Annotated in this window: 102 protein-coding genes, 1 tRNA gene and 1 pseudogene (1 of these 104 running past the window's edge); 65 read left to right on the forward strand and 39 right to left on the reverse strand. The window is 39.2% G+C overall.

Features of this window, described 5'->3' with window-relative positions:
• Positions 1 to 143: 143 nt before the first annotated feature.
• Positions 144 to 3308, reverse strand: coding sequence for a caspase family protein (locus RIB54_RS13565; RefSeq protein WP_350101420.1), 3165 nt, complete (start codon positions 3306 to 3308; stop codon positions 144 to 146).
• 140 nt (positions 3309 to 3448) lie between these two features.
• Between RIB54_RS13565 and RIB54_RS13570 the strand changes: the two genes are divergently transcribed.
• On the forward strand, positions 3449 to 4723 hold the full coding sequence (locus tag RIB54_RS13570) for an NRAMP family divalent metal transporter (protein WP_350101421.1): 1275 nt from the start codon (positions 3449 to 3451) through the stop codon (positions 4721 to 4723).
• Here the strand turns inward: RIB54_RS13570 and RIB54_RS13575 are convergent.
• Positions 4720 to 5454: a DUF6503 family protein gene (locus RIB54_RS13575; protein ID WP_350101422.1), complete on the reverse strand. Its 735-nt coding sequence runs from the start codon at positions 5452 to 5454 to the stop codon at positions 4720 to 4722. The genes RIB54_RS13570 and RIB54_RS13575 overlap by 4 nt on opposite strands.
• Before the next feature lie 181 nt (positions 5455 to 5635).
• On the opposite strand from RIB54_RS13575, the gene RIB54_RS13580 reads away from it, so the two are divergent.
• Positions 5636 to 6370, forward strand: coding sequence for a hypothetical protein (locus RIB54_RS13580; RefSeq protein ID WP_350067433.1), 735 nt, complete (start codon positions 5636 to 5638; stop codon positions 6368 to 6370).
• A 14-nt stretch (positions 6371 to 6384) separates the two neighbouring features.
• Here the strand turns inward: RIB54_RS13580 and RIB54_RS13585 are convergent, their stop codons facing one another.
• Positions 6385 to 6954, reverse strand: coding sequence for an RNA polymerase sigma factor (locus RIB54_RS13585; RefSeq protein WP_350067435.1), 570 nt, complete (start codon positions 6952 to 6954; stop codon positions 6385 to 6387).
• Positions 6955 to 7007: 53 nt separating this feature from the next.
• Here RIB54_RS13585 and RIB54_RS13590 point away from each other — a divergent pair, with 53 nt between their 5' ends.
• The 6 genes from RIB54_RS13590 (at position 7008) to RIB54_RS13615 (ending at position 13952) form a co-directional block, all read left to right on the forward strand.
• Positions 7008 to 7727, forward strand: coding sequence for a C39 family peptidase (locus RIB54_RS13590; protein ID WP_350101423.1), 720 nt, complete (start codon positions 7008 to 7010; stop codon positions 7725 to 7727).
• Positions 7727 to 9169, forward strand: a complete 1443-nt coding sequence (locus tag RIB54_RS13595) for a RimK family ATP-grasp domain-containing protein (RefSeq protein WP_350067439.1) — start codon at positions 7727 to 7729, stop codon at positions 9167 to 9169. Before RIB54_RS13590 ends, RIB54_RS13595 begins: the two co-directional genes overlap by 1 nt.
• Complete coding sequence (locus RIB54_RS13600) at positions 9169 to 10428, forward strand: carboxylate-amine ligase (RefSeq protein ID WP_350101424.1); 1260 nt, start codon at positions 9169 to 9171, stop codon at positions 10426 to 10428. The genes RIB54_RS13595 and RIB54_RS13600 overlap by 1 nt, the downstream gene beginning before the upstream one ends.
• Complete coding sequence (locus RIB54_RS13605) at positions 10407 to 11102, forward strand: N-formylglutamate amidohydrolase (protein ID WP_350101425.1); 696 nt, start codon at positions 10407 to 10409, stop codon at positions 11100 to 11102. The genes RIB54_RS13600 and RIB54_RS13605 overlap by 22 nt, the downstream gene beginning before the upstream one ends.
• A gap of 696 nt (positions 11103 to 11798) precedes the next feature.
• A complete protein-coding gene (locus RIB54_RS13610; protein ID WP_350101426.1) occupies positions 11799 to 12812 on the forward strand; it encodes a threonine aldolase family protein in 1014 nt (337 codons plus the stop codon).
• Positions 12813 to 13244: 432 nt separating this feature from the next.
• Entirely contained in the window at positions 13245 to 13952 is a 708-nt protein-coding gene (locus RIB54_RS13615; RefSeq protein WP_350101427.1) for a DsbA family oxidoreductase, read from the forward strand.
• Positions 13953 to 14019: 67 nt separating this feature from the next.
• Here the strand turns inward: RIB54_RS13615 and RIB54_RS13620 are convergent, their stop codons facing one another.
• The 4 genes from RIB54_RS13620 to RIB54_RS13635 form a co-directional block, all read right to left on the reverse strand.
• Positions 14020 to 14511 (reverse strand): hypothetical protein, encoded by a 492-nt coding sequence (locus RIB54_RS13620; RefSeq protein WP_350101428.1) that lies wholly within the window; start codon positions 14509 to 14511, stop codon positions 14020 to 14022.
• A 162-nt stretch (positions 14512 to 14673) separates the two neighbouring features.
• Entirely contained in the window at positions 14674 to 15630 is a 957-nt protein-coding gene (locus RIB54_RS13625; protein WP_350101429.1) for a Fic family protein, read from the reverse strand.
• Positions 15631 to 15869: 239 nt separating this feature from the next.
• Complete coding sequence (locus tag RIB54_RS13630; RefSeq protein ID WP_350101430.1) at positions 15870 to 18269, reverse strand: penicillin acylase family protein; 2400 nt, start codon at positions 18267 to 18269, stop codon at positions 15870 to 15872.
• 178 nt (positions 18270 to 18447) lie between these two features.
• Positions 18448 to 18960 carry a hypothetical protein gene (locus RIB54_RS13635; RefSeq protein WP_350101431.1) on the reverse strand — a complete coding sequence of 171 codons (513 nt, stop codon included), beginning with the start codon at positions 18958 to 18960 and terminating at the stop codon, positions 18448 to 18450.
• A 187-nt stretch (positions 18961 to 19147) separates the two neighbouring features.
• On the opposite strand from RIB54_RS13635, the gene RIB54_RS13640 reads away from it, so the two are divergent.
• Entirely contained in the window at positions 19148 to 20458 is a 1311-nt protein-coding gene (locus tag RIB54_RS13640; RefSeq protein ID WP_350101432.1) for a DEAD/DEAH box helicase, read from the forward strand.
• Positions 20459 to 20593: 135 nt separating this feature from the next.
• Here the strand turns inward: RIB54_RS13640 and RIB54_RS13645 are convergent, their stop codons facing one another.
• From RIB54_RS13645 to RIB54_RS13660, 4 genes are all read right to left on the reverse strand, one after another.
• A complete protein-coding gene (locus tag RIB54_RS13645; RefSeq protein WP_350101433.1) occupies positions 20594 to 21160 on the reverse strand; it encodes a hypothetical protein in 567 nt (188 codons plus the stop codon).
• A gap of 128 nt (positions 21161 to 21288) precedes the next feature.
• Entirely contained in the window at positions 21289 to 22053 is a 765-nt protein-coding gene (locus tag RIB54_RS13650; RefSeq protein ID WP_350101434.1) for an SDR family NAD(P)-dependent oxidoreductase, read from the reverse strand.
• Position 22054: 1 nt separating this feature from the next.
• The gene (locus RIB54_RS13655; protein WP_155179678.1) at positions 22055 to 22384 is read right to left on the reverse strand and encodes an antibiotic biosynthesis monooxygenase family protein; all 330 of its coding nucleotides are present in this window, start codon (positions 22382 to 22384) and stop codon (positions 22055 to 22057) included.
• A gap of 252 nt (positions 22385 to 22636) precedes the next feature.
• Positions 22637 to 23236, reverse strand: a complete 600-nt coding sequence (locus RIB54_RS13660) for a hypothetical protein (protein ID WP_350101435.1) — start codon at positions 23234 to 23236, stop codon at positions 22637 to 22639.
• A 149-nt stretch (positions 23237 to 23385) separates the two neighbouring features.
• Here RIB54_RS13660 and RIB54_RS13665 point away from each other — a divergent pair, with 149 nt between their 5' ends.
• Positions 23386 to 23976, forward strand: coding sequence for a TetR/AcrR family transcriptional regulator (locus RIB54_RS13665; protein WP_350069441.1), 591 nt, complete (start codon positions 23386 to 23388; stop codon positions 23974 to 23976).
• 18 nt (positions 23977 to 23994) lie between these two features.
• Positions 23995 to 25275 carry an MFS transporter gene (locus RIB54_RS13670; protein WP_350101436.1) on the forward strand — a complete coding sequence of 427 codons (1281 nt, stop codon included), beginning with the start codon at positions 23995 to 23997 and terminating at the stop codon, positions 25273 to 25275.
• A gap of 11 nt (positions 25276 to 25286) precedes the next feature.
• Here RIB54_RS13670 and RIB54_RS13675 read toward each other — a convergent pair whose 3' ends face one another.
• A complete protein-coding gene (locus RIB54_RS13675) occupies positions 25287 to 26048 on the reverse strand; it encodes a dienelactone hydrolase family protein (protein WP_350101437.1) in 762 nt (253 codons plus the stop codon).
• Positions 26049 to 26058: 10 nt separating this feature from the next.
• The gene (locus RIB54_RS13680; RefSeq protein WP_350101438.1) at positions 26059 to 26769 is read right to left on the reverse strand and encodes a hypothetical protein; all 711 of its coding nucleotides are present in this window, start codon (positions 26767 to 26769) and stop codon (positions 26059 to 26061) included.
• Between the two features lie 140 nt (positions 26770 to 26909).
• Between RIB54_RS13680 and RIB54_RS13685 the strand changes: the two genes are divergently transcribed.
• Together RIB54_RS13685 and RIB54_RS13690 are read left to right on the forward strand one after the other, a co-directional pair.
• Entirely contained in the window at positions 26910 to 30065 is a 3156-nt protein-coding gene (locus RIB54_RS13685) for a WD40/YVTN/BNR-like repeat-containing protein (RefSeq protein ID WP_350101440.1), read from the forward strand.
• 142 nt (positions 30066 to 30207) lie between these two features.
• Positions 30208 to 30702: a DUF427 domain-containing protein gene (locus tag RIB54_RS13690; RefSeq protein ID WP_350101441.1), complete on the forward strand. Its 495-nt coding sequence runs from the start codon at positions 30208 to 30210 to the stop codon at positions 30700 to 30702.
• A 99-nt stretch (positions 30703 to 30801) separates the two neighbouring features.
• Here the strand turns inward: RIB54_RS13690 and RIB54_RS13695 are convergent, their stop codons facing one another.
• Together RIB54_RS13695 and RIB54_RS13700 are read right to left on the reverse strand one after the other, a co-directional pair.
• Positions 30802 to 31437 carry a hypothetical protein gene (locus RIB54_RS13695; RefSeq protein ID WP_350101442.1) on the reverse strand — a complete coding sequence of 212 codons (636 nt, stop codon included), beginning with the start codon at positions 31435 to 31437 and terminating at the stop codon, positions 30802 to 30804.
• Positions 31438 to 31492: 55 nt separating this feature from the next.
• Entirely contained in the window at positions 31493 to 32365 is an 873-nt protein-coding gene (locus tag RIB54_RS13700) for a DMT family transporter (protein ID WP_350101444.1), read from the reverse strand.
• Between the two features lie 59 nt (positions 32366 to 32424).
• Between RIB54_RS13700 and RIB54_RS13705 the strand changes: the two genes are divergently transcribed.
• Complete coding sequence (locus RIB54_RS13705; protein WP_350101445.1) at positions 32425 to 33690, forward strand: replication-associated recombination protein A; 1266 nt, start codon at positions 32425 to 32427, stop codon at positions 33688 to 33690.
• A 115-nt stretch (positions 33691 to 33805) separates the two neighbouring features.
• Here RIB54_RS13705 and RIB54_RS13710 read toward each other — a convergent pair whose 3' ends face one another.
• Together RIB54_RS13710 and RIB54_RS13715 are read right to left on the reverse strand one after the other, a co-directional pair.
• A complete protein-coding gene (locus tag RIB54_RS13710) occupies positions 33806 to 34519 on the reverse strand; it encodes a LytR/AlgR family response regulator transcription factor (RefSeq protein WP_350101446.1) in 714 nt (237 codons plus the stop codon).
• Positions 34516 to 35577, reverse strand: a complete 1062-nt coding sequence (locus RIB54_RS13715) for a sensor histidine kinase (RefSeq protein ID WP_350101447.1) — start codon at positions 35575 to 35577, stop codon at positions 34516 to 34518. The genes RIB54_RS13710 and RIB54_RS13715 overlap by 4 nt, the downstream gene beginning before the upstream one ends.
• 401 nt (positions 35578 to 35978) lie before the next feature.
• On the opposite strand from RIB54_RS13715, the gene RIB54_RS13720 reads away from it, so the two are divergent.
• On the forward strand, positions 35979 to 38072 hold the full coding sequence (locus RIB54_RS13720) for a VWA domain-containing protein (RefSeq protein ID WP_350101448.1): 2094 nt from the start codon (positions 35979 to 35981) through the stop codon (positions 38070 to 38072).
• Between the two features lie 63 nt (positions 38073 to 38135).
• Complete coding sequence (locus tag RIB54_RS13725) at positions 38136 to 38927, forward strand: tetratricopeptide repeat protein (RefSeq protein WP_350101449.1); 792 nt, start codon at positions 38136 to 38138, stop codon at positions 38925 to 38927.
• Between the two features lie 205 nt (positions 38928 to 39132).
• On the opposite strand, the gene RIB54_RS13730 is transcribed toward RIB54_RS13725, so the two are convergent.
• From RIB54_RS13730 to RIB54_RS13740, 3 genes are all read right to left on the reverse strand, one after another.
• A complete protein-coding gene (locus tag RIB54_RS13730) occupies positions 39133 to 41673 on the reverse strand; it encodes an ATP-dependent Clp protease ATP-binding subunit (protein WP_350101450.1) in 2541 nt (846 codons plus the stop codon).
• Between the two features lie 104 nt (positions 41674 to 41777).
• On the reverse strand, positions 41778 to 42410 hold the full coding sequence (locus RIB54_RS13735) for a WbqC family protein (protein WP_350101451.1): 633 nt from the start codon (positions 42408 to 42410) through the stop codon (positions 41778 to 41780).
• Positions 42403 to 43032: an L-threonylcarbamoyladenylate synthase gene (locus RIB54_RS13740; RefSeq protein WP_350101452.1), complete on the reverse strand. Its 630-nt coding sequence runs from the start codon at positions 43030 to 43032 to the stop codon at positions 42403 to 42405. Before RIB54_RS13740 ends, RIB54_RS13735 begins: the two co-directional genes overlap by 8 nt.
• Positions 43033 to 43186: 154 nt before the next feature.
• Here RIB54_RS13740 and mltG point away from each other — a divergent pair, with 154 nt between their 5' ends.
• The 4 genes from mltG to RIB54_RS13760 all read left to right on the forward strand — a co-directional run bounded on the left by mltG (position 43187) and on the right by RIB54_RS13760 (position 45784).
• Positions 43187 to 44233, forward strand: a complete 1047-nt coding sequence (gene mltG / locus RIB54_RS13745) for an endolytic transglycosylase MltG (RefSeq protein ID WP_350101453.1) — start codon at positions 43187 to 43189, stop codon at positions 44231 to 44233.
• A complete protein-coding gene (locus RIB54_RS13750) occupies positions 44233 to 44643 on the forward strand; it encodes an acyl-CoA thioesterase (protein WP_350071783.1) in 411 nt (136 codons plus the stop codon). The genes mltG and RIB54_RS13750 overlap by 1 nt, the downstream gene beginning before the upstream one ends.
• Positions 44640 to 45614, forward strand: a complete 975-nt coding sequence (locus RIB54_RS13755) for a YihY/virulence factor BrkB family protein (RefSeq protein WP_350101454.1) — start codon at positions 44640 to 44642, stop codon at positions 45612 to 45614. The genes RIB54_RS13750 and RIB54_RS13755 overlap by 4 nt, the downstream gene beginning before the upstream one ends.
• Positions 45615 to 45699: 85 nt before the next feature.
• Positions 45700 to 45784: transfer RNA gene (locus tag RIB54_RS13760), tRNA-Ser, on the forward strand.
• Positions 45785 to 45840: 56 nt separating this feature from the next.
• Here the strand turns inward: RIB54_RS13760 and RIB54_RS13765 are convergent.
• Together RIB54_RS13765 and RIB54_RS13770 are read right to left on the reverse strand one after the other, a co-directional pair.
• Positions 45841 to 47103 (reverse strand): type II toxin-antitoxin system HipA family toxin, encoded by a 1263-nt coding sequence (locus RIB54_RS13765; protein WP_350101455.1) that lies wholly within the window; start codon positions 47101 to 47103, stop codon positions 45841 to 45843.
• A gap of 2 nt (positions 47104 to 47105) precedes the next feature.
• Positions 47106 to 47387, reverse strand: a complete 282-nt coding sequence (locus tag RIB54_RS13770; protein ID WP_350101456.1) for a helix-turn-helix domain-containing protein — start codon at positions 47385 to 47387, stop codon at positions 47106 to 47108.
• Positions 47388 to 47759: 372 nt separating this feature from the next.
• Here RIB54_RS13770 and greB point away from each other — a divergent pair, with 372 nt between their 5' ends.
• Complete coding sequence (greB, locus tag RIB54_RS13775) at positions 47760 to 48233, forward strand: transcription elongation factor GreB (RefSeq protein WP_350101458.1); 474 nt, start codon at positions 47760 to 47762, stop codon at positions 48231 to 48233.
• Positions 48234 to 48360: 127 nt separating this feature from the next.
• Here greB and RIB54_RS13780 read toward each other — a convergent pair whose 3' ends face one another.
• Complete coding sequence (locus RIB54_RS13780) at positions 48361 to 48639, reverse strand: Txe/YoeB family addiction module toxin (protein WP_350101459.1); 279 nt, start codon at positions 48637 to 48639, stop codon at positions 48361 to 48363.
• Complete coding sequence (locus RIB54_RS13785) at positions 48636 to 48887, reverse strand: type II toxin-antitoxin system Phd/YefM family antitoxin (protein WP_350101460.1); 252 nt, start codon at positions 48885 to 48887, stop codon at positions 48636 to 48638. Before RIB54_RS13785 ends, RIB54_RS13780 begins: the two co-directional genes overlap by 4 nt.
• A 319-nt stretch (positions 48888 to 49206) precedes the next feature.
• Between RIB54_RS13785 and RIB54_RS13790 the strand changes: the two are divergent.
• The 9 genes and pseudogenes from RIB54_RS13790 to RIB54_RS13830 all read left to right on the forward strand — a co-directional run.
• Positions 49207 to 49428, forward strand: a pseudogene (locus RIB54_RS13790) (GreA/GreB family elongation factor); the annotation flags it as partial.
• Between the two features lie 285 nt (positions 49429 to 49713).
• Positions 49714 to 51129: a type I restriction-modification system subunit M gene (locus RIB54_RS13795; protein ID WP_350101461.1), complete on the forward strand. Its 1416-nt coding sequence runs from the start codon at positions 49714 to 49716 to the stop codon at positions 51127 to 51129.
• Entirely contained in the window at positions 51102 to 51875 is a 774-nt protein-coding gene (locus tag RIB54_RS13800; protein WP_350101462.1) for an endonuclease domain-containing protein, read from the forward strand. The genes RIB54_RS13795 and RIB54_RS13800 overlap by 28 nt, the downstream gene beginning before the upstream one ends.
• 1 nt (position 51876) lies before the next feature.
• A complete protein-coding gene (locus RIB54_RS13805; protein WP_350101463.1) occupies positions 51877 to 53166 on the forward strand; it encodes a hypothetical protein in 1290 nt (429 codons plus the stop codon).
• Complete coding sequence (locus tag RIB54_RS13810) at positions 53163 to 54407, forward strand: restriction endonuclease subunit S (RefSeq protein ID WP_350101464.1); 1245 nt, start codon at positions 53163 to 53165, stop codon at positions 54405 to 54407. The genes RIB54_RS13805 and RIB54_RS13810 overlap by 4 nt, the downstream gene beginning before the upstream one ends.
• Complete coding sequence (locus RIB54_RS13815) at positions 54404 to 57406, forward strand: type I restriction endonuclease subunit R (protein ID WP_350101465.1); 3003 nt, start codon at positions 54404 to 54406, stop codon at positions 57404 to 57406. The genes RIB54_RS13810 and RIB54_RS13815 overlap by 4 nt, the downstream gene beginning before the upstream one ends.
• 56 nt (positions 57407 to 57462) lie before the next feature.
• Positions 57463 to 58011: a hypothetical protein gene (locus RIB54_RS13820; protein ID WP_350101466.1), complete on the forward strand. Its 549-nt coding sequence runs from the start codon at positions 57463 to 57465 to the stop codon at positions 58009 to 58011.
• A complete protein-coding gene (locus RIB54_RS13825; protein WP_350101467.1) occupies positions 58008 to 58445 on the forward strand; it encodes a helix-turn-helix domain-containing protein in 438 nt (145 codons plus the stop codon). Before RIB54_RS13820 ends, RIB54_RS13825 begins: the two co-directional genes overlap by 4 nt.
• A gap of 3 nt (positions 58446 to 58448) precedes the next feature.
• Positions 58449 to 58889 carry a hypothetical protein gene (locus RIB54_RS13830; RefSeq protein WP_350101468.1) on the forward strand — a complete coding sequence of 147 codons (441 nt, stop codon included), beginning with the start codon at positions 58449 to 58451 and terminating at the stop codon, positions 58887 to 58889.
• A 9-nt stretch (positions 58890 to 58898) separates the two neighbouring features.
• On the opposite strand, the gene RIB54_RS13835 is transcribed toward RIB54_RS13830, so the two are convergent.
• The 3 genes from RIB54_RS13835 to RIB54_RS13845 all read right to left on the reverse strand — a co-directional run bounded on the left by RIB54_RS13835 (position 58899) and on the right by RIB54_RS13845 (position 61633).
• Positions 58899 to 59471, reverse strand: a complete 573-nt coding sequence (locus RIB54_RS13835) for a hypothetical protein (protein ID WP_350101469.1) — start codon at positions 59469 to 59471, stop codon at positions 58899 to 58901.
• 192 nt (positions 59472 to 59663) lie between these two features.
• Positions 59664 to 60341: a response regulator transcription factor gene (locus tag RIB54_RS13840; protein ID WP_350101470.1), complete on the reverse strand. Its 678-nt coding sequence runs from the start codon at positions 60339 to 60341 to the stop codon at positions 59664 to 59666.
• Positions 60338 to 61633 (reverse strand): sensor histidine kinase, encoded by a 1296-nt coding sequence (locus RIB54_RS13845; protein ID WP_350101471.1) that lies wholly within the window; start codon positions 61631 to 61633, stop codon positions 60338 to 60340. Before RIB54_RS13845 ends, RIB54_RS13840 begins: the two co-directional genes overlap by 4 nt.
• A 153-nt stretch (positions 61634 to 61786) precedes the next feature.
• Between RIB54_RS13845 and RIB54_RS13850 the strand changes: the two genes are divergently transcribed.
• The 6 genes from RIB54_RS13850 (at position 61787) to RIB54_RS13875 (ending at position 67257) form a co-directional block, all read left to right on the forward strand.
• Positions 61787 to 62683, forward strand: coding sequence for a sulfurtransferase (locus RIB54_RS13850; RefSeq protein ID WP_350101472.1), 897 nt, complete (start codon positions 61787 to 61789; stop codon positions 62681 to 62683).
• The gene (locus RIB54_RS13855; RefSeq protein ID WP_350064403.1) at positions 62683 to 63216 is read left to right on the forward strand and encodes a YeeE/YedE thiosulfate transporter family protein; all 534 of its coding nucleotides are present in this window, start codon (positions 62683 to 62685) and stop codon (positions 63214 to 63216) included. The genes RIB54_RS13850 and RIB54_RS13855 overlap by 1 nt, the downstream gene beginning before the upstream one ends.
• Positions 63213 to 63809: a YeeE/YedE thiosulfate transporter family protein gene (locus RIB54_RS13860; protein ID WP_350101473.1), complete on the forward strand. Its 597-nt coding sequence runs from the start codon at positions 63213 to 63215 to the stop codon at positions 63807 to 63809. The genes RIB54_RS13855 and RIB54_RS13860 overlap by 4 nt, the downstream gene beginning before the upstream one ends.
• Positions 63796 to 64407, forward strand: a complete 612-nt coding sequence (locus RIB54_RS13865) for a rhodanese-like domain-containing protein (RefSeq protein ID WP_350101474.1) — start codon at positions 63796 to 63798, stop codon at positions 64405 to 64407. Before RIB54_RS13860 ends, RIB54_RS13865 begins: the two co-directional genes overlap by 14 nt.
• Positions 64408 to 64523: 116 nt before the next feature.
• Positions 64524 to 66002, forward strand: a complete 1479-nt coding sequence (locus tag RIB54_RS13870) for an aminotransferase class V-fold PLP-dependent enzyme (protein ID WP_350064409.1) — start codon at positions 64524 to 64526, stop codon at positions 66000 to 66002.
• Positions 66003 to 66054: 52 nt separating this feature from the next.
• Positions 66055 to 67257, forward strand: coding sequence for a TlpA family protein disulfide reductase (locus RIB54_RS13875; protein ID WP_350101475.1), 1203 nt, complete (start codon positions 66055 to 66057; stop codon positions 67255 to 67257).
• A gap of 1 nt (position 67258) precedes the next feature.
• On the opposite strand, the gene RIB54_RS13880 is transcribed toward RIB54_RS13875, so the two are convergent.
• Positions 67259 to 67687, reverse strand: a complete 429-nt coding sequence (locus RIB54_RS13880; protein ID WP_350064413.1) for a bactofilin family protein — start codon at positions 67685 to 67687, stop codon at positions 67259 to 67261.
• A gap of 225 nt (positions 67688 to 67912) precedes the next feature.
• On the opposite strand from RIB54_RS13880, the gene RIB54_RS13885 reads away from it, so the two are divergent.
• Positions 67913 to 68251, forward strand: a complete 339-nt coding sequence (locus RIB54_RS13885; RefSeq protein WP_350101476.1) for an MGMT family protein — start codon at positions 67913 to 67915, stop codon at positions 68249 to 68251.
• A gap of 140 nt (positions 68252 to 68391) precedes the next feature.
• Entirely contained in the window at positions 68392 to 68751 is a 360-nt protein-coding gene (locus tag RIB54_RS13890) for a hypothetical protein (RefSeq protein ID WP_350101477.1), read from the forward strand.
• A 796-nt stretch (positions 68752 to 69547) separates the two neighbouring features.
• Here RIB54_RS13890 and RIB54_RS13895 read toward each other — a convergent pair.
• A complete protein-coding gene (locus RIB54_RS13895; RefSeq protein ID WP_350101478.1) occupies positions 69548 to 71011 on the reverse strand; it encodes a sodium:solute symporter in 1464 nt (487 codons plus the stop codon).
• Between the two features lie 53 nt (positions 71012 to 71064).
• On the opposite strand from RIB54_RS13895, the gene RIB54_RS13900 reads away from it, so the two are divergent.
• The 12 genes from RIB54_RS13900 (at position 71065) to RIB54_RS13955 (ending at position 85767) form a co-directional block, all read left to right on the forward strand.
• The gene (locus RIB54_RS13900) at positions 71065 to 71346 is read left to right on the forward strand and encodes an ATP-dependent Clp protease adaptor ClpS (protein WP_155182224.1); all 282 of its coding nucleotides are present in this window, start codon (positions 71065 to 71067) and stop codon (positions 71344 to 71346) included.
• 33 nt (positions 71347 to 71379) lie between these two features.
• Positions 71380 to 72168 (forward strand): tRNA pseudouridine synthase A, encoded by a 789-nt coding sequence (locus tag RIB54_RS13905; protein ID WP_350101479.1) that lies wholly within the window; start codon positions 71380 to 71382, stop codon positions 72166 to 72168.
• 35 nt (positions 72169 to 72203) lie between these two features.
• Entirely contained in the window at positions 72204 to 72818 is a 615-nt protein-coding gene (gene recR / locus RIB54_RS13910) for a recombination mediator RecR (protein WP_350101481.1), read from the forward strand.
• A 59-nt stretch (positions 72819 to 72877) separates the two neighbouring features.
• On the forward strand, positions 72878 to 75892 hold the full coding sequence (locus RIB54_RS13915; RefSeq protein ID WP_350101482.1) for an ATP-binding protein: 3015 nt from the start codon (positions 72878 to 72880) through the stop codon (positions 75890 to 75892).
• A 100-nt stretch (positions 75893 to 75992) separates the two neighbouring features.
• Positions 75993 to 76550 (forward strand): hypothetical protein, encoded by a 558-nt coding sequence (locus RIB54_RS13920; RefSeq protein ID WP_350101483.1) that lies wholly within the window; start codon positions 75993 to 75995, stop codon positions 76548 to 76550.
• A gap of 36 nt (positions 76551 to 76586) precedes the next feature.
• On the forward strand, positions 76587 to 78200 hold the full coding sequence (locus RIB54_RS13925; protein WP_350101484.1) for a hypothetical protein: 1614 nt from the start codon (positions 76587 to 76589) through the stop codon (positions 78198 to 78200).
• A gap of 9 nt (positions 78201 to 78209) precedes the next feature.
• A complete protein-coding gene (locus RIB54_RS13930) occupies positions 78210 to 78791 on the forward strand; it encodes a hypothetical protein (protein ID WP_350101485.1) in 582 nt (193 codons plus the stop codon).
• Positions 78792 to 78800: 9 nt separating this feature from the next.
• On the forward strand, positions 78801 to 81260 hold the full coding sequence (locus RIB54_RS13935) for a tail fiber domain-containing protein (RefSeq protein WP_350101486.1): 2460 nt from the start codon (positions 78801 to 78803) through the stop codon (positions 81258 to 81260).
• 6 nt (positions 81261 to 81266) lie between these two features.
• Positions 81267 to 82301, forward strand: a complete 1035-nt coding sequence (locus RIB54_RS13940) for a T9SS type B sorting domain-containing protein (protein WP_350101487.1) — start codon at positions 81267 to 81269, stop codon at positions 82299 to 82301.
• A gap of 6 nt (positions 82302 to 82307) precedes the next feature.
• Positions 82308 to 83294, forward strand: a complete 987-nt coding sequence (locus RIB54_RS13945) for a PorP/SprF family type IX secretion system membrane protein (RefSeq protein WP_350101488.1) — start codon at positions 82308 to 82310, stop codon at positions 83292 to 83294.
• 286 nt (positions 83295 to 83580) lie between these two features.
• On the forward strand, positions 83581 to 84771 hold the full coding sequence (locus tag RIB54_RS13950; RefSeq protein ID WP_350101489.1) for a pyridoxal phosphate-dependent aminotransferase: 1191 nt from the start codon (positions 83581 to 83583) through the stop codon (positions 84769 to 84771).
• A complete protein-coding gene (locus RIB54_RS13955) occupies positions 84772 to 85767 on the forward strand; it encodes a bifunctional heptose 7-phosphate kinase/heptose 1-phosphate adenyltransferase (protein ID WP_350101490.1) in 996 nt (331 codons plus the stop codon).
• A gap of 146 nt (positions 85768 to 85913) precedes the next feature.
• Here the strand turns inward: RIB54_RS13955 and RIB54_RS13960 are convergent, their stop codons facing one another.
• Positions 85914 to 87149: a carboxypeptidase-like regulatory domain-containing protein gene (locus RIB54_RS13960; RefSeq protein ID WP_350101491.1), complete on the reverse strand. Its 1236-nt coding sequence runs from the start codon at positions 87147 to 87149 to the stop codon at positions 85914 to 85916.
• A 203-nt stretch (positions 87150 to 87352) separates the two neighbouring features.
• On the opposite strand from RIB54_RS13960, the gene RIB54_RS13965 reads away from it, so the two are divergent.
• A complete protein-coding gene (locus RIB54_RS13965; protein ID WP_350101492.1) occupies positions 87353 to 88474 on the forward strand; it encodes a sensor histidine kinase in 1122 nt (373 codons plus the stop codon).
• Positions 88475 to 88500: 26 nt separating this feature from the next.
• Complete coding sequence (locus RIB54_RS13970; RefSeq protein ID WP_350064433.1) at positions 88501 to 89250, forward strand: LytR/AlgR family response regulator transcription factor; 750 nt, start codon at positions 88501 to 88503, stop codon at positions 89248 to 89250.
• On the opposite strand, the gene RIB54_RS13975 is transcribed toward RIB54_RS13970, so the two are convergent.
• Positions 89247 to 89777, reverse strand: a complete 531-nt coding sequence (locus RIB54_RS13975) for a hypothetical protein (protein WP_350064435.1) — start codon at positions 89775 to 89777, stop codon at positions 89247 to 89249. The genes RIB54_RS13970 and RIB54_RS13975 overlap by 4 nt on opposite strands.
• A gap of 182 nt (positions 89778 to 89959) precedes the next feature.
• Between RIB54_RS13975 and RIB54_RS13980 the strand changes: the two genes are divergently transcribed.
• A complete protein-coding gene (locus RIB54_RS13980; protein WP_350101493.1) occupies positions 89960 to 91684 on the forward strand; it encodes an alanine/glycine:cation symporter family protein in 1725 nt (574 codons plus the stop codon).
• A 103-nt stretch (positions 91685 to 91787) separates the two neighbouring features.
• A complete protein-coding gene (locus tag RIB54_RS13985; protein WP_350101494.1) occupies positions 91788 to 92186 on the forward strand; it encodes a hypothetical protein in 399 nt (132 codons plus the stop codon).
• A 14-nt stretch (positions 92187 to 92200) separates the two neighbouring features.
• Here RIB54_RS13985 and RIB54_RS13990 read toward each other — a convergent pair whose 3' ends face one another.
• Together RIB54_RS13990 and RIB54_RS13995 are read right to left on the reverse strand one after the other, a co-directional pair.
• Positions 92201 to 93580, reverse strand: coding sequence for a TonB family protein (locus RIB54_RS13990; protein WP_350101495.1), 1380 nt, complete (start codon positions 93578 to 93580; stop codon positions 92201 to 92203).
• A complete protein-coding gene (locus tag RIB54_RS13995) occupies positions 93573 to 94115 on the reverse strand; it encodes an RNA polymerase sigma factor (protein ID WP_350101545.1) in 543 nt (180 codons plus the stop codon). The genes RIB54_RS13990 and RIB54_RS13995 overlap by 8 nt, the downstream gene beginning before the upstream one ends.
• A gap of 106 nt (positions 94116 to 94221) precedes the next feature.
• On the opposite strand from RIB54_RS13995, the gene RIB54_RS14000 reads away from it, so the two are divergent.
• Positions 94222 to 96090 carry a vWA domain-containing protein gene (locus RIB54_RS14000; RefSeq protein ID WP_350101496.1) on the forward strand — a complete coding sequence of 623 codons (1869 nt, stop codon included), beginning with the start codon at positions 94222 to 94224 and terminating at the stop codon, positions 96088 to 96090.
• A 44-nt stretch (positions 96091 to 96134) separates the two neighbouring features.
• Here RIB54_RS14000 and RIB54_RS14005 read toward each other — a convergent pair whose 3' ends face one another.
• Positions 96135 to 97691: a DUF8728 domain-containing protein gene (locus RIB54_RS14005; RefSeq protein ID WP_350101497.1), complete on the reverse strand. Its 1557-nt coding sequence runs from the start codon at positions 97689 to 97691 to the stop codon at positions 96135 to 96137.
• A gap of 28 nt (positions 97692 to 97719) precedes the next feature.
• On the opposite strand from RIB54_RS14005, the gene RIB54_RS14010 reads away from it, so the two are divergent.
• Entirely contained in the window at positions 97720 to 99207 is a 1488-nt protein-coding gene (locus RIB54_RS14010) for an ArnT family glycosyltransferase (RefSeq protein ID WP_350101498.1), read from the forward strand.
• Positions 99208 to 99214: 7 nt separating this feature from the next.
• On the opposite strand, the gene RIB54_RS14015 is transcribed toward RIB54_RS14010, so the two are convergent.
• Genes RIB54_RS14015 through RIB54_RS14035 form a run of 5 tightly spaced genes read right to left on the reverse strand, consistent with a single transcriptional unit; the run spans position 99215 to position 103460 of the window.
• Positions 99215 to 99805 (reverse strand): HAD family hydrolase, encoded by a 591-nt coding sequence (locus RIB54_RS14015; RefSeq protein WP_350101499.1) that lies wholly within the window; start codon positions 99803 to 99805, stop codon positions 99215 to 99217.
• A complete protein-coding gene (locus tag RIB54_RS14020; protein WP_350101500.1) occupies positions 99802 to 100536 on the reverse strand; it encodes an SDR family oxidoreductase in 735 nt (244 codons plus the stop codon). Before RIB54_RS14020 ends, RIB54_RS14015 begins: the two co-directional genes overlap by 4 nt.
• A complete protein-coding gene (locus RIB54_RS14025; RefSeq protein ID WP_350071676.1) occupies positions 100536 to 101867 on the reverse strand; it encodes an FAD-binding oxidoreductase in 1332 nt (443 codons plus the stop codon). Before RIB54_RS14025 ends, RIB54_RS14020 begins: the two co-directional genes overlap by 1 nt.
• Before the next feature lie 4 nt (positions 101868 to 101871).
• On the reverse strand, positions 101872 to 102735 hold the full coding sequence (locus RIB54_RS14030; RefSeq protein WP_350071673.1) for a decaprenyl-phosphate phosphoribosyltransferase: 864 nt from the start codon (positions 102733 to 102735) through the stop codon (positions 101872 to 101874).
• An 11-nt stretch (positions 102736 to 102746) separates the two neighbouring features.
• Entirely contained in the window at positions 102747 to 103460 is a 714-nt protein-coding gene (locus RIB54_RS14035) for a lipopolysaccharide core heptose(II) kinase RfaY (protein ID WP_350101501.1), read from the reverse strand.
• Between the two features lie 179 nt (positions 103461 to 103639).
• Between RIB54_RS14035 and RIB54_RS14040 the strand changes: the two genes are divergently transcribed.
• From RIB54_RS14040 to RIB54_RS14080, 9 genes are all read left to right on the forward strand, one after another.
• Positions 103640 to 104221 carry a sigma-70 family RNA polymerase sigma factor gene (locus tag RIB54_RS14040; RefSeq protein ID WP_350101503.1) on the forward strand — a complete coding sequence of 194 codons (582 nt, stop codon included), beginning with the start codon at positions 103640 to 103642 and terminating at the stop codon, positions 104219 to 104221.
• Positions 104222 to 104226: 5 nt separating this feature from the next.
• Entirely contained in the window at positions 104227 to 104526 is a 300-nt protein-coding gene (locus tag RIB54_RS14045; protein WP_350071664.1) for an anti-sigma factor, read from the forward strand.
• Positions 104523 to 105095: a guanylate kinase gene (gmk, locus tag RIB54_RS14050; protein ID WP_350101504.1), complete on the forward strand. Its 573-nt coding sequence runs from the start codon at positions 104523 to 104525 to the stop codon at positions 105093 to 105095. Before RIB54_RS14045 ends, gmk begins: the two co-directional genes overlap by 4 nt.
• Before the next feature lie 6 nt (positions 105096 to 105101).
• Positions 105102 to 105788 (forward strand): hypothetical protein, encoded by a 687-nt coding sequence (locus RIB54_RS14055; RefSeq protein WP_350101505.1) that lies wholly within the window; start codon positions 105102 to 105104, stop codon positions 105786 to 105788.
• 37 nt (positions 105789 to 105825) lie between these two features.
• Positions 105826 to 106401, forward strand: coding sequence for a nicotinate (nicotinamide) nucleotide adenylyltransferase (gene nadD / locus RIB54_RS14060; RefSeq protein ID WP_350101506.1), 576 nt, complete (start codon positions 105826 to 105828; stop codon positions 106399 to 106401).
• 11 nt (positions 106402 to 106412) lie between these two features.
• Positions 106413 to 109022, forward strand: coding sequence for a DUF5686 and carboxypeptidase regulatory-like domain-containing protein (locus RIB54_RS14065; protein ID WP_350101507.1), 2610 nt, complete (start codon positions 106413 to 106415; stop codon positions 109020 to 109022).
• Between the two features lie 85 nt (positions 109023 to 109107).
• Positions 109108 to 111009 carry a tetratricopeptide repeat-containing sensor histidine kinase gene (locus tag RIB54_RS14070; protein WP_350101509.1) on the forward strand — a complete coding sequence of 634 codons (1902 nt, stop codon included), beginning with the start codon at positions 109108 to 109110 and terminating at the stop codon, positions 111007 to 111009.
• 3 nt (positions 111010 to 111012) lie between these two features.
• Positions 111013 to 111708, forward strand: coding sequence for a LytR/AlgR family response regulator transcription factor (locus RIB54_RS14075; protein WP_350101510.1), 696 nt, complete (start codon positions 111013 to 111015; stop codon positions 111706 to 111708).
• Positions 111709 to 111871: 163 nt separating this feature from the next.
• Positions 111872 to 115343 carry the 5' portion of a BspA family leucine-rich repeat surface protein gene (locus RIB54_RS14080; RefSeq protein WP_350101511.1) on the forward strand. 2225 nt of this gene lie beyond the right edge of the window, so 3472 of the gene's 5697 nt are visible here — the first part of the coding sequence; the start codon lies at positions 111872 to 111874; its stop codon lies beyond the right edge, outside the window.

The raw sequence follows: 115343 nt of genomic DNA on the forward strand, positions 1-115343 counted from the left end.
GAGACTGAGGAATATTAAGAACCCTAGCTTACGTTATAATGGTACACAGAAAAAGCAATCTAAAGGGAAGAAATTCAACAACAAGAAGCGAAGAAAGGCCAACTACAAACGATCTAAAAAAAGCAGCAAGGGGAGAAGGTAAATTACTTTTCCCCTTCTTCATCCTCTTTCGGAGCCTCCTTTTCATAAACAATGCTGATAGGGAAGTCATTACCATGCACAAAACCTGTAGGATATTGCTCCTGACCTCCATATTGCCTACTTAATTCAGGAACACGTTCGTCCATATATATTTTCAGCTCATTGACAGTCACCTTTTCATCACCAGAGTCAGCGGCACCATCTAAAGCTTCCAGTAAGGCGTAGGTAAATACACCATGCTGTAACACTTCAAATTCTGTCGCAAACTGCTGTGTACCACTGGATGCCAGCATGACTACACCCGATGCTCTGGCTAGTTGCACAATGGCCTTTTCTTCAGAGGCAGCAGCCCTAACACCCATAGACTTGATAGCTCCTCCGGAATGGCACGCATCCATTAGTATTAATTGTTTTTGTGATTTTACTTCTGCTAAGTAACCTTTCAGTTCTGTTGCACTTATGCCTTTATCCTGCAGCTGTTGTGGATCACCATATAACTTAGTGATATTGGTTGGCACCAGATAATACTCATTATCATTTTCTTCATCTAAAGTGCCATGTCCTGCATAATAGAAGACAAATACATCCTCTGGTTTAGCCTGTGAAATTATAGACTCAAAACCTTTGATGATATTTTCTTTGGTGGCTTCAGTATCGTAAATCTCAGTTTTACGAACATTCTTAAACATCTTGCTGCTATTGTCAATTACCTTGTTGGTAAAAGATTTGGCATCTGGTTGGGCATAATTAAGGTTATATGCCGGATTTTTATAGGTGTTTATGCCCACAGATAAAATATACAGGCTGGATGTTGCCATAATTTCACCTACATACTTCACTTTCAACTTATCCCCGGCTGATTCTATTTTCTGGAAGTTCTTGACAACAATTTTAAATTCATTGTTACCATTGGTCAGGTTTACTGAATAAGTACGATGGAACTGCTTTCCCTGAGTGCCAGTTGTCTCAAACTCATCATCTATCAGGATCAATTTATTATTTTGATAGATATTTACTTCTTTTATACCACCACCACCATCATAAATGTCGGCTTCTAATTCCAGTGTCTTACTTTGGGTATCATAATTGCCATCATGGTAATCTAGCTGTTTATACTCACCGAACGCTAAATTGTTTATGTTAAAAAAGGCTGCAGATGGTCTATTAAGCTTAGTTAAATCAAATATCTTTTCACCTTCCTCTTTCAAAATATCAGTTACTCGCTTAGCATGCACCATGCTCTTCACCATGGTTTCGGGTCTGTAAAGAATATCGAAATACTGTTCTGCAGAATAATATTCAGCTAGTTTATTAATACCTTCATTGATATGCCAACCAAAATACTGCGCTCCATTTGAGCTGCAACTAAAATATCCGTCTGGTGCCCACACTATCCATTCCCCTTGATCGGAAACAAACATATTTGCAAATGGAATAGTTGTCACACCTAAGTTCGAATATACTTCTTCAATATCTTTGTAGGTTTTGTCACCCACTGACTTTAGATAAACTATAAATTCTTTCCAGGCTTCTTCAGATGCTTGATAGGTCAGGGAGTCTACTTCCAAAGAAGTGAAATACTCGTGCCAATCCTCAGCTTCAAATACATCTCTTAAACTTGGTAAATCCCCTTTGTCATAAAGATTCCATATCTTGATTGTTTGATCTTCACTACCAGAGGCCATGTACTTACCATTTTTGCTTACCGTAACAGTTCGTACGCCTCCAGTATGGCCAAGAAATTCTTTAAGAATTCCACCGCTTGTACTATATTCTTTTAAAGAAAAGTCGCTTCCAACGATAACATTGCCATTGGCCCTTACCTGATAGTCCAGTATTCTTCCATCTTCAAACTCATCATTTTGAATAACATTGCCCTTGCCTATTTCTAAGGTATATATGCCAGTTTGTTTTACTAGTTTATTGGCTTCTAACAGAAAGCCAGTGGATCCAATGGATGGTTCTTCAGGGTTTACGGTAATACCAAAAGTGGAGAAATCAAATCTAAAATTATGTACTACCCGATCTTTATTAGTTTGATCAGTAGAAATGTAAAGGTCTAGCTCCTCTCCAAAACTCAAATCCCAAATAGTGCCTCCATGACCCTTAATGGTTTGTTGAGAGCGGCCATTAATAGGGTTCCATATGTAAATAAGATTATTGTTTCCGCCAGCCGTGGCTACAATATAATTCCCTGTTTCTGATTCAGGAGAAAAGTCTGCGCTAAAAACGGTATTATCATGACCATTGAAGTCTGCAAATTTGTTTCCACTGGGAATAGAATAGCTGCGGCCAACACCAGAAACATCCATGGCTACCAGTATTTTTGAGTCGTAAGAAAAGGTTAAAGCGTTGATGATATTCTTTTCATTATTAAACTGCTTCACCAGCTCTCCGTCAGGTTTCCATAAAAACATTTCATTGTTTAAACTACTCGAGGCTATATAGCTACCATCTGGAGAATATACGGCCTTATTCACAATGTCTTTGTGGCCTTTTAACTCCCGCGGTGAGAATTTAGAAACCCCGGCATTAAGCTTAACCAAATCATAAACTAACACATTCTTTTGATCTGAAGCTACTGCCAGGGATTGTGTCTTATTATTAAATGAAACGCCAGTTACCCGGGTACCCACTTCAAGTGTAGCTTTCAAGGGCATTTGATGAGACTCTTCAACCGACCATATATTAATGGTGCCGTCATCACTTCCTGAAGCCAGATATTTACCTGATCCATCAAAGTCAAGACTGTTGATTACATTGCTATGACCTACTGCTGTTCCTGCCTGAACACCTTTTTCGATATCTATCAAAATAATATGATTTCCTTTTTCTGCGGCTGAAGGATATCCTGCTGCCGCCAGGTATTTTCCGTCAGGGCTGATTGCTGAAGCATAAAACATGCCCTCTGGACCTTTACCTATTTGGGCTTCAAATTTTTTGATCATCTCACCAGTACGTGAATCCCATATTCTAATAGTTTTATCTTCAGAAACAGAGATGATTTGCTTTCCGTCAGGACTGTATAGGATATTAAATATTTTGCCTGAATGGCCACCCGAATTAATGACAATTCTGGGAACACCAGTTTGAGCCTTTGATAGCGAATTGCTAAATACTAAGGTTATAGCCAGTAACACTTTTGAAATCCACCTGAGAGTTACCATAGTTTATAATTTTGGTGTTATTTGTAGAATTGGGAGCAACAAGTAAAACTAATTATTTTTAAGTAGATTGAAAAGCAATATCTTTTGCCAAGATATTGATAATGAATACAATAAATGCTGTGAAAGGTAAATGATAATGAATGCAATTGAATAAAAGAATCTCTTCTATACTCCTTTGGTCTATAGTATCTGCAGCATTTATTGGGCCAGGCACTTTGGCAACAGCTACTGCTGCTGGCGCCCAATATGGCACCCAACTGATCTGGGCGCTGGTTTTCTCTACAATTGCATGCCTTGTATTGCAGGAAATGGCAGCAAGAATAACCATAATATCTGGTGAGGGACTGGGAAGCATCATGAAAAATAAATCCAAAAGCCAGTTTGGGGTTTACTTCATTGGCTTTTCTGTAGTGTTAGGATGTGCTGCTTATCAGGCCGGAAATATATTAGGGGCAATTAGTGGGGTACTGCTCTTTACGAACTTCAGCAAGTTGGGATTGATACTGGCTACAGGCCTTTGTTGTTGTGCATTGCTATGGAAAGGTAGCATCAAGTTGATAACCACCAGTTTGGGGATTTTGGTAGCCATAATGGGATTAATGTTTCTGTTTTTAGCTTTTCAATTACCACTTTCGTGGAGTGATGTAGTAGAGGGCGCAACAATTCCAAATATTCCTGATGGAGCCTCCTGGATAGTATTGGGTTTGGTCGGCACTACCATTGTTCCTTACAATCTGTTTTTAGGAGCTGGTGTTGCAAAAAATGAAGTACTTTCAAATATGCGTTTTGGCTTGTCCATTTCAGTCCTGTTTGGCGGTATTATTTCAATTGCTATTCTCTTGGTGGCTACCAATGCAAGTTCAGAAAGTGGCTTTGCAGATGTTGCCAATGTATTGGGCAGTTATTTAGGTAATTGGGCTTTTGTGTTTATGGGTGTAGGCCTTTTTGCAGCAGGCATTACCTCATCCATAACCTCGCCTATGGCAGCAGCCATTATTACTTCATCTATTATCGGTCATCAGGATAAAAACAAAGTTTATCGCATGACCTGGATATCAGTTTTGTTTATAGGAATGCTCTTTGGGATGCTGGATTTTAAACCGCTGTCTGTAATAATTGCAGCTCAGGCGCTCAATGGCTTGGTGTTGCCTTTGATGGTAATTGTCCTGATTATTTTTACAAATAACAAAAAGATAATGGGGGAGACTTCAAACAGTTGGCTGTTGAATATTCTGTGCCTGTTTATATTAAATATTGTACTCCTAATTGGCTTTAATAATTGCCTTAAATCTATAGAACAGATCTTTACATTTAAAGTAGAAAGCAGTGCTATCAGGTTTATGATACTGCAGGTTTCATCGATATTACCTTTACTTTATACAATTATTCGAGTGATTAAAAGTAAGAAGGTTTAAAGCAGTTCGACATTAAAATTAATAAGCTCAATTTTTGATAACTCTTCTAACTCGCCCGTCTCAAAAGCTTTGCCTATAGCATCCAGTTTAATATCTGTTTTTGGTTTGTAATTGATATAATCCAATGCCCTTATTCCACTCACAGTACGGGGATTGTAAGCTTCCCTGAAACGCATGCCACCACCATCGGTCAGGTAACTATAAGCCAAATAATCGATAAAATAAGTTTCCTTGTCTATCCAATAGATAAATTCATCTTCAAAGTCTTTGCCACCACCTTCTTGCTTAAAGGTCACCTTTATTTTGTAATAATCTTTGTCCTTTAATGTCTCACTGCCAAGGTGGGTTTTAATTACTGCGGCATCATTTAAGTTGTAAGGCAATAGTGCAAAATATATGACAGAGTTGATGGAGTTAGTGTATTTGAATGCCATAGAATCTGCAACTTCTATGACAGTACCATTCACCTCTCGCTGAAATCCGTCATTGGTAACCTGATCCCTGATCATATCCAGTGAGTCTTTAAAAAGGCGGACCATTTCATATTCTCCGTTCTTGCGCTTTACACCATACTCTCGATCTCTAAATTCAAACTCAACCTGCGCCATGTCCAGTTTGTCGCTTCCCGCAGCCAGTCGGGCCTGATCTACCACATACTGGGCATCATCATTTTTATCTGTGCAACTGGCAGCTATCAGGATGATAAGAAAAAGTGTGTATATATTTTTCATAATATTAAAATTACAATTTCCTTACTTGAAACCCATTTAAATGGCTAATAATAACTCTTAGGACAGATACCTGACAATTTTGGCACCCAGGAACCTTAGATAAATAATTACCTAAAAATTTTCCTCATATTATGTGACCTTTTTCAATGTCCTCGTCATATGGTCTCAACTTATATAATAAATGAAAAAATTATTTATTCTGCCAGTATTAATATTGGCCTTTGCTTCGTGTAACACCAAGCAATTAGAAACAGAAAATGCGGCTTTAAAGGCTGCTATGGATAGCCTGAACATTCAAATTGAGAATGACAAGGTAGTAGGTGAGCAATTGGCAAAAGTGTCAGCGCTTATGGACTCTATCGACAAAGAAAGAAATTCGTTAAGGATAAACCTTGAAACGGGGATCAAACCTGATGATTATGAAACCAGGATGAAAGGTATCCAGCAGTACCTGAAAGATACGCGTAAGCAATTGTCTGATATGGAAAAGAACAATACTTCTTATTCGGCATTGGTCAGGAAGCTTCAAAAAGAGCTGGTTTCAAAGAACACTGAGATTACAAATTTGCAAAATCAGGTGGCTTTGTTTCAGGAAGAAAACCAGGGGTTGATTTCAAAGGTAAACCTACAGTCTGTTGAAATTGAAGACAAGAATGAGATGATCATGATCAAGGAGCAGGAATTGGCACTTATTGAGGCTAAGATGCAGGAGCTAATGATCAAAGCTGAAGTATCGGAAGCAGATGCGTTCTTTGCAAGAGGTGAGGCTATGGAATTGGCTGCTGACAGAACCAAGTTAGCCCCTAAGAAAAGAAAAGAGACTTATCAGGAAGCCCTGGAATTGTATAAAAAATCCCAGTCATTGGGTAACACTTTTGCTCAAGCTAAAATAGAGGCACTTCAAAAGAAGATATAAATATAGATTGGGGGTCAGGGAGAAGGTTTTTTATATGTCTCATATAAAACGTTGATCTTATCCCTGGCCCTTTTCAATCTCATCTTCACGGCACTTTCTGAGAGATGTAGTGCTGCTTGAATATCCTTCACATGATGCTTTTCCTTGTATTTCATCAAAAGCAAAAGTTTTTCTTCAGGAGTCATAGCATCCAGCAGTTCAAATAATATTTTCTCTGACAATTCCTCTGGAATTTCATCCACACCGTCTATAAGTTCAGCTACCTCGTCCTTCATTTTGTCAGATATCACCTTCTGAACATTTTTCTTGTTTTTTCGCAAATAGTCAATGCAGGTATTATGAACTACTGAAAAAAGCCAGGTAGAAAATTTGGAATCGCCCTTAAAATCTTTAATCTTCAAAAAGAGCTTTATCAGTATTTCCTGACACAAATCTTCAGCCGCATCTTCGTCTTTTGTATAGGAAAAACATTTTTTTAAAATCGATTTTTCATGCCTTTCGGCAATTAGGGTAAAGTACCTTGAGTTACCATCTGTCCTCAGCAATAATACGATCTCTTCATCTGATAAATTTCTATTGAGCATGAGTGACTTTTTATTTTGCGTGCGTCTTATTTAGGTCTATTGAAGATATACAAATGATATCAAACGACCATAAAACAATACTTTCACTTAACATCCGAAAACAGCCTGATGATGTTACCTGTGGGCCTACCTGCTTGCAGGCAGTTTATCAATATTATCATGATGATATAAAATTGACAGATGTTATAGGGCAGGTCAAACAGCTAAAAACAGGAGGAACCATCGCGGTTACCCTGGGCAATCATGCGCTGGAAAGAGGCTATCAGGTTACTATTTATACCTATAACCTCACCACTTTTGATCCTACCTGGTTTAAACCTGGTGTTGACCTTTCAGAAAAACTTAGATTACAACTTGAGAGCAAGCCCAAAGCCAAAAAGCTAAAAGCAGCTACTAAGTCGTATTTGAAATTTTTGCAAAATGGGGGTAAGATAAAGTTTGAAGAGCTTACTCCTGGTTTTTTAAGAAGACATCTTGAAACAGGGACACCTATTCTTACTGGCCTTAGTGCTACATACTTGTATGAAAGTCCCAGGGAAATTGGGGATTTTGAAATCAGATATGATGATATAGCAGGTAGGCCCAGCGGACATTTTGTTGTCATCAAGGGCTATAATCAAAAAGAGGTATATGTTGCAGATCCTTTGGCGGACAATCCAATCAGTGATAAGCAGCATTATCCTGTTACATTTCATAAACTTATAAACTCAATAATGTTAGGTGTAATGACCTATGACGCCAATTTGTTAATTATTCATCCTAAAGAACTATAATGCCGAAATTAATTATTACCGAAAACCCTGAAAAATGGAAAATAAATGCTGAGGGAGCTTCAATTATTTCTCCATCAGATTATTTTGGCAACAGCGCATACCTGGAGTCAAAGAATTATATGATCGTCAACCTTTGCCGTTCACACCAATACCAAAGCTTAGGCTATTATGTCTCACTATTGGCGGAAGCGCGTTCGCACAAGGTTATCCCTGAGATTTCTGTTTTGCAGGATTTTAGGTTTCCGTCTTTTATTAAGGATGATGCCGAGGAGTTTGACACCCTTATTCAGGATACTTTAAAGGGCGAGAGTTCTTCTAAAGTTAGTATCAATATCTATTTTGGGCAGGTTGATAACGTAAGTTATTCCAAGCTCGGCATTTTGCTGTTCAACCTGTTTCAGGTGCCTATCATTCAGGCTATATTTTCAAAGAAAGACAAGTGGCAGCTTCAGTCGCTGAAGCCGCTGCACCTTAAAAATCTTGATGAAACTGGATTTAAAAAGCTTCAGGAAGCTTTGCATTTTTATGTCACCGGCAAGAAGGTGGTGCGCAAGAAATATTCCCGCAAGAAATATGACCTGGCCATTTTGGTTAATCCTGATGATCCTAATCCACCATCAAGCCCACAGGCACTGCAGAAGTTTATAGCCGCAGCAGATAAACTTGGTTTTAATACTGAGATGATCACCAAAAACGATTTTGGTAAGCTGGTGCAGTTTGATGCTTTGTTTATTAGGGAAACTACTAATGTGAACCACCATACCTACCGCTTTGCTAAAAAGGCCGAGGCCGAAGGATTGGTGGTTTTTGATGACCCAGGATCGATACTAAGATGCACCAACAAAGTGTATTTGCATGAGCTTTTAGTGGCCAATAAAATAGCAGTTCCTAAATCCCATATTATAAGAAAGGATCATCAGATTATCCCTGATACTTTTAAATACCCTATGGTAATAAAACAGCCTGACGGTTCATTCTCAAAAGGGGTGAAGAAAGTAGCAGACGATGCGGAATTGCACGCCACATTGAAAGATATGTTTCAGAAGTCTGAGCTTTTGATAGTGCAGGAATTTATGCCTACTACCTATGACTGGCGAGTGGGTGTCATCAACAAGCAGCCGCTATATGTTTGCCGTTATTTTATGGCGCAGAACCACTGGCAGATTATCAACTGGAAAAAGGACAACCAGCACCGTGATGGGAAAAGTGAAACTGTTGCCGTTGAAGATGCGCCATGGGCTCTGATTGATTTGGCTTTGAAAGCCACTTCACTTATTGGTGATGGATTGTATGGAGTTGATATTAAGGAAGTTAACGGTAAGTTTTATGTTATCGAGATTAACGATAATCCAAGTATAGATGCTGGTATAGAGGACAGGGTGTTGAAAAACGGCCTTTACACCAAGATTATGGAAACGTTCGTAGAAAGACTAGAAAAATAATGAGCAGTTCGAGATTACATTTGTTTCAGGCTTATGGAATAGAGCTTGAATACATGATTGTAGATAAAAATTCATTATCTACCAGACCGATTACTGATGATGTTTTTAAAAAAATCAAGGGTGAGTATGTCAGTGATATTGAAAACAAAGAGGTAACATGGTCCAATGAATTGGTGCTGCATGTGGTGGAAATAAAATGCACCAAGCCAGAGGCAGATCTGGAGATGATGGCCGATGCCTTTGCAGAAAATGTGAAGGTGTTGAATAAGCATCTTGCTGGCTTCGATGCAAAATTGTTGCCTTCTGCCGCTCACCCGTTGATGGATCCGGCAAAGGATACACACTTATGGCCACACGATAATAATGAGGTTTATGAGCTGTATAATAAGATGTTTAATTGCAAAGGCCACGGCTGGTCAAATCTGCAAAGCACACATATCAACTTGCCGTTTTATGATGATGCCGAGTTTGCTAAGCTCCATGCGGCCATCAGGCTGATATTACCTCTGATACCGGCTATTGCTGCCAGCTCACCAATATTGGGCGGTAAGAATACAGGCTTTCTTGATAAGAGGATGGACTACTATCAGAAGAATCAGCGTGTAATTCCTTCTTTGACAGGTAAGGTGATTCCTGAACGGGCTTTTTCTAAAAGACAATATCATAAGCTGATCTACGATAAAATAGTGCATGATATTGCCAAGTACAATACCGATGATATTTTGGATCCGATTTGGGTGAACTCAAGGGGCGCTATTGCGAGATTTGACCGGGGAAGTATCGAGATCAGGATCATGGACATTCAGGAATGCCCTAAAGCTGACATGTCAATAGTGGCACTTATTGTCAACACCTTAAAAATGTTGGTGAATGAGAAGTTTATTGGTTTTCATGATCAACAATTGTGGGAGGCTGAACCGTTGAATGAAATTTTACAAGAGACTATGCGCAATGCAGAGTCAGCCATAATAGACAACAAGGAGTATTTACAGGTTTTTGGTATTGATAAAGAAAACATAGAGGCCAAAGAAGTTTGGAGACACATATTTGCTAAAGTGTCTGAAGCTTACCCAGATGAAATGGCTCCATGGAAAGAAACCATAACTACAATAATCAATAAAGGCACGCTGGCCAGCAGAATATTAAAAGTGCTGGACAATGTGTATTCTGAGGATAACATCAAATTGGTTTATCAAGAGCTGGCCGACTGTTTGGCTAATAACGAAATGTTTGTGGTATGGGAAAAAGCAAAATTATAATTAGCTGTGAGCATGCCGGCAATTATATTCCAAAGTCATATAGTTACTTATTCGAGGGTAAAGATGGGATTTTAGCCTCACACCGCGGTTGGGATTTGGGTTCTATGGAGCTGGGCAAATATATAGCCAGGCACCTGGAGGCTCCGTTTTTCTTTCAGAAGGTATCCAGGTTGTTGGTAGAGGCTAACCGATCTTTAGATAATCCTGAGTTGTTTTCTGAATTTACTGCCCAGCTACCCGAAAAACAAAAAAGAGAACTGATTGACAGCTATCATTTGGCTTACAGGCAAAGTGTGATTGCTGAAATTGACAAGGCATTAACTTCTTTTGATCGTGTTATCCACGTTTCTATGCACTCGTTCACTCCTGTTTTAAATGGAGTAGAAAGAAGTGTCGATATCGGGGTGTTGGTGGATGAGGGTATTGCTAAAGAGGCAGAATATGCCAATTCGCTAAAAGATAAAATCTCTGAGGCCATTCCTGAAATGCTGACCATGATCAATTTGCCTTATAATGGTGCAGATGATGGTTTTACTACTTTTTTGAGGAAACAGTATTCGCCTGATCGATATATAGGTGTGGAGCTCGAGATCAATCAGAAGTTTGTGGGCACAGCGCAAATGGAGGTATTAAAAAAAGGATTGGTAGTAGCTTTGGATGATAGTTCTCATTAAAATAAGAAAGTCATCCCGAGGAACGAGGGAACTTACTAAGTGTAATTAAAAAAACTTAGTACGATACTTCACTGTGTTCAGTATGACGAGGGTTTTATTAATGCGCTCGCCCCTGAATTTATTCCGGGGCCTCCTTGAGGATGAACGTCTGCATTAAATCTTTAGGGGTGCCGGAATAAATCCGGCAAGAATAATTACCTCCCCGAAGTCTGTCCCATGACAGACTGTTTCTTTACAAATCTAAATCATTTCCCGTTGAGCCATAAAACCTGTGAGGCAACTATTTATAAACTTACCGTGGAGATTCTAGATTTTTAGAAATGGAATGCGCTTTTATTAATATGAGCCTGTCAGGGGACAGACTCGGGGTGAGTTACTCTTTTTGTATTGACAGAAAAAGAGAAAAAAAAATTAATACTACTGCACTCTATCCCCAACGCCTGTCCCCAGACAGGCTTTTTCTTTACAAACTCAAATAAACTCTCGCTGTGCAATAAAACCTGTGAGGCAACTATTTATAAACTTGCCGTGGAGATGGCTGATTTTGAGGACTGGGACACATTGTTTTATTAATATGAGTCTGTGTGGGGACAGACTCAAGCGGGGCGGGGAATCCAGCAAGAATTCTGACCATTCATAAAACTCACCTTTTGTCACCTAAACAAAAACTTTTAACTTCTGCCAAAATTTATAAAGATGATTGATTTACGCAGCGATACCGTCACCAAACCAACTCCTGAAATGTTTGATGCTATGATGTCGGCAAAGGTAGGTGATGACGTTTTTGGTGAAGACCCCACAGTGCTGGAGCTTGAGGCCAAAGGTGCAGAAATATTGGGCATGGAAGCCGCTATTTACTGTCCGTCAGGCACTATGACCAACCAAATTGGCATTCATATATTGTCCAGCCCTTATGAGGAGGTAGTGTGTTATTCCGGAGCGCACATTTACAGGTATGAAGGTGGAGGTGTAGCTGGCACCAGCGGACTGTCCTTTCGGTTAATTGATGGTGACAGAGGCCGATTGAATGCCCGTGAAATAGAAGCCCAAATCAATCCTAATGATATTCATTATCCTAAAACGTCTATTATAGAATTAGAAAATACCGTCAATAAAGGTGGAGGCTGCTATTATACTTTGGCGCAAATCAAATCCATAAATGCCGTAGCTGTTAAGCACGGACTAAAAATGCACCTAGATGGAGCAAGGTTATTTAATGCGCTGGTAGAAACTGATGAAAAGGCCGCTGATTACGGCCAGTATTTTGATACTATCTCCATTTGTTTGTCCAAAGGCCTTGGAGCACCTATTGGTTCATTGCTGGTTGGCAGTCAGGCACTCATTAATAAAGCTAGAAGAGTGCGCAAATTTATGGGCGGTGGCATGCGACAGGTGGGTTATATTGCGGCAGCTGGATTGTATGCTCTAGAAAATAATATTCCAAGATTAAAAGAAGACCATAAAAGAGCGAAGGCTCTTGAAGAAGCACTTCATAAATGCTCAATAGTGGAAAGTGTGCTACCTGTAGATACCAACATTGTGATCTTTAAATTGAAAGAACAACACAAGGTTTCTGAAACCCTTGAATTGCTGAAGAAAAAGGGAATTCTGGCTGTAGGTTTCGGTCCTCACGAGATCAGGTTAGTAACTCATCTTGATTTTGATGATGCTCAATTAGAACAGGCCATTGCTATTATAAAGTCTTTGTAAAATTTATTGGTTAAACATTGAACTCTTCTGAGCTGTGTTTGATTATAAACTGAGTTAATTAATAATCTAAGTATCTCCTGGTTGCGTCATTACGGAAATTTTATTTTTACATTTTACTAAAAATAAAATTGTCCGTAATCTCATATTGAGATACAGGATAAATATTGACCGAAGTTTACTGTTAAGATGAATTAAATCCAACAAAAAACCGTCATTCAGAGGCTCTTGGGGCTGATGGTGCTTGAGAAGCCGTGGAATCTCCTCAAATAGGAGATCCTCACGCCCTCCTTTAATAATGCTTTAGATGAAAGAGGGCTCAGGATGACGGAGAGACGGTTTTTTGTTGGATTTACATAAAGCTCATTTTAGGTTAATATTTTCTGAAATTACGACAAGTAATGCAGTTGAAAGTGAGAAGAAAAAAATCAAGCAATGAAAATAGAAATCTGGTCTGATATTGTTTGCCCGTTTTGTTACATCGGGAAGCGAAGAATTGAGAATGCGTTGAAGAATCACCCACATGCTGACAAAATAGAAGTGGAGTGGAAAAGCTTTTTGTTGAACCCTGATATGGTTTCTGACCCTAACAAAAGGAATCTTGAGTACTTAGCCGAGATTAAAGGCTGGTCTTTAGAGCAGGCCAGGCAAATCACGCAGCAGGTGGTAGATATGGCAGCACAGGAGGGTTTGGAATACAATATGGATCAAGCAGTGGTGGCTAACCCAAAGGATGCACATAGGGTGATACAATATGCCAAAACGCAGGGCTTGGGAGATGCCATGAAAGAGAGATTCTTAAAAGCGTATTTCACAGAAGGTAAGAACATTGCAGATTTTGAGACCATCACAACACTGGCTGTTGAAGTTGGTCTTGATGCCGATAAAGTGAAAGAAGTACTGGATTCTGGAGAGTATGCTGAGAAGGTTCAGTATGACATTTACGAGTCACAACAGCTAGGTGTGAGGGGCGTGCCTTTTTTTGTTTTAGATGGAAAGTATGGCATTTCAGGTGCCCAGCATCCTGATGTTTTTAAAGAGACATTAGACAAAGCCTGGAGCAACTATGCTCAAGTAAATTCTCCATTAGAAATGGTGAATTCCGACAATAAAGATGCTTGTGATATTGATGGGGAATGTTGAGGGTAACGTTTTGGCTATGCGCAGTGTCCCGAAGGGCATTGCGTACAGGTCTTGTTGTAGCCAGTTTTTATTTGTTTATTGATTCAAATATTAAGTTAGCAAGTGCATTTGAAGCATGAGACATTCCATTTTCTTCTTTGTCAACTGAAATCGCTAAAGTTGTTCTAATCTGTCTGTTTTTCTTTTCAGGTAACTTATTGACTTGGTTTATTTCAAACCGATTACAAAGTGGTATTTCTGAACCAAACGTGTTCAGTTTTACATAAGCTGGCTTCACCATATCAAATTTTATAATCAGAATATTAGAGTCAGTTGTATCAAAATCAAAGGTGGAAGTGGATTGAATGCCCATATTCTGTAATTTTTCTGAAAGCATCTTACCAAACTTTTCATTGAATTCCCTCCCGTTTTCTGTGTTAGTTGAATCCATGAAAAATATAACCTCTTTGGTTATGATTTCTCCTTTAGCTTTCCATTTGTCGAAATAGAAATCATTTTGAGCATTCGCACTAAGTATTCCAAAAAGGCATATACCTATTAAAATTATCAGTTTCTTCATTTTTTTCAAATTAGCTACAACACCCTGCTAAACGCCATTTATGTTTGTTATTTCTGAATAACAGGACAAAAGGTGTTGTTATTTTTTATTATCACTCCAATTTAAGCAAAAAATCTATTCTCTCTGGACTCCCGATTGCCTACAGGCAAGTATTAATAATACTCAACTAAAGTTATACCTGGTCATTCTTTTGTCACCACTTTTTTGAAGGATACCTTCATCTACTGCAAATTTTAAATCCCTGCTTGCAGTAGCTGATGAAATTTCTTTAAAGCATTTTAAATAATCCTGACGTGAAAATTCAAAGTTTTTATGTGTCTCTTTAAAGATCATAAGGCGGTCATTATTTGACAAAGCAGGTCTTTGACTATTAAGGACAATCTGTAAAGAATCATAAATTACACCTAACATAAAATCAATAAACGGAGTGGCCTGCCCTGATTTATCTGATTGACTTAAGGCCTTATAATACTCCTTTTGCTTTTCCTTGATTATAATTTCTACTGGCAGATACTCGAAAACAGCATTGTATTTCATTAGAATAATTGTTTGCCAGAGTCTCCCCATTCTGCCATTTCCATCGGTAAAAGGATGAATAAATTCCAGTTCGTAATGAAAGACACAACTTTTGATCAGTGGAATCTCCTCATTCTGCTTCAAATAATTGAATAGGTCAGTCATTAATGCCGTTACCATAGCACCCGGAGGGGCGAGGTGTTGAACTTTTGAACCCTTGACAACTCCAACTTCGGTATTTCTGAATTCACCAGGTTTTTCAATTAACCCTTTCATTAAGGTCAGATGGGCTCTTTTAAAGTCTTTAATAGAGGCTGGCTCAAATGATGTTATGTCATCATACACTTTGATTGCGTTCTTAACTTCCAGAATATCTTTCTCAGGAGCTATTACCCTTTTATTGTCCAGCAGGGCTGTTATTTGCTTAAGGGTAAGGGTGTTTCCTTCAATTTCCAGTGAAGACTGAATAGTCCTGATTTTATTCTTTTTTCTTAACTCAGTTTGAGGCTTAATTAAATGAGTGGCCTTGATTTCTCCTATTTGTTCAGAAATGGAAGAAACCAATTTTAAAATGGACGGGGTAATTTCGTAAGGCGGTTTCATGATAGTATCATATGATACTATCAAATATAATTAAACTTTGGAATAAGTATCCGTTAGTGCTAATTAAGACCCACTCTGGTGATGCTTGTGATATTGATGGGGAGTGTTGAGAGTGCTGGCGACTAACAGTCGTCAATGGTAATTATTTCATTATCCACGGATTCATTCCCGGGTCTCTTGAATCTAAAGATGCCGGAACACCTGCCTGCCGGCAAGGCAGGAGTCCGGCAAGGGAGTGACTAATTTTTAGGCCCCAACATAATTCTATCAACGGCTACAGCTTCCACTTTCTCACGTGAATAATAAACCGGGAAGTATTGATCATTGGCCCATGGCTCAAACAGGTTGTTATAAAATGGGCTTTCAGGATTTCCTGATTGGCCTGGTGCATTCGTGCCTACAGCGGCATCCCAATCTCCGGTATTCACTATTATTTTGAAAGAGGCGCCTGAACTTTGCCTGTTATTTCCTCCTGTTGATCCAGGCGTGCTGGAGTTGCCACCTCTTGGCATTGGCCCAACATCAAGTTTGGCCTTTATATCTTCTTTAACAATTTCACCCAAGGCATGTGCTATATACGTATGTTTGAATTTCTCCTGACCGTATTGCCAATTGTTTATATCATCGCCAAGGGTTTTTTCGAGATAAGCTATTCCATTGTTAAAAGCTTCTTTAAGAAACTCATTCCTTCCTTCAACAGGATTAGCTCCAAATCGACCATCAGGTGTTGTCACCCAGTCTAAAACCCTTTTCAGTTGAATTCTATTGATAAAAGGCTTGCCAGCTTCAGGAACGAATTTTGACACCGCCAGCTTGCTTAACTCATTTTCAAAGGCAACATAAATAGCAGCTTCAATAGAATTGGCCTCTAGGTTAAAGTCCCATCCACTGAGCCGATCTCTCGCCTCAGCAGCTTTGCCTTCTAACGGCAGCTCAGACAGCAAGGGTACCAGCAGACTTGCAGGAATAGAATGGTAATCTACTTGCAAGGCCTTCATATCTTCCATATTTAATTTTTTAACGGCATCAAGCACCTGTACCACCCTGTCACCGCGATAGGGGTCAGCCCACGAAAACCCGATAGCATCCCAATGCTCATAATCCGCTGGCGTTACGCTTTGGTTGGCTGTTGCAAAGTAGCCTTGTGAAGGGTTCAGGGTATTTGGTTTTTCAATAATGGGTAAATACCCATCCCACTCATATCTACCATCTCCGGGTACAGGCACCATCCCACTAAAATTTCTTCTGAGAGGAGCTATACCAACCGACTGCCAACCGATATTGCCTTTTGGGTCTGCCCAAATCATATTTTCTCCGGGGATATGGCTGTAGTTACATGCCTCTCGGAACTCTTCCCAGGTTTTTGCCTGATCCATTCGTAATGAAGCTAAGTAAGGCGAACCTCCGGGCTCAAGCCATGCGCAACGAACGGCATAGGCTACATTATGTACCGGGTCAACATACGTAACCGGACCATGTCGGGTGTATAATAGCTCAACAATTACATCCTCCTGGTCTTTCAATTTAATGGTTTCTTTAATAACATTCATATCTTCCCAGTTTCCATTGTACATGTACTGCTTATTGTTTTCAGGATTTAATTCATACACATACAAGTCCTCACCATCAGTCCGGAATACGGTCAGTCCCCAGGCCCCATATTCATTATGGCCAATAGAAATGCCCGGAATTTCAGGCTCACCACCACCAATGACATTCCAGCCTGGTGCTACCAGATGCGCCATATAACGAAGGGAAGGAATAGCAATAGTTCTGTGTGGGTCGTTGGCCATATAGGTATTGCCATCTTCAGTTAGATCACCGCTCACTACCCAGTTGTTGCTGCCTATGGAAAAATCATCATCATTTTCTTCAGCCAGATAGGCGATGGTCTTGTCATTTGTTGAATCTCTATATTCTGGAAGTATATCGCTCTTTTGAAAGGCCACAGGCTTGCGGTAAGCATTATATAGTTCTAAAATATCATCAAAGAGCAGCTCCTGATTGATGGCAGAGTCCATTTTAAGATCAGGGTCTTTGGGATGAAACCAATTGAGGTCTTTGACCTTTTCTACTCCTAATTTGGCAACCGATCGTGCCACATTCAATTCTAAATCAATGTTTCCTAAAAGACCCTGATGACGTGATATCACTACATCGGTAGTCCATTTTTCGGGAGCGATGTTAAGTATCTTAAATTCTATAGGAAGCTGTTCGGGGGTAGCGAGTATTTCTTCAATATAGGCATTTACACCTTGGGTGTAAGCAGTTATGATCTCTTCCCCATCTTCATGATAATAATCCATTTCTTGCTTCATGTCACCACGAAACTTGAAGAGCCTTGTGCCGATATCACGTTTCAACTCTCGCTCACCTAAAATTTCAGCTACTGTTCCCGTGGCTTGACGTCTCCAAATCTCGAACTGGAAAAGGCGATCTTTAGCTGCTGCATAACCCTGGGCAAAGAACAAGTCATGCTGGTTTTTGGCATAAATATGATTTATGCCCCACTCATCTCTAATGATCTCGACTGGTTCTTTTAAACCAGCGATGGTTGTTTGGTCATCATTGTCTGGAGTACAGCTAATTAGAATGATTGCGGCAAAAAGGGAGAGAAGGCTTAAGTTCTGTTGTTTCATGGATTCAAATGGTTTATGGGTGTGACGTTGGTCTCAATACCATGAGCCACTGAAACAATATAAAAAAATTGAACGAGAGGAGGAGGAAGAATTACATGAGGGGTAAAGGCAAAGTCCAGTAATACAATGTCGATAGACAATCTTTTAGCCTCATGAACGGTAACATTTGTCTAATGAATTAGTCTGGTATTGCTTCCATTTTTTCAATTCCCAATATGAATTCTACTTGTTTTCTACACTCTCTTTTATAAAGCCATCTTTCAAAAAAAATGTTTAAAATAAACATAAGTGCTAAGAAAATTTCCAACAGTATTTTCCCAAATAATGGCCATTTGTGAAAAAATATTGGAACAAAAAGGAAAGTAGAGCAGGCTAGAAGAAGTTTAAAGGTTGATGATTTGAAGGTTAAAGTTATTACATGTTTTCCACTGCCGTTAATGCCAATAGTTCCATAGGTAATAAAACTAAAAAGATGGTTCCAATACTCCATACCACCTGGATTTAAAACAAATGAGTTTGAATCTAAGAAAACTTCTCCAGATGCAAATTCAGGATTACCTGGGCTTGTGTTATGCGCTGCGTATTTTAAGTATTTTTTAAGCTTAGAAAGAAAATCTTCGCCTTTTAGGTTTGTTAGTTCAACAGTTCTATGTCCAAGTGTTATATGCTTTAATCCAGAATAAGTCACCATTTAAAAATATGTAAGTCAATATCACTCCAAATTAAACAAATAATTCTCCCTTGGATTTATTCTGGGGTCTCATATTTAACGAAAGGATGCCCGAACATGCTTTGCTCCGATGAAGCTCTGCGAAAGCAATGTCAGGCAAGAGCTCATTTATTTTTCGTTACTTGCAAGATTATTAATTTTCATCCCCATGTCAACATCCATAAAAAGTCAGGCCGCTATTCTATCCAAATTGGGAATAGAGCAATTGAACCCCATGCAAATAGAGGCTCAGTCTGCAATAACCTCCAGTGCTGAAGTGATGCTGCTTTCACCTACAGGTACTGGTAAAACATTGGCCTTTCTTTTACCACTCATCGAACAACTCGATGAGGCTTGTGAGGAAATTCAAATGTTGGTTATTGTTCCTTCAAGGGAGCTGGCCATACAGATAGAGCAGGTGATGCGTGAGATGGGAACGGGATTTAAAGTCAATGCTGTGTATGGTGGCAGAGCTGGTTCTAAAGACCGAATGGAAATAAAGCATCGGCCGGCAGTGCTCATTGGTACGCCAGGCAGGGTAGCAGACCATTTGAGAAGAGAGGCCTTTGACACAAGGCATATCAAAACATTGGTGCTCGATGAATTTGACAAGTCGCTGGAAATAGGGTTTGAAGAAGAGATGCGCGGCATCCTTGAATTACTGCCTCAAGTCAATAAGAAAGTGCTGACTTCGGCTACTCAAGGAGTTGAAATTCCGGAGTTTGTGAAGTTGAACGAGCCTGTTGTTATTGACTATTTGGAAGAAAAAGTGGCGCAGCTACAAATTAAAAAGGTGATATCCCCAAGCAAGGACAAGTTGGATACGCTCATCGAATTGCTTGGCCATATTGGCAACCAAAATGGTATCATCTTCTGTAATTTTAAAGACTCGATTCAACGCGTGAGCGACTTTTTATTTGATCATAACATTTCGCACGGCACCTTCTTTGGCGGTATGGAGCAGGGCGATAGGGAGAGGGCTTTGATTAAATTTAGAAATGGAACACATCAGGTTTTGCTGGCCACTGATTTAGCAGCCAGAGGGATTGACGTGCCTGAAATCAAATTTATCATCCATTATCACCTGCCCATAAAAAGTGAAGAATTTACCCATCGCAATGGCAGAACTGCGCGAATGAACAGTGATGGAACAGCCTATGTAATACAAGCTGAAGGCGAACGCCTGCCTGATTTCATTGGAGACCTACCTGTAGAACCTCTGACTCAATCTGAAGCACCAAAACGCTCAGGATGGAGCACTTTATTTATTTCTGGTGGCAGGAAAGATAAAATTTCAAAAGGTGATGTTGCGGGACTGTTCTTTAAGCAAGGAAACCTCAATAAAGATGAGCTGGGCGTAATTGAACTAAAGAATGACTGCGCTTTTGTGGCCGTTAAAACTGATACTATCAAAAGCCTTCTCCCAAAAGTCAATAATGTAAAGTTGAAAAAGAAGAAGGTTAGGGTGTCTATTGTTTAGCTTTTTATAAACACTTTTTAATTAGATTATCTCTCCCCGGATTCCTGTCTGCCGACAGGCAGGTATTCCGGGGTTCTTTTGTTTAAAAGGAGATGCCTGCCTGTGGCAGACAGGCCGGAACAGGTCCGACAAGAGTTAGTCATTTGACTTTCTATTAACTAACCACATCACAAAAAGAACAATAATAGAAACCCAGCTTAAGGTAGTAATTCCGGCTTTCAGTTGAGTAAATATGCTTGCTGTTTGAACAAATCCGGAAGTAACATTTGCTGGTTCTGATATCATAATTGCGATCATGATGTTTTCTGCATAGTCCGCTAACATCGCTAAAAATGGCAGTATGTACAGATTTGAAAAGAAACTATTTGGATTCATTTTGCACAATCTGGATATCCGAATAATCAATGTACTTAAGAAAAGGGCTAGTAAAATAGGATAAAGCACATCTAATAAAAATAGCTGAGGAAACAGGTAAAAATTGGTGGTGGCAGGATCTAAATTTTGAAGCAATGCCATAGCTTCAGACGGAGAATAACCACCCGGCCTTAAATCAAATGCTTCTGCACCCAATTGCGCATTAATTTTTGGAAAGGTGTACATCATCATGATTAACAATACACTATGTGCAAGTACAAACAGAATACTAATGCCTGTTTTAGTGGCTTGTCTTTCCAGTTTTTGGTGAAGCTTACTTAATATCATCTGATGGTTATTGATTATGTCTTTGGCAGATCAATTTAATCAATTATTTTAATCTCCGTGGATTCATTTCTAGGTCTTATATTGAAAATGAGATGCCGGAACAGGTCCGACAAGCGTTAGCTTAAACTTTACTGCACCGTCCACCCGCCATCAATAACCAATGTAGTACCAGTGGTCATACCAGAGCTTGAGCCTGTCAAATAAAGGATAGCCGAAGCAATATCAATAATATCCGCTACTTTCTTTACCGGTATTCTGTCAAGTACCTTTTCAAGGTATTCCGGATTGTCCAGGCGCTCTGCGGTGCCTGGAGTATAGGTGAAAGTAGGCGCAATGTTGTTAACCGTTATTCCCTGCTCTGCCCACTCCAAAGCCAGCACTTTGGTGATCATATTCACGCCACCCTTAGAGGCGCAATACACCGCATGGTCTTTAATGGCCACCAAGCCGGCCTGCGAACTCATATTAATAATACGGCCGTAATTGTTTTTGGCCATGTACTTACCTGCCTGCTGCGCACAAAAGAAGAGACCTTTCATATTGACGTCCATCATTTCGTCCCAATCTTCTTCTGTTACTTCCAGAGCAGGGTGATTAAAGCCCAATCCGGCATTATTGATAAGTACATCTATGCGGTTAAACTTTTCAAAAATGCTTTTAAAAGTTTCTTTTATATTGGCCACTGAGGTGACATCCAGTGGAAAGGCATGAGCAATACCACCTTCTGTTTCTATTTCCTCTTGTAGCGTTTTTAATTCAGCTGCACTTCGGGCACAGAGAATGGTTGTAGCTCCTGCATGGGCCATCACTTTCGCGATGCCTCTCCCAATGCCTTTGCTGGCTCCGGTAATCACCACTACCTGATCGTCAAGTCTGAAAGTTGGATAGGTCATATCAGTCATTTCTTATAATCTCAAACTGGCCGGGCGATACTTTGATGGGTGGGGGAAAGCCCTTGCCCAGCACTTTCATATTATCTTCATTAAGGCCTTCAGTATTTTCAAAACCACTGTTGACCACGGCCTGAAAGGACTCATAAGAATCCCACACCACAATATTCACAAAGTTGAATTTGTTCTCGCTGTTGATGGTCCGGTAAAAGGTTGAGCTCACAAAGCCCGGTTTGGTTTTAAAATAGTCGATATAGATATCACGCACTTTAATGGCCATTTCTTCATGCCCTTCGGGTACTTCTATCGAATTGATTACACTTATTTGTTTCATTTAATATCCTGTCACTTGTTAATATACTAAAGTGCTAAATCTATGTTCAAACTAAAAATATCGTCTCTTCGAAGGAGGAACGATTGAGAAGTCTCCTAAAGGCTGAGGGGAGACCCCCACCAAAAAGGCATAGAGGTGGCGAAAACTAAATAGTATTACTCCAATAAATTGCAAAATCAAGCTCGTATTTCTTAGGCTGTGATTTGCATGATTTTAATGTAATTAGCTTGAAGGCCTATATAAAATAGCCACTTATTTCCATTCAATATCTTTTTGAAAATTCTGAACATTAAGTGTATCCATTTTTCCTTGTGAGCTAATTTCAAAAGTGAGGACTGTTGAATCTGAAATAGTGAGCCATCTGCCCTCTTTTTGAGTTTCCCATTCTGTATAGAATGATCTTGAGAATTTGTTGCCTACTTGCCCAGTGCATGTATATATCTCGACCTGTCCTGCATCGACAAAAGAGGATTCCAGAATTATTTCATCAATAAGCGAGCTGTCTTTGAAAGTAAGCAAGTGCAGGATGGGGCCATATTTACCAAAGCATAAAATGGTCATGGCAGTGATGTCATTGAATTGTTTGTATGACTGAATCCAGTGTTTATGCGTATCAAAATTTTCATAGCAACTGAATCTGGAAAATAGACTGAAATATTTAGAGTCTATAATCTTACAGTTTTTAAGTCTAAAGTTTACAGGATCATAATTGGAAGAATCGATGCTAGTGTACAGCGTGTCTTGAAGAGAAAATTTGGATTTGAAGATGGCAAAGTTGGATGCCTGTCCCAAACAAACTTGAACCGTTAAGGTTAGCCCAATAGTGAGGGAAAGTACAAACCTTTTATTCATTCTGTTATGGGTGTTTAAATGATATACTGGGAAAATTAACCAATTAATCCGATCCTACCTGAACTTAATTTAATGTGAAAATTATTTAACACTAAATTAATATAAGTGAATGAACATTCATTTATATTTGCCGCTGAAAAAATTGAACCTTGAGACAAAGAGATCCAAATAAGGAAGAGAAGATAAAGCAAATAGCCCTTCAAATGATCGTGGAGGAGGGGTTTGACCGACTGAGCATGCAGAAATTGGCGAAAGCCGCAAATGTATCTCCAGCCACTATCTACATCTATTTTAAGGACAGGGAAGACCTGATATTACAAATAGGCATTGAGGAGGAGCGCAAAATGTTTGAAGCTACATTGCTGAATTTTGATCCTGAAATGAGTTTTGAGGAAGGCCTTAGAGTGCAGTGGATTAACAGGGCCAATTATTTTCTTAAAAACCCGAATCAGATGCACTTTATGGAGCAATTGAAATATTCACGGTTTTCAAAAGAAATCAATGCGCAGGTAAAGTCTGATTTTGTCGAAAAGATGACCCGCTTCGCGCAAAAGGCCATTGATAACAGGGAGTTGGTACCGCTGCCGGTGGAAGTTTACTGGTCTCTTGCTTTTGCCCCTTTATATCAGCTGGTGAAATTTCATGTCACTAAAAAGAGCATGCATAACAAACCATTTGAGCTTGATGAGCCAACACTGCAGCATACGCTATCCATTGTACTAAAAGGTCTTAAACCATAAAAATATTCAATTAAAGAAATGAGTAAGTTTCCCATCCCTGCTTTTACCCGATATCAAAAGTTCATTATCGCTGTTCTGGCTTTTTTGCAGTTCACCGTAATTCTTGACTTTATGGTGCTCTCGCCATTGAGTGCTATTCTGCTTGATGAGCTGTCCATTACCACCAGTCAGTTTGGACTTGTAGTGTCAGCCTATGCATTTAGTGCAGGAGCTGCCGGACTCTTGGCTTCTGGCTTTGCCGATAGGTTTGATCGCAAAAAACTATTGCTGTTTTTCTATACCGGTTTCATTATCGGTACACTTTTGTGTGGTTTGGCACCCAACTATCATATGCTTTTGATTGCACGTATAGTTACCGGTTTGTTTGGTGGGGTGCTCGGTTCGGTTATCTATGCTATCATTACCGATTTGTTTCCGATGGAGAAACGCGGCAGGGTGATGGGCTTTGTGCAAATGGCCTTTGCCAGTTCGCAGATTTTGGGTATTCCTTTTGGACTGTATTTGGCAACACATTATGGATGGCATTCTCCGTTTTTATTGATTGTTGGCTTGGGCGTAATAGTAGGTATTCTGTTGGCCGTTTATCTTAAGCCAGTAGATGAGCATTTGAAGCTTCAGACCAAAAAGAATGCTTTCGTTCATATGCTGGACACTATTAAAAATACCCGCTATCTACGCGGATTCTCGGCAACTACATTATTAGCGACAGGAGGTTTTATGCTGATGCCTTTTGGGGCGGCTTTTGCGGTTAATAATTTGGGTATTCCATTGGAGACACTACCTGTAGTTTATATCGCTACGGGCTGCTTTTCAATTTTTGGCGGGCCTATAGCAGGTAAGCTCAGCGATAAATATGGCAAATTTCCAATCTTCACCTTAGGCTCACTTTTGGCACTTACGCTGATTGTTATCTACTGCAACCTAGGTGTTACTCCCATTTGGCTGGTTATTGCCATCAATTCTATTTTGTTTTTGGGCATTACCGCTCGTATGGTGTCTTCTCAGGCATTGTTGACTGCCATTCCAGCCCCTCAGGATAGAGGCGCGTTTATGGGTATCAACTCTTCGGTAATGCAGATAGCTGGTGGTATCGCTTCCGCTATAGCCGGTTTGATTGTCACGCAGGAACCCAGTGGTTTTATGTCTAATTATCCAACACTGGGCTATGTAGTGGCTGGTTCTATTCTCATTACTATTGCGCTGATGTATGGTATTAATAGGATGGTGGATAAAGATACTGAAGCACCTATTATACCTCCAAATCCTGCGGTAAGAGATGATGTGGATATGGCGGTTTAACTGAAGTGATGTTAGGTATTTAAAGACCTATCAAAATAATCCATTACCTCGTCCAATACTTTTTTGGTAGGATGACCAGCTTCATCTACAAAATCAAGGGTGACTATAGAATGACCTTTGCCCGGCAGGGTGTGAAATACAATGCGCTCTTTGTCTTCATTAAAAGTGCGCTCGTAACTATCAAATTTTGATGCTCGGCATAAAGGGTCTTTAGCGAACCTGGCACAATGCATTGGGCCAAATTCATCGAGCCGAGTTTTGATTTTTTCTACTTCTGTATCCGACAAATGCAGCGATTTCTGTTTGAACACTGGTAGTGATGGCTGACTCGAATAACTGGCTAAAACAGCTTCATCAGCCATCAAAGAAATGGCGAAATTACCCGTCAGGCACATGCCTATAACGGCAACACCTTTCACCTGATGGTCATCTTTTACTTTTCTGCAAAGGGTTTTCAACCAATCTACTATTGGACTGGATTGCTGTGTTGAGAAAATTTTGAATTCCTTTCTCATACACAAAATTCTGACTGTGTTGCCCAATACACTGGTCTTACCCAATGGTCCAAACAGGTGGGGCAGGATTACCTTATAACCTCTATTGACAAACTGATCAGCGAGCGCTAAAGTCTCCTGACCAATACCCGGAAGCTCCTGAATGAGTACTAATAGTTTCCCTTCACCTCTCGAATACACATCATGAGTAATTGGGTGTTTGCCACGGACCATTGCGGTAAATGACCATTTATTGTATGAGGGGATTTGGATGGTCAATGTGTATCAATTAAGCGATACTGTAGCTCTCTCTTCCTTTCTTAGAATTAATAGATAAGCTAATTAAACCACCAATAAATAATATTGCTCCTCCAACAAACGGAAAGCCAGCTCCAATTAAATCTTCAACTAAAGATGAGAAAAGAAATGGAAGGCAATAAATCATTCCCAAACCACCAAGAATCATAGCTGCTAATGAACCTAAATAGGCAACTTTTTGCATCAAAGGTTGAACCCTTATTTCTATTTTATCAGTCATCATTACTTCTAATCTCAGGCTTTCTAGATCCTTATCTGCATAAGCATCAATAGTCCAATTTTTTATTGATTTGGAATTAAGTCCTAAATAAAAATCCTTTGCTAATTGAATCCATTTGTGTGGTAGTAAGATGAACCCAAAAGTGAAAATTGCAATGCTTGGCAGGCTAATATTGCCATTTCCAATCATGAAGGATTGCATTCGAATTTCATCAACAGGTGTCATTTTGTAATTCAGTAAAGAATGTTTCAAATCATGAGATTCATAACCAGGAACTAAATTTAGCTTATGAGAATCTAGGCAGTTGGCTATTTCTCTTCCTAGAGTTCCATTTGGTAGAGCTCTCAATTTTTCCAGTTGCTCATCATAGACTTTCATACTATGAAATTGCTCAATCAACCAAACTGAAAAATGGAATGATTTCTTAATTATCAATTCAGAGAACTTATTTAATATTTTCATACGACACCTATATTTATCACCTAACCAAGATAATAAATTCCCCGGATTTATCTGTGCCACAATTCACCATCCACATAATTCCATATCCCACTTTAGTTTACATATTGTATTTTTAATGCTAACACTATCAATCACAACCTATGCGACCATTATACGCCTTGCCCCTGCTTATTCTTGTTTCATTTAATACTTACGCTCAGTCACTTTCTGATGAGGCATTTGAAAACATAAAATTCCGATTTATAGGTCCTGAAGGGAACAGAGCTATTGCGGTAGCTGGAGTTCCTGGCAATGAAGACATTTCATACATAGGCGCAGCCAGCGGTGGTCTTTGGAAAACCACGGACCGAGGGCTCAATTGGGAGCCGATATTTGACGATCAGGAAGCTTCTTCCATAGGTTCAGTAGCATTGGCGCCAAGCGATCCTGATCAGGTTTGGGTGGGTACGGGCGAGACTTTTGTCATTCGCCCCGCCCATGCTATGGGTGATGGTATTTATAAATCTTCTGATGCGGGAGCCACCTGGACCAATATGGGCCTTGAGAAATCTGGCCGCATTGGTCGGGTAATTATTCACCCAACGGATACCAATATTGTTTATGCCGCTGTTCTTGGTCATACTTATGGGCCTCAACAGGATAAAGGTGTTTATAAAACCACCGATGGCGGAAAAAGCTGGAAGAAAATATTGTTTGTTGATGAAGGTACCGGAGCAGCAGATTTAGCCATGGATCCACAAAATCCGGACATACTTTATGCTGCCATGTGGAGTATCAATATCAATACATGGGGATTGAGAAGTGGCGGAGCTGGAGGCGGAATTTACAAATCTGTAGATGGTGGTGAGTCTTGGGAGCCCATGACGAAAAACGGTTTGCCAGGTGGAAAAGATCATCCTGTTGGAAAAACAGCAGTAGCCGTATCGCACAGCAACCCGAATGTGGTTTACGCTTTATTTGAGATCGAAAGTCCTGCCTTATATCGCTCTGATGACAAAGGGGAGAGCTGGACATTGCAAACCAGAAATCATGACATAGCTGAAAGGGCTCCATATTATACAAGAATTGGAGTTGGAACAGATAATCCGGATGAAGTCTATTGCATGAGCGTAAAATTCTCAAAATCGGTAGATGGCGGTAAGACCTTCAAGTCTGGCTACCAGGCTGGCGGTGACAATCATGATATCTGGATAGATCCCGAATTACCTAATAGAATAATGGTAGCGCATGATGGTTGTGCTAGTATATCTTACAATGGAGGTGAAAGTTATCAGCGCATTGTTTTGCCAATAGCGCAGATGTACCATGTGGCTACTGACGATCAAATCCCTTATAATGTTTTTGGCAACCGGCAGGATGGCTATAGTTATATGGGGCCATCAAACAGTTTGCAGGGGTATATTCCGCTTGGACTATGGGAAGGTGTTGGTGGCTGCGAGAGTGGGTTCGCCAAGCCAGATCCTGTTGATAATACTATCATTTGGTCGGGATGTTATGATGGTGGCCTGGAGCGATATGATTTAAAAACAGGAATATCAAGGGATGTAAGGGTATGGCCAGAGGCTGGCTATGGCTGGGCACCAAAAGACATGAAATACCGCTGGCATTGGAACTTTCCATTGAGTTTTTCGACCTTTTCAAAACACAGAGTTTATGTAGGTAGTCAGTTTGTACATAAGTCAGACGATGGAGGTCAAAGCTGGCAGATTATCAGTCCTGACCTAACACTAAATAGAAAAGATCATCAGGAGAGCTCTGGTGGTGTGGCCATTGATAACCTGATGACTTTTGACGGGTCTACCCTTTTTGCTATTGAGGAATCTCCCATTGAGGCAGGAGTGATTTGGGTAGGCAGTAATGATGGCCAGGTGAACATTACCAGAAATGGTGGTGAGTCTTGGGAAAATGTGACGGCTAATTTTAATGGCCTGCCTGAATGGGGAACAGTGGCCAACATTGAGCCTTCAAAATATAAAAAGGGTAAGGCCTATGTTACCATTGATCTGCATCAGATGGGTGATTTTGGCACTTATGTCTATTTAACAGAAGATTACGGCAAATCTTGGAAGAAGATTTCTAATTCCATTCCTCAAAGTGTTCATGGGTTTGCTCATTGTGTACGGGAAGACAAAAAGAAAGAAGGTGTGCTTTATTTAGGCGTTGATAATGGCCTATACATTTCTGTCAATGAAGGAGCCGATTGGTTTAAAATGAAGAATAACCTACCGCCAGCACCTGTCTATTGGATTGACCATCAGGAGCGTTTTGATGATTTGGTGGTGGGGACTTATGGCCGTGGTTATTATATTTTTGACAATATAAGTGTAGTAAGAGAATATGCCGAAAAGGTTAATAATGATCACTACCTATTTCCTCAGCGTGAAGCTTATAGATTTAATACCAGGCAGTCCATAAAAACAGATGGTCCTAGTCTTAATAATGGATCGAACCCAAGGTATGGCGCTGATATCAATTATTATTTAACAGATTCTTTAGAAGCGTTTATCACCGTTGAAAATACGCAGGGAGAGGAAATCAGAAGGCTGGATGTAACCAAAAATGGGGCAGGACTGAATCGTGTTTTCTGGGATTTACGCTATGAGCCTACCTATAAACCAAAAATAAGAACAACGCCTCCGGGAAGGCCATGGGCGCAATTGAATGGTGAGGGATGGAGGCCGTTGGTGACATGGGATTTAGATTTATGGCGCGGACAGTTCGGGCCGAGAGTTTTGCCTGGAGATTATGTAGTGAAACTTCATGTTGATGGGAAGGAATATACCCAGACCTTAAAGGTGCTGGCTGATCCAAAGTCTGAGAATTCTATTGAAGATATGACAAAGCAGTTAGCCTTAGGTCTGGAGCTTAGGGATGCTATGAACCTGGCAGTGGTGAGTATTAATAAAGTGGAGGTGATCCGTGCTGAGTTGGCTGATATAATTTTAAAACTGACGAATAAGAATGATCTCGAAGTAGCACGTCAGATTGATGCTAAAGCTACTTCTATCGCTTCAAAATTATATGACATCCAACTTACCGGTGCAAGAGAAGATGCCTTCAGAAACCCGATGATGTTGTATGGAAGGCTGAGTGCCTTGGCAAGTGATTTGATTGGCAATGGAGCAGATTTTCCACCCACGGATCAGCAGGTAGAAGTAAAAGGCATTTTGAAGAAAAGGCTGGATCAGGTGATGAGTGATTTAGAAGCTTTGATTGAAAAGGACATTGCCAGTTTCAACAAAAGACTGAATAAAAAAGATAAGATTATCAACCTTGAAAATAAGAGTCAGGAGTAATATTGATGATTTCTCCCCGGATTTATTCCCATCCCTTGGACTGTGGCACACAGTCCAGCCTGTTAAAGTCATAAGTTTCTGTGAGCCACAGAGCTTGGTAGAAAGACCGTGAACTTTGATCAGGCATAATGGTTATAATAGTATGAAGGCAAAGCCTATTAAACCAAAAATTGGACAGGAGTCAGTTTGGGATTACCCCAGACCACCGAAGCTTGAACCAGTAAACAAACACATTCAGATTTATTTTGGAGGCGAATTAATCGCGGATACAAAAGCCGCTTATAGGGTGTTGGAAACAAGCCATCCGCCTGTTTATTACATTCCTTTAAAAGACATTAAAACAGAATATTTAAAACCTTCCAGTCAGCACTCTTTTTGCGAATGGAAGGGGAAGGGTAATTATTATCACTTGCAGGTTGGTGATAAGAAAGAGTTAGATGCAGCCTGGTATTATCCCAAACCATCAAAGGCTTTTGCCGCAATTAAAGATTACCCGGCTTTTTACGCTCATCAGATGGATAAATGTCTTGTTGATGGTGAAGAGGTTACTCCACAGCCCGGTAATTTTTATGGTGGATGGATTACTAAAGATATTGTAGGCCCTTTTAAAGGTGTTGATGGAAGTTGGGGCTGGTGAAAATGATCTCCCCGGATTCCTGTCTGCCGACAGGCAGGTATTCCTAGGCCTCTTGGAGATGCCGGAACAGGTCAGGCAAGGACTATTATACAATATATATTATTTAACTTCTAGTGTCTCAAATACTAGACTTTCGGCATACCCACTAACTAAATGACCTAGAAGGGTGATTGGTTTTTTTTCACTAATGTAATGCTCAAATTCATTAATCATATTAATATCAGCCCATAAGACTGCAATCTCATATATCAATACATATTCTTCACCACTAGGAGGATTTTCCTGTTTTATAGGCTCTTTAATTTTTAATAAATAATCATAGGCTATGTCTGGGGCCGGTCGTTCTTTTCTTACTAACTCTCCATTTAATGCTTTAGGCTCATCATTTTTGGACAAAACCTTCTTAGTATTCGTGGATTTTATATTTTGGAACGGAACAATTACTACACTGTCAACTTTTAAAATCTTGGTATTAAATACCCATTCTTTGGGTTCAATAATTTCACCGTAGATTCTCACATACTTACCCCAATGAATCTTGGAGATTTCTTTTGACTCAATTAAATAGCTATTCTCGGTATCGGTTAACAGATATTCCGAGTAGTCAAGATTGAGTTTCTTTTTAAAACTATCTGGAAGCCCAGAGGATTGAATATATCCTTCCAGTTTGGTTTTAGACTGTGCTAAAGCTCCAAATGCGGAAAGGGAAAAGAAAAGAGCAAAAATAACTTTCATCAACCTATTTGAGTATTTGATTTCGAATGTTCCAAATTAACCAATTTCTCTTAACCTACTTCTTACTCACCAAATAAACTCCCACCATAATTAGTAGCGAATAAAGCACGGTTAAAAGATCAAGATGATCACCGCGAAAGCTTACCGCTACCAGCGTAGAAATGATAGGCTGAAGGTAAATATAGATGCCTACCACTGAGGAGTTCACAAATTTCAGTGACCAGATATTGAGCAGATAAACTGCAAAAGTGGAGAAGAAAACAACATAACCAATGCTCAGCCAGGCCTCTGTGGGTATCACAGCCCAGTTTACTTCTGATAATTCCGTATAACCAAAGGGCAGCGTAAAGATGGCTCCAAACAGAAAGATCCACTTTATTACCGTAATGGCCTTGTACTTGGCCATAAGTGGCTTAACAATTACCAGATATACCGCATAGGAGCTACCATTCACCAGAATAAACAGGTCACCCATAAAAGTGCCGTTTGATAGCGAAACACCATCTTTAGTTAAAAGCAAATAGGCACCCAATGCTCCTACCAAAACACCGGAAATCTTTAGTGGAGTCAGTCGCTCTTTTCCTAAAACATAAGCTGTAATCATCACCATAATTGGCGAGCACGTCATAATTACAGAAGCGTTGATGGGGTTAGTCAAGCTCAGGCCATGAAAGAAGGCCAGCATGTTAATCCCCACACCGAAAATGGCTGACACAATTAAAAGCATATAATCGCCCCTGCTTTTTATTTTCTCATTTTCCTGTGTTAGTCCGAAAAGCCAAAAAAGCGCTGCGGCACAGACTATTCTTAACAAAATGAACCCGAAAGGCTCAAGATATTCGGGTAAGGCAATTTTCGCAATTGAGTAATTGGCGCCATAAATGACTGCAACAAGGAATAAAGCAGAATGGACTTTGACTTTTGGCACGGCCAAAACTATCACATTAAACCTTGAATTTGATACCTTAGTAAATATTAATTAAGCCTATGTTCGATCTCAATCTACCCCTTGCCGAGCGCATGCGTCCTACTAATATTGACCAGCTGATTGGTCAGCAACATCTGGTGGGTGAGAAGGGTATCTTGAGGAAAACGATTCTTTCTGGTGTTATCCCTTCCATGATTTTGTGGGGGCCTCCTGGTGTTGGGAAAACCACCATTGCCAACATTATCGCCAATCATGTAAAGTCGCCATTTTATACGTTAAGCGCTGTGAGCGCAGGAGTTAAAGATGTGCGCGATGTCATTGATAAGGCTAAAAGACAGTCGAAAACTATCTTGTTTATTGATGAGATTCACCGTTTTAATAAATCTCAGCAAGATGCTTTACTCGGGGCGGTGGAGAAAGGTACAATTACGCTAATTGGAGCTACTACAGAAAATCCATCTTTTGAGGTCAACTCCGCTTTGCTCTCAAGGTGTCAGGTGTATACACTAAAGGCGCTTACCGAAGAGGATTTGCTAGGTCTGATTGATAGGGTAGTCCAGAATGATAAGAAGCTTCAACAGAAAGAAATCACACTGAAAGAGCATAAGGCTCTGCTCACTATTTCGGGTGGTGATGCCCGTAAGCTGCTCAACTTACTGGATTTAGTGACTGATTCTCTGGGTGATAAACCAGTAATTACAGATGAAGCGGTTATTGATATTGCGCAACAGCGTGTTGCTATTTACGATAAGTCTGGTGAGCAGCATTATGATATCATTTCAGCTTTTATAAAGTCGATAAGAGGTAGTGATCCTAATGCTGCGGTGTATTATCTGGCCAGGATGATTGAAGGTGGAGAGGATGTTAAGTTCATAGCCCGTAGACTGCTGATTTTGGCTTCTGAAGATATTGGTAATGCCAACCCAACAGCGCTGGTAATTGCTAACAATGCCTTTCAGGCGGTGAATGTGATTGGTTACCCCGAAGCGAGAATCATTCTTTCTCAATGTGTGACCTATTTGGCCTGTTCAGCAAAAAGTAATGCCAGTTATATGGCCATTAATAAAGCACAGGCTTTGGTTCGTGAGACCGGGGATTTGCAGGTACCCATGGCTATAAGAAATGCACCTACCAAGCTGATGAAAGATGAAGGTTATGGCAAAGGCTATCAATACGCGCATGACTATCAGGGCAATTTTGTTGATTTTGAATTTATGCCTGATGAGATCAAGAACAAGAAGTTATATGATCCTGGAAAGAATGCCCGTGAAGAGGAGCTTCGTAAGCGGCTAAAGACGCTCTGGAAAGATAAGTATGGATATTAATACTCTCCCCGGATTCCTGTCTGCCGACAGGCAGGTATTCCGGGGTCTCTTGAAGGAGGTGCCGGAATGAATCCGGCAAGATCTATTATAGATTTTTCAATTTAGAATAAGACCTTTAATCCAGCTGGTTTTGTGCGTTGAGGGTATCAAGCACATTGTTTTTATAAAGCCTGCCAATAGGCAGTTCTTTGCCCGGCACCTCTATGGTGGAGGATGAATAGCTTTCAATCTTTTTCAAAGGCACAATAAAAGAGCGATGGATTCTAATGAAAGAATCATCGGGTAGCTTTTCCTCCAGATAGCTGATTTTTTGGTGTGTGATTACATCCTTATCTGCGGTTTTTACCCTGATATAATCTTTCAAACTTTCGATATAGTGTATGTCATTAAGCATCACCTTTACCATCTTTTTATCGGCCTTGAGGTAGATGTACTCACCTTCAGTACCAGAGGTGATGCCATTGCTTGGCTCGGCATCGTTTTTATACGCTTTTTGAAGCGCTACCAAGAAGCGCTCAAAAGATATCGGCTTTAGCAGATAGTCTACCACATCTAACTCATAACTCTCTAATGCATAATCACGATAAGCGGTGGTTAAAATTATTTTAGGAGGATTTTTTAATGTTTTTACAAAATCTATGCCCGTCAACTTGGGCATTTCTATATCTAAAAACATAAGATCAACCTGCTCTTTTTGAAGTATTTCAAAGGCCTTGAGCGCATTGGTGCAGGTAGCCACAATCTCAAGATCATCCAGCCTGTTCACATAAGATTCAATAATCTCAATCGCCAAAGGCTCATCATCTACTATGATGCATTTCATTTTCATAAATCCTTGAATTCTATCCTCAATACCACCAAATAAGACTCGTCAGTATCCAAAATCTTCAACTCATAATCGCCTTCATAAAGCAATTCTAACCTGCGCTTTACATTTTTCAACCCTATACCTTCCCTATACTGCCTTTCATCTTTGGTGTTGTCAGTGCTTTTACTGTTGTCCACTTTTATGGTCAGCTGATTATTTTTTAGAGTAATATCAATGCTCACCCAGGCGTTTTCGGTTTCACCACTCACACCATGTTTAAAGCTGTTCTCGACAAACGGAAGAATGAGCATTGGCGCTACTTTGGTCTCTGGATTATCAACCTTAACATTCAGTGATGCATCAAGCCGGTCACCATAGCGCAGCTTTTCAAGGGCAACATAATTTTCCACCAGCTCAATTTCCTTTTTAAGTGGAACAAGTTCTGAGTTACACTCATAAAGCATATAATTCAAAAGGTCGCTTAGTTTTAAGACTATTTCAGGAGCACTCTCAGATTTTTTAAGCGTCAGTGCATAAAGATTGTTGAGTGTATTGAATAAAAAATGTGGGTGCACCTGCGCTTTCAAAAATTTAAGCTCGGCCTGTAGCTTGTCCTGCTCCAGTTTCTGGGAGCGCTGTTGGTTTTTATACCATATTTTGAAGAATTTGATCAAGGTAGCCAGCACTACCACAGGGTAGATGTATGTAACAGACTTTAAGATCTTCAAAGGACTCCAAAGAGGGCCAAAATACTCATGAGGATAAAAGAATGGCTGTTCAATGTAAATGGAGATAAGCCAGTTTAGCACTCCACTGATGAGGAGAATGACGATGAACCACCCAAAAAAAAGAAAGTATTTGCTCTTTAAAAGATAGGCGGGAAGCAGCCAGTACATGGCAAGATAAGCAGCAAACATTTTAGGGATGAGGAAGATGAATTGAAGTGCAAATTGTTTTCCATACTCATCGTCAAAACTGCCCCAGAGCAGGGCATAGAAGGAGGCAAACAGCACCCAAAAAAGGATGTGTTTCCCAACTCTGGGGATTCGTCCATAGACTGATATGATTCTTTCCTGCATAATGCTAACTCAATATAAAATTAACTCCTTAAATGAGACGATTGTTGTTCAAAAAACTTGCTTTCGACATAAATCTTTTATTTGTAGACCAACACAGTAAATAGCCCGACATAAATCTATTATAAATACTGTGAGCCATAAAAAAATGGAGCCGCTGAGGGTAATAATTTTGTTGCTGTATATCTTAATTTGCATATTGCCGTTACCCAAATTATGCGAAGGCATAATTTGTCCTTTGGGCAGACGATCCACCATTAGGTGGATGTCAGGATTACCCTGACAAAAAATTCTCTAGAGAGAAATTTTTCGTCATTGTTCAATAAAGTATTTTAACTTAATTAGATCAAAATACCTTATTGAACAAATAGGGTTAATTGAAAAATGGCCATTTTTAGATATACATGCAGCGTCCGCAACTGATTTTTGAATATTCTCCAGCATTACTTTTGATATGTGCCCTGGCTGCGGTGGGATATGCCTTTCTGCTCTACCAGAAGAAAGGGCCATGGAGTGCTTTAGTAAATAAAATCCTTTTTGGGGTGAGGGCTGTAGCTGTTTTCATTATCGCTGCCTTGTTGGTATCACCCATCTTAAAACAACTCCAAAATACTACCGAAAAGGCTACTTATATTGTTGCAATAGATAACTCAACATCATTGACAGAAGTACGGGATAGCGCACAACTAGAATCACTCAAAAATAACTTGAGCAAGCTGTCAGATGAACTAACTGCCAAGGACTATAATGTCGAACTTTGGAATTTGGAAGGTAAAACTGACACTGAAAACATAAGCTTCAATGGCCAGTCAACGAATTTAACAGGCCTACTTAACGATATAAAGTCAGAGTATGAAAGCAGAAATTTAAACGGGGTACTGCTCGTGTCTGATGGTATTTACAACCTTGGCATGTCGCCAGCCTTTGCTAATTATAATTTTGATATTAACACTCTAGGAGTTGGGGACACCCTGCCAAAGACAGACATCTCTCTAACATCAGTGCTCTATAACCGACTATCTTATCAAGGAAATAAATTTCCCGTTATCGCCCAGATTCAGCAGCGGGGATTTGATAATGAACAGGTAAAAGTGACTGTCAGTAAAGGCGGTGCAACTATGGCAACAGAGGTGGTGAACCTGAAACCAAATAATCAGATTCAGGAGGTTAGGTTTTTGATAGAGGCTAAAGAAAGCGGCTATCAGCGCTATAGTGTAAGTGTGGAGAGGAAGGATGGAGAGCTCACTTACCAAAACAATGTGAGTAATGCTTATGTGGAGGTGGTTGAAGGCAAAGAGGCAATAGCGATAGTAGCTGCTGCTCCGCATCCGGATATTAAGGCGTTAAAATCTGCCATTGAAACCAATGCTAATTATGAGTTGGATGAATTTGTTATGAGCAATAATAAAGATGCTGAACGCTTGAAGAACAGTGTGAAGAAGTTTGATTTGGTTATACTTCATCAATTACCAAATTATAATAGAGTAGGTGCCGACTTCCTTCAAAAGGTAGAAACCAACAGCACTGCGACACTAACTATAAATGGCCCTCAAACTGATATCCGTGCTTTTAGCAGGGATAATGACATACTCAATATAAGAACGACACCCGGTGAGTATGATAACGTGACGGCCATTTTCAATCCGGCATTTTCCAGTTTTAAACTTAGTGATGATCTGCAAGCTGCATTTGATCAGTTTCCTCCTTTATATGTTCCTTTTGGAAAATATGAAATTCAGCCCGAGGCTGAGGTACTGTTATACCAAAGAGTAGGAAATATAAACTCAGGCTATCCGCTGCTTATAGTTAAAGCAAGTGCAGATACAAAAAAGGCGGTAATGATGGGGCCGGGCATCTGGAAATGGAAGCTTACTGATTATGCCAATTTTGGTAATAACAATCGGTTCAATGAGCTGGTAGTGAAATTGGTACAGTACCTCTCCACCAAAGATGATAAACGAAAATTCAGGGTTTATCCAACAAAAAATGAATATCTTGATAACGAAAGTGTTGTATTCGAGACGGAGATTTATAATGATCTTTTTGAGCGGGTGTACAATAACAAAATTGACCTGACTTTGGTCAATGAAGAAGGCGAGGAGTTCAAATATGATTACATCACCTCAGAGTCAAACTCCCAATATATTATCAATGGTCTTACTGAGGGTGTTTATAAATACAATGCAGCAACCGTAATTAATGGCAAGACTGAAAGGGCTGCTGGCGAATTGCTGATTAAAAATGTTCAGCTGGAAAGTGTCAATTTAACCGCAGACTTTAACTTGCTAAGAAAGATATCCAGTCAAACAGGAGGGAATTTCTACAAAGAAACTGAGTTTGAGCAGTTGACAGATAAGATAACATCAAAAACCGCCCAGGGTATAATTCATACCAATGAAGAATACTTGCCTTTCATAAACCTAAAGCTTATTCTTATCCTGATATTGGTTTTTATAAGCTTTGAGTGGTTCATGAGAAAATACAGTGGTTCTTATTAAGGGAGTCGTCTTTTTATCCTGATAAATTTCGTGCGTACAAAATTATGAACTAAGTTTATAGTTATGAGATATATCCTCGGTTTCATGTTTTTGATTGTTGTGGTTTCTTGCAAGAGCAATAGGGAAGAAGGTGAGTTTTATTTTCAGCAGGGTGATTACGAAGAGGCCATTTATTATTTTGATAAGGCCGTCAGGCTTGACCCCAATGATTGGACATTAAAATATGACTTGGCAAGATGCTATGAGGAAAATGAGGAGTATCAAAAGGCCATTGATCTCTACAATACGTGCTCATCCATGACCAAACCTAATATAGAAATCTACCAGGGCAGGGCGCGATGCTATATGAACAGCGGGGATACAGAAAGTGCGATCATGGATTTCACAAATGCACTAAACCTTAATAAGAACAAGTTTTATCCAAGGTATATGAGGGCGCAGTGTTACCTAAAGGAGTTTGAATATTATAAAGCTTATAGTGATATCAACTTATGCATCAAGGCAGACCCCAGGCATGTTAATGCCTATTATCACAGGGCCATTGCCAGGGCACAGTTTGGGGACAGACATGGAGCCCTTAGCGACTTGAATTTTGTGATAAGAAAGAAGCCAAATTTTGGACAGGCCTATTACAATCGCGGGGTCGTATATCAGCGCATGCAGAAATTTAGAAGTGCTGTTGATGATTTTGACACCAGCATTAAGTACAGACACCAGCCCGTTGACCTTTTTATAAGACGCGGGCTTAGTTTATATGAACTCGGTAAAACCGAGGATGCATGTGCGAACTTTAGCATGCTGGCCAACTATGACAAGAAAAAGGCCACCGAACTGAAGAGGAAGTATTGTATTTGATTTTATAGTAACTCGTCACCTCGAATCCCTTTAGGGTGAGAGGTCTCCATTTAGGGACCTTCATTTCGAATCCCGATTTATCGGGATAGAAATTCCCCCACTGATAGGGAGACTTCTCAGTCGTGCATCCTGCTAAGTGACGATATAATAAAACAAAAAAGGGGATGAACACTCATCCCCTTTCAATATTTACAATAGCTTACCGCTATTCTTTTTCTTCTTTCTTAGTCGATTTTCCAGGTTTTTTCACCTTTAGCTTAAGCTCTTCTGATTTTCCATCGTGGTCTGCAACCAGAGTAGAGCCTTCGCCTATTTCCCCTTTCAAAATCTCTTCAGCCACAGGGTCTTCGAGGTATTTTTGAATGGCCCTGTTCAGCGGCCTCGCTCCATACTGAGGGTCAAAACCTTTCTCAGATAAGAAATCTTTGGCCTTATCTGTTAGCTCTACATTGTAACCCAAAGAAATAATTCTTTCGAACAACTTGTTTAAAGACAGGTCAATGATTTTATGAATGTCTTCTCTTTCAAGCGAGTTAAATACAATTACGTCATCCAACCTATTCAAAAACTCAGGACTAAAGGCTTTTTTCAAAGCACTTTGGATAGTCGACTTCATTACTTCATCATCATGTTTCTTAGGGCCAGTCGAGAAGCCAATTCCCGCACCAAAATCCTTAAGATCACGAACCCCGATATTGGAAGTCATGATAATGATAGTGTTCCTAAAATCTACCCTTCGGCCTAATCCGTCAGTCAAAATACCATCATCCAATACCTGAAGCAGAATGTTGAATACATCAGGATGGGCTTTTTCTATCTCATCAAGCAATACCACACTGTAAGGCTTTCTTCTTACTTTCTCAGTCAGCTGGCCACCTTCTTCATAACCAACATATCCCGGAGGCGCTCCAACCAATCTCGACACAGAGAATTTCTCCATGTATTCACTCATGTCTATTCTTATCAGTGCATCATCTTTATCAAACAGATAAGTTGAAAGCACCTTGGCCAATTCTGTTTTACCAACACCAGTAGGGCCTAAGAAAATAAATGAACCGATAGGTTTCTTAGGATCTTTAAGTCCAACTCTCGTTCTCTGAATAGCACGGGTCAACTTCTTGATCGCTTCATCCTGGCCAATAACCTTACCGTTCAATTCGCCATTCATACCTAACAGCTTATTGCTCTCTTTCTGAGCGATCCGTTTGGTAGGAATGCCAGTCATCATAGCAATTACATCAGCTACATTGTCTTCATCTACAGCGTATCTTTTGCTCTTGGTTTCGTCTTCCCATCGGGCCTTGGCCTGATCGAGTTGTTCCAAAAGCTTCTTTTCCTTATCCCTAAGCTGCGCAGCCTCTTCATATTTCTGGCTTTTCACCACCCGGTTTTTCTCGTGCTTGATATCTTCAATATCAGCCTCAAGCTTCACAATTTCATCTGGCACATGAATATTGCTGATATGCACCCTGGCACCAGCTTCATCCAATACGTCAATTGCCTTGTCGGGAAGATACCTGTCACTAATATACCTGTCTGATAATTTCACGCAGGCGTTAATGGCTTCTTCAGAATAATTAACGTGGTGATGCTCTTCATATTTATCCTTGATGTTATTCAATATTTGAATAGTCTCTTCCGGAGTGGTAGCATCTACCATTACCACCTGAAATCTTCTTGCCAATGCACCATCTTTTTCAATGTACTGTCTGTACTCATCTAAAGTAGTGGCTCCAATGCATTGTATTTCGCCTCTTGCCAATGCTGGCTTAAACATGTTGGAAGCATCAAGAGAACCTGATGCTCCTCCTGCCCCAACAATAGTATGTAGTTCATCAATGAAAAGTATCACGTCAGGAGATTTCTCCAGCTCGTTCATCACGGCTTTCATACGCTCCTCAAACTGACCACGGTATTTTGTGCCAGCTACAAGCGAAGCTAAATCCAGCGTAACTACTCTTTTGCCGAACAATATCCTTGAAACTTTCTTCTGAACAATTCTCAAAGCCAAACCTTCAGCAATGGCAGTTTTACCAACACCAGGCTCGCCAATAAGAATTGGATTGTTTTTCTTTCTTCTACTAAGAATCTGAGCTACACGCTCAATCTCTTTCTCACGGCCTACAATAGGGTCCAGCTTATCTTCTTCTGCCAGTTTAGTAAGGTCACGGCCGAAGTTATCCAGAACAGGAGTCCTTGATTTTTCACTGCCCTTTTTCTCCTTGCCAGCATTACCCTGACCTCCACCACCAAATATTTTGGAAGAATCCTCGTCCGGATCATCAGTATCTGATGATGCCAGCGGATTGTCAGTTTGGTATTCCAATAGCTCTTTTACCACATCATAGCTAACATCAAATTTTTCTAAAATTTGTGTGGCGATGTTGTCCTCATCTCTAAGTATGGAAAGTAGTAAGTGCTCGGTTCCTATTAATTGACTTTTGAATATCTTAGCCTCCAGATAAGTTATTTTCAGTACCTTTTCAGACTGCCTGGTAAGAGGAATGTTAGCAAGATTTTTAACATCAGGTGATGCTGTACCCTTAGATACTTTCTCTACTGCCCCTCTTAGTTCTTCCAGCGATATACCCAATTTCTTTAATAGGCCCACGGCTACTCCTTCACCTTCACGAATCATACCCAGAAGTAAGTGTTCGGTTCCTATATAGTCATGCCCTAGTCGCAACGCTTCTTCGCGACTTAGTGATATAACCTCTTTAACTCGATTTGAAAATTTTGCTTCCATAGTTAAGCAATTATGGTGTCTATGTAAATGTATGATTTCTTAAAAATAATTACCATAACCAAATGGTAAATATTCCTTTAAAACGGAATAAGAAATTTAATTGTTCATTCTTTATTCAATGATTTGGTAACAATCGTGAGAGCGTTGGGACCTTCGTTCATTAATAAATCTATGATGCTCAAGTTGGCTGCAAAGTCTTTGCCAAATACCTGAATGTATTCTACAGGCTGATATATCTGCCGTTTTGTGTAATCCCCCTTCGGGGAAATTCTTCCTCGTAAGTCTAAAATAGCGCTTTCAACCGTTTTGTGATAGGTTTTTGTTCTTTCAACAGATTTCTGAAGTTTTAACAGCTTAAGACATATTGTCAGCATATTTTGATTGTGGTCAATGAGGAACTTGTGCCTTTTTTGGAATTCCCTCTCAAAATAGTCTGAAAAAAATTCGTAATAAGGTGCCTTGCCATAGGCCGATTGGATGGACCGCCAATGTTCATTCGCCCATCTTTGACCATGATCAATCTTAACCTCTTTCGTTAAAACCTTACTATTTCCATTGACAACAGGTATCGAGAGCGGTAAAATTTTGTTGGCACCTCTGATATAGCAGCGGTTTCTATAGGTCTGTTTGGTATAATGCTCTTCAGCTTCAATCAAAATCTCGCTGGCATGAAGTGTAGCACAGAAAAACTCGAGAGAAGGAAGATATTGAGGTTCTACTAAAACAGTTTCAGGCATAATCAAAAATATTTCCCAACCCCTCTCTTATCACCTCTACCGGCTCCACAGTGCAGTCCACAATAGTTGAAGGAATATTGCCGCCCACACCACCATCAATAATAATATCTACCAGATGCTTGTAGTCTTCATAAATCACCTCAGGATCGGTGGTGTATTCCAAAATTTCATCATCATTTTTTATTGAGGTAGTAACTATCGGATTGCCCAAAATATCCACAATCATCTTGGGAATATTATTAGCCGGAATTCTGATGCCTATCGTTTTTTTATTGATATCAAGCACCTTGGGCACCTTGCTGCTAGACTCTAATATGAAGGTAAAAGGCCCGGGAAGTGCCTTTTTAAGGATTTTGAAAACAGGAGTGTCTATCCGTTTTACATATTCAGATATCTGGCTCATATCGCTACAGATAAATGATAAATTGAAATTCTTTGGCCTTATGCCTTTGATCTTACACACCCTTTCTACTGCCTTACGATTATACAAATCGCAGCCGATACCATAAATAGTATCGGTAGGGTAGATGATGACGCCACCATTTCGCAAGGTTTTTACAATGTCTTCAACCTTGTCCCTTTCGGGGTTTTCTTCATACAGTTTTACTAGTTCAGCTGGCATTATAATACAATTAGCGCCTTCAAAGTTAAAGAATTAAATGGCTACAACTTAGATTCGGTCGATTTAACCATGCTCATTTTGCTTTAATCGCCAGTTAATGTTCCAAAGTGATTAAATCAGAATATCTTTGCCGCTTAAATATTTTAAAGAGTATATGAACAGGAGAAAGTACGTAGTCATCTTCATGTTGGTGTTTACTATTCTATTGTCATCATTTTCCTTCTATGGATATCAGATGCTTTTTTCGGCCAACTTTCAGGTAGAGCAAGAAAGTAGAATTCTGGAAATTGATAAAAACGAGACATTCAAATCATTACAAAATAAACTTTATAATGATCATTATCTGAATGACCTGGTGTCATTTAGTTTTTTGGCAAGGCTTATGGATTATGATAAATCTATAAAGTCAGGGAAGTACCTGATCAAAGCTAATATGAACAACCTGGAGGCGATAAGAATGCTGCGTGCGGGCATTCAAACTCCCGTGAAGGTTACTTTTAACAATGTACGTCTTAAAGAGCAACTGGCAGAAAGGCTTACGGTTAACTTGGCTATGTCTGAAGAAGAGTTTAATAAGGCCATGTATGATTTTCTAGCTAAAAGTGAAGAGTTTAATGAATATAACATCATAGCTATGTTTGTGCCCAATACATATGAGATGTATTACAACATCTCAGGTGAGGATTTGATGAACAGGATGCATTCAGAATTCGAGAGATTTTGGAACGAGGAGCGTAAGCTTAAGGCAGCTGATATTGGCATGTCGCCATTAGAGATTGTTACTTTGGCTTCTATTGTAAATGCGGAGAGCGTAAAAAAGGAGGAGAGCAATATCATTGCTGGCCTTTACCTCAACAGAATTAAAAATGGCATTCCGTTGCAGGCAGATCCTACTTTGGTTTTTGCTTCTGGCGATTTTGGGCTGAAGCGTGTTTTGAATGTTCATAAGGAAATAGAATCACCATATAATACTTACAAATATGCTGGCTTGCCTCCGGGACCTATTAATATGCCGCCAATAAGGGCCATAGATGCGGTTTTGGATTACAAACATCATAATTATCTTTATATGTGCGCTAAGGAAGATTTCTCTGGCTACCACAATTTTGCCGAGACTTTAAGAGAACATATTAATAACGCAAACAAATATCAGCGCCAGTTGTCAATAGAGCAGCGCAAGGCGAGGCTAAACCAGAAATAATGTATCAGTTCGACACGCAAATAAGAGTAAGATATGCAGATACTGATCAGATGGGTTATGTCTACTATGGCAACTACTCCAGGTACTATGAAATAGCACGTGTCGAAAGCCTCAGAAATTTGGGTCTGACCTACCGGGAATTGGAGGAAATGGGAGTGATGATGCCTGTACTGGAAAATCATTCTACTTACAAAGCCCCGGCATTATACGATGAGCTCCTTACCGTGAGAACCATTGTTAGTGAAATGCCTGGTGTCAGGATAAAATTCAATTATGAGATTACAAATGAAAGCAATAAATTAATCCATTTGGGAGAAACATTGTTAGTGTTTGTAGATATGAAAAGCGGGAGGCCATGCAGAATGCCTGACCACATGGCCAAAGTTTTGTCTCCTTTTTTTGAATCATGAAGCAGAGAATAACTGACTATATACTTAAATCGGCCATTTTTCTAAAAATAGTTGAGGTACTTAAGCGCATCAAATTTAAAAGATATGAAGGCCTTACGCTGTATGAGGTTATTGTTGTGTTTAAGGAGAAAATCACCAAAGATGATATTATAGACCGCGCCAATGGTGTGGCCTTTAATTTTACTTTGTCTGTTTTTCCGGCCATCATTTTTCTGTTCACCCTTACCCCTTACATCCATCAGGTAGTACCTGAAATTAGCAAAGCTTCTATTCTTGAGTTTATGGGTGAAGTGATGCCACAAAGCATGTATGAAACGGTGCGCTCTACTGTTGAAGATATTGTAGGAAATACCCGTGGCGGCCTTTTGACTTTTGGTGCGTTATTCTCACTTTATCTGGCTACCAATGGCATGATGTCACTGATGAAGGCCTTTAATGCGTGCTATAAAACTACAGAGCGGAGAAGCTTTATAAAGACCAGGCTGGTAGGCACAGCCCTTACCTTTATGCTGGCACTGGCACTTATGCTAGCCAGTATTTTGCTGGTGGCAGGCAATGTGGCCATACAGTTTGTGACTGATTTGGAATGGCTTGACATTCAGGTGTACCAGTTTTATATTCTGTATTTTGTAAGGTTTTTAGTGCTGTTTGTAGTGTTTTTCCTGGCCATATCTTTCATTTACTATTTCGGGCCGGCAGTGCATTACAATTGGAGGTTTTTCTCCATTGGCTCCTTAATAGCCACCGCACTTTGCATGCTGGTGACTTATGGGTTTTCTTATTACGTGTCCAACTTTGCCACTTACAACAAACTCTATGGCTCATTGGGGGTGCTGATAGCACTAATGATATGGCAGGAAATTTTGAGTATTGTAATGCTGGTGGGCTATGAGGTGAATGCCAGCATCCATCAAGCCTATCGATTGACAGGGCTGGTTGACACCAACACAACAATACCGAAGAAAGAGTAATAAAAATTTAATTCTTCTGTTTGTGTAAAATAAATAAAAAACTACATTTGCAGACCAATCGGAAATCATCCGATTATTGTCGACTAGAGGAGTGGCAGAGTGGTCGATCGCGATGGTCTTGAAAACCATTGTACCGAGAGGTACCGGGGGTTCGAATCCCTCCTCCTCTGCAAGCAAAACCCTGATCTAGGCTCAGCCTAGATCAGGGTTTTTTATTTAGCTGAATCTAACCAGCCGCATTGAAGGCGGGAGCCTTTATTTCCTGACTGGCCTTGGAAATCCCATACTTTGAGGCAACCTTTCTCCAATTACTTACTGACGCCTTAACCGAATCAATAATTTTTTCAGCTTCATTTTTCTGCAATCGGAAGTACTCATGTACTTCCATGGCTAAATTCAAATCCAGAGAATTGTCATAGGCTGAAATGTTGAGTTTAAGCCCTGTTCCTGTCTCAACGGGATTAATATCATAAGCAGGTGACAATACCCATCCTTCATTGGCTAACAAGAAACCATGATTTCTTAGATGATCGTCCACATTAGAAACGCAAATGCTAAATACAATCCTTCTCCAGAGTTCATGAAGATCTTCTTTCACTCTGGCACCGTGGTTCGTTATAAAATCTACCAGTTCCAGATAGCTGGCACCGGTAGTAGCATCGGAACCATCTTCATACCCCAGTTGTGTCATTGCGGAAGTAAAGTGAATGCGTCCTCCAACACTGGTTCTGTCAAAGCGTTTTGTTAAAAAAGTGTGGTGGTTGGTTGAAAACTTTCTTGCCTGGCAGTTTGCCATATTGATACCAGCAGCCAGCGCCAGCTCATAGGTTGCCATTTCCCAGGCTCCCAGATCTTCTTCATCCTTTTTACTAGGAAACTTGGCAATCCACAAGTGGTTCTCTGCATCCAGAACACTGGCCTTAGGCCGTGCTCCTCCTAAAGACGATCCTGGGTTTACAAGCATATTTAACCATTGGGTATATTCGGGATGGTCAATGGCATCTTCATCTTCAAGGCGTAAACTAATTTCCTCCAATTCACGAATAGATGTCCATGGTGGGCTTGCAAGCCTTTTATTATCATTTAAAAAGGGACCTTCCGGATCTGTTTTGAATCTAAGCCCGCCCATACGGTGGCTATCATGTACGCCAAGCAGATAATCTGTCTCGAATAGTTTGTTAGGTTTTCTTTGTTCTGCCTTTGCTTCTGCGGCTTCCCTGCGTTGCATGAGTACTCTTCCCCACCTATCTGGAGATGAATCGAGAAATAAACCAAAGTTGGGCTTGCTGCCAGATAGATATTGTGGTCCAGCATACAGCTGAAGATCCGGATCAATAATTTGAGCAAAACCAGACCTTAACCACTCCTTATCATATTCGAAAGAGAATACCTCTTTCCCACGAGTGTTCTCGGCTGTCAATGTTCCCATAAGTTTTGGACCAATAACCTTTTGCCAGTCGGCATACACATATATATTTCTTTTTGCCATAGCTATTTTTTCTTAGGAGCTCTCTCTTTTGTTGAAAGCCGGGCGTCCTGAAGTTTCCTTCCTAATTCATCATCCTTAGCTAATAATAAAAAGTCATTCTCCAGGCCAAGTACTTTCAGTACATTGAGGTAATGTCCGATACTCACTGTAGGCTTGCCCTGCTCGATGGAAATAAGCGTATTGCGACTGATTCCCGCACGTTCGGCCACCATTTCACTACTTAGCTTACGCCTCAACCTTGCCAGCTTTATCTGTTCGCCAACGGTTTCAAGGAGTTGGATCATTTTCGGAAGCAGTATGACACTTTTCTTTTTCATAATGTTCAATATATTACGCAATATATATAATAAATGTTCAATATAATTAACATTATATTTTATTTCGTAGATTAATACATCATACAAGGCAATAATTTAGCCGTTGATTTTGGATCGAATAGATTCGAAATCGAAGATTCTCGAGGGGCGGTGCGCAGCGCCTATGGTGGCCGAGGGCATGCCAGCGGGTATGAGTAATCCCTTTCTGACAGGCAGGCCTTTTCTTCTGCTAAACAAAAGCCCTAACACAACCCATTTTTATATTTTACAAAGCTTGTGTACAACAGTGCTCAAACCGAAATTTGCGGTGCACTTTAGGAAAAAACTGAAAGCAACTGGATGAGATCACAACTGATTACCCCTGAAGGATTTGAAAAGCTAAAGGCTGAGCTGGACCACCTCTGGCGTGTGGAGCGACCAGAAACAACAAGAAAGGTTTCATGGGCGGCCAGTCTTGGCGACCGTTCTGAAAATGCAGATTACCACTACAACAAAAAGCGGCTGCGTGAGATTGACAGCCGTGTCCGTTATTTACGTAAATGCATTGATGAGTTTAAAGTAATAAAATACCATCCCAGCCAGGACAGGAAGGTAGCCTTTGGTGCCTGGGTGGAAATTGAAAATGACAAAGGCCTAAACAAGCGCCTGCGTATTGTGGGCTATGAAGAGCTAATTGGCGAGAAGGATTACATCTCTATGGACTCACCCATGGCCAAGGCCTTACTAGATAAAAAAGTTGGGGATGAAGCCATTGTAAAAACTCCTGCCGCTGAGTTTGTTTGGAAGATTAAGAAGATTGAGTATTTGAAATAAGGAAATATGAATACTGTAATACTGATTACCCCACCATTCCCACTACAAAGACTTGAGCAAACTCGTTAATACTAGAGTTAATACCTTACTTGTCTTAGCATCTTGCTGAGTACAGTGCATTTAAAGATTATTTATCCCCATAATGAGACCATGTACTCAATACATATACCGTAACGATTTGTTCGTTGATGGAGTAAACTAATCTATGCTTTTTGTTAATTCTACGAGAATATAAGCCCGCCAAACCATGTTTCAATTTTTCTGGCTGGCCTGTACCTGTTGAGGGATGTTCCATTAATTCATTAAGCAGTTTTTGGATTTTCCCGAGGATAGGTTTATCTCCTGATTGCTTATGTTTTTCAATATCTTCAAGGGCAGTTTTAGAAAAAACCAGCGTATAACTCATAGCCCCAATAAATCACTGATTTCTTTGTGAGTAGATACTCTTTGAACTTCTCCTTGCTGAACCTCCAAAATACTTTGCTTAATTTTATCAACCATTTCGGCATTTAAAAACATATCATCTTCACTGACAGGAGACAAAATATATGCTTTGTCTTTTGCCCTCTGAACAATAACACGTTCCCCTTTATCTACTTTTTCAAAGTATTTCTTCTGATTCTGCCTAAATTCCCTGCTACTTATAACCAACATAATTTTGTAATTTGTGTACCATATTGGTACAAATATATTAAACACAACACAATATGCAAATAGATAGTTTCACTAACCCAATAGGACCCAAAGCTATATAACTGAAAAACCCAGTTTCTCAGCCGGGTCTATATTTCTTTTCCAATATGTTATAGGTCTATAAAAGCGCAAAAACTTAACTGTCTTTACCATACTATCATATAAAACATGGCAAGACTTGAGAATTTGGCATAAAACCCCAAGATTTACAGGATGTAAAGTCCGAGTCAAAGACTCGAACTAGCATCCCTTTTATAACACTCGGACGAGCGAGGGGAAGGTAGCCTTTGGTGCCTGGGTGGAAATTGAAAATGACAAAGGCATGAAGAAGCGCCTGCGCATTGTGGGTTATGAAGAGCTTATTGGCAATAAAGACTACATTTCCATGGACTCTCCCATTGCTAAAGCTTTGTTAGATAAAAGGGCAGGTGACGAAGCCGTTGTAAAAACTCCAGCAGCAGAGTTTGTTTGGAAGATCAAGAAGATTGAGTATCAGAAGTAGGTGGAGATTATACCCAGTAAATCCAGTCATTTTTTTATTTTAATTCAATCTTTTGAACAGTTCTTTAAAAGTTAGAAAAGTATAAATATAATTGCCCTCTTCGCACGTTGGTGTTATCATCAACTTGAATCAAATAGGTAAAATCCGTCAATTGAGTAGGTAAAATGCCCTACAAGAACTGACCAAAAAACCCTTTTTGGGTCAACATATGCTCTGCCGTAAGCTTTTTCAAGATTTATTAATCCTAATTAGTCTATATTTAACACTATTATACTAAAGTGATCTATGGCTAAGGCAGATATTGATTTTGAAAAGGAACTGTGGGATGCAGCGAATGAACTGAGAGGTGCAGTTTCTGAAAATAACTATAAGAATTACATTCTTCCTCTGGTGTTTTTAAAACACTTAAGTGAACGCTATGAAATGGTGCATGATGAGTTAGAGTCTCTATTGCAAGATCCTAGTTCTGACTATTATACCACAGATAAAGAAGAGATAGGTTATGTATTGGAAGATCAGGACGAATACCGATCCAGAAATACATTCAAAATTCCTAAAACTGCCTCTTGGCAGTACTTAAAGGATAATGCCGAGCAGGATGACATTAAGGTAATCATTGATGATGCTTTTGATGTAATTCAGGAACTTTTAACTGCCTACAACCCTCAGCTTAATAATATACTGCCCAGAATTTTTGTAAAGAGTGAGCTTTCTCCCAAGCAGACTAGTGGGATCATCAATTTACTTTCTCACCCTAAGTTCTCCGAAAAGGAAAACCCTGAGAGTGATATTTTAGGGAGAATCTATGAATACTACATTGGCCGTTTTGCAATGGCTGAAGGCTCAGGTGCTGGACAATTCTTTACACCGGGTAGTATTGTGCGACTGCTTGTTGAATTATTGGAGCCTTACAAAGGAAGAATCTTTGATCCGGCCTGTGGTAGCGGAGGTATGTTTGTGCAGAGCTTAAAGTTCGTAAAAGAGCATGGAGGTAATAAAAGCGATATCTCTATTTATGGTCAGGAGATGACTGCTCAGACGTTAAGGCTTTGTTTAATGAACTTAATGCTGCGTGAACTGTCTTTTGATATCAAATTAGGCAATTCCTTATTGGATGATAAATTCCCAAACCTGAAGGCTGATTACATCATAGCCAACCCACCTTTTAATGTAAGTAACTGGCACCCTGAAGATTTACCTGATGGCGACCCGAGGTTATTTGGTCCCAAGGAAGAATTTACAACTGACGGTAACGCCAACTACATGTGGATGCAAACCTTTTGGCACCATTTGAGCGATACAGGCACAGCGGGAATTGTAATGGCCAATGGTGCTATGACCTCTAACACAAAAGGCGAGAAAAGTGCCCGACAGCATATGGTAGACAATAGCATGGTAGATGCCATAGTGCGATTGCCTGATAAGCTGTTTCTCACTACAGGTATACCAGCATGCTTATTCATACTTAGCAAAAACCGCGATGGGCGTGACGGCATCCACCGCCAGCGAACCAATGAAATACTATTCATCGATGCCTCCAAAATGGGCACCATGGCCAGCCGGAAATTACGCGTATTTTCTGATGATGACATCAAGAAAATAGGAGACACCTACCACGCCTGGCGCACCACAAATAACCCTCCTCCTTTTAAGGAGGAGTACCCGAAGGGGAGGTGGTCAATAAACCTCCTGTACCCGTAGGGGGAGGTGATTCTTTTGCTTCCCAAGGGGCAGGTGGTTCTTTACCTCCTTTTAAGGAGGAGTACCCGCAGGGGGAGGTGGTTCATAACCACAAGTACCCGCAGGGCCAGATGGTATTTAACAACCTCCCCCACCTAAAAACCTTCCGCAAGGAACTACGGAACAACTCCACACCTGCAGAAGCTACACTTTGGACATTACTGAGTGGCAAGAAACTGGAAGGGCGAAAATTTAGAAGACAACATAGTGTAGCTAATTACATACTTGATTTCTATTGTCCTTCAGAAAAGCTAGCTATCGAACTGGATGGTCAGGGACATTTTGAGGCAGCACAAGCTGAATATGATCGTGAACGTGATTTATTTATAAATCATTTGGGAATAAAAGTATTGAGATTTGAGAACAAGGAGGTGTTTGAGCATCCTGAGGCACTGCTGGAGCAGGTAAAGGCAGAGTTTGGGTGGTATGTGAACCACCCCGCCTTGCAGGCACCCCTCCTTTCTGAGGAGGGGAACGTATTGGTGTATAAGGATGTGCCTGGCTTCTCCAAATCCGCTACGCTTGAAGAAGTACAAAAACAAGACTACAAACTTACCCCGGGCATTTATGTAGGTACAGAAGAAGCTGCAGCAGATGATGAACCTTTTGAAGAAAAAATGGAGCGATTGAAGTCGCAATTAATAGAGCAGTTTGAGGAGGGGGATCGGTTAAAAAATGACATTAAGATTAACCTAGCCAATATATAAGATGGAAGCATTATGCATTGAATATATTTTTATCAAAAAGGAAGACGATATATGTAAATCGGTAAAAGGATTTAATAATTTGTTAAAGTCTGATATTAATATCTCAATAAATAACAAAACGCTTACATATAAGCGGAAGGAGTTTCAGTATAAGTTACATACCTCTGTTGTTGAGACTGAAGAGACTAAAAAGGAAAGATATTTTAATTTAACAATTACTAGAAAATTAGAGTCTCAGGCAGATAATAAAGTACAAAAAGGAATAGATGAGATAAATGAGGTTAGAAGAGCAATTATTAAGGTATTAAGTAAAGCCGATTTTAAGCAATCATTACTTTGGGATGACATAACAAATTATTACTCTTCAAAAGCTTATCCTTTGATTCATAATGTAGAAAATAAAATGAGGAAGCTTATCACAAAATTTATGCTCACGAATATTGGAACAAATTGGTTGGAGCGTGCAACCCCACACAATGTAATAGAAGAAATTAAAAAAAAGGCTGATAAGAATAATATTCGAGATTACTTAATGAATGCATTGTTTGAAGCAGATTTTATACACTTGAGTATTTATATATTTAAACCATATGCGACTATTTCTAATGAGGATTTAGAAAAAATATTAGAGGCAACTGAATCAGTAGATCAACTCAATTTGGAGGAGATCAAGGAATTTGTTCCTAAATCAAATTGGGATAGATATTTTTCTGAGATTATAAAAGATGAAGCATTAGAAACAAAATGGAATAAGCTTTATAAGCTTAGAAATATGATTGCCCATAACAAACCTATATCAAAAGGAGAATATGATGAAATAGTCAAACTTCATGGTTTGATATCCAAAAATCTTGAAAAGGCTATTGGATCATTGGAAGAAATAGAAATATCGGATGACGAAAAGCAAGCGTTATCAAAACAAGTAATTTCTGACTTTATAGAAAAAGGAGCTACTGGATTTGTGTCGTATATTAATGTTGAAGATCAACCTAATTATATTTCAGGGGAATTAAATCTGGCTAATGCAGTAGCAAATCATGGTTTTGTGAATTTGGTAGATGATAAGAAATGTGTGACATGTAACAAATACTATTCTTCCTCCCCATATAGTGTAGACTTTACTAATCAATGTGAAGAATGCCGCAATAAGTCTCTTGTTACAGTATTTGCAGGCCACAGATCATGTACCGAATGCGGTAAACTTTATGAATCGAATCCTCTTGACGTAAGATTAACAAATAAATGTCCTGATTGTGAAAATGGATTAGGAGGCATTAAAATTTTAAGATGATAATGCCCAACAATTGGAAAACATATAATCTTGGAGATATAGCTCAATTTTCGCAAGGGATTCAAGTTTCAGTGGATGATCAAAAAAGAGAGCCATTTAGTAATAGTGTTCGATTTATTCGAATTGTTGATTTTTCAAAAGGAGACTCATCGGAAATTCGATATATATCCAACCCAGGAGATAGGTACCTAGTTGAAGAAGATGATTTGGTTATGATCAGGTATGGCTCACAAACTGCTGGCAAAATAGCTAAAGGTTTTAAAGGTGCCATTGCAAATAATATGTTTAAGGTTGTTTCGGATAAGACTGTACTAAACAAAAATTTTCTCTATTACTATTTATCATCAAATAGTGTAAGAGAATATTTCAATGCATCTCAAGCCTCTTCTACAATGCCTGCAATAACTTTTGGAATGATTGGAAGTCTTAAAATTATCATTCCAGAATCCCTCCCCGAACAACGCGCCATCGCCTCCATTTTCTCTTCCTTAGACGACAAAATAGAACTCAACCTCCAAATGAACAAAACCCTGGAGGAAATGGCCATGACCTTGTACAAACATTGGTTTGTAGATTTTGGGCCATTTAAAGACGGCAAGTTTATAGATTCTGAATTAGGTTTAATCCCAGAAGGATGGGAAGTGAAGAGATTGGAGGATTTTATAGATTTAAATCCAAGACTAAGTTTGCCAAAAGGAACAGAAGCATCATTTGTTGAAATGAAAGCATTACCAACTAATGCAATGTCTGTATCTATTATTGATAGGAAGGTGTTTAATGGTGGCATGAAATTTCAAAATGGAGATACTTTATTTGCTAGAATTACCCCTTGTCTTGAGAATGGAAAAACTGCATTCGTTGATTTTCTATTCGATAATGAAATTGCATTTGGTTCAACTGAGTTTTTAGTGATGAGGGCAAAACATGGAGTTTCAAAATATTGGACTTATTGCCTTTCTCGTGATTACAATTTCCGAAAGTTTTCTATTTCAACAATGGTTGGAACTTCAGGGCGTCAAAGAGTTCAAAATGGTCCATTTTTATCATTTGAAATCGCCAAGCCTCCGAAAACTGTTTTTGATTTGTTTACTGAACAAGTGGAGCATTGGTTCACCCAAATACGACACAACACAATTGAAAACCAAACCCTCACCAACCTCCGAGATACCCTATTACCCAAACTCATCAGCGGAGAAGTACGTGTAAAAGAGGCTGAACAAACCGTTGCCGAAGTGTTATGACAGACATGAAGGAAATAACGGTGCAAAAGGCAGCCATCGAGTGGTTAGATCAGCTGGGTTATACTTATCAGTTGGGCAACAACCTGCCTCGAGATCTTAAAAAGGTGGTATTGGAGGATAGCCTCCGAAGTTTCTTACAAACTACTTATCCGGATGTTCCGGCTACCGCCATCAATGAAGCCATGGCAGCCTTCACACAGCATGAGGGCATGGATTTAGACCATCGCAACCGTGATTTTCACCGCAAAATGACGCAAGGGGTGTCCATCTCCTGGAAAGATGCCCAAGGCAAGGAGCAGGCAAGGCACATGTACCCCATCAATTATGAGCAGCCATTGAGTAACCAATTTCTCTGCGCAGATGAAGTCACCATCATTGGCAAAAATACCCGAAGACCAGATTTAGTCATTTACATCAACGGCCTGCCTGTGTTGGTTTTTGAGTTCAAAAACATGTTTGATCCTGAGGCTGGGGTGGATAATGCCCATCGCCAAATTGGTCATTACATCCAAGATATTCCTCAGTTGTTTGATTACAATGCCATCACCATCGTTTCGGATGGCAGGGAGGCGTTACACGGCATGTACAACTCATCAATGGAGTGGTTTGCCCCCTGGAAGAGCTTACTAGGAGATGATGTTGAGAATAAGGATGAATTGCAGCTGGAGCTTTTGCTTAATGGCTTGTTTCCTAAAGTCACTTTGCTCAATTATCTGAAGAACTTCATTTTTCATGAAGATCATAATGGTAAAATCATTAAGAAAGGGGCTAAGTACCATCAGTTCTTTGGCATTAACAAAGCGGTGAACAATGCTTTGGCCAATGTTAAACCCAAAGGTGATGGTCGTTTAGGTGTTATTTGGCATACGCAAGGTTCGGGTAAGAGTATTTCCATGGCCATACTCACAGGCATTCTAAGGTCACAGCCTGAGTTAAAGAACCCGACTATAGTCATACAGGTAGATCGTGCAGATTTAGATCAGCAGTTGTATGAAAATTTTGTGCTGGCTAAAGATTTAGTGGGTGATGTGCAGCATGCAGAAACTACCGATGAGTTACGAGCCTTACTAAGTACAGATGGCGGAGGTGTCATTTTTACCACCATTGAAAAGTTTAGATTAAAAGATATTGATGAAGGCAAGGAGATTGCCCATCCCGTACTTTCTGAGCGGTACAATGTTATTGTGATGGCTGATGAAGCCCATCGAACCCAATACGGTTTTAAAGATGGTGGCTTTGCACAGAATATTCGGGTGGCATTACCTAATGCTTCCTTCATTGGTTTTACAGGCACTCCTGTAGATGGCAAAGGTGCAGATACCGAATTGGTATTTGGAGAAACCATCCACACCTATGATATCAAACAAGCCGTAGAAGATGGTGCTACAGTGCCTATCTATTACGAACCTAAAATGGTGCCGCTCAATATTAAAGCAGAGTACACAAAGGCATTGGAAGAGGTGGAGGAAGGTGCTGATGAAAGCACCAGTGCTGTGTGGGCAGCCATAGAAGATGCTGCTGGGGCAGAGGATCGCGTTAAACGTGTTGCCAATGATATTTTAACCCATTTCAAAGCTCGTGTGGCTTCTTTAGAAGGTAAGGCCATGATTGTTTGTATGAGTCGTAGAAACTGTGTTAAAATGTATGATTCCATCACTGCTTTGGATGATTGCCCAGAAGTTGCTGTGATCATGACGGGAAATATTGCCAAAGACCCCAAAGAATGGAATCCACACATCCGAACCAAAGACAGTATGGAGGCTATCAAAAAGCGATTCCGTACGCCAGAAGACCCACTTAAAATTGTGATTGTTCGAGACATGTGGTTGACTGGTTTCGATGCACCTTGTGCCCATACTATGTATGTCGATAAGATAATGAAAGGCCATAACCTGATGCAGGCCATCGCCAGAGTGAACAGGGTTTTTAAAGACAAGCCCAATGGCCTGGTGGTAGATTTTATTGGCATATCAGGGTTCCTGGCTGAAGCCACTAAGAAATATACGGGCAGCGGTGGCAATGGAAAGCCCACACTGGATATTGATCTGGCCGTTGAGTTATGTCTGGATCAATTTGAGGTGGTAAAGTCACTAATGGGTGGTTTTGATATGGAAACCTTCAATGAGCTTTCAGCAGTAGAAAGACTCAATTGGTCTAATAATCTGGTTAATGAATTATTAAAGTCTAATGCTGTGACGGATAAGTTTCTCATGGAAGAAAAGAAACTCACTGAGCTGGTAGCCATGACCAATTCCGATAAACGAATTTGGCCAATACAGGAAGAAGTGGGCATGATCCAAAAAATCAGATCTGTCATTCGCAAAATCAAATTTCCTCCTGGTGCTCAGCGAGCAAAGAACGCTCGCATCAAAGATTTAATCAGTAAGTCAATAGCTTCTCATAAGATAGTGGACCTGGCAGAAATGTATGATTTGGATAAGATTGATATCTCTATCATAGATGATTCATTTCAGGCCATGGTAAAAGAGAAGGGCGGAGAGAATATTAAGATTGAAATTCTGAAACGAATCATTAACGATGAGCTGAAAGTACGAATGCCTAAAAACATCAAACGCATGTCTAGTTTAAAGGAAGAGCTAGATAAGGTGCTGGGTAAGTACCATAAAAACAGTCTGGATTCCATCGCTGCTATTAAACATTTACTGGACATAGCGACAGAGTTTAAAAATGACGATAAGCGAACCAAAGAACTTGGTTTAACAGAAGATGAATTGGCCTTCTATGATTTGTTGGCTTCCAATAAAGCTATTCTAAATGAGGCAGGCCCCATTCAGGATTTAGTACATCAGGTAGTAGAATCAGTAAAGAAAAACCTCCAACTCGACTGGACAAAGAAAGAAGATGCAAGAGCGGCTATTCGGTTAGCAGTAAAAAAAGAATTACGTGGTAAGGTGCCTTTCTCAGCACTTGATAAACTACTTCAGGAAGTAATAGAACAAGCCGAAGGCCAGTATAAAGATTGGCCGATGGAGGGGTGAGATAATGGTTGATTCTTGTCTATTTTCTTACATTTGTAAACCTATAGGTTGACATTATGCGTATAATAGATATATTTGTTGAAGAAAATTCAAATCTTTATACTGTTCAATATGATTTTGATGAGAGAGATTCGCTTACAATCGCATATGATAAACTTACGGACACAGCGGAATTGCGTGAATTCTTCAAGCAATTTAAACCAGACTTTGAAAAGTTCTACGGCAAGCAAAACCTTAACAAGGTAGTACTGCAAACAATTGATGAAGCCGACAGGCTTTTTAATGTACTTTTAGAGTTAGCAGATAATGATTCAGAAACAAGTTTAAATGAGTTATTCAAACCATTAGACAATAACGAAGCAGAAGATTCCTCCTATGATTTTCAGCAACTTAAGGCATATAGTGATAACCCAGGCTGGATTAGATTATATGCTGTACGATATGGAGAATCATACGTTTTTACAGGAGGAACCATAAAGCTCACACAGAGAATGAAGGATAGAAAGCATACTAAGTTTGAGTTAGACAAACTTCAAAAAGTAAGTGAATATTTGGCCGAAAGGGGCGAAGAAGGGCAAATTGGATACATAGATATACAGCAATGACTAAGGTAGAGGAAAAATTAAGACAGATAGCTAAGCCAGCACCTGAGGGTGGATGGAAGGATAAAGTCAGGTTTAGAAATGAAAATAAAGGATGGCTGAAGAAGTCATCCGCCATTGCCCTGCGCATTTTAGAAGAACTTGATAGTCGAGGGTGGAGTCAGGCTAAATTGGCTAGAGAAATGAAAGTTGAGCGCCAAATGGTAAATAAGATTGTTAGGGGCGGAGAGAAGCTAAATCTTGAGACTATTACAAAAATAGAAGATGCGCTAGGTATTCAACTGATAGTAATTTTGATGAGTGATGAAGAAGTCGTGAAAATGGAGAAGATGAAATATATTGAGAAGACCTTCTATGGAGAAGGGCAGTTCATTAGCGAAATGGCTCCGTCAGAATTTAACCAAGAAATTGCTGATTTAACACCTGATAATGTTTAATTGATGGCTAAAATTAAACCAATAAGCTTTGATCTTATAAAAATTGACACTATTCAATTTGCAGTCATCAGCGACTCCTTTAGAGAGGACTGTGAAATTAAGTTATTTCCAGAATTCAAAGTTGGAGCTGATGACAAACTGAGAACAGTAAATACTGGATTTGAAGCAAAATTTACCTGTGAAGGTAATGCGTTTATCATTCTTGAAATCTCTTGTAATTTTCAATTGGAAGAGAAATCATTCCAACAATTGTTTGTTGAAAAGGAAAGGTTAAGTCTTCCAAAGGATTTTATTACTCATTTAATGATGCTCACTATTGGCATCACCCGCGGGGTTTTATATGAAAAATTGAAGTCTACAGACTTTAAAGATTTTTACCTTCCATCAATCAATTTAAAGGAACTTATCAAAGAAGACTTTTTGCTGGAAAGGACTGAAAGTTAAGTTTGTGCACTATCCCCGAAGTGTTTGTGCCTCACTTTTCATCACCTTCAAATCATCTAACAAGTCAGGGTGGAGCTCAGTGGTTTTTATTTCGGCTAAAAGTTGATGTAGCTTTTGTATGCCAGCCAGTCGCTCTTCTAATACATTATCATCAAGACAGTTGAGCAAATCGAGGCAGCAGTCGTATTTAATTGTGCTGCTGTTGGACAGCACTTCTGTTCCGGCCATCAGTGCTTGCAGGCTGGCCTCCTGGCCATTGTTATCTCGCAGATGATAGGATAAATCAAGGATAAAATCTTCAACTGTGGCGGCACCAAAAGTTTCCAGATGCTCTTCAATTATGGTTTTTGTCATCTGCTGCGCGAAAGCGGTATCCACAGCAGGGGGTTTGTCAAAATAGCCCACCAACAGGCCTTTGAGCAAATGAATGGCGTGGAGGTCTACCGGTTTTTGGTTTTCAAAAAGCTCCTTGTCATGGCCATCTACGAAATAGGGAAGGCTGAAGTCATTTTTGGCTTTGAGGCGTGCTCCTATTTCTGAGTCTTTGCTTAAATGTTTCCAAATAATAGAATAATTGCTCATTGGTTTTAAGGATTTGAAGGGGTAAAGATAGGGTTCCAACAACGTCATTGCAGAATTAAAAACAAAAAAAATCGTTACTTCGAAATGTAGCATAGCGGAATGAGAAGTCTCCTAGTCGCTAAGGGAAATGTTGTTACAATAAGGGGATTTCTCTCCGCCAACTGGCGGATCGAAATGACGCCTGTTTTAGAGTTAGTCTTCCAGAATAAATCCCTTACTATGGATATTACTGATTTTTATCGATGGGTCGTCACTCAGGTGCTTGCGGAGCTTGTAGATAAACACATCCATGCTTCTGCGTTTGAAGTAATCGTTTTCGCCCCACAGGGCCTTTAAAATCCTGTCGCGCTCTACCAGCTGGCCTTTTTCTGCACACAGCATGGTCAATATTTTACTTTCCTTTTCTGTAAGCTGCGCTATGTTATCATTTCTTTTCAGCTGCTGCTTGCTGGTGCAGAAGGTGTAAGTGCCTATTTTATAATTATCACTCACAGCAAGTGGCTCCGGATTGCTTCTTCGCAATATCGCACCTATTCTGGCTATCAGCTCTTCTTCATCTACCGGCTTGGTGATGTAATCATCGCACCCGGTTTTAAAACCTTTTAGCTTATCAATTTTCAATGACTTGGCGGTAAGAAAAACAACAGGCACAGTCTTGTTAATTTTCTTAATCTCGCTGGCCAGCTCAAACCCGTCTATTTTGGGAATCATCACATCTAAAATGCAGATATCAAACTGCGAAGCTTTGAAAGCATTTAGACCGGCTTCACCATCCTGCTGCCATGCTACCTCATAGTCGTTCATCTGAAGGTATTCTTTAAGGATATATCCCAAACTTTGATCATCTTCTACCAGTAGTATCTTGTTCATTGTGCGGGTAAAAATATTTTGAATTCACTGCCTTGTTCAAACTCACTCTGCAGGTTAATCACTCCCTGGTGCGCTTCTACTATACTTTTAACATAACTCAAACCGAGGCCAAAGCCCTTCTTTTGAGGCGCATTATCTTTCTGCACCCTGTAAAACCTATCAAAAACAAAGCGCTGTACCTCTTTTTTAATGCCTACACCATTATCTTTTATACTTAGAATAATGCCTTCGTTAGAATTTTCAGTAGACACCTCAATTTTTGGAGGCTTCTCGGTATACTTTTGGGCGTTGTCTATCAGGTTGTAAATAATATTGATGATGTGGGTTTCATCAGCCAGAATGCTATGTTTGGTCGCTTTCAGGTTAAGGGTAATGCTGCCTTTCTTTTCTTCTATGATGATGTTAAATCCCTCCAGCACTTTTTGTATCGAAGCATGCAGGTCAACTTTTTTCTTTTCAAGGGTCATGTTGCCAGAATCTATCAGTGCCATCTGCAAGATCTTGTCTACCTGCGTTTGAAGCCTTTTGCTTTCATTGCTGATCAGCGAAAGGTAGGAGTTCATCTTTTCACTGGGATTAAACTCCGGGCTCATCTTCATAGACTTGGCCGCAAGTGAAATGGAGAAAATAGGCGTTTTAAACTCGTGAGTTAGGTTGTTAATAAAATCACGCTTGAGGTCAGAGAGTTTCTTCTGTTTTCTGATGGTGTAAATCATATAAGCAAAGGCACTTAACACAAAAATGATGAGGATAAAGGTCACGATAAGAATCGGCCCTGCTTCACTGAGCACGGTGGCTTCTTTATTGGTATAGGTCATCGATATGTCAAGCGTATTCTCCAGTATCATGCAGAAGCACAGGTGGTTTTCAGCACCCAGTACCGCTTCAGCCTCAGCCTTTGGCCGATAGGAGCGATGGTTATTATGGATTAAACACCCATATTCATTAGAAAGAAAGCCATCAACCCTGTAGTCTAGTGATGGGTAATTAAGTGAAATTACCCTTTGCAATTCTGTTTGCAGCAGTTTCTGAAGAGGGTGCCTCAGCTCATCTGAATTGCTAAAGTTGAAATTTTCGGTACCCTCATAGCTGCCCACAAGGTAGGCCAGCTCGGTGTTGAACATCATGTCATCATACAGGTCTGACAATATATTGGCCATAGAAAACTCCATGGTTCGCTGTGTTCTTTCAATGTCCTTTTTCAGAATATTATATTGAATAAATAGCAAAGCCACCAGTGATAGGAGTACCACTACAAAGAGTGAAATTATGGTATAACGCGACCATTTCATTAAGGCCAAATTAACCAATTAACATTACAGAAAGCATTTTAAAGCGCCATTTAACTTTCTCTTAACTTTTTTAACTTTTGGTTGTGATGGTTTAACTCTTGCTTAACTCACCTTCTAGAATCATTGTCGTAGAATGCACTAAAACTCTAAGCAATGAAAAATACATACACACTTATTTTATTGATGCTCATTACTCAAATGGGCTTTGCACAAAATCCAAATGTGCTGGTTACACCAGACTGGCTCAAGGAGCGTATTAATGATGATGATATTGTCATACTGGCAATTGGCAAAGAAGAAAGTTATGAGAAGGAGCATATCCCGGGAGCACTTATGCTCGACTGGGAAGAATATACTTTTAATGATGATACTCATGATTTTGATTTAAAGACTGTAGCAGAGCTTAAAGCCATGTTTGAAAGCAAAGGCTTAGATGATGGTGATAAGGTGGTGATCTACACCAGCGACAATTGGGTTTCAATGACCACCAGGGTATACTTTACACTCGATTATCTGGGGTATGCTGATAATACCTACTTGCTTGATGGTGGCATTCAGTATTGGAAAGCTGAAGGTGGCAAGGTGACTGATGAGGTTAAGGCCGTGAAGAAAGGCAGTTTTACCCCAAAAACGAGAAAGGAAATATTGGCAGATAGGGCTTATGTCTTATCGCATCTCAATAACAACAATGTCAATATAGTGGATGGCAGAGCCACAGTTTATTATGAAGGTATAGATGCAGGAAATGGCGGAAGGAGTAGGAAAGGTCATATTCCTGGCGCCAGGTCAATTCCCTATACCAGCTTAACCAAACTTGTGGATCATGGTGCCTATAAGTTTAAGTCTTTGCAGGAGATAGAGGAGATTTTTAAGGCGCAAAATTTAGATCCTTCCAAACAGCTACTACTTTATTGCCACATAGGGATGCAGCTTACTGTGGTGTACACAGCTGCAAAGATGCTCGGATACAAGGATATTAAGGTTTATGACGGCTCATTTTATGAGTGGGGACCTGATGCTTCTTTACCCATAGAACTGGAGACTAACTGATGACAAAAGGTTCACAAAAACAGCCTCAGCCTTACTGGAATCCGTACTTGTGCGGGATAGGCTTGGGGCTGGTGCTGCTTACCACTTTTGTGGTAATGGGCAGGGGCATTGGTGCTTCAGGTGCCATGACCTCTGTGGTTTCTGTTGGGGTGAATGCGGTGTCTGAAACGCATGCCAGTGCCAACGCATTCTATGCTGGTTATTTGGGTGATGGTACGGTCAGCCCACTCAAAGACTGGCTGGTATTTGAGGTGTTGGGAGTATTGATAGGAGGCTTTCTGTCAGGTGTTTTTGCTCACAGAACCAAATTGAAGGTGGAGAAAGGAAAGTCGATTTCCAGAAATGGCAGGTTTTTATTCTCATTTGTAGGAGGCATAATAATGGCCTTTGGTACCAAGCTGGCGCGGGGTTGTACCAGTGGTCAGGCCCTTACGGGTGGTGCTTTAATGAATGTCGGTAGCTGGTTATTTATGATATCACTTTTTGCCGGAGCCTATGGCATGGCCTGGTTTGTTAGGAGGCTTTGGATATGAATGGACCCTTTTATGAAAATGGCTGGATAGGAGAAGAGGCCAGCCTGTTGATTGCTTTGATAATAGGCCTGGCCTTTGGTTTTTTCCTTGAGCGTGCTGGTTTAGGCAGTGCCAGGAAGCTGGCAGCACAGTTTTATGGTAGCGATCTTACAGTCTTTAAAATGATGTTTACCGCCATTATTACTGCTATGATTGGGGTTTATTGGCTGTCCTGGTTTGGCTTGTTGAATTTGGATCTGGTCTATCTCACGCCAACATATGTGATGCCACAGATCATAGGCGGGCTGGTGTTTGGCATTGGTTTTATTGTGGGAGGCTATTGTCCGGGTACCTCATGTGTGGCTTCAGCTACTGGAAGTATTGACGGTATCGTAAATGTGGTTGGTCTGTTGTTGGGTATTCTCCTTTTTGGTGAGTTGTACCCTTACCTAGAGACTTTTTATAATTCAACACCACTTGGTCAAACCACCATGGTACAATACTTTGAGTTACCTGCTGGATTAATGGTTTTTATTTTGGTAATGGTTGCTTTGGGAGGTTTTTGGTTGTCGGAGAAGTTTGAAGCTTTAAATGCATCAAATGAAGGTGAATAAGTTAAGCGGCCTTTCATTAAACAAGAGGTTAGCGGGTCTGGCTTTTGTTCTTGCTGCATCGGCTATGGTAGCTTCATTCGTTGCGCCAGAAGGACTAAAAAATGAAAATGAAAGACGACCTTTTATTTCGGTGGTCACGCTAGCAAATGCCATCAAAAATAGGGAAGAGTTTCTCTTGATAGATCTCAGAGATGCCGAGGCTTATGAAGAGTTTCATTTGCCTTCAGCGGAAAATATTCCTTATGATTCAGCTTTAGCAATGGACTTTGAATCGAAGGTGATATTTTATTCTGGTGACGATTATCTGGCCAAGAGGCTATGGGAAAAGCGGCATGAAAGTCTGGGGCCAAACACCATGGTTTTATATGGCGGGGTGCACGATTGGTATGAGAAGTTGCTATATCCGGAGTTGCCAATTAATATCCCTGAAGAGCATAAGACAATGGTTAATCAGGTGATTGAGTTAAGCACCTATTATGGTGGTCAGATTGAATTTGTAGAAAGCCAGGAGGTGTTGGAATACTATGAATATGATCTCAATAAAAAATATTGGCCCGGGGCTAAACGTACCAATGGTTTGGTAAGGAAAGGATGTTGAAATGATGCATAAAGCAGGAGGATCAATGGCAAGTGCTAATCATGTGGTTCCTGATATTTTTTGAATAAGGAACCTTTGAATAAGGGTCAAATCTTAGTAAATTATTAAAAAAAATTGTGGAGGAGTATTTCGCAAAATTTCGTAAAAATATAATAGGCATAAATCATAAAATCAGCACGCCCTATCATGAAGCTATTAAAATTGTTTATGCCGATTGGACTGCCAGCGGAAGGCTGTATCAGCCAATAGAAGACACACTACAAAGTGAAATTTACCCTTTAATTGGCAATACCCATACGGAGACCACCTCTACTGGACAGGCCATGACTTATGCCTATAATGAAGCCAGAAATATCATAAAGGCGCATGTTGGTGCTTCCGGTAATGATGTTCTTATAAGTGCTGGATCGGGTATGACTGGTGCGGTTAACAAGCTGCAGCGAATACTTGGGCTTAGGGTACATGAATCCTTTCTCAATACTTTGACTGAGAATGAAAGACCTATAATTTTTATTAGTCATATGGAGCACCACTCTAATCATACCAGCTGGCTGGAAACTATTGCTGATGTGGAAATTGTGGCCCCTGACGCCAATGGCCTTGTGTCTGTTGATAATTTTGAGAAAGCGTTAGATAAGCATCAGGACAGAAAGCGGAAAATTGTGGCTATTACCGCTTGCTCCAATGTAACAGGAATCATTACTCCTTATATGGATATTGCTGCAATCGCTCATCGCATGGGAGCCTTATGTTTTGTTGATTTTGCTTGCTCTGGCCCTTATGTTGATATCAATATGCATGATGATGATAAGACTGGCAGATATTTAGATGCCATTTATTTCTCACCACATAAATTTTTAGGCGGACCGGGATCAAGTGGCATTTTAGTATTTAACAAATGTCTATATCAGAATAATGTTCCTGATAACCCAGGTGGCGGAACAGTAGACTGGACCAACCCATGGGGCGAGCATAAGTATTCTGATAATATTGAAATACGTGAGGATGGTGGAACACCACCATTTTTACAGACGATAAGAGCAGCCATGAGTATTCAGCTGAAAGAAACTATGGGCGTTGAAAATATTAGCACAAGGGAAGCGGAGATAGTTGAAATGGTTTGGAGCCATTTAGATGATATTCCTAATCTGCATGTTCTGGCTGGAAGTATTAAAAAAAGACTGCCTGTAATATCTTTCTACATTGACGGACTTCATCATAATTTGGGAGTTAAAATGTTGAACGACAGATTTGGCATTCAGACCAGGGGAGGCTGCTCCTGTGCAGGTACTTATGGCCATTACCTACTTCATATAGATAAGGAGCATTCCCACAGCATCACCGATCAGATTAGTCATGGTGACAACACCAACAAACCTGGATGGATAAGAATGTCATTTCACCCTACACAGTCAAATGAAGAAATTGTATTTATACTTAAAGCAATTCAGCAGCTGACAAGCCATTATGAGGAGTGGTCTAAAGATTATTCCTGCAACCTGGCTGCTGGTATCATCAAATGTATGAAGGATGATGGTGCTCAGCGTATGGAATTGGAAATTAAAGAAATTTTGCATCAGAACTTTGCCGATTAACCTTCCTTCAACTTTCTGTTTTATGGCCTTATAATTGATTATTTTTGATGCCATGAAAATTACTCAAATTCTGACAATCGTCACTGCTGTTTTGTTTTCAGCCTTCAGTTTATCGGCTCAGCAACCAGCTTCTGGCCAGTGGCAGGGCCAGTTGGAATATGAAGAGGTAGATGTGCCTTTTACTTTCGAGATAAAATATAATGGCGACAAACCTGAAGTCACTTTGATTAATGGTGATGAGAGGATAGCGCTTAAAAAGGTAAAATTCGAGGGTGACTCTATTATCATACCCTTAAAACCTTTTGATGCTGTGCTAAAGGCCAAATATGAAGAGCATGAAATGACGGGCTGGTGGAGTAAGGGTTATAGAAAAAAGAGTGTTCCTTTCAAGGCAACTTATGGTGTGCCACGTTTCAATCCGGGTGGACAACCTACAATAAAAATCTTAGAGAAGCTCTCTGTTACATTAAAGCCTGAAAATGGAGCAGAATACCCAGGGGTTGGTATTTTTAATTTGTTAGATAATGGGATAGTTACAGGTACACTCCTGACGGGGGTAGGTGATTTTAGATATTTCGAGGGTGTGGTTCATGGCGATTCATTAAAGATTTCTGCCTTTGATGGCACCCATGGTTTTATGATTGTAGGGGCAAAAGATGAGAATGGATGGAGCGGTGTTTTTTATTTTGACTCCAACTATAAAGAAACCTGGACAGCCACTGAAGACCCCAATGCTGCATTAGCGGATCAATTTGCTAAGGTAGAAGAAGGTCAAAGGCCTTATTTTGATATTTTAACTGCTGGAGACCCTGCTGTAAAAGTTAGCGAAGATGACTATTTTGATAAAGTGCTTGTTATCCAATTATTTGGTACCTGGTGTCCCAATAGCTTTGATCAAACCAACTATTTGAAAGAGTGGTATAAAGAAAATCACGAAAGGGGCATTGAGGTTCTTGCGGTTTCTTTTGAGGTGAATTTTTCTAAGGAATACGGCACGTGCAGAATTAATGATTATCAGCAGGATATGGAGGTGCCTTATCAGGTGGTATTAGGAGGAAGGCAGAACAAGGGGGATGCGGCATTGGCTTTCCCATTCCTGGATAAGATTAATGCTTTCCCCACTTTAGTGATTATCGATAAAAATGGCTTTGCCCGGTACACATGCAATTATTTCAATGGTCCGGCCACTGGTGAACTGTACAATCAGTTCGATGCCAGTTTCAATAAGATTGTAGATGAGCTTTTAGAAGAGTAGGCTACACTGCTTTTTGTAGTTTCTTTTCCTCAAGCTCTTTCTTCAAATCTTCGGCAAGCTCAATTTTCATATTTTGCTGACCCATTTTACATTGTCCATCGAATTTGGCACCTGCCTCAACTACCAGTTTGTTAGCAATAATATCACCCTTTATTGAGCATGAAGGCTTTAAAACAAGGTTATCTGAGATGATTAATGAACCCTTAACTTCTCCTTCTACCTCGGCAAATTGAGCTTTAACATTACCTTCTATTATAGCGGAGTTCCCAATTACCACCTTTGATTTGGACACTATATCGCCCACCACTTTTCCTTCTACCCTGATGTTTCCATGGGTATGTACATTGCCAGTAAAAGTACTTCCCTTACCAATTATATTATTTGCATTGTGTGCTTCAGCTTGCATTTGTTGTTCTTTATTGTTGAACATAAGTTTAGTTGATTTTAATGTGTACTGCTCGAAGCTAGCCTAAATAGCCAAATATGGCAGTAGCTAATCTTTTGGTAGTTGTTGCGTTCGATTAGCTGCATTAAAATCAGTTAACTGACTGATTATCAAACTTTGGCTTTAAGAATTTGAAATTCAGTAAAAACTGAACGCCATTAAAAGATTATTCTTTATAAGTTAGTCGGGCGTTTAAATGTCTATTTTATTATGCCTGAAGATAAACACTATTCATTTTTTCAAAATGTCTATGATGTGGTGAGGTTGATACCAAAAGGCCGCGTTACCAGCTATGGAGCTATTGCCAACTACCTGGGGGCAAAGAGAAGTGCCAGAATGGTGGGCTGGGCAATGAATGCTGCTCATGGCCTTGATAATGTGCCCGCTCACCGTGTGGTAAACAGGGTAGGACTCCTTTCTGGCAAAAACCATTTTTCAGAACCGGATAGAATGGAACAACTTCTGAAGGATGAAGGAATTACAGTTGTTGAGGATAAGGTTTCTGACTTTAAAAGGATTTTTTGGGATCCAATGACCGAATTAATCTAAACCTTACATTCCCATATCGGGAAATAAAATCCAGCATTGAAACAATTTGGGATATTGATAGGCTAAAAATGACGTTTAAAGCCATTTTCAAGCTTTGGCACTTATGTTGAAGTATGTGTTTTAAATCAAAAATATTACACATGAAGACTTTAGCATTAATAACCACCGCCTTACTAATAAGTGTCTCATCATTCGCTAAGATCAGCGATCCATCCGTTGAGCTCATTGATACCGATGCCAAAAACATACTAAAGTTCAAAGTTAAGAAGGACTTAGTTGGAGCCACCATAAAGTTGGTTTACTCAAATGGTGATGTGGTAACTAAGGAAGAGTTAGTAAAAAAGAAAATGGTTATTGACTTCTGTGATTCAAGAGATGGAGAATATACTGTAGTAATAGAAAAGGGGAGCTATATAGAGAGGATTCAGGTAAAAAAGGATTTGGAGCAAGGGGTTCAGGGCAGGAAACAGTCTCTCATATTTGGAGCGAAATCCAGATAAAAATTCTATAACAATAGCTAATGGTACTGTCAAGCGATTGGTTAAGGGATTGTAAATAGAAGGACACAAGAATTTTGTTGGTTTTATAAATATGCTGTATTTGTTTTAGTTGGTTTTAAAATGTGCAGCGGGGCCACTCCTTTCAAAAGGGGTGGCCTCTTTTTTTATAGACATTTCACAAACCTCTTTCTCTAACTCATTACTCATCTGTCGGGATTTTAATGGAAATGATGCTAGATCGGAGATGATCAAAGGATTTGTAATCAACGGGTTATCAGATTCATGATGGGAGCAATTGTTTCAAATTGGGATAAATGAAAATAGCGCAGTGCTCCTGAATGCATTTAAATAAGGTTTTTACTATTGGCACACCCATTGTAATACACATAATACATGATTTTAGGTTGATTTTAAAGATATGCTGTATTTGTTTTAGTTGGTTTTAATGTGTACAGCGAGGCCACTCCCCCAAAAGGAGTGGCTTCTTTTTTGTCAAAAAATTTACCACACTAGAATTTTATTCTTATCAATCATTTCTGTGGAGAGTAAGGAAAATTTTAAACACCAATTTATCAGGACTAAACAGGCGCACCATTTACACTTGGGCTCCAACACGGGAACTTTTGTCTCAAATTGGGAGAAATAAAAGATAAAAAACGTCTTAAAATGCGTTTAAAGCACTTTTAGTCTATTGGCACAACCATTGTAACAAGGTAAGTACATGATTTTTGGTTGATTTTAAAGATATGCTGTGTTGTTTTAGTTGGTTTTAATATATACAGCAGGGGCCACTCTTTCAAAGGGTGGCCCTTTCTTTTTTGATAAGCAGCAGTAGCCCCAAAAATGTCAGCCCTCCATTAACCAGTAATATTTCAAAACCGAATTTATAGCCATTAAAGAATTGCTCTGAATTGAGGTTAAGGTAATAGGATATGGCTGGTGACAGAATGCAAACAATAGGTACTGCCCAATCGCGAAGTTTGAAGTTGGTAAACAACCCAAAGGTATAAAGTCCTAAAAGTGGCCCGTAAGTATAGCCTGCAGCTTTAAATACAGAACTTATTACAGCATCATTGTTCAGGCTTTTAAAGATGATAATAACTGCAAACAGTATTATTGAAAAGCCTAAATGTATAAGCAATCTTAAATTCCTTTGACTTTTGACATTTTCTAAAGTCTCTTCTCGCTGGAAATTCAGAAAATCTACACAGAATGAGGTGGTCAGTGATGTTAATGCAGAATCTGCGCTGGAGTAAGCAGCGGCTATTATTCCCAGCAGGAACACTATTCCAGTGAAAACATCAAAATGCTGTAGAGCCAAAACTGGGAACAGGTCGTCACTTCTTTCAGGGATGGGTATGCCCTTAGATTGGGAGTAGATGTATAGCATTGCTCCAAGGCATAGGAATAGAAGGTTGACAACAACCAAGACTATTGAAAACCAAAACATGTTCTTCTGAGCTTCACCAATGTTTTTGCAGGTCAGGTTTTTCTGCATCATATCCTGATCAAGACCTGTCATTACTATGGCTATAAAAGCACCTGACAAAAACTGCTTGATAAAATGACTGCTCTCGTTCCAGTCCCAAAAGAAGACTTGAGAAAAACTGCTTTCTTTTACAGAGGTCACCATTTGGGCAAAACCCATATCCAGCTCTATATTAATATTTTTTATTACAATAACAACGGCCAATAACATGAACAATGTTTGCAGTGTGTCAGTCCAAACAATGGTTTTGATACCACCTCTGAAGGTATAGAGCCATATAAGACCTATGGTAATGGCAACAGTTACGTGGAAAGAGATCTCCCAGGTATCAAAAATGGCAATTTGTAATACTCCAGCAACTAAGAAGAGTCTGAAAGAAGCACCTACTATTCGGCTTATTAGAAAGAAGAATGCACCAGTTTTATAACTCCAAAAACCAAAACGGTCTTCAAGGTATTGGTAGATGGATATTAAATTGAGCCTGTAGTATAATGGCATGAGTATGAGACCGATAAAGGCATAACCTACCAGATAGCCAAGTACCATTTGCATATAACCAAATTGGGTGGAGGCTACCCAGCCGGGTACAGAAATGAAGGTCACACCCGAGAGCGAAGCTCCAATCATGCCAAACGCCACCAGATACCACGGTGATTGCCTGTTTCCCGTAAAAAAAGTAGAGGAATCAGTCGTTCTGCTAGTTAAAAATGAAATCAATATTAAGACCGAGAAATAGATAAATATTACGGTGACAACCAGTTGAGGGCTCATAATTTTAGATGCTTCTTATTTTTTTTTACCTTTGGCAAACTAAACAAAACTACATGGATTTCGGATATAGCTACCAAGAAGAGGTTGATGTTTTAGAGGAGGTCAGTACTAGTGACCTTAAAGACCTTGTAGTATTTAATGATGATTTCAACACTTTTGATCATGTCATTAATACTTTGGTAAAGGTATGCAGACACTCTGTTGAGCAGGCTGAGCAATGTGCATGGATCATTCACTATAAAGGGAAATGTACTGTTAAAACGGGAACACTGATAGATCTAAAACCGAAGAAAGAAGCCATCTGTGAGGCTGGCATTGATGCACGGGTATTGTAACCTTTCGTTCATGGTCTGACCAGATGATGGATCATGGATAACTTCTTTTCCACAAAACATTTTTATTTAATTAGAATCCAGTTTCTGGGTTTTAGGTATCATGGTTGGCAAAAACAGTCAAATATCAAGACTGTACAGGGTATGGTTGACAAGACCATTGCCTATGTGTTACAGCATAAAAACTTCAAGACTTTAGGTTGTAGTAGAACTGATGCGATGGTTTCGGCCAATGATTTTGCGCTGGAGCTGTTTTGCTATGAAAAGATGACTCCGGATTTTCTAGAGCTTCTCAATCAAAATTTGCCATCTGATATTAAGGCATTGTCAGTTGATGAGATTGATGAAAGCTTTAATATCATTAAGAATGCAAAAGAAAAGGAATACCACTATGTTTTTGGTTTTGGTGGTAAAACACATCCGTTTGGAGCACCATTTCTTACCTTTCTTCAAGAGACCCTTAATATTGATTTAATGAAATCTATAGCTCCTAATTTTATTGGGGAGCATAATTTTAAGTCTTTCTGTGTGAATTCTGGAGAGCAGTCACAGGTCATAAGGACGGTTTCAGAATGCTCAATCATAGAAAATACTCAATACAAAGGAAGTTTTATGCCGGACGAGAGTTTTATTTTAATTGTAAAAGGCCCGGGGTTCGGCCGTCATCAGGTAAGAATGATGATGGCTTTTCTATTTGAGGTGGGTAGAGGTAATTTGAATAATGAGCAACTTAAAAAGGCTTTAAGCACCGGAAATGCTGAGTTTTCAATGGGTCCTGCACCAGCATCTGGTTTAATCTTGCACAAGGTTGACTTCACAAAGTAATTTTTGCTGCATTAGTTTAATTATCTTTGCCAGCTATGGAATACCCTTCAAAACTCATAGAAAGAGCCGTTGATGAAATCTCAAAACTTCCCGGTATTGGAAAGAAAACCGCATTGCGGTTAGCCCTTCATTTACTGAAAGAAAGTGAGAACAATACACTGTCGTTGAGTGAAGCATTGGTTGATTTGAGAACAAAAACAAAATACTGTAAACTGTGTCTCAATATTTCTGATGCTGAAGTTTGCAATGTGTGCAGCAGCCACAGAAGGGACAGGTCAATCATTTGCGTGGTAGAAGATACACGAGATGTGCTAGCCATAGAGAATACCTCACAGTATACCGGCCTCTATCATGTGTTAGGTGGGGTTATTTCGCCTATTGAAGGTGTAGGGCCAGGTGAACTTAATATTGAGCAGTTGCTAAAGCGGGTTGAAAACACTGAAGATCCTGTTAAGGAGATAATATTTGCCCTGAGCCCAACCATGGAAGGTGATACTACCGCTTTTTACCTTACCAAGAAGCTCAAACAATCTCAAGTAAATATTAGTACCATTGCACGTGGCATACCTATAGGCGGTGAACTCGAATATGCTGATGAAATCACATTAGGCAGGTCAATTGTGAGCAGAACGTCCTACAAACAAGATTAAGGCTATAATTAATTATTTTAAAGATTAATTATTGTTAATTTAAGGTAAAACTTTACACAATGCGACAACTGTTTGTTATTGTGTCTGTGGCTTTATCGAACCTGTTCCGAAGGTTCCTTTTTGGTAGATTCTTCGCCTGCTTGTTTATCTTCTTAGTTATTCAAAGCACACTAGCTTGGGGGCAAAATCGTAAGATTGATTCGTTGCGAAATTTGCAAGAAACTCCGCTTCCTGATAGTACTTATTTGGAAGTGCTTTTGGCACTTGCCAAAGAGCATGAGGAAAAAGGTGTAATCAATGACCTTTATAAAGAGGCAATTGCCAAAGCATCAAGTGCTAAAGACCAGAAAGGAATTCGCAAAGTAATTGAGGTGTATACGCAGTGGTTGAGGGAAAATAGTAACCAACCAGATGCTATAGTTTCTACTTTTGAGCTTGGTCTGAGTTTGGTAAGTGACGCAAAGCATCGATTATCTCTCTATTATCATCTAGGAGAGTTTTATTATGGTCAAGGTGAGGATAAAGCTGCCCAAAACTCAATACATGCAGGAATTAAAATTGCAGAGGAAAACGATTTGCCCCAGCATGTAGCAAGAGGATATGTAATTTTGGGTAATGGTCAGTTTTACAAGCTTGAGTATGAAAAGGCCTTTTTATTTTATACAAAAGCTGATTCGGTCTGTGAAGTTAACGAGAATCTGAAAGTGTCACCGCTCCGTGCCAAAATTCTGAATTATATAGGCTACTCTGTGCGAGTAACTCATGGGTATGAAAAAGCCGTAGAATACTATTTCAAAGCTAAAGAAATGTATGAAGAGCTTAATGACCTGTCTGGTATTCAGGAAGTTAACCTGGGTCTGACACAATACTACACCAGTGTTGGTGACTATAATAAGGCAGAAAAATTACTCTCAGAGGCTATCAACTATTATAAGGACAAAGGGCCACAGAGCAGTTATACTTATGCGATCATTTCACGAGGGTATTTTTTCCTAAAACAAGAGAAGTATAATGAAGCATTGCAGGATTACCAATTATATTATGATATAGCATTTGAAGGTACCAATAAGTTGTTCCAGCTCAATGCTTTAAATTACATGTCATACCTGTATTTAGAAATTGGAGATTTGGCACTAGCTTCTAAATTTGGTGAAGATGGTATAAAGCTGAGTAAAGAGATAGGTGAAGTTGAAACCAGAAAAGTAATGTATGAACAGTTAGTACTTATTTATACTCAAGATGAGGCGACAGAGAAACTCAATCAAACATATAAAGACTATATAACTCTTCGTGATGAGTTGGACAGTATAGGTAAGGACGAAGAGATATTTGAACTCGAGGCTAAATATCAAACAGAAAAAAAAGAACAGGAAATAGCGCTGCTTACTACGCAAAATCAGCTTGCTCAACAAGAAAAACAAAACCAACTGTACCTTTTATCAGGCATTGTGCTAATCGTTTTAATTGCTGCCATTTTCTTTTTTATCCTTTATAGGAATAGACAAAAGACAACCAATAAACTGCAAGAGCTAGACATTATTAAATCAAACTTCTTTGCCAATATCTCTCATGAATTCCGAACTCCGCTAACGTTAATCAAAGGACCTGTGCAAGAGCAGCTTGCTCATGGGGGCCTGAGCGATAGTAACCGAGCACATTTGCAGATGATAAACAGAAATGCAGACCGGCTTTTGTCACTGGTTGATCAGCTGCTTGATCTTTCAAAGCTGGAATCAGGCAGTCTGAAACTTAATATAGAAAGGGCCTCATTATCATCATTTTCCAGAGTTGTAGTTGCTCCATTTCGGTACCTTGCTGAGCGGAAAGGCATTGAGTTTATTACCAATGTCACCGAAATGGGTGATTGCCATTTTGATAAAGATATTCTTGAAAAGATAGTGGTAAACCTGCTTTCTAATGCTATTAAATACACACCTGAAGGTGGTAAGGTTCAGTATGAGCAGAAAGTTAGTGGTCATCTGGCCATTATTGAAGTAAGAAATACTGGTGCAGGCATCCCTAAAGATCAACAAAGGAAAATTTTTGATCGATTCTATCAAATGGGAAAAAATCAGGGAGGAGTAGGTATTGGACTGGCCTTGGTAAAAGAGCTCGTAACACTTCACAAAGGGTCTATAAGCTTAACGAGTAACGAAAATGAGTTTACCTGTTTTGAAGTTCAGTTGCCTATAGCTGATACTAATTATGCAACTGATGAGCGGGCGTCTGATTCTCAAATTAGAGAAACCTCTTTCCCTAAAGAAGAGGCAGATTATATAATTACAGCACCAGATATAATTGATAGTGAAAAGCCTATAATGCTGATTGTAGAAGATAATTCAGATTTGCGTGAGCTAATTAGGGGCTTGTTTAACACTTACTATTCAATCCTTCAGGCTGAGAACGGTGAGGAGGGTATCCAGAAGGCCATCGAGCATGTTCCCGATGTCATTATATCTGATGTAATGATGCCAATTAAGGATGGTGTTGAACTGTCTCAAACCCTTAAGGCAGATGAGCGAACTAGCCATATTCCTATTATTTTACTTACTGCTAAGGCAGGCGATGAAAATGAGCTAAAAGGACTGGAAACGGGTGCCGATGAATATATGGTTAAACCATTTAATAATGAGATTTTAAAGGTTAGAGTTGAGAAATTAATTGAATTGAGAACTCAATTGAGAGAACGCTATAGCCAGGAGGTCATACTTCAACCAAAAGACATTGCAATTTCATCTGTTGATGAAAAATTTCTTGATCGGGTACAATCAATAATAGATTCACACCTGACCAAATCTGACTTTACTGCCGAACTTTTTAGTAAGGAAATAGGCATGAGCAGAATGCAACTGCACCGTAAGCTCAAGGCTTTGATTGGGTTGAGTACTTCTGAATTTATAAGATCTCAAAGACTAAAAATGGCAGCTCAGCTGTTAGATACTTCTGATGTGAATATGTCTGAAGTAGCTTATGCTGTTGGATTTAATGATCCATCATATTTTGCTAAATGTTTCAAAGATGCTTATGGATGCACCCCATCTCAATACGCAGCAGAGGTGCACACAAACGGCTAAAACCTGCCAATAGCACTGTTTTCGGGGGCTTGTTACATCTCTCCTAGTAGTTGTTACAAATTTGATATAAGCCGAAGGTAGATTTATCGACCTTGGCTTTATGAGAATCACGAACAACCTTTTGTCTATGGTTGTGGCAACAAAACTCAAAGGGCTTTTCATAACTGGTTTGTTTATAATCCCTTTGTTGAGTTGTGATGTAGAGGAAGTACCTGAGATGGACGATGTGCCACCTGAGTTCACACTTAATATTCAGGGTGCCGGTATCAATCAAACCTTTACACCGAGAGATAATTTTGAGGAAATACAGCTTAATCTCTTAGAAGGGACTACCTACGATTTTACTTTTTTAGGAGCTGATGCTGGGGGAGTAGAACAGCTCGTTTTAGTGGCACCTTGGCAGTCAGTGGATTTTGCTAATCTTCCGTCTGATGTGCAACGGACAGAAGATGGCATTGTAACTACTCTTATCAAAGAAGGTGATATTGACAATGCGCTAACAGCACTTTCCTTTTCAGGTGAAATCCAAATCATTGGTGTTTTTCAGGAATCATTTACACTAAATCTGGAAGTCCATGATTTTGCTACCCCAGCAAATTCTACTTATGCTGAGTTACAGATAAAAATTGTAGAAGACCCTGATATGGTTGGCCTTTAAACACATAAGAATCATTAAAACATAAAACTAGATCGAATGAAAAAAATAAATGCAATAGTTGTTAGTATGCTTTTTGTCTGTACTTCTGTTTTTCTAACCGGTTGTGATGATGATGATCCAGCCCCAACCATATTAGATATCACTACACTGAACGGAAGCTGGGTTGATGACAATGTGCCGTTGGCAGGTGAGGAGGAAGGCTTTGTAGTTGTAGAATTTTTGATAACAGACACATCAGCTGACGGGGAAGTTTATGCTGCTACGCTGAATGATGCAAACATAGTTTGCCCTGACCCGCTCTTTAGAAATTTGGTGGCTGCCGAAGGTAATTCATTTGTAGGCGAGGGACTGTTAAGTTCGGGAGGATCTTATGAAGATGTAACGCTCACACTGATCGATGACAATACCATCAATGTAAGTTGGGATTGTTCATCATGCACGCCTGTTGTGGATGTGCTTAGCAAAACTACAAGTCTTTCAGATGTTCTACCGATAGTTGTGAATAGTGATATTGACGAAGAAACCACCTTTTACAACATTGTATGCGATCCTGATATCCCTGATTATGTGGTAACCGATTTGATAGACGTGCGCGCACATCTCACCATAATGCCTGGCGTGGTGATTGCTTTTGAAGCCAATGCCGGAATGGACATTACCGATGTAAACGCTGACGGAAGCCTTACCGCAGAAGGAACAGGTTCTGATAAGATAATATTTACCGGGACAGAAGAAGAGGCTGGATTTTGGAGAGGATTATCTTTTGAATCTAATGACTCAAGGAATGTGCTCAGAGAGGTGAATGTAAGATACGCAGGAAGTGATCCTATTGTGACTTATGGAACAGGTGTGGCGTTGCATGGGGCAGTGGCCATAGAATCAGAAAGTGGTTTTAATGGTAGCCTGAGTATAGAACGTACCACCATCTCAAATACTTCAGGTTACGGACTGATTGTGGAGGAAGGCACACTTTTACGTGAATTTGGAGCCAACTCATTTGTCAATAACACCGAATCGGCCGTGCGGATAGATGCCAATAATGTAGGGGCTATTGATGCATTCTCAGATTTTTTTGGTGGCATTCCAGAGCTGAACGGAACAAATGGTTTCAACGGGGTGGAGATCAACGCCAGTGGTAGCTCTATTCATGATATCACGGAGGACGCTGTTTGGCCTGCATTGGACAGAGGTGCAGCCTATCGTGTGGAACAATCTTTTGATGTGGAGGCTCAGCTCAACATAATGCCCGGTGCGATTATAGAATTTGAGGCCAACCAAACAGCCATTTTTAAACAAAATTTGGATATTCCTTTAGGAACTCTCATTGCTAAAGGTACTGAGTCTGACCCCATAACATTTACAGGAGTATTAAAAACCCCAGGGTACTGGCAAGGGCTTATCATTCAGAGCAATAGCATCTTAAATGAGATGGATTACTGCATAATAGAATATGGTGGAAGTGACCCCATTGCGGGCGAATTGGCCAATATTGGTGTTGAAAAAGATGGAGCTTATGACTCGCCCAGCCTAAAGGTGACAAATTCTATCATCAGATATAGCGCTGGGTGCGGAATAGTATTCGAAGCTGGAAACCTGAATTATGACGGGTCTACTTTTAGCGATAATGTGGGCCTCGATGTGTGCTTGTAAATTAATGTTATGAATAGGATAACTAAAATATTAGGAAGTTTATTATTGGCTATTATGCTTGCTATAGGATGCGCTGAAGATGGTGAGCCTGGCCCCCAAGGTGAAGAGGGCATACAAGGAGAACAAGGAGAACAAGGAGAACAAGGCGAGCAGGGAGAAAAGGGTGATCCTGGTGCCGCTAATGTAATCTACTCGGATTGGCTGGACAGTGAGTTTGGAAGTGGAGGTAACTATTCATTGTATCTCCTGGCAGAAATTGATAACAACCTCACTTCTACAAACACCGCTGTATTTTTGGTCTATTGCAAAGAGGAACCTTCAGATATCGTTAACCCTTTGCCTATGCAATTGGATCAAACAATTTATAGTTTTTATGTGGTTCCACCCAGGAGTGAAACGCCTACCATCTCCAGGATATTTCTTTACAGAGATGGAACTCCACCTGAAAATTTACCTCTAGGGCGAGCTATTCCTACTCATTTTAGGTATGTGGTTATACCTGGAGGGATTCCTGCCTCGGCAGGTCGCACAATTAACTATACCGACATGGATTATAATGAAATTAAAGCACGCTTTAATATTCCTGACTAATTGAACACTATGATGAAAACACAAACCATACCCATACAGTATTTATGCATTGTAGTGCTGTCATTTATTTGCACTGCTACAATTCATGCCCAAAAAAGTGTAACCATAGGTAGCGAAGACCTGAATAATAAGTCAGTGCTAACTTTGGTAACGTCAACTGGTGATCAGGGATTCATTTTACCAGTGGTTGAGAACAAGAATAGCATCAATCCGGGAGCTTCCGAAAACGGAATGTTGGTGTATGAAAGCACCACCTCTTCGGTTTTTTTGTGGAATGGTACTGAGTGGTTAAATATAGCAGAAGGAAGCAGCGTCTCCATAGATCAGCTTAGTGAAATTGGTGATGTAAGTGCTGAGTTACCGACAGATGGGCAGATGCTACAGTTTCAGTCAGGTGTCGGTTGGGTAGCCAGTGATGTTTCATTTGAGGATACTGACAATCAAGAATTATCAATTGCAGAAGATGTTTTGACCATTGAAAATGGTACAGAATCAATAGATTTAAGCGGTTATAAGCAAGACCTGAATTTAGCGGGGACTGAATTGAGCATCACTAATGGCTCTATCATTGATCTTGCAGCATTGATTCCTTCGAATTCTGACGATCAAACAGCCACAGAGGTTATTTATGATAATACAGCCTCAGGGTTAATTGCAACAGATGTTCAGTCGGCTTTGGATGAACTTTCAGCCACTCCTCCAGGGTCATTATGGTCAACCAAGGGTGATAATATTCATTTTAGCACTGGGAATATTGGGGTTGGAACAGCCGATCCAGCTGGTAAACTTCATGTCGATATTACCACAGGTAGTACCGAGAGTAGAGCATTGCACATTTCAAATAATTATACTGGTACTTCTGCAGCATATGGCAGCTATATTGATGTGAATGGAGAATCTACAGGGTCTAAAATTGGAAACTATGTGTCAGTAGAAAGTGGACAGGGTGCTAAAGCTGGTCAGATTATAGAAGTAGACCAGCAGGCAGAGGCTACTGGATATGGTCAATTTATTCAACTGGTGAGTGACAATGCTGATCAACCAGCTGCGGGGGTTTATCTCGTTCATGCTGGTTTAGGAAGCGGTGATAAATATGGTATACTAAGCGGAGTAGGTAGTGAAAGTGGCAAAGGCACTGGCTTTTATACCACAATTCAAGGAGGGGAGGGCATCGGACTTCATACTGTCATTTCAAATAATACCGGGAATAGTACGGGTGTACTATCGGAAATATCAGAAAACACAAGTCCCATATCCCGCGGGTTCCATTCAATAATTTCAGAAGGTGGGGAAAAGGTAGGTTATGACTCTGACATAGTGCAAGATAATGATATACTGCATAGCTATGGTTTAAGAAGTAACATCGTAAACAATAACAGCGAAGTAGAGCAATATGGTATTCATTCCACAATTCTGGGATCTGGAGTTGGAGATAAATTTGGTATTTGGTCAAATTTAAGACTAGGGTCTGGTAAAAAAACGGGCATTTATTCAACCGTACGGCAAGGGGGAGATCAGCCAAGTTATGGGATTTACAGTAATGTCATTCACAATAGTAGTGCTGCAGGTTATGCATTCTATTCAAGGGTCGTTGGTAATTCTGATTTAAATGGATTTTATAATTCTATGATCACTTCATCAGGAACTTTGACTGCCATGACTCATGATTTGGAGACTGATAGCGATGGAAAATCTTTAGGGAATTACGTACATATTTATGGCACTGGTACAGGCAGCAGAACTAGCTTTTCCTCAAGAATAGTTGACGGCAATAATGAAAAAATTGGTTATAATTCTCAGATAGTACAAAACTCACCACGAACTACCTATGGATTTGAAAGTACGATTACAGATAATTCTAATGGAGGTTCTGTGGGCCTACGCCTTAGAGTAGTTGATAATGTAAGTGCCGGAGTTGCCTATGGTATCTTATCTTCTGGTGATTCACTTAATACCTTTGAAGGATCAATTCGAGCGGGATATCAAATTAGTGCCCCAATTATAAAAGCCGGAAGTTGGAATTTTCAAGATGAAAAGGGTGTCAGTCCACCCGACTTGTTACTTTATGGTGGAGGAACAATAAAAGGAGGGTTTGAGGCTGTTAGTGGTGTTTATTACAATGCATCTGATGAAAGGTTAAAGATGAACGTTCATAGAATGGGTGCAGTGTTAGCTAGTGTTATGCAACTCAAACCTTCACGCTATAAGTTCAAAGACAATGGTTCCAATAGTCAAGAAAACATCGGCCTCATTGCCCAGGAAGTGATGGCCTTATTTCCCGACCTGGTTAATGTTGTTGACGATGGAAATTACAAAGACCTGCATACGCTCAATTATAGTGGTTTAAGTGTTGTCGCTATTAAAGCAATTCAAGAGCAACAGGAAATCATCATTACTCAGGAAGAACGTATTAGGGAGCTTGAAGATCAAATGAAGGTGCTGCTTAAACAAACTGAGAGTAAACAGTAAATAGGTATGAATTTCTTTATAATGAAAGGTTTAATACTATCCATTCTATTGTTTATTTCTACTATTGTTCACGGACAATTTGTAATAGGAGAGGGCGTTTCTCTAAAAATAGACAATATTGTGACTACCGATGGCTCCTTAAACAATGAAGGCTCCTTGGTGTGGGACATTAACTCACGATTGTATTTGACTGGTGATGGGGAACTTCAAACAACTGACAGTTCAACCCTCAATAATCTAAAAATTAATGGTGCCTATCAGCTACACAATTCCATAATTGTTGTCAATAGCCTCGCTTTAATGGGAGGTACAATAACTCCTGTCAATAATTCACAACTATTACTACTCAATAGTGCAAACATAACTTCTGAAAATGGTGCTTATGTTGCCGGCAACTTATATCATCAAGGTACAGGAGAAAAGTTTTATCCTCTTGGTAAAAATCAAATATACACACCAGTTATACTTACCGATGTTCAAGGCGAAGAAGAAGTCATCGTTGGTTTAGAAGCCTTTAATGAATCGCTGGATGTAGACATGGCCGTTCAGGATTGGTATTGGCAGATCACAACAGAAGGAGATTTTGAAGGGTCTTTAATTCAACTCCCACTTTTGGATACTGAGGGTATGGCCTTTACAGTGCTACAATCTGACGGTGCTAATGCATTGGATTTAGGAGGCAATCTGGTTAATGGCTCCCTATCAGTGGAAAGCCAGCTCCAGGGAATTGGACCTTATTTTTTATTAGGCTCTGACTCTGAAGAAGATTTGGCCCTAACCATTCACAATATTGTTACTCCTGACAGGAAGGATGGCAAAAATGATGCGTTCTACATAGAGAATATAGAGCGATATGAAGAAAATACCGTCATCATTATGACCCGTTGGGGCTCGGAAATCTGTCGCATCGAAAACTTTAGCAATGATCCTTCCGATCAGAAAGGTTGTGACCTTGACCGCATTTCAGCAGGTAATTACATCTGCGTGGTGGAGTATGGTGGCAAGAGATCAACCCCTGTTTTAATCACAATACTTAAATAGTTTGCCATGAGAACTACATTCATATGGATTCTAATATTGGTAAACACTGTATTTGTCAAAGCACAGGATGTCCCGCTGCTCAGCCAAAAATTAACAGATGCATTTATTTATAATTCTTCATTTGCAGGACTTGACAACGGTTCAATAACCTTTGCTCATCGTGCTGCTTTTAATAAGGTGGAGGGGGGAGGAAAGATTAACTTCCTAAGTTTTAATATGCCTTTGTCCTACAACAATTTTGGAGTTGGCCTTAGTCTGTACAACGAAAAGATCAATTTCATGAATAATACTTATGTGTCAGGTGCTTTTGCTTACCATATTGAAATTGGAAACGACCAATTGTTTTCAATGGGGGTTGCTGCTGAGTATAATAATATTCGAGCTGACGCTGACCGCGTAGTTGGTGACCTTTCAGATGAAATGCTGGCCTTGCTGGATGCTGGCCAGTACAACAAAATGGATTACTCTGCAGGCATTAACTATCAACACCGTTACTTTAAAATTGGAATATCTTCTAATCGTTTAGCTACAGCATTTAAAGGCGATGATGATCAAAATATCCTAGTGCAATACTATACCGCCCAAGGGGCACTTATGCTTCCAGTTAGAGGAGGCGTTGATTTGATCGAGCCCATGTTTATTTATCGCAAATTTTCGAAGGTTAGTCATTCATGGGATCTTGGTTGCTACTATACTTTTAATGATCTCATTTTATTCGGCATTTCCGCCAGAGTTGGTGGAAGCGCTGAATTCTCTAGTAAGGAAAATAACGCAATTAATGTCTTCAATATTACAGGCGGATTTAAATTGATGAGCAAGCTTTTATTAGGCTATAGCGTTGATATAGCTTCAAGTTCTGCCTCCTTGGGCCCCAGTCATGAATTCACCTTGTCCTACGAGTTCTTAGATATTAACAATAACCAACGGTTTAATCAAAAGTCACCATCTAACTATAAGGGTAGATTTAAAAAGAAAGGGAATAAGAGAAAGTAAGTAAAGCATGCCAGAGCAAAAGTTTACTGTTTACGAAGGGGCATTACCACGTGTATTAACATCAAAGGTGCGAGTCAATATTGATCTAATGGAAAGGGGAAATTACGAACTGCAAATTGTATATAAAGGGAAGGTGCTTAGGCGCGTCTACTTTTCTAAATCATAGGGAAAGCCTGGTCACTAAATAGAAAAAATAAAGCAAGTGTATTAATAAATGCGCTTGCTTTATTTTTATATGTTGAAATGTCTATTTTTGGCCTCTGAATTTATAGCATACAGCACATTTATGAATTTATCTGACAGAATTAACAACATGGAAGAGTCTGCCACATTAGCGATGGCAGCAAAAGCCCGTGAGTTCAAATCACAGGGCATTGATGTAATAAGTCTCAGTTTGGGAGAGCCCGATTTTAAGACTCCTAAACATATTCAGGAAGGTGCAAAGAAAGCTATTGATGAAGGTAAATATTTTGCCTATCCTCCTGTAGCAGGTTATTTGGATTTGAGGGAAGCTATTGCAGCTAAACTGAAAAAAGAAAACAACATTGACAGCAAAGCTGAAAACATTGTTGTTTCAAATGGAGCGAAACAATCAATCGCCAATGTAATGTTCGCCCTGGTTAATCCAGGTGATGAGGTGATTGTTTTTTCTCCATTTTGGGTAAGCTACTCAGCGCTTATTCAACTTGCTGAAGGAACCCCTGTCTTCATAAAAGGGGGCATTGAGGATGATTTTAAAGCTACTGCAGAGCAATTGGCAGCAGCTATTACACCAAGAACAAAGGCCATAATATATTCATCTCCTTGTAATCCGACAGGATCAGTTTTTACGAGAACAGAACTAGAAGCCATTGCAAATGTTATCCGTGAAAAGGATATTATAGTAATAGCTGATGAAATATATGAACATATTAATTTTACGGGTGACCATGTAAGTATGGCTTCCTTACCGGGGATGCTTGAGAAAACTGTTACTGTTAACGGTTTTGCCAAAGGTTTTGCTATGACTGGCTGGAGAGTGGGCTATATCTCTGCTCCAAAATGGATAGCAGACGGCTGTAATAAAATGCAGGGACAGATAACATCTGCTAACTGCTCTATTGCGCAACGGGCTGCATTAACTGCTTTAACTTCAGATTTGGGGCCTACCAAAGAAATGACCAAAGCTTATCATGAAAGAAGAGCGTTGGTTTATGATTTATTGAAAGACATACCAGGTGTAAAAACAAATATGCCTACAGGTGCATTTTACTTTTTCCCTGATGTAAGCCACTACTTTGGTAAGAAGATAGGTGAGAGAGTAATTAAGAATGCAGATGATCTTTGCTTGTACATCCTTGAAGAAGCTCATGTTTCACTGGTAACAGGAGATGCTTTTGGAGATGCAAGTTGTGTTAGAATCTCATATGCGGCTTCCGTAGAAGAGCTTAAGGAGGCAATGATCAGAATAAAATCTGCTTTGAGTAAACTTTCTTAAATGGCCTATTCCAATTTCAATCAGATATTCAATGCATTTGAGGGCTTAAATGTGCTCATCATTGGTGATGTTATGATTGATGCCTACATCTGGGGGGCGGTGGAGAGAATTTCTCCTGAAGCACCAGTGCCTATTGTTAGAGCCACCAAGCGGGATTACAGACTTGGCGGTGCCGCTAATGTGGCGTTGAACGTACAGGCTTTAGGTGCCAACCCGATTTTATGCGCTGTGATTGGTGATGATGAAGGCAGTATAAAGTTTAAGGAGCGATTGATCGTCAATGGTATTTCTGATAAAGGTATTGTAGGAAGTGCTGAGCGCCCCACAACGGTTAAAACGAGAGTACTTAGTGGGCATCATCACATGGTGCGTGTGGATGAGGAGACGGATAGGGTTTTGTCAAAAACTGAAGAGAGTCAACTGCTTAAAAGAATAGAATTGCTCCTCTCAGATTGCCAAGTGGTGATCTTTGAAGATTATGATAAGGGAGTAATTACCAGGAATGTTATTAAAAAAACTGTGGAGATGGCCAAGGCCAAAAATATACCTACAGTTGTTGACCCTAAGAAGAGAAATTTTTTGGCCTACAAAGGCACTACCTTATTCAAGCCAAACCTGAAAGAATTAAAAGAAGGCCTTAAGTTGGACTTCGAAAAGGATAATCAGGAAGAGATTGAAAAGGCGGTGGAGCTTTTGATTGAAAAGCTTGGAGCTGATGGTTCATTAATTACCTTATCGGAACGGGGTGTTTTCATTAATTTCAAAAATGAAAAACATCAAATCCCTGCGCACTTAAGAGAGATTGCAGATGTTTCTGGTGCTGGTGATACTGTTATCAGTATTGCTGCATTGTGTATAGCCTTAAACCTTTCTCCAAAGATTATTGCTGCTTTGTCCAATTTGGGTGGAGGCCTTGTTTGTGAGCATATTGGCGTGGTGCCGATAGATAAAAACGACCTGCTTCAAGAGGCTAATAAACTTAACATTCCCCTATAAAAAAACATCCCCAAAGCACCTTGGCCTCAGGGATGTTTCTTGTCTATAGTTGGCTTTATGATTACTAAGTAACACCATGCTGATCAAAGTTGGTAGACCTCATCGTCATACCGTATTTTTTTACGATAAATGACATCATCTACCGATTAGTAATTCTCGAACTGCTCTTCAAGTGTGCCTAATTCTTCCAAATCGGCTACAATTTCTTCATCTAAAGGCGTGTCCTTTATTACGTTATAATTCTCCCAGAATTCTCGATTATACCGCTCGTCTTGATACTGAAGGCCATACCTCCTCATTTTTTCTGTACCTGTTATGCGCTCATATGGGTTGGTTTCTATATTATTAATTAGTAGCTCTTGCTGCAGTTCTGTTTCAAATTTTAGCTCATCCGTTTTTTGATCGTACCAATTTATTTTTGATTGAAGCTTAATCAGATTCAGATACATTTTACCCTGGTACTCTTTAAAGTCGATCGATTTTATATCAGAAATATACCTACTCACGAGGTCTCCCTTTTTTCTAAGTACCTCATTGTTGAATGTCCGTTCATACTCCATCCTAACAATCCCATAGGTTTCGACATCAACAAAAAGCTTAATGTGCATAGTGCCTCCATTGTCTGGCACAAGAAATCTGCCTTCAGCTACATGCACCAATTGACCATTGTACATTGTAGTTTCACCCCTCCTAAAGCTATTAAAAAAGACCTCTTGCATAGGGAATTGTCTATAGCGGATGTTGTTGTGAAGGAGTAAATCTTCAAGCAAGTTATATTTCTCAAAGTAGCGGGTAAACTTATTGCTGTAACCCAAACTCTTTCGCACTTCCATTAGTGCTACTCTTTCTCTAAGCCTGTTTTTGTTTTTAGGCTCTTCGTAATCTTCATCATAAATTTTGACAGCTGCTTCTAATAGTGAGAAGTACTTTCCTCCCACTTTTTTTAAATCACGGTAAAAACCATCCATCAAAAATGGTTCCTTAGGGTAGTTTTGGTCAATTTTATTCAGGGCAGCACTTACAATGTCGCCTCCATTCAAAGAATCAGTGATTATTACCTCATCCAATACTTTTGATGCCCTTTTCAGTCTAAATATTACAGTGTCTTTGTAAGCATAATTGGAAATAGGTACCGAAAGGTTTTGATATCCTAACATTCTAATGACCATCCGATAGTCCTTATAGATGTAGGGCACATGAAAATCAAATTCGCCTACTGCATTTGAAACTGTACCCACAGATTTTCCATCTATGCCAATTGATGCAAAGATAATAGGCTCTTCAGTCTCATCATCGATCAATTTACCTGATATAGTGATTGTCTTCTGAGAAAACCCTATAGCAGAGATTGATAAAAAAATTACAATCAAAAGAGATCGCATATTGTTGATATCTAGTTACTTAAGTAATTGTTAAAGATGGCAATGAAACGTCAAATTATCAATTAATGTATTGGTCAATAAAGCTATTTAAAGTATTGATGCAAGTTTTAACCCATAAATCAATCATTTTAACGAAAGTACGTTGCTCTTAAATTTGCCTAAGCAATTTTTTGAGTACGAATTCTTAATTTAGTTGACTTCTTATGAGCCTGTTTGAAAAAATACCCAAAGTCTATAAAACAGCATACATGCTGATTTGTCTTTGGTATGCTGCAAATTATACCCTCAGCTCAATAATTGAATGGCAGGTTTTCAGGCCATACAATACAGACGCTCTGTGGAACGGACTCTATATGTTTGAGGCACTTTGCATCTTTATAGGCCTTACATTTTTTTATGCTTACTGGATTGTAAGATATAAGCTCGTTTTTCAGATTACAGGGCATATTATTGGCTTGTCAGTATACTTTATGGCCATGAGCTACTTATCCTATTATTTTGATTACTTTCTGGATGGCCTCGTATTCTTTGATGATTGGAAAGAATATATGCTTAACCTCTTAAGCTGGGATGCTATGAGGTTTTACGATCAATACATTATTACCGTGGCCATTTTTTATGTAATCAGGTATTTTGAATACACACAGCGCAAGGAGCAGGAAAAGAGCCAGTTAGCACTTAAGAATAAAGAAATGCAGCTCGCTTTGCTTAAATCTCAGATCAACCCGCACTTTTTATTTAATACCCTCAATTCTATTAGTATGCTAATATCTTCGAGCAAAGAAAAGGCCCGAAAAGTAATTACTCAGCTTTCCGATGTATTTAGATATGCACTTGACTCGCATTCCGGTGAGCTTGTAAAGCTCGTTCATGAACTTGAGTTTATTGAAAACTATATAAAAATTCAACAAGTAAGGTTTGGAACCCGTCTGAAGTATGTTGTGGAGGTTGAGCCAGGATGTACCAGCCTTGAGGTGCCACCAATGATATTACAGCCCCTCGTAGAGAACTCTGTAAAATATGGAATTGGCCCAAAGGATGATGGAGGAACAATTAATCTTATCATAAAACGTGTTGAAGACGGGATTTACTTTGAGGTAACAGATGACGGGTTGGGTAAAAATGCCTCAAAAGTGTTAGATGGCAAGTCAACTGGGGTAGGTTTAAAGAATAGTAATAGAAGATTGATGAGTATTTTCGGACGAAGAGCCGGGCTGAAGATTGAGGCCAGAGAAGATGGATATACAGTTAAATTTGTAATACCTGTAATAAAAAATTATGAACCAGCGGTTACAAAAGAGGTGGCTGAACTAATAGAACACTAACCAACTAAACAATTAACAAGCTAAACATGAAAATCAACTGCATTATTATAGATGATGAAAAACTTGCACGCGAACTTTTAATTGAATTTTTAGAACCATATACAGATATAGAAATTGTTGCAGAGTGCTCGAACGGTAAAGATGCCGTTGAAAAAATCAATGACTTGAAACCTCAACTGATATTTCTTGATGTGCAAATGCCAGGGATGGATGGTTTTGATGTATTGGAGAACCTAGACCATCGACCATTTGTAATCTTTACAACGGCCTATGATCAATATGCCATAAAGGCATTTGACAAGAGTGCTATAGATTATTTATTAAAGCCTTTAGATGAAGAGCGCTTCAGGCTGGCTGTGCAAAGAGCCTCTGAAAGAATAGGAGCTGAGGAAAATAATGTGGAGGAGCTAATCAGTAGTATTAAAGGCACATTAGATGGTGGCGCTAAATTTTCAACACATTTATTTGTTCAAAAAAGCGAGAAGCTCCTGAATATTGAAGTGAAGGATATTATCCATTTGGAAGCATCTGGAGACTATACCGTACTTACTACCAAAGCCGATCAGTTTTTGAGCTCATCGGGTATTGGTAAACTTGAAGAGCGATTAGATCCTGAGGTATTTATTAGAATACACAGAAGTTCAATTATCAATCTCAACTTTCTCAAGGAAATTGAAAAGCATTTTAATGGAGGATTAATCGTTAAAATGGAGAATGGCAAGAGTTTTCCTGTGAGCAGAACCTATGCCAAGCAGATAAGAAAGAAAGTAGTCTAAATCAAACGAGCTTTAATAACCTGCATTTCATCTGAAGTGCAGGCTACTTCAGTAGACATGTATTTCAGTATATATTGTATTATGTCGGCATTTAAGTCAGAAGAATCCAATAGCTGAATATTTTCGACAATAAGCTTTTTGTCTTCTGCAATGTTATCTTTCATACCAATGTAGGAGGGAAGACTGTTCTCTATGTACAATCTTAAAAACCGTATTTCAAGATTCATTTTATCAAGATCAACTGCTTTGTTAAGCAAGGTCATGGCTTCCTTTAGGCTGCTAACTTTGGTCACAGGATTCCAGCTGTGCTTTGCAATTAGTGCTTTGGCAGCAGCTTCGTATGCTGTTATTACAGGGGTTATTTGTTTGTACGCTTCAACTTTGGTGTAGTATTCAAAGCATTTTTCAAGATCAAAATCACTGTAGAATAATTCTTCCCGTATAAGCGCAATTGCACTCTTCTCCTGAGCATTTATTTTTCCCAGCCCTGCAATCAAAAACAAAATAAATAAAGAGGCTCTTTTCATTAAATTAAATAAGTAAAGTTTCAACGGTTTTGGTTTAAAAAAGTTGATATCCCAATTAACTTTTTTTAAGTTATTTAATAGCATCAAGAGAAAAGGGGTTTTCCACTTATCAAAATGTATTTTTTGCTGCCATTTTTTATTTGTTAGATTTGCCCGTTATTCAAATTACATAAACTGACGAAATGCAACAAGTAAATGATTTTCTGGTCTTAATTGACAGTTTTATTGGTAGTGCAGTTTGGTTCCCATATGCCCTTTTAGGTGCAGGACTTTTCTTTACTATTTATTTAAAATTCCCTCAGGTAAGATTCTTCAGACATGCGGTAAGAATAGTTTCAGGAAAATTTGACAGAGAGGATCTCCCTGGAGATACTTCACACTTTCAGGCTTTAGCCACAGCACTATCAGGAACGGTAGGAACAGGAAATATTGCTGGTGTCGCGTTTGCTCTCCATTTGGGTGGTCCGGCAGCACTTTTCTGGATGCTGGTAACTGCTGCATTTGGTATGTGTACTAAGTTTGTAGAGGTAGCTTTATCCCATAAGTACAGAGAAAAACTTGATGATGGCACTATGGCAGGCGGACCCATGTATTATATGAAAAATGCTAAGTTTCCATTGAATGGAAAAAATGTTAATCTAAAATGGTTAGCGGCAATATTTGCATTCGCTACGGTTTTATCATCTTTTGGTACAGGAAGTTTACCTCAGATCAATAGTATTTCAAGCTCATTACTTGCCACTTTCGGATTTGATCAAATGATAACGGGAGCTGTATTGGCAGTGTTATTAGGACTAGTAATTATTGGTGGTATAAAAAGAATTGCTGCTGTTACCTCTAAACTGGTACCTGCTATGGCCATCATTTACTTTATAGGAGCCTTTGCCGTAATTTTTGCTAATCTTGATAATATCATTCCATCTTTCATTTCAATATTCGCTGATATATTCACTGGTTCTGCTGCTACAGGTGGTTTCATAGGAGCCAACATAGCTTATGCTTTTAATAGAGGCGTAAATAGAGGTTTATTCTCTAATGAAGCTGGTCAGGGTTCAGCCCCAATTGCCCATGCTTCTGCTAAAGCAAATGAGCCATTGTCTGAGGGTATGGTGGCTATTCTTGAGCCATTTATTGACACTATCATTATCTGTACCGTCACTGGTTTAGTGCTACTTTCGTCTGGTGCATGGAATGAAAAACATCAGAATATTTTTGAATATAACGATGTTGAAATTTTGTCGAATCAGTACTCTGAAAGAAATGAAGAGGACTTGGATAAAATTTATAATCACTTAAATGGCAACTCCGCTGAGAAAAGATATAACGGATCATTGAAAGTAGAGAATGGAGTAATAACAAATGACGACCTTACTTTTTTACATGCAAGGTCGTTTGCTGATGATGTAATTGTTTATGAAGATAATCTTTTAGATACTAAAAAGTTATTCACCGGAACAGTGACCATAAAAAATGGAAGTATTTCTGACACCCAGGCATTAAGGTTTGAAGGTAAATCTCTGGTTCACTCAGCCCCACTTACAGCCATTGCATTCAACAGGGGATTCTTTGGTGACTATGGACAATATATTGTTTCTATAGGTTTACTTTTATTTGCATTTAGTACAGCCATTAGCTGGTCATATTATGGAGATAGGGCCATGACATATCTATTCGGAACAAAGTCAGTGATTTACTACAGAATAGTATATGTAGTGGCGTTCTTCTTTGCTTCATTTGCTGACACTACCATTATATGGACATTATCAGGGATCACCATTGCCTTAATGACCCTACCTAACTTGGTAGGTATTATTTGGCTAAGAAAAGACATGAAAAAGACTATTGTTGAATATGGAGATTTCTTTGAGAAGCAATTCCCAGGAGTTAAACATCCTAAGTTTAAATAGTCAAACAAAACGATAATTTGAAAGGAGCCTCATTGCGATAAGGCTCCTTTTTTGTTTAATAATGCAATTTGTTATTTTTAAAAACATAATAAGAACGAATTGAATGGAGGTTGTAATAAAATACAAAAGGAAAAGAAGGGTTTTCTATCTGACTATGATTGTATTATGGCTTTCACTTATTGGAAGTGTATTCATTTTTGATGTTAGAGCAAGTTATACAAGTTATAGTTGGATCTTCATTGGAACCATATATACTGCGATTTATACCAATAGCTTACTTAAAAATTATCTAACAATTAAAAATAACGAGATTGTTGAAAATGCCTTTTTCGGAAAAAGAATTAACTTAAATGAAGTCGTATCATTTAAGGCGTTATTTGGTGATTATATTTTGAAAACTAATGATAAGGAACTGGTCGTCAATACACAGATTATTGATCACCAATCCTTGAAGAAGTTAAATGAAAGTTTGGCGAAATATGATTACTTCCAATTGGAATAAATAATTGTCAGTGGTTACTCACCCTTATCGAATTTTACGGTAACACGAGCAGTACTTTTTACCTTGTTGCCATTTTGCTCGGCAGGCAGCCACGCTGGACCTTCCTTAATTAACCTGATCGCCTCCTGATCATAATAATAGCTTAAGCTTCTTTTTATCTCAAAATTGGTAAGCTGACCATTCTCAAGAATATCAAACTTAACAGCTACTTTACCTTTTACATTTTGAGATGAATCGTACCTGGTATTTTTCTTTAAATAGTCCTTGTATTCGGCCATTGATATAGACGGCCTGGAGTTGTTCCATGTATTAATTGAATTATCTGTTTCAGATGCTGCACCATAACCAACAACAACTACCTCACTCAGTTGAGATACATCACTACCCATTTGTACATCTATCTGTGATCTGTCACCAATTTCTATTTCTTCGGTAGCCAGGCCGATAAAGCTTATTACAAGAGCGTCTCTTTCAGAGGCTTCAATATTTGCAATTTCAAAGCGACCATCAATATCTGTTACTGTTCCTATTGTAGTTCCTTTAACCATCACATTAACACCAGGTAAAGGCTGACCATCATCAATGGAAGTTACTTTACCGCTTATTGTTGGTGTTTGGGGTGCATAATTCATGGCCAGTCCCGATGCACTTGGGGTTTCAACACTAATAGCACTTCTTTTCGCTGCTTTTTTTCTTGCTTCTATTGGTCTTGCTGCCTCTTCCTGTGCACTTTCAACAGCAGCCGGCTCTTCAGCTATTAAATCCTCCATAGCCACTTCATCTGTTGCCACCTCAATTTCTGCTATTTCCATAGGTTCGATCTTATCCTCTTTTTTATCAGTTGTAATCGCATTGTCCGCAATGAACTTATCACTTTCAATATCTGCATCGTTGATTTCAACCTCTTTAGTTTGCGATTCAATTACTTTCTCCTCAGCAGGTTGAATCTTAGCAATTGGTGGTTCAGGGATGCTTTCAGTTTCAGTATCGTCTATTTCTTCCTCCAAACTAAGTTCTTCTTCAACGGATTCTTCAGGAATTTGGACAGGCTTGTTCTGTGCTATTTGTGGTTTGCTTGTATCCGTAGCAATGTCCCAAACCAAATAACTGCTTAGTGCCAATAGGAGCACAGAAGCAGCAATCTTAATGTAGAAGAACACATTGTCATTTTTCTCTTTCGAAATCCGCGCTTCTAATTGTGAATTGATTTTATTAAGGTCGTTGAATAAGTCACCTTCATATTGATCAAAGCCTTCCATGGCCTCATTTTCAAAAGATGAATTTAACATCAGTCTTTCAACTTGATGCTGTTCATCTTCCGACAGCAAGCCTTTATAGTACTTATCTATAAGTTCTGGTGTCAGTTGATCGATATGTTTCTTGTTTTTACTCATTTGTATTTTCCATACAGATTTTCAAATTTCGCTTTCCGTTTTGGATGTAACTTTTCACTTTCTTAAGATCAAATCCCGTTTTATCTGCAATATATGAATACGGTTTTTTCTGAAGATAGAACAACTCAACACAGTGCTTCTGTTCATTTTGCAATTTTTCTAAACAATTTTCAAGCTTTTGCAGGTCATCTTCTAACTCGCCTTCATCTTGATGATGCAGCAATAGGTTGGATTCCATAAAGTCAGGCTCAAATTCTACTGATTGAGATTTTGACTTTTGTGATCTGATGGCCATCAGGCAATGATTTTTAGCCATTACATAGAGCCAACTTTTAAAGTTTTGGATTTCATGCTTTTTAACTGCATCAATCAATTTTTCAAAAACCTGCATCACGGCATCCTGGCTTTCTTCCTTGTCTTTAAGATACTTAAGGCATAAGCCAAATACCAAATGCATATAGGGCTGATATAGCTTGCCCAATATTTCCAGGTTGCCACTTTTCTTATAGGACGATATGAGCTCTTGTTCAGTAATGTTTTAAAAAGTTATAGAGACTAAACTAAAATATTTTTCTAAGCATTTATGGAATTTCTATTGGCAGTGCATCCTATCAATAAAGTTCAACTTAAATATAAATGCCATGAAAATTAAAATGATCCTTTGCTTAATGTTAATAGGCTTCATGTATAATGATGCTATTAGCCAAATCAGAATTGCCGGAAAAGTCACTTCTATAGATGACGGAAGCCCACTCCCCGGTGTAACAGTTGCAGTGAAAGGTACAACTATTGGGACAGTGACTGATATCGATGGAGAATTCTCCATAAATGCTCCAAGTGCAAATGCTATCCTTGTCTTTAGTTTTATTGGTTTAGCCACTGAAGAAATAAAAGTTGGTAATCGTAAAATTATCGATGTGCAAATGTCATCTGATACAAATCAGTTGAGTGAAGTTGTAGTTGTTGGATACGGAACGGGAAAGAGAAGCAAGAATAAGGCAGTGGCCGAATATGAAATGGTTGCAGATGAAGCCTTTAGTACTAGAGTATCCGGTGCAGCAATAAGTTCTTACCCTCAACCGATGGAAGAAACCAGTAATGAAGACTATGCCAAAATTGTTGAAAATGGATTCAAGAACCCTTTTGCCGATCCATTATCTACTTTTTCTATTGATGTAGATGCCGCCTCTTATAGTAATGTGAGACGCTTTTTAAATCATGGTCAAATGCCACCGAAAGATGCTGTAAGGATTGAGGAAATGGTCAATTACTTTAATTATGATTATAAGCAACCTAATGGTGATGATCCTTTTTCAATTAATACAGAGTTGGCTTCCAGCCCCTGGAATAAAGATCATAAGTTGGTGCACATAGGCCTTCAGGGTAAGGACATTGCGATGGATAACTTACCGCCTTCTAACCTTGTGTTCTTGTTGGATGTTTCTGGTTCAATGAGTGATGCCAATAAATTGCCTTTGCTTAAATCTGCTTTTAGATTATTGATTGATAAGTTGAGACCTCAGGATAAAGTGGCTATTGTGGTATATGCTGGTGCTGCCGGAGAGGTGCTTCCTTCAACGAGTGCTTCAGAAAAGGATAAAATTTTAGATGCCTTGGATAATCTAAGTGCAGGAGGGTCAACCGCAGGAGGAGCAGGTATTAATTTAGCTTATAAAATTGCCAAGCAAAATTTTGTAAAGAATGGAAATAACCGTGTGATTCTTGCTACTGACGGTGACTTTAATGTAGGTGCATCAAGCAATGAGTCAATGGAGGAATTAATAGAGCAGAAAAGAGAAGAAGGTGTATTCCTGACAGTTTTAGGGTTTGGGATGGGTAATTACAAGGACTCTAAAATGGAGATTTTAGCTGATAAGGGAAATGGTAACTATGCCTATATCGATAATATTTTAGAAGCCCAGAAAGTGTTGGTTCATGAGTTTGGTGGAACATTATTCACTATTGCCAAGGATGTTAAAATTCAGGTGGAATTCAATCCTGCCAAAGTTCAGGCTTATAGACTGGTTGGTTATGAAAACAGAATTTTGGCACCGGAAGATTTTAATAATGATAAGAAAGATGCTGGTGAACTTGGAGCAGGCCACACCGTAACAGCATTGTATGAGATTATCCCTGTTGGTGTAAAAAGTCAATTCGTAGTTGATGATCTTAAGTATCAGAAGACTAAAATCACTGAAGGAGCCATTAGCTCATCAGAGTTGATGACCGTTAAGTTGAGATACAAAGCACCGGATGATGATAAAAGTAAACTGATTGTGAAGACTATAGAAGACTCAAAAAAGTCTATTGATAACACCTCAGATAATTTCAGATGGTCGGCAGCGGTGGCGGCTTTTGGTATGCAGCTTACAGCTTCTGATTTCAAAGGAGACTTGACCTATTCAGATATTTACGATCTGGCAAAATCGGCCAGAGGCAAAGATGAGCAAGGTTATAGAGCCGAGTTTATCAGAATGGTAGAGAGCTGCAGGTTGATGGCGAGGAAGTAATTTTTAGAGAAGAAAAGGGCTCAGTTGATCTCTGAGCTTTTTTCTTATTTATTTCTTATAACATCTTTGGGCAAATTATGATTTGCTAATTCCTTTTTCAATATGTCATCCATATTTGTATTTATTGCATAAAAGCTCACCGTTTCGTGGCCACAAATCACATTGTTTTGGATGGTCCAGGTTTCAATTTTTCTCCAGCCTTTAGGCACTTCATTAGGGTACCAATGGTCATATATTACGGCTAGATCAGACTCATTATTTTTCGCGATCTCACTATAACCTTCTCTTTTTTCTTCACTAGATGTACTACTTCTAAGCATGTTAAGGACGTCAATGCTGCCAAGCCCAACCATATCTACAATGTGAATATTAGGGTTGAAATAGGAAATGGCTCCAATGTCATTGGCCATAACCGTAATATTGTCTGGTAATGAGCTTAATAATCTTGACATTTGAATTTGCTGATCATAAATGTTATGAGTAGCCTGAATTGTTCTATGATAATTTCGGTATGATCGTTTTATCCAAGGTGCGAGCAGAATTATAACGACAATGGTGATTGCAATCTTTGATTTGAAATATTGCCTGATAAATGCCTTGAAAACATCGTGTCCAAGCATATATGCAAAAATGCTGGTGGCTATCAAGTAAGATTCGTAACGGTTGTATCTACCAACTTTTGCAAATGCACAGTGGCTAATTAACAGTAGAAATGTAATGGCTGAAGCATAAAAAATGAGTGACTTATTATTTCGAGTCCTATAGGCTATAATGCCCGTTATCAGAATAGGTACGGTTAAATATAATCTTGTAATATGATAGACAAGATTGTCAAGGGTGTTTATTATAAAGTTGACTAATGCACCATTGGAAAGTGAACTTGCATCACTTTTAATCAGTATAGTATTTGGTAAAAAATGAGATCCATTAGATACTGATACTATGCCAAATAGTATCATAGGAAGCATTCCAGTAATGAAAATGAACGTGGCTACTCCATATTTTCTTTGCAAAACGAATAGAAATGGGATTATGCCAACAAGAAAGAGCCCTTCATACCTCACAGAACCAATCAAAATAGAAAAAAATAGTAATAAGCCCAGGCTGCCCTCCTCACCGGAGAGCATTCTTGAAGCTAGGTAAATAAACCCAATAGCTATGAGAGCATGCATTAAATGTTCCATGCCACTAAAAGCCATAGTGGGCAGTGGCACAAATAATAAAAGCATTGCCGTGCAAAATGCATATAAATATATCGGGGTGTTATTTTTTGTTGCTATGGCATTAAATTGCAAGAATATAAGAAGCGCGCAGACAATGTTGAAACCCAAAGGAATAAATAGGGAGTGATCTATTAAAAGAAAAATGGCAGTGAGAAGGCCACCATATAAAAGTGATGATGATGTGGCTGAGAAATTGTATTTATCTATCCCCCACATTCCATAATCTGCAGTATTATTAGCAATGGCCATATGGATGTAAGTGTCATCTATTGGATATACAAACTCTCCGTTGTTTCTTTGAATACTGAATGCAAATAGTATTAGAAATACAATAGAGAAAATGGCTATGGCGATCCAAGTAATCTTTTTTATGTTCATTGTCGATTTTTAATAAATGGTAAAATTAATGATCGCTAAAATTTATAACACTATACTTTCTAATTCATATCTAAAAGTGGTACTCAGTTGTACCATATTGGTGTTTGTTGCTTCACTTTATCATCGGTATATACAGCAAGATGAGCCGTGGTTTGGTGAGCAGGCCTACTGGCTGGTCAAGGAAGGTAATGTTAAAATTAAAAGTATGCCTGGTATTTTTAATTGGACCTCCAATATGATTATTTACCATAAACTAGTGGTTTGGCTAGGTGCAGCTATCATATTCCTGTTTGGGTGGAGTGTCTATTATTTCAAGTTATTGATCCTTCTGTTCTTTACCACCACAGCATACTTCATTTATAGGTTTTTAAAAGTGAAAATGAATACAGGAGATGCGGTAGCATTTCTTGCAGTTACACTATTCTTCATAACACCTGAGCTTATTCATCGGGGTTTTATATATCGTCCTGAAGTTATGGTAATGTGTTTTGGTTTTCTTTCATTCTATTTTATCTATGATTATAGATCGGCTCCTAGGCTGTTATTAGGAGGTCTTTTTGCGGGACTTGCTTTTCTGAGCCACCTCAACGGAATGATATTTCCTGTGGCTGGTTTTATTTATCTTCTAATTCAAAAACAATGGAAGCCTCTAATGCTGTTTGCTCCGGTAGCTTTTTTGGTTTCTATGATTTATACCATCGGGCTTTGGAACCAGGAGTCAATAGAAACTTACATGTTTCAATTAAAAAACTGGCCTACACATCAAGATACCTTTAGCTCAAAAGTTGATGGAAATATTTTGGATACCGTTTTTAGTCACATTAAAAGAATACTGGGCGAACATAAACGCTATTTCTGGGATCAGGATGTCTGGGGCATCAGCGGACTTTTTATAGTTTCAATGTTGGTTTCTTTTAGAAGAAACAAAAAAAACTATCCAGCATTAATGACTTATACTTTAATTCTCCTGATAAGTATAGCAGTGCTTACCAGTAGTCATAGCCCAAGATATTTAGTCGCCCTTATGCCTTTTATGGTGATGACAGTTGCTGTTACCATTTTTAGTATTAATGATATGAAAAAAGGTAAATCGGCTATTGCCGCATTGTTTACACTTATGGTTGCTGCACAGATAGCCTTTGCTTCCATGGCTTATTCAAAAATCTTCAAAACAAACCATTATCATGTACAAAAGCATGCCCAAGTTCTGTCATCTATAGAAAAAGGAAAGAATATCTTAGCCCCTTGGTCTATGATCTACAATCAAATTGATGAGTATAATTTTTTCTCCTTCAAAACCTATGAGTACATAGAAGATCAGAATAACATTAAGCTAAGTCAGATTGACCTTTTGGAGCAGGCACATGACAAGTACCTCATTGATTATATTATAGTCAATACTATTCGTAAGCATGATAAAGAGTTTCCGTGGTTTAAAAATTGGCAACTAGAACCAAATCCTTTTTATAAAGAGATTAAACGCAATGAAGATTTTTTAATCTTGAAGCGAATCTAGACTTAGATTAAAAGTATTTATAATGTGGGTAATGGGCTAGAGCCAACATTTCTTTGTCTCCTCTGCTATCACCATAAACATAGATTTCTGAATACTTGGAAATATCAATTTCAGCTTTTACTCGTTCTACTTTTTCTTGACCGTAGCAGTTATAGCCATCGATTCTGCCTGTAATTTTTTCATCAATGATTTCCAATCTTGTGCCTATTAACTTGATTCCAATTTGGTCGCACCAGTGTTTTAGCCAGTCCTCGGCAGATGCAGAAACGATATATATATCATCACCATTTTCCTGATGCTTCTTTATTTGATCCATAGCTCTGCTTCTTAATAATCTTGGAATAATCTTAGCTGAGAAATCAGCACTTACATTCTTCATGTCTTCAACACTTAATCCTTTAAGAAAGTATTTCAACACTATTTCTTTGGCCTTCCAGTTTGGGATCAAGCCAAGCTTCATAGCTACCAAGTATGGTGATAGCCAAGCAAATCCTAAAAGGAAATTCAAACTTCCTTTATGAAACTTTAAGAACTCAATGAAGCTGTCTTTAGTGGTAATTGTTCCATCAAAATCAAAAAGGGCAAGCGTCTTACTCACAGCTTTAGTTTTTTGAATATGCCTTCGGGTATTGTTTTGATGATATACATGATGAGGCGCCACATAGAAAGTACATAAATGGTGTTCTTTTTCTTGCGAGCAGCTTTTGCAATTGCTTTTGCAACTTGTAAGGGGCTAGCTGTTAATGGTTTTGGTAAATCCATTCCAGCTGTCATTTTAGTATCAATGAATCCTGGCTTAACAGTCAGTACATGTATTCCTTTGTGGAATAATCTATTTCTTAATCCTGATAAATACGCTGTAAAACCAGCCTTTGAAGAACCATAGAAGTAGTTGCTTTGTCTACCTCGTTCGCCAGCCACAGAACTTATACCTACTATAGTTCCAGTTTTCTTATCAATCATTTTCTTAGCAACCTCTTCCAGAATAGAAGCTGCGCCTATGTAATTGATTGACATTATACTTTTGGCCTCATCCCAGTTATTCTCCGCTTCGGTTTGATCTCCGAGATATCCGAAAACGCAGATGCATATATCAGGTATACCCACCTTATCAATAAATGCAGGGTGGGAGCTATAGTCGGTTGCTTCAAATTCAGCAATTTCTACTTTTGCCTCATTTCTTATTTCCAGATCACTCTTAATGGGCTCAAGGTCTTTTACATTTCTTGCTGCCAGAACAAGCTGAAATTGCTGTTCTGCATATACTTGAGCGAGGGCTTTTCCAACATCAGATGTTGCTCCTAGGATTAGTACTTTTTTATCGTTCATTAAGATGTGATATTTAGTCTGTCAGATTGCGTGGATGCAAACTTAAAGTTTGGGTTATACTTTTCTACTATAGCCTTCCATTTAGAAAAATTAGGATAGCTCTGTGCTAATGTCCGAGCATCCATGCGGGCATCTTTTGTTAAATAGATGCGTCCACCATATTCCAAAACTACAGCATCAAGCTCATTTAAAAATTCAAACAATCCTTTGCGCACAGGGAAATCCAAAGCCAGTGTCAACCCCTCCATTGGGAAAGCTATTAAATCGTTTTGTTCTCCAAAAGCTTTCAACACGGCTAGAAATGAGCCCATGCCCTTGCTTCTTATCTTATTAAGTATTTTAACTAACCCCTCTTTACCACCTTCTTTTGGAAGCACAAATTGATATTGAACAAAACCGTTCTTTCCATACATTCTATTCCAATTATTAATAGCATCAAGAGGATAGAAAAATGGCTCATAAGGAATAACACCTTCCATTACCCTTTTGTAATTCTTAGCGTAGTAGAGCGCATTAAAAGCTTTAATAGAAAGCGGGTTCAATGCTATGGCCGGAAAGTTGAAAGGTACATTGAGCTTTTTCTTTGGCTTAAGGTTTAATGGAGCCCTTTTTTGACTTTCACTTAGCTCTTCCAAATTTGCATGCTCACCGCATATTAATATGCTTCTTCCAAAGGATTTCCCTCCTTTAAGGCAATCGATCCAGGCCATGGAATAAGTCGCAGATTTATATTCATCGAACAGCTCAACGATTTCATCAAGGTTTTTGGCCTTAATTTGTTTTTGAGCAATATAAGCTGATTCAATTTTCTTTAATCTAAAAGTTGCATTTAGGATTACCCCTGTTAGTCCCATACCACCACAGGTGGCTTCAAACAACTCGTGTTCATCAGTTCGACTACAGGTTTTAATGCTTCCATCAGCACAGGCGATTTCAAATTCATCCAAATAAATGGAAAAGGAACCTTCTCCGTGATGGTTCTTTCCATGAACATCAGAGGCAATGGCTCCACCTACTGTTATAAATTTAGTGCCAGGAGTAACAGGTAAGAACCATCCTTTCGGTACAATAACATCCAGAATCTCACTAAACAATACTCCTGCTTCGCACTTTAAAACTCCATTATTAGTATCAAAATGAAGCATTCTGTTGTGAGATAATGAGCTTATAACATTATGGCCGATAGCAGAATCGCCATAAGACCGTGCGTTACCCCTTGCAATGGTTTTTGAGTCACTGGCCAACAGTTTGATAAGTTCTCTTTCTGTATCAAAACGATTAACCTCAGCGTCTACTAGCGGATAATTACCCCATCCTGAAATCTTTTTCATTTGGCTAGATATATAAGATTAGGAAATAACTCAAGCCCCAAAGGATGAGGGTTAATTGTATAAACCGGTCAGTATATAGCACCCTCACCGGAGAAGAACTGTCGTTCTCAACCAGTGTTTTTTGCAGGTATCTGAGTACTCCAAGAATCACAAACAAACCTGTGAAATACAGGTATTCAAAATTCATTCTTTCAACTACTTCATCAGAGATGGTGTACATTAAATAAGCCACGATGAGGGTGGTTGATACCATGGTTATAGCCGAATTGATGAATTCCATGTTGTACTTAGAACTTGACTTACGAATAGAATTCCCCGATTCGATGAAAATCAGTATATCATCCCTTCTTTTGGCAAGGGCCAAAAACAATGACAATAGGAATATTATTATAACCAGCCACTGTGTTAAAACAACATCAACAATAACCCCACCACCGACAGTTCTAAGGACAAATCCAAATGAAATAAGAACCATATCCAATATCGACACATGCTTAAGTCCAAAGCAGTAGGCAACATTGATAATAATGTATGTTGCAAGTATTCCTGTAAAGTATGAATTAGTTAGTGTGGATATTGCAATGGCTGATATGCCCAAGACCAACATGATAACGATAGCTAAGGTGTTAGAAATTTTACCAGAAGCAATAGGCCTGTTTTTCTTCGTTGGATGCGCCCGGTCTGCCTCTACATCACGAATATCGTTTAAAATATAAATGGAACTGGCTGCAAGGCTAAAGGCAACAAATCCAATTGCAGTATCAATGAAAATTTCTTTTTGGAAGAGTATACCAGCAAAGAAAGGGGCAATAAACACGAACAAATTTTTAACCCACTGTTGAGGCCTAATTAACTTAATAAGTTCCATTAACTAGATTTCTAACTTTTAAATAATACTCTCCTTTTCAATCTTGAAAATTTCCGAGCGTATAAATCGTAATGATAAGCAAATTTATACCAACCTGATTCTAAAATTTCACTAAATAAACCTTCTATACCTGGGGCGCTTTTACGAAGGTATGCCCATTCATACCCAAAATCAAACCCTGTCAAGCTCGCTTTTTTTGGGTTAGTATCTATCACATAGATCTCATTTTCCTTTTCTATGAAGTTTCTAATCTGAGGATCGCCATGGGTATACCCCTTTTTATGAATACTCTTTAAAGTGCCTATTACCTTAGGGTATGTTTTAGGCCGATCAAGGCAACTTGTACCGTCTAAATATGAATATAACAGCCATGACTGAACTACCATTCCGAAGCTTCTCTTTTCTGCAGCTATTATTGGAGTTGTTGTTTTGACTCCAATATCAGACAGAAGATTCATTGATTTTAGATTTTTAAAAGATTCTCCAAGTCGAAACAATGTTAAAAACCTGATCCATATTCGCTCATTTTTTTCTTTAGGCACTTTGAGAACAAGATCATCAGAATTGATTTGCACATGCCTCACCGAACTTCTGTGATTGTCTTTTAGGGTTTTGGTCAGTACAAATTTTTTATTTTGAACAATATCAAACAGGTCTTTAGCCATTTGATCATTTATTTGATCAGAAATAAGTAAAGTCCAGCCTTGGTAATTAATTGTCCTCATTCCTTAATTTATTGATGCAATGATACACATTCTGGGTTTTGTCAAGCATAAGACAATTACAACCTTTCAAATAATAATGTTGTCTTTTATTAATCCATATGCCACTTCAGTGCGTTTATCTATTATAAAAAGCAGAGATGCTCATATAAATCATTTCAATATTATTATTTTTGAACCCAATGTCTGATTCACAACGTCAAAATTATACGCAAAAAGAAAAGGAATCCATTTTCGATAAGGAGTTCCTGCCTCACATAGGACCTATGTATAATTTTGCATACCGGCTTACTTTTGATGATGATGATGCCAAGGATTTAGTACAGGATACTTATTTGAAGGCATACAGATTCATTACTTCATTTGAACAGGGTACCAATGCAAAAGCGTGGCTGTTCAGAATAATGAAGAATAGTTTTATCAATGACTTTAGAAAGAAGAGCAAGCAACCTGCTAAGGTTGATTATCAAGAAGTTGAAACTTTTTATAACTCTGATGATGTTGATAAGGCTATAACAACTGATTTGCGGGTAGAAACAGTGCAGGATATGATCGGTGACGAGATATCAAATGCGCTGAATTCTTTAGATGTGGACTTTAGGACTGTAATTATACTTTGCGATTTGGAAGGTTTTAAGTACGATGAGATGGCTAAAATTTTGGACATTCCTATTGGTACGGTAAGGTCAAGGCTTCATAGAGCAAGAAACCTTTTGAAAGAAAAGCTCAGTGACTATGCGAACAAAATGGGGTACAAAAACTAAATAATATGGAATCAAATTCTACCGGTTCTTTAGATACAGGTGGATCTGATAGGAAGGACTCGAATCAACCAGATCACAACGAATGTCTCAAATTACTTCATCTTGTGTTAGATGATGAAGCCACCGCAGAACAGAAAGACTATTTCGATAAGCATGTTTGCAACTGCATGCCTTATTATGAGATTTATCATGTAGATAAAGCCATAAAATCGCTGGTTAAGAATACATGTTGTGGTAAGAATGTTCCTACAGATTTGGCTGACGCCATTAAAGAGCAAATTTTTCGAGGAACAGACAAAGCATGAGTGGAGGGAAAGCAATCATTTTTTCTGCGCCATCAGGTTCCGGAAAAACAACCATTGTAAGACATCTTTTAAAAACTAATCCAAAACTGGGGTTCTCCATTTCAGCATGCACGCGCGACAAACGTGGCCGCAATGAAGAAAATGGGAAAGATTACTACTTCTTAACCCCCGAGGACTTCAAGAACAAAATCGATAATGACGAATTTATTGAGTGGGAAGAAGTGTATGCTGGAAATTTTTATGGCACCCTTAAGTCTGAAATTGAGCGCATTTGGGCATCTGGCAAGCATGTGATTTTCGATGTTGATGTTAAAGGAGGGCTACACTTAAAAAAATATTTTGGAGAGAAAGGATTAGCGATTTTTGTTAAAGTTCCATCTATGGAGCTTTTGAAGGAAAGGTTAAAGGACAGGAAAACTGAAACTGAAGACAGCCTTTCACAACGGATCTTCAAAGCAAAATTTGAAATGTCATTTGAAGATAAGTTTGATATTTCATTGGTTAATCAGGACCTTGATGAGTCGCTCAAAAAAGCGGAAAAACTGGTTAATGATTTTATCGAAAAATAACCTATCATGTGCTGGAGGGTTGTTTTATTTCTTTTATTATTTCCCATCTCATTGCAAGCACAAAAAGGCATAAACCTTGGTTTTGGGTTTAACAATTTCAAAGCCCTCTCTGAATTTTCTGATAATACTACGCGTAACCCGCTGGGGGTTTCATTCCTTGCTTCCAAGGATTTAAAAAATAAAAGATTTCAAATAGGCTTTGAGCTTGGTGTGGGGCTTTATTCTGGCAAGCGGTATTTTTATGAAACCGTTGCAGAGGGTTACCCTGGCAACTATGTTAACCTTTATGAAGAAAATGGCTTTATTTTATATGACGTTCATTTGCGCTATAAATTGCTGAAGGAAAAAACTTTGATGCCTTTTGTTGAAGCTAAGGCCGGTGCCAGCACTTACTTTAGCATAATAAGGTCCATGCAGGTTTCTGAGGTTTATAAAGATGATTCTTATATTCATGATACGGCATTAAATGCAGGAATTGGGCTGGGAACCTATGTTGATATCGGCAAACTTTTTACTAGTAAGAACTGGGTTAAGAAAACATTACTTAATATATCAGGAAATTATTTATTAGGTTCGCAGGTAAGGTACAGAAATGCAGTGGCTTACGAAGTTGTAGATACTTTTGAGTCAGGTTTTAGGGAATCTAAAACCAATACTTTCCAATATCATATCGGACTGGTTCTGGCCTTTTAGTTTGGAGCAACACCAGCATTTCAATAAAAGTATTCCAATGAAAAACATCGGACTTTTTTTTGGCAGTTTTAATCCCATCCACATTGGTCACTTGATCATAGCCAATACCATGGTGGAGCATGCCGGACTTGATGAGGTTTGGTTTGTGGTTTCTCCACAAAATCCATTTAAGAAGCAGTCAAGCTTGCTGCACGAGTTTGACCGACTTGATTTAGTGAATGCTGCAATATTTGATAATTTTAATTTAAAGGCCGTTGATGTAGAATTTAGGATGCCTAAGCCTAGTTATACTATTGATACACTTACTTATCTGTCTGACGAGCACAAAGACAAAAAATTTAAGTTGATTATTGGAGAGGATAACCTCAAGGGCTTTCATAAGTGGAAAAACGCTGAGAAGATTCTTGAATTTTATGAATTATTGGTTTATCCGAGACCTAACGCGCAACCTTCCGACCTAAAAACGCATCCTAAAGTTCAACTGATTGAGGCACCGATGATGGACATTTCTGCTACGTTTATCAGGAAATGCGTCCAAAACCACAAGTCTATTAAATATCTTGTGCCAGAATCCGTTGAACAACTGATTATCGGAAGAAAACTTTATATGTAACCCAAAACTCATTGAAACAACTACTAACTAGTGCAATCTTAGGTTGCCTGTCTATCACCTTATTATCGGCTCAAGGTATTCGCGGCACTGTCAAAAGCGAAGAAGGTGAGCTACTCCCATTCGCTACCATCTATATTCAGGAACTTGGCACTGGTACCACCACCAATGGCGATGCTCTTTTTGAAATAAAAACAACTCCCGGAAATTACACACTGGTCTTTCAGTTTGTTGGTTTTGAGGCTCAGGAGAGAAGTGTAAATGTGTCCGACAAATTTGTTGAACTTAATATAATTATGAAGCCTCAGGTAATGGTACTTCAGGATATAGAAGTGAGGGCGGGCAACGAAGATCCTGCATACACCATAATGCGTAAGGCCATTGCCAAGAGCAAGTATCACACACAGCAGGTAGATAAGTACACTGCCAGGGTTTATATGAAAGGAACTGGCCAATTGAAAGATGCACCATTCTTCCTGGAAAAGACCCTTGAAAAGGAAGGGGTAGAAGAAGGCCAGGTATTTATTTCAGAATCTGTAAGTGAAATTGAATATACCCGTCCAAACACCTATAATGAAAAGGTTATTTCCATAAGAAGTAGTGGTGACGATAAAAACGGCAACCCAAATGCCTATATCAATGGGTCATTTTATGAGCCAGAAGTAGCTCAAGGTGTTTCTCCATTATCGCCCAGAGCATTTTCCTATTACAAGTTTGTTTACGAAGGCACCCATCGTGACAGAGGTTTTGAGATAAGCAAAATAAGGGTGATTCCCCGTTCGCAAGGTGACAATGTTTTTAAAGGGTATATAGAAATTGTGGAAGATTATTGGAGTATTTATAGCCTTAATCTTGCAGTTTCCAAACTGGGAATAAATTTTGAAATCAAACAATTTTATGAGCCCGTTGAGCAAAATGTTTGGCTACCCGTAACCCATGATTTTTTAGTTGATGGTAAGGTGTTTGGCTTTGAATTTGAAGGCAAGTATTTAGCCACTGTTAGCGACTATAAGGTAGAAGTTAACCCCGATTTGGCTGTAGAGTTTGAGGTAGTTGATGAAAAACTGGAGAAAGAATTGGCGACTAAACTTGACAAGCAGGTGAAGAATGAGGAAACCAAGGAAATTCAGGAAATTCTGACATCAGGTAAGGAAGTGACTAGGAAGCAGCTTCGGAAGTTGGTGAAGGCCTATGAAAAAACTGAATTAGAAGAGACAGATGAGCCGGAAGTTGTATCAAATAGAACTTTTAAAATTGATACACTGGCTTATAAAAACGATTCGGCTTACTGGGCGCAAATAAGGCCAATCCCATTATCAAAAGATGAAGTGGATGGCTATGCTAAAATTGACAGCCTTTCAGAAGTACAGCAAAGGGAAAGAGATGGTGACACCCTTAAAACCAAAAAGAAAAAGACGAAGCATATTTTTGACCCTATTGTAGGTAACTATTATAAACTAGCTGATAAGACTTACCTGCACCTATACGGGTTGTCTGGTCAATTTAATACGGTTGATGGTTTTGATCTGGAAACAAGGTTGGTTTTTACCAAAACCTATGACAATGAAAATAAAAACTGGCTTCGCATAAATCATCAGAGTAGATACACTTTTGCCAGAACGGCTTACAATGGCATTTTAGAGTTTAGGTATGACTTTGGTGAAAGGGAAAAACGTAATTCAATTCGATTGAATGGCGGTAGATATATTAACCAGTATAATAATGATCAGCCTATTCACCCTGTTATTAATACTTTCACCACGCTGATTCAAGAGTTCAATTATATGAAAATATATGAGAAGGATTACGCTGAGATAGTATATGATAGAAAGTTATGGAACAAGCTAAACCTCAATATAAAAGGGGAATTGGCAGAAAGGAGAGAACTACAAAACCGGTCTTCTTACAATTTGGTTGATCGCTCTCAGCGGGAGTACACACCAAATGCCCCCGTTGCTGTAGAACTGCCAATCACCTCTTTTGAAGACCATAATGCTTTAACCACAGAGGTTAATTTGTTATATGAACCATGGGTAAAGTTTAGGATGTACAATGGCAGAAAGCAGAAAATTGACACCTATACGCCAAAATTCAGATTGAAATACGTGAAGGGGATACCAGATGTAGCGGACAGTAAAGTAGATTTTGATTTATTGGAATTGGGCTATCGTCATACATTTAAAATAGGCATTCGAGCTCTAGCTGATGTTTCATTAAAGGCTGGTAAATTTCTGAATGATGAAAGCCTGTATTTCATGGACTACAAGCATTTTTTGGGTAACAGAACTCCTTTTGTCACCACAGATCCCGTTGGCAGCTTTAGAATGCTTGACTATTATGCATTTAGCACCAGCAATGAGTACTTTACAGGAAGCTTTCATTACCAAATGCGTAAATTTCTCTTTACCAGAATTCCTATTGTAAGGCTGGCAGGGGTAAGGGAGAGCTTCTTCACCAATTACCTGGCTACCGATTTCTCCAATAACTACACTGAAGTTGGCTATGGTATCAATTATATCTTCAGACTGTTCAGAGTGGAAGCTGTAGCTAATTTTGTTGATGGAAAATACAAGGATTATGGAGTGAGAATAGGTATTGCCGCTAATCTTGATAACTTATTCTAATAGCTGGCTGTTAAAAGATGACTTCATCCATAACAAAAAAATAAATCTATTTATTACCTTGGATGCAATCAATACAATGAAGTAGATGACGCGTCTTTTACTATTCTTCTGTTTATTCAGCATCACTTCTGTTAAGGCACAGCAAGGTATTGATAGCCTTAAAAATCTATTTAACAGCCCGTTAACTCCTTCGCAACGAGCCTATGTGTTAGATGAATTGTCTTATCAATGGTTTTATGAAAATCTAGATAGCTCCTTATTTTACGGAAGTAAGGCATATAAAGAATTCTCAAAGCTTGATGACCCTAACGGTCTGTCACAAGCGGCCACTTCTGTGGCCGTAGCCTATCATTATTTGAATCTGTGGGACAGCGCAGAGCACTATTATAAAGAGGCACTTTCCATTCGGGAAGCAAATAACTCAACAAGGATTGCCTCTTCATTGAATAATCTCGGGGTGGTTTTCATGGATCAGGAGGATTATGAAGAGGCCATAAAATATTACATCAAGGCAATGGAGGTGAGACAACTTTCCAATGACAGTATAGGAGTGGCGCTGACCAAAGTCAACCTCGGACTCATCTTCAAGAAGCAGGGTATTTATGACAAAGCACTCACTTATTATAAAGACGCAATTGAAACGTTAGAAAAGTTCGATCAGCAGAAGCATTTGGAGGTAGCACTTTTAAACATGGGAGCCATATATAATACGCTTAAGGTGTACGATACAGCGGCAATGTATAATATAAAACTTCGAAATCTTGCAGTTCAACAGTCATCGCAAAGAAACCTTGCCAAATCTTTCGTTAATCTCGCTAATTCCTATCAAGGGTTGGGGTTATTGGATAGCAGTCTTTATTACGCCAAAAAAGGACTTGAGTTTTTTGAGTTGCAAAATGACACTTTGAATATGGCCAATGCATTACTCTCCATTGCTCAAAGCCATCTGGAGGGCAGAAATTATAAAAGTGCTATTATCAATTCCAAAAGATTGGAGCTTTTGAATAAAACAGATGGAAGTAAAGAGATAGCGATCGAAAATCAATTGATTTTGGCCAAAGCCTATGTCGCTTTGAGCGACTATGAAAATGCGTACACTAAACTTGAAAATGCTTTCTATCTCAAAGACTCCTTTCTTACTACCTCATTAAATGAAACCATTAGTGGCCTTACTGTAAAATATGAAACTGAACAAAAAGAAAGGGAAATTTCTCAGCTTAAAATCACGAATCAGGAGGCTATAATTGCCGAGCAAAAAGCTGCAAACGAGCGAAACATACTACTCTTTTTCGCCTGTATTTTGATTCTTGGAGCCATACTCCTCTTTTTGCTTCTCAGGATAAAATCAAGGTCTAATGCTATTGTAGTTAAGTCTTTGGGCGAAAAGGAAACCCTTTTAAAAGAGATTCACCACCGCGTGAAAAATAACCTTCAGATCATTTCAAGTTTACTAAGCCTGCAATCGCGGTTTATAGAAGATAAAGATGCCAAGGCTTTGGTAAATGAAGGGCAGAACAGGGTGAAGTCCATGGCTTTGATTCATCAAAAACTTTATCAGAAGGATAATTTAATGGGTGTTGAAGCCCTGGATTATATTCAAAACCTTACCAATACGCTGCAGGCTGCTTATGGTGCAGACTCAACCAAAGTGAAGGTAAATTATGATGTAGATAACCTTATCCTTGATGTTGATACGATGATACCCATTGGCCTCATTTTAAATGAATTAATCAGCAATAGTTTTAAGCATGCGTTTCCTACAGGTGAGGGCATTATGCATATAATATTTAAGGAAACGGAAGGCAAATTGATACTTACTGTAAGGGATAATGGAGTTGGCAGCACTAAAGCTTTTAATGAATCAGATTCATTCGGGCTGAGAATGATAAAGTCATTGTCAAGAAAACTGGAAGCTACTATTAACTACAATTTTAACAAAGGGACTGAGGCCTCGCTTACTATTATGAATTATAAGTTATATAATTGATAAATGGAGAGATCAGTACTTATAGTTGAGGATGAACCACTTATTGCAGATGACTTACTCTATCATCTTGAAGATATTGGTATAAGTACTATAGAAGTTGCCCTTAAATATGAGGAAGCTTTAGAAAAAATTCAAAACACGCAATTTGATTTGGCACTGCTGGATGTCAATCTATCAGGAAATCGGGATGGCATTGATCTCGCCAATTTTATTAAAAGACAGCAATCGCTACCTTTTATCTTTATTACCTCTTACTACGATCAGGATACTTTAAACAGGGCAAAAGAGACTGATCCTTTGGCTTACATTCTCAAACCTTTTGACAAACGGGAAGTGACTGTTGGTGTCGAGATGGCCTTTCATAAAATAGCCTTGTTAAAACAGGCTCCATCCCGTTTTTACGTAAGGGATAAAGATGGCCTCTTGCCTGTAACCCCAGATGAAATTTTGTATGTGGAAGCTTTTGATAACTATGCCAAGGTTTTCACTGAAACAAATTCACATATCATCAGCCATACTCTGAAAAGTATAGAAGATAAACTCACCCCGTTTGGTTTTGACAGGGTTCATAAGTCCTACCTGATAAACACCAGTAAAATCTCCAGAATTAATGATGGTTATGTGTTTTTCAATGAGACACCCATTCCGATAGGAAGGGCCTATAAGAACATTTTCATGTCAAAAATAGCATTGCTCTAGAGCTGACAACTTTCCTTATGTCGTTCACTAACAAATAGTTGTCGTTCACTAAATTGGCTTAGATCATAGTTCTATTTAATCTTATCTTGAGACTATGTCTCAATTTATCCGCTTTCGTTTCTCCCTGAATGTTCTCCTCTTTCTGCTGATTAACAGCAGTTTGATGGCGCAGTCATTTATAACCACCTGGAAAACAGATAATCCGGGCAGTTCCAATGACAATGAAATTACCATTCCTACAACTGGAGGTGGCTACAATTATGATGTAGACTGGGGCGATGGAATGAGCGATACCGGAGTCACAGGAAACATCACTCACACGTATGCTGTCGCAGGCACATATACGGTTACAATTTCAGGTACCTTCTCAAGAATCTATTTTAACAATGGCGGTTTTTTTGGTGATGATACCGATTCTGACAAATTACTAACTATTGAACAATGGGGTGATATTGCCTGGTCTTCAATGGCAGGGGCATTTAGCGGCTGCTCAAACTTGCGTATAAACGCTTCAGATTCACCTGACCTTTCAGCGGTTACAGATATGACGGAAATGTTTTATGATGCTGAAGTATTAGATGACAATATTAATAATTGGGATGTGAGTAACGTCCAGATCATGAACAGTATGTTCAGGGACGCAGTTTCCTTCAACCAGCCCCTCAATTTATGGGTAACTGATAATGTTATCAACATGAGGAGAATGTTCTCTTTTGCCTCTGCTTTTAATCAGGATATCGGTGGCTGGAATGTTAGTAATGTAACTGACATGAGCTCCATGTTTGGAGGGGCAACATCCTTTAATCAGGACATTAGTGGTTGGACTGTAACCAGTGTACTTACCATGAACCAAATGTTCTCTGTTGCCACGTCTTTTAATCAGGACATTGGAGGTTGGATAATGACCAGTGTTACCGATATCGGAGGTATGTTCAATGGTGCTACTGCTTTTAATCAGGACATTAGCGGATGGGATGTAAGCAATGTTACTAGCATGATCACGGTTTTTAGCAATGCTCCAGCATTTAATCAGGACATCAGCGGATGGGTGGTAGACAATGTGAATAATATGAGGGCGATGTTCAATGGAGCAACGGTATTCAATCAAAACATAAGTGGATGGAATGTAGCTAATGTTGGTGATATGGAGGATATGTTTAATGGGGCCTCAGCCTTTAACCAGGATATCAGCGGCTGGGTAGTTTCAGGAGTAGGGGATATGTCAGGAATGTTTGAAGATGCCATCTCTTTTAATCAGGATATAAGCGGCTGGAACGTTAGCAATGTAGATGATATGCGATTTATGTTTTCAAATGCTACATCCTTCAATGCGGACTTAGGCGGCTGGGTTATTACAGATTTAAGGTTTGCTGTTAACATGTTCAATAATTCTGGACTGTCTATTGAGAATTACGATGCAACGCTTATTGGTTGGAGTGGTCAGGCTGTTCGGAGCAATGTTTCCCTGGGAGCCCAAAATATTTTTTATTGTGCTGCTGAAGGTGCCAGGGGAAATTTAATTACAACATTCAATTGGTTTATTTCAGATGGTGGTCAGGGTTGTATAGCAGTATATGACGGGCTGGATACTGCCGCTCCTGAAATAATGAACGGTCAGGCCGCGCCCATAGAATTCGGGTCAATTAGTGTATTGCCAGCAACTAAAACCAGAAACATTACCATTCTTAATCGCATTCTTAGTGACTTAACTAATGTGAATATTGCTATTACCGGAACAGCTTTTAGTATAGTTCCTGCCGCCCCGACAACCATTACATCCGGTACTTCAGAGACGATAAATGTGGTGTTAAGCGGTAATACACCCGGTGTTTTCTTAGAAACAGTTTCTATTACCAGCGATGATTTTAGTGGCACATTTTCCTTTGATTTGGTCGGTGAAATTACAGCTGTTCCAGAGCCAGAGATGGTAGTATATGAAGGAACATCCATAACAGGAACAGAGATAATAGACGATCAACCAAGCACATACGATTTTGGAAGTGTGGGGAGGGGTAATATTCTAGCAGCTGAAATAACCCTTACTAATATTGGCTCTGCATCCCTTGATATTTCAAATATGTCAATATCGGGTAGTGCTTTCAGTTTCGCGTCCACTACTCCTGCATCAGTAGCAGTTGGCGCTACAGAAACTGTGCAAATCATTCTAGATGGAAGTGTTTCCGGCATATTTACTGAAACCCTCACTATCATAAACAATGATACAGATGAGGCCACTTTTAATTTTGATATTGTAGGTGAGATTGTAGGACCTGACATTGCTGTTTTTCAGGGTACTGATATTTTCTCATCCATTGATGAAATTTTCGATGGGCAGGCTACTAGCCTGGACTTGGGGACAGGTCCTCAAGGAGCAGCCATCGTTCAGCAAATAACCATTGCCAATTTTAATCCACTGGATTTAAATGTTTCAGATATCTCTATAACAGGATCAGCCTTTAACATTAATGCAATTACCCCATTCTCTATTGCAGCTGAGGTAGATGGAGTTATAACGCGCATAACATTTGAGTTAACACTGAGCGGAGCTAATCCTGGAACATTCAATGAAACCATTATTATAACCAGTGATGATGATGATGAGCCAACCTTTGAATTTCCTATAACTGGAAACATTAGTCCCGCTGGGGGAATAATAAGATATGTCAAGTGGGATGCGACAGGAAACAATGACGGCACCTCCTGGACGGACGCATTCACTGATTTGCAAAATGCTTTGGCAGTTGCCATCAACGAGGATCAAATATGGATCTCAGAGGGTATTTACAAACCAGACCTGAGTGGCCCCGGGAATACTAGCTTGACCTTCAATATCATTTCAGATAGACTGAGGCTATATGGAGGATTTTTGGGGACAGAATCACAACTATCAGAAAGAATTGGTGACCCTACTTTGACTGTCTTGAGTGGTGATCTCAACGGAGATGATGGAGCAGCATTCACAAATACGTCTGACAATTCGGAGAATGTTCTTACGGTTAATGGATTCATTGTTTTTATAGATTATCTAACTATTAGTGGCGGAAATGCCCCATCGAATGGTGGAGGCATATTGGCCAACGATGCTGGGGTCTATCTTACAAATGCGGTGTTAGAAAACAATCAGTCAAATATTTTTGGAGGAGGTGTTTATCTAGATGGTGGATCTATTCAATTTTATAAAACGTTAATCCGCAATAACGAGGCGGGAAATTGGGGAGGTGGGGCACATATCATCAATGCCGAACCCTACTTTTTTAGATCTATTTTTGAGTCCAATGAGGCGTTTGCTGGTGCAGGATTGTACATGGGCAATGCTAATCAGGTGAATAATTCAACCTTTTATTATAACCAGTTCATCAATAATGGACAGAATCAGGGAGTAGAAGGTGGCGCTATCCAACTGTTCGACAGTTATTATGAAAGTTTTGGAGATTTGTTTATTAATAATTTCGCCTATGATGCTGGAGGAGCCATTTATGCAAGAGACGGCTCCACAATACTTTTAACCAATTCAACATTTGGGAATAACTCTGTTAATGACGCTTCAGCGGACATTTTTTTTACTTCTAATGACCTTTTGGGTATTTATAACTCCATACTTTGGGGGGCTACTAGTTTGTCTGGGGCAACAGGAT

The organism is Fulvivirga sp., from assembly GCF_040218215.1.
Lineage (GTDB): Bacteria > Bacteroidota > Bacteroidia > Cytophagales > Cyclobacteriaceae > Fulvivirga.

What these genes read in the sequence shown, in the direction of transcription:
- RIB54_RS14025 (WP_350071676.1), bottom strand. Translation starts at nt 101,867, where the DNA reads ATGAAAAAGATTTCAGGATGGGGTAATTATCCGCTAGTAGACGCTGAG.
- RIB54_RS14040 (WP_350101503.1), top strand. Translation starts at nt 103,640, where the DNA reads ATGTCTGATTCACAACGTCAAAATTATACGCAAAAAGAAAAGGAATCC.
- RIB54_RS14075 (WP_350101510.1), top strand. Translation starts at nt 111,013, where the DNA reads ATGGAGAGATCAGTACTTATAGTTGAGGATGAACCACTTATTGCAGAT.
- RIB54_RS13615 (WP_350101427.1), top strand. Translation starts at nt 13,245, where the DNA reads ATGAAAATAGAAATCTGGTCTGATATTGTTTGCCCGTTTTGTTACATC.
- RIB54_RS14005 (WP_350101497.1), bottom strand. Translation starts at nt 97,691, where the DNA reads ATGAACATAAAAAAGATTACTTGGATCGCCATAGCCATTTTCTCTATT.
- RIB54_RS13940 (WP_350101487.1), top strand. Translation starts at nt 81,267, where the DNA reads ATGAATTTCTTTATAATGAAAGGTTTAATACTATCCATTCTATTGTTT.
- RIB54_RS13935 (WP_350101486.1), top strand. Translation starts at nt 78,801, where the DNA reads ATGATGAAAACACAAACCATACCCATACAGTATTTATGCATTGTAGTG.
- RIB54_RS13785 (WP_350101460.1), bottom strand. Translation starts at nt 48,887, where the DNA reads ATGTTGGTTATAAGTAGCAGGGAATTTAGGCAGAATCAGAAGAAATAC.
- RIB54_RS13985 (WP_350101494.1), top strand. Translation starts at nt 91,788, where the DNA reads ATGGAGGTTGTAATAAAATACAAAAGGAAAAGAAGGGTTTTCTATCTG.
- RIB54_RS13895 (WP_350101478.1), bottom strand. Translation starts at nt 71,011, where the DNA reads ATGAGCCCTCAACTGGTTGTCACCGTAATATTTATCTATTTCTCGGTC.
- RIB54_RS13795 (WP_350101461.1), top strand. Translation starts at nt 49,714, where the DNA reads ATGGCTAAGGCAGATATTGATTTTGAAAAGGAACTGTGGGATGCAGCG.
- RIB54_RS14000 (WP_350101496.1), top strand. Translation starts at nt 94,222, where the DNA reads ATGAAAATTAAAATGATCCTTTGCTTAATGTTAATAGGCTTCATGTAT.
- RIB54_RS13835 (WP_350101469.1), bottom strand. Translation starts at nt 59,471, where the DNA reads ATGAGCAATTATTCTATTATTTGGAAACATTTAAGCAAAGACTCAGAA.
- RIB54_RS13705 (WP_350101445.1), top strand. Translation starts at nt 32,425, where the DNA reads ATGTTCGATCTCAATCTACCCCTTGCCGAGCGCATGCGTCCTACTAAT.
- RIB54_RS13590 (WP_350101423.1), top strand. Translation starts at nt 7,008, where the DNA reads ATGATATCAAACGACCATAAAACAATACTTTCACTTAACATCCGAAAA.
- RIB54_RS13925 (WP_350101484.1), top strand. Translation starts at nt 76,587, where the DNA reads ATGAAAAAAATAAATGCAATAGTTGTTAGTATGCTTTTTGTCTGTACT.
- RIB54_RS13855 (WP_350064403.1), top strand. Translation starts at nt 62,683, where the DNA reads ATGACAAAAGGTTCACAAAAACAGCCTCAGCCTTACTGGAATCCGTAC.
- RIB54_RS13815 (WP_350101465.1), top strand. Translation starts at nt 54,404, where the DNA reads ATGACAGACATGAAGGAAATAACGGTGCAAAAGGCAGCCATCGAGTGG.
- RIB54_RS13885 (WP_350101476.1), top strand. Translation starts at nt 67,913, where the DNA reads ATGCCTGAAGATAAACACTATTCATTTTTTCAAAATGTCTATGATGTG.
- RIB54_RS13655 (WP_155179678.1), bottom strand. Translation starts at nt 22,384, where the DNA reads ATGAAACAAATAAGTGTAATCAATTCGATAGAAGTACCCGAAGGGCAT.
- RIB54_RS13660 (WP_350101435.1), bottom strand. Translation starts at nt 23,236, where the DNA reads ATGAATAAAAGGTTTGTACTTTCCCTCACTATTGGGCTAACCTTAACG.
- RIB54_RS14030 (WP_350071673.1), bottom strand. Translation starts at nt 102,735, where the DNA reads ATGGAACTTATTAAGTTAATTAGGCCTCAACAGTGGGTTAAAAATTTG.
- RIB54_RS13685 (WP_350101440.1), top strand. Translation starts at nt 26,910, where the DNA reads ATGCGACCATTATACGCCTTGCCCCTGCTTATTCTTGTTTCATTTAAT.
- RIB54_RS13810 (WP_350101464.1), top strand. Translation starts at nt 53,163, where the DNA reads ATGATAATGCCCAACAATTGGAAAACATATAATCTTGGAGATATAGCT.
- RIB54_RS13715 (WP_350101447.1), bottom strand. Translation starts at nt 35,577, where the DNA reads ATGCAGGAAAGAATCATATCAGTCTATGGACGAATCCCCAGAGTTGGG.
- RIB54_RS13725 (WP_350101449.1), top strand. Translation starts at nt 38,136, where the DNA reads ATGAGATATATCCTCGGTTTCATGTTTTTGATTGTTGTGGTTTCTTGC.
- RIB54_RS13750 (WP_350071783.1), top strand. Translation starts at nt 44,233, where the DNA reads ATGTATCAGTTCGACACGCAAATAAGAGTAAGATATGCAGATACTGAT.
- RIB54_RS13930 (WP_350101485.1), top strand. Translation starts at nt 78,210, where the DNA reads ATGAATAGGATAACTAAAATATTAGGAAGTTTATTATTGGCTATTATG.
- RIB54_RS13690 (WP_350101441.1), top strand. Translation starts at nt 30,208, where the DNA reads ATGAAGGCAAAGCCTATTAAACCAAAAATTGGACAGGAGTCAGTTTGG.
- RIB54_RS13915 (WP_350101482.1), top strand. Translation starts at nt 72,878, where the DNA reads ATGCGACAACTGTTTGTTATTGTGTCTGTGGCTTTATCGAACCTGTTC.
- RIB54_RS13770 (WP_350101456.1), bottom strand. Translation starts at nt 47,387, where the DNA reads ATGATCCAACTCCTTGAAACCGTTGGCGAACAGATAAAGCTGGCAAGG.
- RIB54_RS13635 (WP_350101431.1), bottom strand. Translation starts at nt 18,960, where the DNA reads ATGGTGACTTATTCTGGATTAAAGCATATAACACTTGGACATAGAACT.
- RIB54_RS14035 (WP_350101501.1), bottom strand. Translation starts at nt 103,460, where the DNA reads ATGAGGACAATTAATTACCAAGGCTGGACTTTACTTATTTCTGATCAA.
- RIB54_RS13595 (WP_350067439.1), top strand. Translation starts at nt 7,727, where the DNA reads ATGCCGAAATTAATTATTACCGAAAACCCTGAAAAATGGAAAATAAAT.
- RIB54_RS13740 (WP_350101452.1), bottom strand. Translation starts at nt 43,032, where the DNA reads ATGCCAGCTGAACTAGTAAAACTGTATGAAGAAAACCCCGAAAGGGAC.
- RIB54_RS13875 (WP_350101475.1), top strand. Translation starts at nt 66,055, where the DNA reads ATGAAAATTACTCAAATTCTGACAATCGTCACTGCTGTTTTGTTTTCA.
- RIB54_RS13610 (WP_350101426.1), top strand. Translation starts at nt 11,799, where the DNA reads ATGATTGATTTACGCAGCGATACCGTCACCAAACCAACTCCTGAAATG.
- RIB54_RS13625 (WP_350101429.1), bottom strand. Translation starts at nt 15,630, where the DNA reads ATGAAACCGCCTTACGAAATTACCCCGTCCATTTTAAAATTGGTTTCT.
- RIB54_RS13860 (WP_350101473.1), top strand. Translation starts at nt 63,213, where the DNA reads ATGAATGGACCCTTTTATGAAAATGGCTGGATAGGAGAAGAGGCCAGC.
- RIB54_RS13640 (WP_350101432.1), top strand. Translation starts at nt 19,148, where the DNA reads ATGTCAACATCCATAAAAAGTCAGGCCGCTATTCTATCCAAATTGGGA.
- RIB54_RS13695 (WP_350101442.1), bottom strand. Translation starts at nt 31,437, where the DNA reads ATGAAAGTTATTTTTGCTCTTTTCTTTTCCCTTTCCGCATTTGGAGCT.
- RIB54_RS13805 (WP_350101463.1), top strand. Translation starts at nt 51,877, where the DNA reads ATGGAAGCATTATGCATTGAATATATTTTTATCAAAAAGGAAGACGAT.
- RIB54_RS13920 (WP_350101483.1), top strand. Translation starts at nt 75,993, where the DNA reads ATGAGAATCACGAACAACCTTTTGTCTATGGTTGTGGCAACAAAACTC.
- RIB54_RS13645 (WP_350101433.1), bottom strand. Translation starts at nt 21,160, where the DNA reads ATGATATTAAGTAAGCTTCACCAAAAACTGGAAAGACAAGCCACTAAA.
- RIB54_RS13600 (WP_350101424.1), top strand. Translation starts at nt 9,169, where the DNA reads ATGAGCAGTTCGAGATTACATTTGTTTCAGGCTTATGGAATAGAGCTT.
- nadD (WP_350101506.1), top strand. Translation starts at nt 105,826, where the DNA reads ATGAAAAACATCGGACTTTTTTTTGGCAGTTTTAATCCCATCCACATT.
- RIB54_RS13880 (WP_350064413.1), bottom strand. Translation starts at nt 67,687, where the DNA reads ATGTTCAACAATAAAGAACAACAAATGCAAGCTGAAGCACACAATGCA.
- RIB54_RS13990 (WP_350101495.1), bottom strand. Translation starts at nt 93,580, where the DNA reads ATGAGTAAAAACAAGAAACATATCGATCAACTGACACCAGAACTTATA.
- RIB54_RS13720 (WP_350101448.1), top strand. Translation starts at nt 35,979, where the DNA reads ATGCAGCGTCCGCAACTGATTTTTGAATATTCTCCAGCATTACTTTTG.
- mltG (WP_350101453.1), top strand. Translation starts at nt 43,187, where the DNA reads ATGAACAGGAGAAAGTACGTAGTCATCTTCATGTTGGTGTTTACTATT.
- RIB54_RS13630 (WP_350101430.1), bottom strand. Translation starts at nt 18,269, where the DNA reads ATGAAACAACAGAACTTAAGCCTTCTCTCCCTTTTTGCCGCAATCATT.
- RIB54_RS13765 (WP_350101455.1), bottom strand. Translation starts at nt 47,103, where the DNA reads ATGGCAAAAAGAAATATATATGTGTATGCCGACTGGCAAAAGGTTATT.
- gmk (WP_350101504.1), top strand. Translation starts at nt 104,523, where the DNA reads ATGAGTGGAGGGAAAGCAATCATTTTTTCTGCGCCATCAGGTTCCGGA.
- RIB54_RS13980 (WP_350101493.1), top strand. Translation starts at nt 89,960, where the DNA reads ATGCAACAAGTAAATGATTTTCTGGTCTTAATTGACAGTTTTATTGGT.
- RIB54_RS13710 (WP_350101446.1), bottom strand. Translation starts at nt 34,519, where the DNA reads ATGAAAATGAAATGCATCATAGTAGATGATGAGCCTTTGGCGATTGAG.
- RIB54_RS13850 (WP_350101472.1), top strand. Translation starts at nt 61,787, where the DNA reads ATGAAAAATACATACACACTTATTTTATTGATGCTCATTACTCAAATG.
- RIB54_RS13865 (WP_350101474.1), top strand. Translation starts at nt 63,796, where the DNA reads ATGAAGGTGAATAAGTTAAGCGGCCTTTCATTAAACAAGAGGTTAGCG.
- RIB54_RS13575 (WP_350101422.1), bottom strand. Translation starts at nt 5,454, where the DNA reads ATGAAAAATATATACACACTTTTTCTTATCATCCTGATAGCTGCCAGT.
- RIB54_RS14020 (WP_350101500.1), bottom strand. Translation starts at nt 100,536, where the DNA reads ATGAACGATAAAAAAGTACTAATCCTAGGAGCAACATCTGATGTTGGA.
- RIB54_RS13680 (WP_350101438.1), bottom strand. Translation starts at nt 26,769, where the DNA reads ATGAAAATATTAAATAAGTTCTCTGAATTGATAATTAAGAAATCATTC.
- RIB54_RS13780 (WP_350101459.1), bottom strand. Translation starts at nt 48,639, where the DNA reads ATGAGTTATACGCTGGTTTTTTCTAAAACTGCCCTTGAAGATATTGAA.
- RIB54_RS13900 (WP_155182224.1), top strand. Translation starts at nt 71,065, where the DNA reads ATGGATTTCGGATATAGCTACCAAGAAGAGGTTGATGTTTTAGAGGAG.
- RIB54_RS13825 (WP_350101467.1), top strand. Translation starts at nt 58,008, where the DNA reads ATGACTAAGGTAGAGGAAAAATTAAGACAGATAGCTAAGCCAGCACCT.
- RIB54_RS13890 (WP_350101477.1), top strand. Translation starts at nt 68,392, where the DNA reads ATGAAGACTTTAGCATTAATAACCACCGCCTTACTAATAAGTGTCTCA.
- RIB54_RS14045 (WP_350071664.1), top strand. Translation starts at nt 104,227, where the DNA reads ATGGAATCAAATTCTACCGGTTCTTTAGATACAGGTGGATCTGATAGG.
- RIB54_RS14070 (WP_350101509.1), top strand. Translation starts at nt 109,108, where the DNA reads ATGACGCGTCTTTTACTATTCTTCTGTTTATTCAGCATCACTTCTGTT.
- RIB54_RS13605 (WP_350101425.1), top strand. Translation starts at nt 10,407, where the DNA reads ATGGGAAAAAGCAAAATTATAATTAGCTGTGAGCATGCCGGCAATTAT.
- RIB54_RS13965 (WP_350101492.1), top strand. Translation starts at nt 87,353, where the DNA reads ATGAGCCTGTTTGAAAAAATACCCAAAGTCTATAAAACAGCATACATG.
- RIB54_RS13845 (WP_350101471.1), bottom strand. Translation starts at nt 61,633, where the DNA reads ATGAAATGGTCGCGTTATACCATAATTTCACTCTTTGTAGTGGTACTC.
- RIB54_RS13565 (WP_350101420.1), bottom strand. Translation starts at nt 3,308, where the DNA reads ATGGTAACTCTCAGGTGGATTTCAAAAGTGTTACTGGCTATAACCTTA.
- RIB54_RS13945 (WP_350101488.1), top strand. Translation starts at nt 82,308, where the DNA reads ATGAGAACTACATTCATATGGATTCTAATATTGGTAAACACTGTATTT.
- RIB54_RS13975 (WP_350064435.1), bottom strand. Translation starts at nt 89,777, where the DNA reads ATGAAAAGAGCCTCTTTATTTATTTTGTTTTTGATTGCAGGGCTGGGA.
- recR (WP_350101481.1), top strand. Translation starts at nt 72,204, where the DNA reads ATGGAATACCCTTCAAAACTCATAGAAAGAGCCGTTGATGAAATCTCA.
- RIB54_RS13840 (WP_350101470.1), bottom strand. Translation starts at nt 60,341, where the DNA reads ATGAACAAGATACTACTGGTAGAAGATGATCAAAGTTTGGGATATATC.
- RIB54_RS13735 (WP_350101451.1), bottom strand. Translation starts at nt 42,410, where the DNA reads ATGCCTGAAACTGTTTTAGTAGAACCTCAATATCTTCCTTCTCTCGAG.
- RIB54_RS13950 (WP_350101489.1), top strand. Translation starts at nt 83,581, where the DNA reads ATGAATTTATCTGACAGAATTAACAACATGGAAGAGTCTGCCACATTA.
- RIB54_RS13570 (WP_350101421.1), top strand. Translation starts at nt 3,449, where the DNA reads ATGCAATTGAATAAAAGAATCTCTTCTATACTCCTTTGGTCTATAGTA.
- RIB54_RS13620 (WP_350101428.1), bottom strand. Translation starts at nt 14,511, where the DNA reads ATGAAGAAACTGATAATTTTAATAGGTATATGCCTTTTTGGAATACTT.
- RIB54_RS13585 (WP_350067435.1), bottom strand. Translation starts at nt 6,954, where the DNA reads ATGCTCAATAGAAATTTATCAGATGAAGAGATCGTATTATTGCTGAGG.
- RIB54_RS13650 (WP_350101434.1), bottom strand. Translation starts at nt 22,053, where the DNA reads ATGACCTATCCAACTTTCAGACTTGACGATCAGGTAGTGGTGATTACC.
- RIB54_RS13905 (WP_350101479.1), top strand. Translation starts at nt 71,380, where the DNA reads ATGGATAACTTCTTTTCCACAAAACATTTTTATTTAATTAGAATCCAG.
- RIB54_RS13955 (WP_350101490.1), top strand. Translation starts at nt 84,772, where the DNA reads ATGGCCTATTCCAATTTCAATCAGATATTCAATGCATTTGAGGGCTTA.
- RIB54_RS13730 (WP_350101450.1), bottom strand. Translation starts at nt 41,673, where the DNA reads ATGGAAGCAAAATTTTCAAATCGAGTTAAAGAGGTTATATCACTAAGT.
- RIB54_RS13970 (WP_350064433.1), top strand. Translation starts at nt 88,501, where the DNA reads ATGAAAATCAACTGCATTATTATAGATGATGAAAAACTTGCACGCGAA.
- RIB54_RS13820 (WP_350101466.1), top strand. Translation starts at nt 57,463, where the DNA reads ATGCGTATAATAGATATATTTGTTGAAGAAAATTCAAATCTTTATACT.
- RIB54_RS13960 (WP_350101491.1), bottom strand. Translation starts at nt 87,149, where the DNA reads ATGCGATCTCTTTTGATTGTAATTTTTTTATCAATCTCTGCTATAGGG.
- RIB54_RS13830 (WP_350101468.1), top strand. Translation starts at nt 58,449, where the DNA reads ATGGCTAAAATTAAACCAATAAGCTTTGATCTTATAAAAATTGACACT.
- RIB54_RS13580 (WP_350067433.1), top strand. Translation starts at nt 5,636, where the DNA reads ATGAAAAAATTATTTATTCTGCCAGTATTAATATTGGCCTTTGCTTCG.
- RIB54_RS14010 (WP_350101498.1), top strand. Translation starts at nt 97,720, where the DNA reads ATGATCGCTAAAATTTATAACACTATACTTTCTAATTCATATCTAAAA.
- RIB54_RS13755 (WP_350101454.1), top strand. Translation starts at nt 44,640, where the DNA reads ATGAAGCAGAGAATAACTGACTATATACTTAAATCGGCCATTTTTCTA.
- greB (WP_350101458.1), top strand. Translation starts at nt 47,760, where the DNA reads ATGAGATCACAACTGATTACCCCTGAAGGATTTGAAAAGCTAAAGGCT.
- RIB54_RS13670 (WP_350101436.1), top strand. Translation starts at nt 23,995, where the DNA reads ATGAGTAAGTTTCCCATCCCTGCTTTTACCCGATATCAAAAGTTCATT.
- RIB54_RS14055 (WP_350101505.1), top strand. Translation starts at nt 105,102, where the DNA reads ATGTGCTGGAGGGTTGTTTTATTTCTTTTATTATTTCCCATCTCATTG.